Source organism: Plantactinospora sp. DSM 117369 (genome assembly GCF_053764795.1).
The window spans coordinates 3,656,706-3,771,276 of the sequence record NZ_CM132446.1; the positions used below are offsets into that span (position 1 = coordinate 3,656,706).

The window sequence follows — 114,571 nt, forward strand, 5'->3', positions numbered from 1 at the left end:
GATCTCGGCGGCGGCCGCGTGGGCCTCGTCGGGCGTACTGGCGACGCGGTTGCGGCTGACCGGTACGCCGTGCTTGGCGAAGAGTTCCTGTGCCTGGTGCTCCAACAGGTCCACCGGGCCTCCCTTCTTCTCGACCTTCGGTGGGTTGCCTCCGCCCGATGCGTGGGCCGTTCCCGGACGGGCGGGCGGAGAGACAGGGGAGTGGCGATCGGACCGGACGTGGAGATCGGACCGGCGATGGGGTGCTGGGCAGCGGAACCGGGCTCTGGCCCGGGTCGACGAGCGGGGACCGTACCGCCTGGCCTCGCTGGCTTCGGCGGAAAACGTCCCGCTACCCCCTAGACACTCCGCTGTTACATGCGCCACGATATTGCCTACCCCATACGGTATGCAATCCCGAGGTGGGGGCGGACCGGGCAACCGGTCCACGGCAACCGCGAACGGCAGGGCAACCGAGGTTCAGCTCCACGGCAGGCAGTGCACGGCGGGGCGCGCACAGGAGGTTGGCATGGGTAAGGCACTGGAGGGCGTACGGGTCCTCGACATGACGCACGTACAGTCCGGCCCCTCGTCCACGCAGATCCTGGCGTGGCTGGGCGCGGACGTGATCAAGTTGGAGGCACCGGGCCAGGGTGACATCACCCGGACCCAGCTACGCGACATCCCGGACGTGGACAGCCTCTACTTCACCATGCTGAACGGCAACAAGCGCAGCATCACCCTGAACATGAAGCACGAGCAGGGCAAGGAGGTCTTCACCCGGCTGGTGTCCGGAGTGGACATCCTGGTGGAGAACTTCGGCCCCGGCGTGGTGGAGCGGTTCGGCTTCCCCTGGGAGCGGCTACAGGAGATCAACCCTGGCCTGGTCTACGCCTCGATCAAGGGCTTCGGGCCGGGCCGCTACGCCAACTTCAAGGCGTACGAGGTGATCGCCCAGGCGATGGGCGGGGCGATGAGCACCACCGGATTCGAGGACGGGCCGCCGACCGCCACCGGAGCGCAGATCGGCGACTCCGGCACCGGCATCCACCTGGTCGCCGGCATCCTCGCCGCGCTCTACCAGCGCACCCGCACCGGGCGGGGCCAGCGGGTGCAGGTCGCCATGCAGGACGCGGTGCTCAACCTCTGCCGGGTCAAGCTGCGCGACCAGCAGCGGCTCGCGCACGGCCCACTGGGGGAGTACCCGAACGAGACCTTCGGCGACGAGGTGCCGCGCTCCGGCAACGCCTCCGGCGGCGGACAGCCCGGCTGGGCGGTGCGGTGTGCGCCCGGTGGGCCCAACGACTACATCTACGTGATCATCCAGCCGGTGGGCTGGAAGCCGATCTGCGAGCTGATCGGCAAGCCCGAACTGGCCGACGACCCCGCCTGGAGCACGCCGCAGGTGCGCCTCAACAAACTCGACAAGGCGTTCGCGCTGATCGAGGAGTGGACCGAGCGGCACACCAAGCAGGAGGTTATGGAGAAGCTCAACGCGTACAACATCCCGTGCGGGCCGATCATGTCGACCAGGGAGCTGATCGAGGACGAGACCCTCGCCGAACTCGGCTCGGTGGTCGAGGTCGCGCACCCCGCCCGGGGGGCGTACAAGACCGTCGGCAACCCGATCAAGCTCTCCGACTCGCACGTCGAGGTGGAGCGCTCGCCGCTGCTCGGTGAGCACACCCTCCAGGTACTCGGCGAGCTGGGCTACACCGAGGAGCAGGTCGGCGAGCTGCGTGCCGCCGGCGCCGTCTGAGCGGCCGGGCGCCGCGCCGGCGGCGTCCGGCACCGCACCGCCACCACCGGTCCCGTCCGACCAGAACCCGCACGTTCCCCGGCCGCCGGCCCCGCCGGCACCGGCGTTCCTGAAGGAGACGACGTAATGCCATCCAACGACAGCAGCTACGACCGCGAGGCAGTGCGGCGGGTGCTGGACCAGGCCGCTGCGGAGGGCCGGAGTTCGCTGACCGCTCCGGAGGGGCGGTTGGTGGTCGAGGCGTACGGGATCGCCACCCCGGGTGAGGGTCTGGCCGGCAGCGCCGACGAGGCGGTGGCGCTGGCCGAGCGGATCGGCCTGCCGGTGGTACTCAAGATCGTCTCGCCGGACATCCTGCACAAGACCGAGGCCGGCGGCGTGCTGGTCGGGCTGCGCACCGCCGAGGAGGTGGCCGCTGGATACGACACGATCCTCGGCAACGCGCGGGCGTACAAGGCGGATGCCAAGATCGTCGGGGTGCAGGTGCAGCAGCAGCTCGACTCCGGCCACGAGGTCATCGTCGGTACGGTCACCGACCCGACCTTCGGCAAGGTGGTGGCGTTCGGGCTCGGCGGCGTACTGGTCGAGGTGCTCAAGGACGTCCAGTTCCGGCTCGCCCCGACCGACACCGCGACCGCGCTGTCGATGATCGACGGGATCGCCGCGGCCGAGATCCTGCGCGGCGTACGCGGTGCCGAGCCGGCCAACCGGGAGGTGCTGGCCGACCTGATCGTCCGGCTGTCGAACCTGGTCACCGACTTCCCGGAGCTGGCCGAGGTGGACCTCAACCCGGTGCTGGCCACCGCCGCCGGCGCGATCGCGGTGGACGTGCGGATCCTGGTCGACCCGGCCGCCGCGACCCAGCCGGAGCGATTCACCGACGAGGAGATCCTGGCCAGCATGAACCGGATCATGCGGCCGGCCTCGGTCGCGGTGATCGGCGCCTCCGCCGAGGCCGGCAAGATCGGCAACTCGGTGATGAAGAACCTGGTCAACGGCGGCTACCAGGGCGAGATCTACCCGATCAACCCGAAGGCCAGCGAGATCCTGGACCGCAAGGCGTTCAAGAGCATCTCCGACGTGCCCGGTCCGGTCGACGTGGCGGTCTTCGCCATCCCGGCCAAGTTCGTGCCGCAGGCGCTGGCCGAGGTCGGTGCCAAGGGGGTGGCCGGGGCGATCCTGATCCCGTCCGGCTTCGGTGAGACCGGCAACCACGAGTTGCAGGCCGAGGTGGTCAAGGTGGCCCGCGAATACGGGGTCCGCATCCTCGGGCCGAACATCTACGGCTACTACTACACCCCGGAGAACCTCTCGGCGACGTTCTGCACCCCGTACGACGTCAAGGGCGGGGTGGCGCTCTCCTCGCAGAGCGGCGGCATCGGGATGGCGATCCTCGGCTTCAGCCGGGCTGCCCGGATGGGCGTCTCCGCGATCGTCGGGGTGGGCAACAAGGCCGACATCGACGAGGACGACCTGCTGACGTTCTTCGAGAGTGACCCGAACACCCAGCTCATCGCCATGCACCTGGAGGACCTCAAGGACGGCCGCTCGTTCGCCGACACCGCCCGCCGGGTCTCCAAGACCAAGCCGGTGGTGGTGCTCAAGGCGGGCCGCACCGACCAGGGCGCCAAGGCGGCCAGCTCGCACACCGGGGCGTTGGCCGGCAACGACAAGGTCTACGACGACATCCTGCGCTCCAACGGCGTGATCCGGGCCCCCGGCCTCAACGACCTGCTGGAGTACGCCCGCGGCATCCCGCTGCTGCCCACCCCGCAGGGCGAGAACGTCGTCATCATCACCGGCGCCGGCGGCTCCGGGGTACTGCTCTCGGACGCCTGCGTGGACAACAAGCTCACCCTGATGGAGATCCCGCCGGACCTGGACGAGGCGTTCCGCGCGTTCATCCCGCCGTTCGGCGCGGCCGGCAACCCGGTGGACATCACCGGCGGCGAGCCGCCGTCCACCTACCGCAACACCATCGCGCTCGGCCTGTCCGACCCCCGCATCCACTCGCTGATCCTCGGCTACTGGCACACCATCGTCACCCCGCCGATGGTCTTCGCCGAGCTGGTCGTCGACGTGGTCGAGGAGTTCCGGGCCAAGGGCATCCACAAGCCGGTGGTCGCCTCACTCGCCGGGGACGTCGAGGTCGAGGAGGCCAGCGAGCACCTGTACCGGCACGGGATCGTCGCCTATCCGTACACCACGGAGAAGCCGGTCGCGGTGCTCGGCGCCAAGTACCGGTGGGCACGTTCCGCCGGTCTGCTGGGCGGCTGACCGGACGGCCGCTGAGCAATGCACGACAGTTCCACCCGACCAGGCAGTTGGAGGGGCCACTAAGCGACACGGCGACCCGCTCCGCGGCCAAGGGTCAACGGACACCAGCGTCGGAACCGGCCCGTCCTCCGGCTCCGTACGACGTCACAGTCCCCAGGAGGTCCAGCGTGGACGCTTCGAACAGCCCTTACCCAACTCAGCCGACGAGCACCACCCCGGCGGCCGGCACCGCCGCGTTGCCCGAGCAGCGCGGCGGTACCCCGCCGGCCCCGCCCACCGAGCAACGCGTGTGGCGGGCCGGACGGCTCGAACCGATGCCGATCCGGGAACTGCCCAAGGCTCCGCCCTCGATCCACCTGCTCGGCCCGACCGTGTTCCTCGTCGCTCTCGGCGTGGGCATGGGCGAGTCGTACATGTGGCCCCGGCTGGTCCTGATCTTCGGACCGGAGATCCGGTGGCTCTTCCTGATCGGTGTCACGCTCCAGGCGTTCGTGATGCTGGAGATGGCCCGGTACGCGATGGCGACCGGGGAGAGCATCTTCTTCGGGGCCGCCCGGGTCTTCAAACCACTGATGTGGTTCTTCTTCAGCGTGGCGATCCTGGTCTACATCTGGCCCGGACACCTCTCCACCGGCGCCGCCGCCTTCGAGGAGGTGACCGGGATACCCTGGACGGTCAGCGCCTGTGTCGGGCTGATCCTGGTCGGGGTGGTGTTCAGCCTGGCCAAGGTGATCTACCCGCTGCTGGAGAGCCTGCTCGGCATCCTGATCGGCGTACTGGTGGTCGGCACCTCGGTGGTCGCCTCGATCGTCGGGCAGTGGAGCGACGTCACCTCGACCCTCGCCGGGATGTTCCACTTCGGCTACCTGCCCAGCGAGGCGATGTCGGCGGCCTGGTTCCCGGTGATCGTCGGTGCGATCGCCTTCGCCGGCCCGTCCGGGATGCAGCAGATGTGGTACACGCTGCACCTGCGGGACTCCGGTGCCGGCATGGGCGCGCACATCCCGAAGATCCGTGGCCTGCGGCATGCGGGTGAGCAGGAGGAGATGCCGTCCCGCGGCTTCATGTTCGACACCGACAGCCCGGAGGAGATGAAGAAGTGGAAGGGCTGGCGGCGCTGGGTCACCTTCGACGCCCTGCTGCTCTTCTGGGGCGTCACGATGCTGGTCACCATCTCGTTCACGGTGCTGGCCCAGACCGCCGTCCGGGAGAACCCGGGCGTCGGGGACGTGATCCGCGACGGTGAGCGGGAGGCGGCGCTGACCGCGATGGCCGACGCGTTCGCCTCGGCCGGCGCGCCGGTGCTGCACGGGGTCTTCCTCGGCTTCATCGCGCTGATCGGTCTCAACGCCACGCTCGGCCTCTTCGACTCGTTCTCCCGGGGCCAGGCGGACATGACCTACCACTTCGTACCCGGAGCCAAGCGGTTCAGCATGTCGAAGCTGTACGCCGGGTTCCTCTGGGGTGTCATCGCCTTCGGCATCCTGATCCTGAACTTCGGTCCGGCGGACGGCCCCGGCGCGATCCTCGACGTACTGGCCTTCCTCTCCACCTTCGCGATGGGCGCATACTGCGTCGTGCTGCTGCTGGTCAACAACCGGATGCTTCCCAAGCCGATCCGGCCGGGCATCGTGCAGAACGCGGTGATCGGGTTCGGCGCGGTGTTCTACCTCGGCATGTTGATCTACAGCCTGGTCCGGTTCGGCGTGGTCATCGACTGAGGTGACGGGAGGAGTTGTCATGATCAAGCGGAGTGAGGGAACGCCGTGACCGGCCATAAAGTACGCCACCTCGGTGAGCTCGCCCTGCCGGGAGCCGGCATCGGGGCGACCGCCGGGGTGGCGGCCGTCGGGCTCGCCCTGCTCGCCGGCCAACCGTTCGACTGGGCCCTGGCCCACGGCGTGGGGCTCGGTCTGCCGCTGGTACTGCTCGGCGGCGGCTTCAGCCTGCTGCTGGGCGCCGGCGTCGCCTCGCCGGGCGTCTTCGCCCCGGCGGCGCTCTACTGGTTCATCGGGTTCCCGGTCGCCCGGGTCGCCCACGAGATGCTGGTCGGCCTGATGGTCGTCGGCCGGCCGGCGCTGCCGCCCGACCTGCTCGGCTTCCTCGCCTACCAGGCGATCGTCAGTCTCGGCTTCGCGATCGGGTTCAGTTGGCTGCACGAGCGGATCGCGCCGGGCTGGCTGCGCCGGGTCCGGCACCGCAACCCGGCGGCCGACCGGCTGTACGCCTTCTACCTCCAGCACGCCGAGGCGCAGTGGAAGGCCCGGGAGAGTCGTAGGCGGGCCCGGGCCGCCGGCCGGGGTACCGGCCGACCGACCCTGTTCCGAGCAAAGGGAGAGCTTTAACGCTTCCCCACGGTTGGAAGCCGGGGGATTTCTGGCTCGGACCGCACGAGAGCACCGCCAAGGAAGGAGGTGATCGCATGTCTTACGTCGTCGGCGCCAGCACGGTCGCGTTCTGCCGTGGCGAGGATCGTCCTCGCGGCGTTCCGGTCGCGGCAGGCGGTGTATCCGCAGTCGTGGCACCGGAAGACTCTGATATCCAGCCCGAGGCGGTGCTTGGCGTCGTGGGTGTTCTGCCGGGCCGCCTTCTTCGCCAGCTTCGCCGCCTGGCGTTTGGCGCGCAGGTAGCCGTTCGACGGCGGGGCACCCCTGGGGCGCCGACGGCGGGCCATTCGGCGGTGGAGTTTGGCGAGTTCGGCGGCGCAGCGTTTGCGGTGGCCGTGGTGTGGCAGGTCGTAGGCGGGGTCGGTGGTCGTCGCGGTCGTCGTGACACCCCAGTCGACACCGATCGCCCCCTCGACGCCAGGCGCGGGTGTGATCCCGCGGCGGACGACGAAGGAGGCGTACCAGTGCCCAAGCGGGTCCTGGTAGATCCGGACGCTGGTCGGATCGGACGGCAGCTCCCGGGACCAGACCACCGGAATGGTGACGCCGCCGGGCAGCCGCAGCCGACGGTCACGGATCGAGAACCCACGCACCGTGTATTCGAGGCTGGGCCGGGAGTCCTTACGCCCCTTCGGTCTCGGCCGGCCGCGTCCCTTCACGCTGAAGGAGTGCTGAAGGGCCAGGGCGTAGGTACGCAGCGTCTGCTGCTCGGCGACCTGGGAACCGTCGCGCAGCCACGACGAGCGGGCCCGTGTCTCGGTCAGCAGCTTCGACAGCTTGCAGAAGGTTGGCCTATGGCCGGTCCGCTGTTGGTGGACGGCCTCGTTCCACAGCCAGCGACACCGCCCCCACTCGGCCAACAGCGCGGCCCGCGCGGTCGCGCCGGGACGCAACCGGTAGGTGTACCGCACCGTTTCGTCCACACCCAGCAGCATCCCAGCCGCATCCGACAACTTGCCCACAGAGGAGCCGACGCCATGCGGATAATCAACAACACACCCGACCGCCCATTCTTCCCCGTGGCCGAAGCCAGGGGATTCTCGGGCGGCTCGTGATGAACCTGCCGGTCTGGGTATGGGCCGTGACGATCGTCGGCTTCCTGGCGATGATCGCCTTCGACTTCTACCTGGTCGCTCGCAATCCGCGCGAGCCGGCCTTCCGGGAGTGCGTGGCCTGGGTGAGCTTCTACGTACTGGCCGCGGTCGCCTTCGGGTTCGTCGTGATGGCCACGGCCGGGGTCAGCTACGGCGGCCAGTTCTTCGCCGGCTGGCTCACCGAGTACTCGCTCAGCGTCGACAACCTGTTCGTCTTCATCATCATCATGAGCCGGTTCGCGGTGCCGGTCCGCTACCGGCAGAAGGTACTGCTGATCGGCATCGTGCTGGCGCTGCTGATGCGGGGCGTCTTCATCGCGGCGGGCGCCCAGGCGGTCGCCCGGTTCGACTGGCTCTTCTACCTGTTCGGCGCGTTCCTGATCTACACCGCGATCAAGTTGGTCGGTCCGCAGCAGGAGGACGAGTTCTCCGAGAACTTCGCCCTCCGTACCGCGAAGCGGATCCTGCCGACCACGGAGTCGTACCGGGGCGCGTCGGTGTTCGTCCGGGTGGACGGCCGGACGTTGGTGACCCCGATGTTGATCGTCATGATCGCCATCGGCACCACCGACCTGCTGTTCGCGCTCGACTCGATCCCGGCGATCTTCGGACTGACGCAGGAGCCGTACCTGGTCTTCACCGCGAACACGTTCGCGCTGATGGGCCTGCGGCAGCTCTACTTCCTGCTCGGCGGCCTGCTCGACCGGCTGGTGTACCTCAGCAAGGGCCTGGCGTTCATCCTGGCCTTCATCGGCGTCAAGCTCGTGCTGGAGGCGGCGCACCACGACGGGGTCTCCTGGGCGCCGTCGGTGCCGATCGCCGTCTCGCTCGGGGTCATCATCGGTACGCTGCTGGTCACCACCGTGGCGAGCCTGGCGAAGTCCCGGCGGGACGAGGCGCAACGGCCGTCCGCCGCCACGGAGGGGGCGGGGGCCGAGGCCCCCGGTGCCCACGACACCGTGACGGCGGACCGGGATGCGGTCTGACCGGTCGTCAGACCTTGATCAGGTCTTCGTCCGCGGCGGAGCCACGGAGGAAGCGCTCGATCTCCTCGTCGCTCGGCCGGGCGGCCCGACGCTGGTTCTCCAGCGCGGCCGCCAGGCCGAGCCCGAGGGAGCGACCGTCAGCCGGGAACCCGGTCGGCAGGGCCAGCCGGTCGGAGAGTCGGGTCAGGGAACGTGAGAACGTTCGCCAGGTGGTCATGACAACATCACTCCTGCTTGTCGGTCTTCCCGGGAAACGACGCTTCCCGGGACCGTGCGCACCGGACCGGACGGCTTGAGACCGTCCGGGACGGTGGTCCGGCAGGACACCCGGGTGTGCCTGGTGGGGCCGGGCACACCCCGGGTCGCCGGATCTTCCGCCGTCACGCCTCGTCGCGTGGCGGCCGGATCTATGTCTGTCGCCGGGATCGATGACCGGCGGGGGTCTCCCGCGGCGGCCGTGCGGGGCCGCGGCCTCGCGGCCCGGACCATGGTGTAACGGTACGCCGGCTCCTGTGTGGACCTACCCGGTGCCGCGTCACCAGAAACCCTCGCGCTCGTCCTGTCCGGCGACAGGTCCTTGTTCGACGGTCCCAGGATACCGCCTTCGGTATACAAAAAACCGGCCTAGTGACCAAAGCCACCGCGTCGCCGACCGGCCCGCGACCACCAGTTCGGTGCCGGTACGGGCCAGGCTGCCCGGAAAACGTCCCTGCTACCCCTAGACACCTCGCTGTTACATGGTCCACGATTATTGCCTACCCCATACGGTATGCACTTCTAGGGACAGCGAGGGGGAGGACGTCGCTTCCCGTGCGCGCTTGCGCGCAGTGCCCGTCGTCGCCGTCGCCGGTCACGTCAACCTCGACGATCGATAGCAAAACTACATATTGTACGCAGAAGTCGCACGACGATGATGGAGGACTCTGATCATGACCATCGCTTCCCTCCGGGAGTCAGACGCTGGCGACCTCGTAGGTGCGCAGAAACTCACCGACGGGATCCATCTGGTCGTCGATGCGCTCAAGCTGAACGAGGTCGACGCCATCTACGGCGTCGTCGGCATCCCGATTACCGACCTGGCCCGCCTGGCGCAGGCGTCCGGCATCCGCTTCATCGGCTTCCGGCACGAGAGCGCCGCCGGGCACGCGGCGGCGGCGGCCGGGTTCCTGACGAAGAAGCCGGGAATCTGCCTCACGGTCTCCGCTCCGGGATTCCTCAACGGGCTGGTAGCCCTGGCCAACGCCACCGTGAACTGCTTCCCGATGGTGCAGATCTCCGGGTCCAGCGAGCGGCACCTCGTCGATCTGCAGCGGGGCGACTACGAGGAGATGGACCAGTTGGCGGCGGCTCGACAGTTTGCCAAAGCGGCATACCGCGTACACCGGGCGGAAGATATCGGCCGCGGCGTGGCCCGCGCGATCCGCACTGCCGTGTCCGGACGGCCGGGAGGGGTCTACCTCGACATCCCGGCTGCGGTCCTCGGCGAGGTCATCGACGCGGATCTGGGCGCGGCGTCACTGTGGCGGGTCGTCGACCCGGCACCGCGTCAGGTACCCGAACCCGCGGCCCTGGACCGCGCGATCGAACTGCTCGCCAGCGCCCAGCGGCCGCTCGTCGTGCTCGGCAAGGGCGCCGCGTACGCGCAGGCGGACGATCAGATCCGACAGTTCGTCGAGCTCACCGGTGTGCCCTACCTGCCCATGTCGATGGCGAAGGGCCTGCTGCCCGACGACCACCCGCAGTCGGTGGCCAGCACCCGGTCACTGGCCCTGCGCCGGGCCGACGTCGTGATGCTCGTCGGTGCGCGCCTGAACTGGCTGCTCGGACACGGCGACGCACCGCAGTGGAACTCCGACGCAAAGTTCATCCAGGTGGACATCGCCAGCACCGAGTTGGACAGCAACCAACCCATCGCGGCGCCGCTCGTCGGTGACGTCGGCTCGGTGATGCAGGCCCTGATCGACCGGACCACACCCGGCCAGATCGCGGTCCCGACCCAGTGGCGGGACGAGCTCTCGGCCCGCTCCGCGGAGAACGTCGGCAAGATGGCCAAGCGCCTCAAGGCCGCCGAAACCGCACACCCGATGAAGTTCCTGGGCGCGTTGCAGGCCATCCGCGACGTCCTGCGGGAAAACCCGCAGACCTATGTCGTCAACGAGGGCGCGAACGCGCTGGACCTGGCGCGCAACACGATCGGTATGCGGGTGCCGCGACACCGCTTGGACAGCGGCACCTGGGGCGTGATGGGCATCGGCATGGGGTACGCGATCGCCGCAGCGGTCGAGAGCGGAGACCCGGTCGTCGCCATCGAGGGCGACAGTGCGTTCGGGTTCAGCGGCATGGAGCTGGAGACGATCTGCCGCTACGGTCTGCCCGTCGTCACGGTCGTGCTGAACAACAGCGGCGTCTACCGCGGTGACGATGCGTCACCGTCCGGGGACCCGGCACCGACCGCCCTCAGGGCCCGGCACGATCTCATGATCGCCGCATTCGGGGGCAAGGGCTATCGGGCGACGACGCCGGGGGAGGTCACCGCCGCGCTGCGCGAGGCCCTGGCACAACGCCAGCCGGCGCTCATCGACTGCGTCATCGACCCCACCGACGGAACCGAGAGCGGCAACATCGCCCACCTCAACCCCAAGGGCATCACCGTGCAGCGGTGAGGACGACCGGCTTCCCCCGGATCCCAAGGCGCGCAGCGATGGCGGCACCGCGCGGTACCGCCCGGGTCGGCGAGGAGGGCGTCGAACATCCCGCTCGGATGCCTCGGCCGGCCCACGCATCCTGAGCAACACCAGCCGCCGCTTTCGACAAACCCGCGGTGCGGGTGGGCGGCCCGTCGATGCGCGACCGCGTGCTCGCCGTGGTACGCGACACGTCCCCCGCATCGTGCTCGGGCCGCCCGGCGGATCCGCCCGGAGTGCCGACTGCCCGTGCGGATCCGCCGGGCGGCTGACGGGTCGCCGCCGCCGGACTCGGCCTGATCGATCCGGATAGCGCAGACCAATGACGGAGTGCCCGGCGCAGCGTTGGTTAGAGAACGGAGGCTTGGATCTCTATGTACACAGTTACCGACCCAGCGACAGGTGAACTGGTCGAGGAGATCGAGAACGCGACCGACGGAGAGGTCCGTGCGGCGATCGATCGCGTCCACCGCGGGTACGTGTCGTGGCGGCGTCGGCCGGTCGCCGAGCGGGCCGAGATCGTGTCACGCGCGGCGGACCTGTTCGCCGAGCGCGCCGACGAGCTGGCGGCGACGATGACGTTGGAGATGGGCAAGCGGATCAACGAGGGCCGCGGTGAGGTCGGCGTTGTCGTCGACATCTTCAGGTACTACGCGGACAACGGTCCGTCGTTGCTGGCCGACGAGCCGCTGGAGATCAGGGGCGGAAAGGCCGTCATCACCAAGAACCCTATTGGGCCGCTGCTCGGCATCATGCCGTGGAACTTCCCCTGCTACCAGATCGCCAGGTTCGCGGCGCCGAACCTGGTCCTCGGCAACACGATCCTGCTGAAGCATGCCTCGATCTGCCCCCGGTCGGCAGCCGCGATCGAGCGGATCCTGCACGACGCCGGGGTGCCTGACGACGTGTATGTGAACATCTTCGCGTCCAGCGCGCAGATTCCCCAGATGCTCGCGGACCCCCGCATCCAGGGAGTTTCCCTGACCGGCAGCGAGCGGGCGGGCATCTCGGTCGCCGCCGAGGCCGGGAAGAATCTGAAGAGGGTCGTCCTGGAACTGGGCGGTTCCGATCCGCTGATCCTGCTGGACACCGACGACATGGACAAGACGGTGAAGGCCACCGCGACTGCCCGGATGCGCAACTGCGGCCAGTCGTGCAACTCGCCGAAGCGGATGATCGTGCTCGCCGACATCTACGAGGAGTTCGTCGACCGCCTGACCAAGCACGTGGCCGAGACTTTCGTGCCAGGCGACCCCGGCGATCCCGCGACGAAGTTGCCGCCGCTGGCGTCGGTCGCGGCGGCCGACGAGGTGGCCGGTCAGATCGAGAAGGCGGTCCGGCAGGGCGCGACGCTACGCACCGGTGGACGTCGTATCGACCGGCCCGGCGCCTATCTCGAGGCCACCGTGCTCACGGACGTGACCCCCGAGATGGACGCCTACTACGAGGAGATCTTCGGCCCTGTCGTGCTGGTCTTTCGCGCGGAGACCGAGGAGGAAGCGGTCGCGATCGCGAACGACTCGCCGTTCGGGCTCGGCGCCAGCGTATGGGGCACGGATCCCCACCGGTTGCGCCGGGTTGCCGGGCAGATCGAGTCCGGCATGGTGTATCTGAACAGCGCTGGTGGGTCGCAGGCCGACCTGCCGTTCGGCGGGATCAAGCGCTCCGGGATGGGCAGGGAACTCGGCCCGGCCGGCATCGAGGAGTTCATGAACAAGAAATCCATCCGCCTGTGAGGGGATGTCGATCGAGCTTGGACACCCGCGGGGGCCGTATTCGAGGGGGACTTTCCCTCGTGGTGCGCCCCGGGGTGCAACCCTCTCCGACCCGGATCCGTGGATAGGACCCCATGGCGTGGCGTAGTACTCCAGCCGTATCTGCTGGATTCGGCGTCTCGCCACAGACGGGATAAGATGCCCGACCTCCGACAACAGACAGCGGACACTCGGTGCGCCCCCCATGCCCCACCCACCACGGCATCCACGCCCATCGACTACACCGAGCCCTCGCTTCTCCTGGTTCACGATTCCCTCTCATGCTTCCGGAAGGTGAACCAGAGACCCAGGTGAAGGACGATTCCCAGGCCCCCTCCAATCAGGGCGAGCGCAGCCAGCGGGCCGACCCACGTGGTTTCGACATATGCCGTGTCACCGACCACGCGTGCGCGGACGGTGCTGCCCTCATGGTTAACCACTCCCAGGCCGGTGACCTCCCCGGAACGCTGTCGACCATCAACTGCCCAGGAGCCGGTGCAGACCAGGTCGGAGTTTCCAGGAGCCGCGCCGTCGACGAGGCGGCACTCCTCCACCTTCGCTGTCGTCGGGATACCCGACGACTGGGCTCGCGCGTAAGGAATCGTGAATATCAGCCCCAGAACCAGCGATCCGCCCCAGACGCAGGTATAGGTGATCGCCTTGGTCCGCGCACGGGAGAAGGTCATGATCGCAGACCTTACCGCCCAAGGCGTAGCCGAGACCCTGATCGCGCAGCCACCCGTTCCGGGGCCCATCCCCCCGGCCAGGCAGCTCCCAGAGGCCGTACTGGGTCGGCTGAGCGGCACCGCCAAGGCCCAGCCGCAGCGCCACCGTACCGCAGCCGCGGTGCGCCGGTCGGAAGCGGTGCGCGCCCGTACCCGTGGAAACGCCGCACGTCCCGCCCTGCTTGACGGGACATGCGGCGCGGATGTGCGCGGGGGAGCGGGTCAGCCCAGGGCTTCCCGCTCGGCGGCCTCCTTGCGGCGCTGGTGGTAGCTCTCCCGGGTCCGCTCGGTGTGCCGGCGCATCAGCTCACCGGCCCGCCGGCCGTTGCGGCTGGCGATCACCTCGATCAGCTCCGCGTGCTCGTCCCACGCCTCCCGACCCCGGGACCGGGCGATCGGGGCGTAATACCACCGCACCCGCCGGTCGACCATCGCGATCAGCTCGGCGAGGACCTTGTTGCCGGACATCTCGACGACGTACGCGTGCAGGGCCGCGTTCGCGTCGACCAGTTCCACCTGGTCGTCGTCGCGCAGCGCCTTCTCGCCGGCGTTCTGCAGCTCGCGCAGCCGTTCCACCTGCTCCGGGGTGGCCTGCCGGGCGGCCAGCCGGGCCGACTCGGACTCCAGCAGGGTACGGGTGGCGAGGAGTTGGTCCGCCTCCTCCTCGGTCGGCACGTGCACGAACGCGCCGAGTGCCGGGCGCAGATCGACCCAGCCCTCGCTCTGCAACCGTTGCAGCGCCTCCCGTACCGGCTGCCGGCTGACGCCGAGCTGGGCCGCGAGCTCGTTCTCGACCAGATGCTCGCCGGGACGCAGCTCGCGGTTGATGATCATCTCGGCGATGACGTCGTAGACCGCCTGGCGTAGCGGCGCGGGCCGCTCCAGGGGCTGTCGTGCGGCCCGTGGCTCGCGGCGGGCCGCGGTGAGTCGTCGTCGACCACCATTGGCGCCGGCAGGCGAGGCCGAGCCTCCCCATTCGGTCATGGACTACCTCCGGCTGCGAAAGAAACCGATCGGGCGTTCCGTTGTTGGCTATAGCATACAGTCGTCTAGATGCAATCGTCGGTCGCCGTGCCGGTGACCGGAAAAGCATCGATCGGCGCGTGTGTGGCGCCGATCGCGGTCGTGTCGGCGGGGTGGGCGATCGGGCTGCCCACCCCGCCGCTGTTCCGGTGCACCGAACCCGTTGTCAACCTCTCCACGCGGTTCGCCGTGGCCGCAGGTGGAAGCCGGGGCGCAGGCGCCGCGCGTACAGGTGGAAAGAGTTCTCCTTTCGCACTGTCCGTCGCGACCCACCTGGGGCCGGTTCAGCCCGAGACCGGGTCCCGGTACTCGATCTCCGGTACCGGCTCGAATTCGTTGACCTGCGCGATGGAGAGCCCGTGCGCGGTGTTCGCCTCCCGTTCGATCATCACCTCGACCAGGACCGGACGGCTGGTCCGCCGGGCCTCCTTGCTGGCCCAGGCGAGCGCGTCGGCGATCTCGTCGGGGCGCAGCACCCGGCGGCCGGCGCAGCCGTACGCCTCCATCACCTTCACATTGTCGGTGCCGTACTCGTCGTAGTGGATGTCCACCTCGTAGTTCATCTCGTAGCCGATCTCCGCCTGCCGGATCAGCCCGAGATACTCGTTGTTCAACATGATCAGTACGAACGGGATGTTGTACTGCGCGGCGACCGCGAGTTCCTCGACCAGGAACTGGAACGAGTAGTCGCCGACCACCCCGACCACCTCGGCGTCGGGTTTAGCGGATTTCACCCCGATCGCCGCCGGGATTTCCCAACCCAGCGGACCGGCCTGACCGCAGACCTGGTAGTGCCGGGGCTTGAAGACCTTCTGGAACTGTCCGGACCAGATCTGGTAGAGCCCGATCGCGGTGACGAAGTAGGTGTCCGGGCCGAAGAACTCGTTGATCTCCTTGAAGACCCGGGGCGCCTTCACCGGTACGGCGTCGAAGTCGTCCCGGCGGCGCAGCGTCTCGCGCAGCTTGCGGACCAGCGAGACCCATTCGCCGCGGTCCCGGTGCACGCCCCGGCGCCGTACGGCGTCGAGCAGCGCGGCGAGGAACGCCCCGGTGTCCGAGACGATCCCGAGGTCGGGGCCGAACACCTTGCCGAGCTGGGTCGGCTCGATGTCGACGTGGATGAACTTCCGGTCGCCCCGGTAGGTCTCCAGGTCGCCGGTGTGCCGGTCGCCGAACCGGGCGCCGAGCGCGAGCACCAGGTCGGACTCCAGGAAGGACGCGTTGCCGAAACGCTGGGTTGTCTGGATGCCGGTCATCCCGGCGAAGAGGTCGTGGTCCTCCGGGATGGCGCCCTTGCCCATCAGGGTGACCTGGACCGGGATGTTCAGCGCCTCGGCGACCTCGCGGAGCAGGTCGGTGGCCTCGCCGATGATCACCCCGCCGCCGGCCAGGATCAGCGGCCGCTCGGCGGCGAGCAGCATGTCCAGAGCCCGCTCGACCCGGGGCAGGTGCGGCTCGACCCGGGGTACCGGCAGCGGGGCGTCGATCGAGGCGTCCCACTCGATCTCCTGCCGCTGCACGTCGATCGGCAGGTCGATCAGGACCGGCCCGGGCCGCCCGGAGCGGGCGATCCGGAACGCCTCCCGGAAGATCCAGGGCGCCTGGGCGGCCTCCTTGACCTGCACCGCCCACTTCGTCACCGGCTTGGCGATCTCGACGATGTCGACCGCCTGGAACGCCTCCTGGTGCAGTTTGGCGGTCGGCGCCTGGCCGGTGATGCAGACCATCGGGATGGAGTCCGCCTGCGCGGTGTAGAGGCCGGTGATCATGTTGGTACCGGCCGGGCCGGAGGTGCCGATCGCGACGCCGACCCGGCCGTTGGTCCGGGCCCAGCCGTCGGCCATGTGGGTGGCACCCTCCTCGTGCCGGACGATCAGGTGCCGGATGTCGCTGCGCCGCAGCGCCGCGTAGAGCGGCAGGATCGCGGCGCCGGGGCAGCCGAACGCGATGTCCACGCCCTCCGAGGCGAGCACCGAGACGACCGCCTCCATGCAGGGAATCTTGGCCATGGGTTCAGACCTCCGGGTAGTGGGCGTGGGTCGGGAAGTTGCCGTACCGGCGTTCGCCGGGCGGGCCCTCGGTCACCGCGTGCACCAGCAGCGCGCCGCCGACGAAGTCGCCCCGCCAGGAGGCGCCTCGGCCGCCGAAGACCTCCTGCCGGTCGCCCCGGGACCGGGGCCGGTTGATGCCGACCTTGAAGGCCCGCAACTCGCCGCCGAGCCGCTGCGCGGTCGCCTCGTCGTCGCAGGCCAACGAGGCGACCAGCGCGCCGTTGCTGGCGTTCATCCCGGCCAGCAGCTCGGCCTCGGTGTCGACCAGCACGATGGTGTCGACCGGTCCGAACGGCTCGGCGTGGAACAGCGGGGAGGAGGGCGGCGGGGCCAGGATCGCCACCGGTGCCAGGTACGCCGACCGGTCCTGGTCGGGCAGGAACCGTCCGTCGTCGAGCGAGCCGCGGTAGAGCGGTACGCCGCCCTTGGCGATCGCCGCGTCGATCGCGTCGGTCAGCTCCTTGGCCTTGGTGTCCTTGATCAGCGGACCGAAGTCGAGGTCGGGAAAGCCGTCCTGTCCCGGCTCGACGGCGAGCGGATGCCCGAACCGGACGTCCCGGACCGCCGGCAGGTACGCGGCCAGGAACTGGTCGAACAGCGACCGCTGTACGACGTACCGGGGGTAGGCGGTGCAGCGCTGCTTGGCGTACTCGAAGGACTTGCGGACGTTGGCCGCGAGGGTGTCCCAGTCGCTGAACTCCCAGACGCCCCAGCAGTTCAGCCCCTCCTGCTCCAGCACGTGCCGCTTGCTGGAGTTGAGCAGGCCGGCGGCGACCTGGCTGCCGGCGGAGCGGCCGCCGACGAAGAAGACGCAGGCGATCTCGGGGGAGTCCACCAGCACCGGGGAGAGTTCGGCACCGCCGCCGCTGACCAGGGTGATCGGCAGGTCGTGCCGGGCGGCGAGGGCGACGGCCAGGGTCAGGCAGCTCACCCCGCCGTCGGTCGGCGCCTTGGCCAGCACCGCGTTGCCGGCGAGCACCTGCACCAGCACCGAGTGCATGATGACGCTCATCGGGTAGTTCCAGCTTGAGATGTTGCTGATCGGGCCGGGCAGCGGGGAGCGGCCGGCGAGCATGGAGTCGATCTCCTCGACGTACCAGCGGACGCCCTCGATGCAGCGGTCGACGTCGGTGGTGGCCAACCGCCACGGCTTGCCGATCTCCCATACCAGCAGCAGCGCCAGTAGGTCGCGGTGTGCCGCGAGGGCGTCGAGTGTCGCGGTGACCCGGGCCTTGCGCTCGGCCAGCGGCACGGTCGACCAGCTCCGGTGGGTGTCGGCGGCGGCCCGGACCGCCTCGGTGGCGGTGGCCGCGGTCAGCCGGGGCGGGCCGGCGATCGAGCTGCCGTCGACCGGCGAGGTGGCCGGGACGGGGTCGCCGTCCGGGCGCCACCGGCCGCCCCAGTAGTTGCGGACGCGGTCCTCGGCGAAGGCCTCCGGCGCGGTCTCACGGCAGCGGGCGAAGACCTCACCCCAGTCGGTACCTGGCTTGCGGATCAGGGTCACGGGAGCCTCCAGGGCGTCGGGTGTCCTGTTGATTGGCGAGATCGCCGGCCGGGACGGGGGTCGATAGGTCCGGTGCGTCCCGTCGATGGCTGACCGGCACCGGATCCCGGTGCCCGGAAGGACCAGCTAGGAAGTCTGCATACAGTATTCTGTCGGCAGACCGAGTGCAATACCTGCGCCGACGCCTCGCCGGTACGCCGGTGGTGGTGGCGACCGGTCAGGCCGCGGTCATGCTGGGGGTGGGCGCCGGCCGGGCCATGGTCTTGGCCAGCAGTTCGGTCGCGGCGTAGATGGTGCGCAGCGTGGGTGCCGGCGCACCGGTGATGTCGGCGATCTCCACGACGGCGGCGACGACGGCGTCGAGCTCCATCTCCTTGCCCGCCTCAAGATCCTGCAACATCGAGGTCTTGTGGTGGCCGACCCGCCGGGCCCCCTCGACCCGCTTGCTGATCGAGATCTCCGGCGTGCTGCCGACCCGGCTGGCGATGTCGAGCGTCTCCGCCATCATCTGCTCGACCACCCGGCGGGTGCCCGGGCTCTCGCAGATCTCCGCCATGGTGGCCCTGGTGAGGGCGCTGATCGGGTTCAGCGACACGTTACCCATCAACTTGATCCAGATGTCGTCCCGCAGCCGTGGCTCGACCGGACACTTCAGTCCGCCGGCCACCATCGCGTCGCTGAACCGCTGGCAGCGCTGCGAGATAGTGCCGTCCGGCTCCCCGATGGAGAACCGGGTCCCCTCCAGGTGCCGGATCACCCCGGGTGACTCGATCACCGTGGCCGGGTAGACCACGCAGCCGATCGCCCGCTCCGGGGCCATCACCGCCGAGGTCGCCCCGCCCGGGTCGACCGCCTCGATCCGCTGGCCCTCGTACGGCCCCGGGAGCTTGTGGAAATACCACCACGGGATGCCGTTCTGCCCGGCGATGAGGGCGGTCTCCGGGCCGAGCAGCGGTTCGAGCAGTGGCCCCGCCGAGGCGTAGGAATGCGCCTTGAGGCCGAGGAACACGTAGTCCACCGGCCCGACCTCCCGGGGGTCGTCGGTGGCGTGCGGGTGCGCGGCGAAGTCGCCCCGGGGACTGAGTACCCGCACTCCGTGTGCCCGCAGCGCGGCCAGGTGTGCGCCGCGGGCGATCAACTGGACATCCACCCCGGCCCGGCACAGGGACGCACCGACGTACGCGCCGATGGCGCCGGCTCCGAGCACTGCAACTCGCACGGGCTGCTCCCTTCTCGTACGACGTCCGCGCGGCGCCGAGGCGACGCAGCAGCGGCGTGCCTTCCCGTATGCGTTATGCTGACTACAGTATGCAATTTCACATGAGGCTGACAAGCCTCGACTGTTCCCGGAGTCGGTTCGATGCACCCTTACCGACGGGGCTACCAGCGGATACGGATCTTCAGCACGACCGGTAGCCGGGGTTCCGGGCATGCGGAACGAAGGCGACGGCCAGCGGTGTGACGGTCGCCGCCGCAGCGATGGGGGACTGCCACACCGGCACCGGTGCCGCCGCCCGGATGAGCCCCCCGATCGGAAGCCGGTGCCGCTCGCGGCTCCTCGGTGTCAGGTCGCCGTGGTCCGGGGGATCACCGGAGCGTCGTTGACGTCCGGGCCGAAGAACTTGAACACCACGAGGTCCTGCTCGCCGGTGTTCTGCACCGGATGCGGCGCGGTCGCCACGTCGTGCGAGACGAGCAGTTCGTCGCGGTCGGCGTCGCCGCCTCGTACGTCGTGGCCGCAGTACCGTCCGGTGCCGGACCAGACGAGGATCGAGTACACCCCGCGCTCCGTGCAGTGGTGGGTCCGGCCGGGCGGCACCACGAGCTTCTTTCCGCTGAACTTCGGCGTGTTGTAGAAGATCCACCACTCCCGGCCGCCGTCCGTCGCACCGTCCGGGTCGACCGGGCGCGGCGGCAGGTGGTTGTTCTCGTAGAAGTACGGATCACCGTTGAGCTCCCACTCCACGAACCCGAGCGGGAACCGCTCGCCGTGCGCCTGCCGGTCCTCTGGCCGGACGTCCTTGAAGAGCAGCTCCTTGGAGATGATCCGGCCGGCGTTGAGCGCCTGGAACATGGCGAAGACGTCGGAGTCCTCCTGAAGCTCCACGGTCAGCGCGGTGCCGGGTGCGTGCAGCACGCCGGACGGCACGCCGAATCCGTCGTCGGGGACCTGGAGGTCGGCCCGGGCGTGCCGGAGGATCAGGTCGCTGTCCCAGTCGACCAGGTACGGCAGCAGCACCTCGTACGCCCGTTCCCGGACGATCCACGGATGCACCCCGAAGAACGTCTCCGGGTGCGGGCCGGGCTCCACCCCGGCGGGGAAGTAGTAGGCCTCGTCCTTCGACCGCCGCCCGACCAGCTCGGCGAAGCGCTGCGGCGGATGGATGTGGTACGGGATCCGCGCGCCGTAGTCGAGCAGCTTGGCGAGCCGGCCGAGCCCCTGCGGGTGGCTCGCCGCGTACGCCGCGCCCATGATGGCGGCCGGGTCGGCGCGTACCGCGTCGCGCAGCGTCAGCCGGGCCCGCCCGTCCCGGTCGACGACGTGGCCGAGCCCCTCGTCGGGCGGGCCGATCCGGTTGTCGGCCCGGGTGGTCGAGCCGAGCCAGCGCTCGCAGACGAAGCCCCGGTCACCGAGGTCGTAGGCGTCCTCGGCCAGGCCGAGCCGGCGGCCGGGCGGCACCAGGTCACGGGCGACGAAGGCGGGTGCGAGCCGGAGCACCCCGCCGCCGTCGTTCAGGAGTTCCTCGACCAGCGCCCGGGCCGCGCCGGTCGGGCGGTTGTCGTTTTCGGTCATCCCTTTAGTCCGCTCATCGATATGCCCTGGATGAACCGGCGTTGGAACACCAGGAAGGTGACGATCATGGGAAGGGTGGCGACGACCGAGCCGGCCATCAGCAGGTTCCAGGATGTCCGATTCTTCACCACGAACAGGGCCAAACCCAGCGGAGCGGTGTACTTGTCCGAGCTGGAGATGACGATCAGGGGCCAGAGGAAGTCCTCCCAGGCATAGGTGAAGGTAAAGATCGCTGTGGCGGCGAGGGCGGGACCGCAGAGCGGCAGCACCACCCGCCAGAAGACCCGGAACTCGCCGGCACCGTCGATCCGGGCCGCGTCCAGCAACTCGTCGGGGATGGCGAGCATGTACTGGCGGAGCAGGAAGATGCCGAACGCGCTGACCGCGCCGGGCAGGATCAGCCCCCAGTACGAGTCGAGCCAGCCGTGCCCGCCCGCGCCGAGCGCGTCGTTGCCGCCGAAGAACGGCACGTGCTTGAGCACCAGGTAGTTCGGGATCAGGGTCACCTGTGGCGGCACCATCATGGTGGCCAGGAAGAGCAGGAAAATCGCGTCCCGGCCGGGAAACTTCCGCTTCGCGAAGGTGTACGCGGCCAGCGAGTTGAAGAACAGTTGCAGCAGCGTCACCGAGGTGGCGACGAAGGCGCTGTTCAGGAACCAGCGCCAGGCGCCCTCGCTGCCCTGGGCCAGCTCGCCGGCCTTGCCGATCCCGAAGAAGCCCCGGTAGCCGTCGAGGGTCGGATCCTTCGGGATCCACTGCGGTGGCCAGGAGAAGATGTCGCCGACGTGCTGGAACGAGGCGCTGACCAGCCAGGCGAACGGCGCGACGAAGAGGATCGCGCCGGGCACCAGGATGAGATAGCAGACGGCCAGCCAGAGCCGGCGCCCCAGCACCGGCCGGCGGGCCGGTCCGGAGGTGCGGGTCGGTGCTACCGGGGGGTCCGGCACGGTGGCGGTCACGGCGGCTCCTTGGTTCGGGTCGCTCACAGGTCCGCCTTCCGGTACAGCCGGAGCTGGATCGCCGTGAAGACCAGCAGGAGTACGAACAGCCCGTACGCGAGCGTGCTGGCGTACCCCATCTCATAGAACTTGAAGGCGGCCTCGTAGATGTAATAGACCATCGTGGTGGTCCGGTTGACCGGGCCGCCGCCGGTCATGATGTAGATCTGGGTGAACACCTGGAACGAGCCGATGATCCCCATCACCATCAGGAAGAGGGTCGAGGGGGCCAGCATCGGCAGCGTCACGTAGCGGAACCGGGCCCACGGGCCGGCGCCGTCGATCCGGGCCGACTCGTAGAGCTGGGTCGGGATGGCCTGCAACGCCGCCAGGTAGACCACCATCGAGAAGCCGACGCTGGCCCAGACGCTCATCAGCACCACGGCCGGCATCGCCAGGTCCTTGTCCGACAGCCAGACCAGCGGCTCGCTGATCAGGTGGGTCTTCAGCAGGTAGAAGTTGATCGGGCCGAAGTCACCGTTGTAGAGCCACTTCCAGACGATGGCCGCCACCACGAACGGGGTGATGTTGGGCAGGAAGTAGAGGGTACGCAGCAGGCCGCGACCCCGGATCGGCTGGTTGAGCAGCAGGGCGACGCCCAGCCCGACGGCCATGCCGAGTGGCACCGAGGCACCGGTGAAGTAGGCGGTGTTGATGATCGACCGGCGGAAGTCCTCGTCCTGCACCATGTCGCGGTAGTTCTGTAGCCCGACGAAGGGCTTCTCCGGCTCCAGGATGTTCCACTCCCGGAACGTCAGGTAGAACGCGAAGCCGAGCGCGAAGACGGTGAAGACCGAGAAGAGGATCAGTCCGGGGGCCAGGAAGGCGTACGCCGACCGCTCCCGCCAGGCCCGCCGGAGCTTGCCGCGTACGCTCATCGGATGATCTTTTCGGCCTCCGCCGCGGCCGCGTCCAGTGCCTGGGCGGCCGTCTGCTCGCCGTAGATCGCCTTGGCGAGCTGCTCGTTGAGGGCTTCCTCGATCTTCGGCCAGTCGGGGTTGGCGAACACGTTGCTGACCCCGCACTTCATGGCGGCGGCGAAGCCCTCCAGCACCGGCTTGGTCTTCACCAGGTCGGGGGAGTCCAGCAGGCTGGTGATCGGCGGGAGGGTGGTGCCGTCCTCGGACTTGTAGGTCCACTGGGCGACGTTCTCCGGCTTGGAGAGGAATTCGATGAACTTCCAGGCGGCGTCGGTCTGCTCGCTCTGGCTGAAGATGACCAGCGCGTCACCGGCGATCGTGGTGCCGCAGCCGGCCGAGCCCTGCGGCAGCGGCGCCGTGGCCCACTTGCCGTCGATCGCCGGGAACTCGTCGGCGAGGGTGCCGGCGAACCACGAGCCCGCGACGTACATCCCGACCTGGCCGTTGGCGAACGCCTGGCGGCCGTCGTACGAGTTGGAGTTGAGGTAGTCCTTGGGCGCGTACTTCGCCAGGTTGACGTAGTACTCGGCGGCCCGCTTGCCCTCGGCCTTGTTGAACAGCACCTCCTTGCCGTCGTCGGAGAGCAGCTTGCCGCCGTTCTGCCACAGCCAGGGGTACCAGTAGTACGCCGCCTCCGGGGAGCTGGCGAACATCGCGTGGCCGTAGGTCCGCTTCGCCGGGTCGGTGAGCGCCTTCGCCGCCGCCTCGTACTGCTCCCAGGTGGTGGGCGGGCCGGTCAGGTTGGCGGCGGCGAACAGGTCGGTCCGGTAGAAGAGCGCGGTCGACTCGCCGTCGAAGGGCAGCCCGTACATGCTGCCCTCGTAGGTCGTGAAGGTCTTGAACGCCGGCACGTAGGCGTCGGCCTTCACGATCTCGCTGCGGCGCAGGTAGTTGTCGAGGTTGACCAGGGCCTTGCGCGAGGCGAAGTTGGCCGTGGTGCTGGCGTCGATGAAGGCCACGTCCGGCGGGTTGCCCCCGGCGACCTGCGCGGTCAGCTTCTCGTTCGCCTCCTCGGCGGGTACGTTCTGTAGTTCGATCTTGATGTTGGGATGCTCGGTCTGGAACTGCTGGACCAGTTTCTTCATCTCCGGCTGCTCGCCGACCCAGGAGGCGAACGAGATGGTGACCGGCGCGGTCGGCTCGGGGACGGGTCCCTCACCGGCACCGTGCTCGGTGGAGGACGAGCCGCCGGTGGAACAGCCGACCAGGGCCGAGGCGGCGGTGGTGGCCGCCGCGACCACCGCGAGGAATCTGCGGGGCGAGCGATGCTTCATCGGATCAGCTCCCTATGTCGTTGCCGCCAATGTCGTGGGGTCACGGCTGTACCTAGGTGCAAAACGTTTGGCATGCTGCGGCTAGGGTCATCCGCCCGGCCGGCGATGTCAAGAGATCTTGGGTAACAAACGCAACAGCCTGGTAATCAGCGGTTCACCTGGCCGCGGTCAGCCCGGCCCGGACGCCGCCGGCTCCTCAGGGGACGGATCCGGGGTACGACCGGCGGACGGCGCCGCGCCGAACCGCCGCCGGTACGCGCGCCCGAAGTGCGAGGGGCTGTTGAAGCCCGCCGCGTGGCAGATCTCGGTCACCCCGAGGCTCGTCGAGGCGAGCAGCGACCGGGCGAAGCGCAGCCGCCGGGCCTGGAGATAGCTCTGGAACGACGTGCCGACCACCTGGCCGAACCGCTCGCTGAAGTAGTTCGGCGACAGGTGCACGTACGCCGCCACCTCGGCCAGGGTCAGCGGCTCGCGAAACCGCCGCTCGATGTACTGCACCGCCCGCCGGATGTCGCCGCCGGCCGGATCCGCGCCGCCGCGTGGCCCGGCCGGCGCCTCCGTCCCCGCCGGGACCGGGTCCGCGCAGCGCCGGGCGAGTTCGATCAGGATGCAGCCGAGCACGGCATCGGCCAGCGCCGCCGCGCCGGGGCGCCGGCCGGACGACTCCCGCCAGAGCCGGTCGAAGTCGGGGCCGAAGGACGGGTCGTCGGTGAGCCAGGGCGAGCCGGCGACGCCGGGCGGGGCCGGCACGGCACGATCCAGCCACCGCTCCGCGACATCCGGCTCGACGACGACGTTGTAGCAGGTCAGCGGCGTCTCCGAGGTGACGTGTAGCTCGTGGAAGTCGGTCGGGGTGAGCAGGAAGACGCCGCCCGGCCGGAGTGGCCGGGGCAGCCCGTTGACAACGTGCCGGGCGGTGCCGTCCAGGACGTAGCCGAGCTCGTAGTAGTCGTGCCAGTGCGCCGGTACGTCCCGCAACTCGGGGCGCATCACCCGCACCCCGGAACCGCCCGCCACCAGCCCGTCGGCGACCAGCCCGTCGATCATGTACCGGTCGAGGAGTCGGGTCATCGGGTTCCTCCGTCCGGCCGCGCAGGAAAACGTTTTGCTACCGTACGGACCGACACCGCAGCGGTCAACGACGCGAGAGGGCGAGGTCGATGTCCGAGACACGCCCGCCGGCACCCGGGCCCGACGAGACCCGGGTGACCCTGGTGCAGGTGGCGAAGCTGGCCGGGGTGAGCCCGACCACCGTCTCCCACGTGCTCTCCGGAAAGCGCTGGGTCGCCGAGGCCACCCAGGAGACCGTCCGCGCGGTCATCCGGCAGCTCGGCTACCGCCCCAACAACGTGGCGCGCAGCCTGCGTACCCGGCGGTCCCGGATGGTCGCGGTGGTCGTACCGGACATCACCAACCCGTTCTACGCGGTGCTCACCCGGGGGCTCGCCGACGCGGTCGACGGGGCCGGCTACGGCAGCTACGTCTGCAACACCGACGGCGTACCGGAACGGGAGGACGCCTTCCTGGCCGACGTGCTCGACCGGGGGGTGGACGGGGTGGTGATGGCGGCCGGCGACGTCACCGCCGAGCTGCGGACCGGTCCGGCCGGCCTCGGCATCCCCGCCGTCTGCGTCGGCGGCGCCCTCGACGACGACCCGCACGTCGACCTGGTCACCCCGGACGACGGGGTCGGTTCGCACGCCGCCGTCAGCCACCTGATCCGGCGGGGCGCCCGCCGGATCGGCATGATCGAGGGGCCGGAGGCGACCGGCTCGGCGCGCGACGAGGGATACCGGCGGGCCCTGCGCGAGCACGGGCTCGCGGTCGAGCCGGAGCTGATGGTGCGGGGCGACTGGACCCGGCCGGGTGGCCGGGCCGCGATGCACCGGCTGCTGGCGCTGCCGCCCGAGCGCCGTCCGGACGCGGTGTTCTGCGCCAACGACCTGACCGCGATCGGCGCCATCGATGCCGCACACGAGCGGGACCTGGCGGTGCCGGACGACGTCGCCGTCGTCGGGTTCGACGACGTGGACGCGGCCACCATCGTCAACCCGCCGCTCACCACCGTGCGCAACCCGGCGTACCAGACCGGGCAGAGCGCCGGGGAACTGCTGCTCAGCCGGATGACCGGCGAGTACACCGGGGAGGGCCGCACCATCGTGCTGCCCTGCCCGCTGGTGGTCCGGCGCTCCGCCTGACGGTCAGTCGAAGGTCACCGTCGCCTTCGCGAAGCCCGGCGGCTTGTCCCGGGCGGCCCGGAAGGCGGCGTCCACCTCCGCCAGCGGAAACCGGTGCGTGACCAGGGTGCGCAGCGACACTGCCCCGGAGACCAGCAGCCGCATGCCGACGGTCATGCCGCGCATGATGGTGCCGACGTCCCGGTAGTGCGCGTTGACGATGCCGAAGGCCATCCAGTTCCAGTGCGCCAGGTTGATCTGGCGCGGCCGGCCCTGGTGGAAGCCGACCAGCACGATCCGGCCGCTCATCCGGGTCACCTCGCCGACCGCGTCCAGCGCCGCCTGCCCGCCGGTGCACTCGAACGTCAGGTCGGCGCCCCGCCCGCCGGTCAGTTCGCCGACCACCTCGGCCAGGGACTCGTGCCGGACGTCCACCACCCGGGTCGCGCCGAGCGCCCGGGCCCGGTCCAGCGCGTCCGGCCGGGTGTCGGCCACCACGAGCTGCCGGACCCCGCGCAGCCGGACCAGCGCCTGCACCAGGTTGCCCATGAAGCCGGCACCGATCAGCACGACGTCGTCGCCGAGCCGCACGTCGGCCTCCTCCACCGCGTTGACCGCGCAGGCCAGCGGCTCGGCCAGCACCTCGTCGAGCGGTACGTCGCCGGCCGGTCGGCAGTGCGCGGCCTTGGCGGCCACGTACTCGGCGAAGCCGTGCGAGGTGACCCAGACCCCGACCGGGTCACCGACGGCGAACGAGTCGACCTCGGCGCCGACCGCGGCGACGGTGCCGCTCACCTCGTGGCCGAGGTGCCGGGGGTACTCGACCGGCGGGTCGCCGCCCCAGGCGGCGAGTTCCGACGCGCAGACCCCGCTGGCCGCGACCCGCACCAGCACCTCGTCCGGGCCGATCTCCGGCGGCGGCACCTCGGCGATCTCGAACCGCTCCGGACCGGTCAGCACCGCTATCCGCATCCCCGCACCCCTCTCCTCAACCTGCTGCCCGGCCGGCCGTGAAGACCACGACGGCGTACGGGCCGAGCGCGTCGAGCCGCACCGCATGGAAGCCGCCGCCGTCGACCCGTACGTCCAGCGCGGTGACCGTGCCGTCGCAGCCGTACGCGGTGGCCGCCGGCAGCCGTTCCGGCAGCCGTACCCGCAGGTCGAGGTCGATGACCGGGCGTACCCGGTCGTCGTCGGCCCGGTAGTCGTAGTTCACCAGGTGCACGGCGGCCGACCCGTCCGCCAGCCCGGCGATGTTCGCCGCGACCGTGGCCGTGCCGCCGGGCGCGCGAAGTTCGACCTGCCGGCCGTGCGGCAGCAGCGTCGCCAGGTCCGCCGGCCCGGACCCGGTCAGCCCCGGGTGGCCGAGCAGCGCCGACCGGTCGGCGTCGCCGAGGTTCTCGCCGAGCCCGCCGATCCGGACCAGCCGGCCGCCGCCGTCCAGATAGCCGCGCAGCGCCGCCACCTGGGCCGGGGTCAGGTGGGTGCAGGCCGGTAGCAGCACCGTGGGGTAGCGCCGCAGGTCGTCGGCGGTGATCCGGTCCGGCGCCGTGCGGTCGTCGGGGAAGAGCAGCACGTCGAAGGGTACGGCGGCGCCGGCCAGCGCCGAGGTCACCTCCCGGTACGGCACCCGTACGCTCTCGTCCCGGGCGTTGCGCAGGTTGTCGCCGATGTCCGCCCGGGCGACCAGGTCCCGGTTGCTCTCCACGCTGTAGACCACCGCCACCTCGTTGCGGCTGCGCCGGGCGAAGAGCCGCTCGTGGTCGGCGAGGAACCCCTGGATCTCGGCCGCCACCTCGTGCGGGGCGTAGAAGGAGTCCTCGATGGTGGCACCCAGCCAGGAGCCGTACGGTACCGCCATGTTCACCCCGAACGCCGCCGCCTCGTAGCAGGACAGCCGCAGCAGGTCGTGCCCCCGGCCGTTCTTGAGCAGCTCGACCAGCTCGGGCACCACCCCGCCGTACGGGTTCTCCACCACGATGACGTCCTTGTCCCCGGCGAAGCCGGCGACGTAGCGGTACCACTCCGGCTGCCGGTGGGTGGTGTTGCGCATCTCGGTGACGATCACGTCGACGTCGTCGGCGAGTCCGAGGTACTGCGGGTCCATGTTGAAGAAGTTGCCGGAGACCAGCACCTCCCGCCCCTTGCCCGCCGCGTACTGCCGGGCGTGCGCGGCCAGTTCGGCGAAGTGCCGGCGGATCGCGTCGCACTGGTACCGGTAGTACGCCCCGAACAGCGGTGTCGCGTCGTGCCGGTCGGTGAAGTCGTAGCCGCGCTCCAGCAGCCAGTCGCCGTAGTGGAAGGTCGCCAGGTCGACCCCGTCGAGCAGCGGGTCGCGTTCCTCCGGCGGCAGCCCGGAGAGGTACGCCCGGAAGCCCTTCATGCAGTCCTTGCAGAAGCAGCCGCCGTACTGGAGCGAGCCGAGCGGCAGCTCCGTCTCGTCGAGCTGTACGCCGTCCACGCCCGCGTCGATCTGGATCCGGATGACCGCCTTGAGGTACTCCCGCCAGACCGGGTTGTTCCGGTCCATGTAGAAGCACTGGTGCTCGCGGTCCGGGCACTCGACCCAGCGGGCGTGCAGGGCGGTCTGCCGGATGTCCCGGGCGCAGCACTCCTCGATCAGGTCGGTGACCGGCTCGCCGTCGCTGTTGACCAGGCCGCCCGGGAAGTAGTGCTCGACCGGCTTCCAGAGCAACGGGTAGCGGTTCTGGCCGAACTCCCGCAGCCCGAGCCAGTCCCGGTGCCCGACCCCGCGCAGCTCGTTGAGGGCGAGGACCTCGTCCTCCTCGGCGGAGAGTTCGACCGGGAACTCCCAGCCCTGCGCCTCGAAGACGATCCCGAAGACCTTGATGCCCCGGGCCTGGGCGGCGGCGATGAACTCGCTGTCGTTGACGAAGCCGTAGAACCGGGCCCGGGCGTCGACCGGGCCGAACGCCTCCTGTTCCAGGTAGGGCAGCGAGATCGAGCCGCCGCCGAGGGAGGCCCAGACCAGGGTGGTGGCCCGGTAGTCGACCAGGTCGTCGATCATGCGGAGCCGCCGGGGCGGCAGGCTCGGGTGGTAGCAGTGCTGTCGGGGGAACCAGGCGTCGAAGTACACGCCACGTTGCATGCCTCGGGCTCCTTGCGCGGTGGGGGCGGTGGGGTGGGTGGATGGATACGGTCGGCGGGTCAGGCGACGAGCAGCGGGCCGAGGGTGCGTTCGGCGATCACCAGGCCCTGCCGGACCCGCTCCGGCGAGCCGGACCAGACCGGGTCCTCGTGCTCCACCGAGACGAAGCCTGGGTATCCACCCTCGTAGAGGACGTCGACCAGCCGGCGCCAGTCCACCTCGCCGAGGCCGGGGACCCGGTAGCGCCACCAGCCGCTGGTCCACGGCGACGGTTTCCCGACGAGCTGGCCGAAGACCCCGAACCGGTTCCGGGCGGCGGCGTCGACCTGCACGTCCTTCGCCTGTACGTGCCGGACCAGGTCGAGGTGCCCGGTCAGCGCCGCGACCGGGTCGATGCCCAGCCAGACCAGGTGGGACGGGTCGAAGTTGAGGAAGAGGCCGAGCCCGCCCAGCCAGTCCCACAGCTCCGGCGAGTACGCCAGGTTCGCCGGGTAGCCGTCCGGGTGCCAGCCCTCCATCGGGCAGTTCTCCACGACCAGCCGTACGCCCCGGTCCGCCGCGTACGCCACCAGGGGCGGCAGGATCTCCTCGCCGAGCCGCAGGTTCTCGGTCACCGTGCGGGTGACGTCCCGGCCGACGAAGGTGCCGACGTGCTCGCAGCCGAGCAGCGCGGCGGCGTCCACGCAGCGGCGCAGGTGCCGGTGGATCCGGTCCCGGGTGACCGGGTCGCCGTGCAGGTTGTTCTCGTAGTAGGCCACCGCCGAGACGCTGAGCCCGTGCCCGGCCAGCAGGGCGCGGACCCGCTCCGCCTCGGCGGCGTCGAAGCGGTCGACGTCGAGGTGGCTCGCCTGCCACGGCCGGTCGGGCTCCCGGGGCCAGGCGGCCACCTCCAGCCCCTGGTAGCCGTGCCCGGCCGCCCACCCGGCGATCGCGTCGAGCGGTTCGCCGGGCAGGCAGGCGGTGAGCAGCCCGAGCTTCACCGCGGGTCCGGCTGGTAGCTGTTGCCGGCGCTGTCCCGGCCCCGGGCCAGCCAGATCTGCCAGCCCTCGTTCTCCGGCACCGGCAGCACCTTCACCGAGGCCGGGAAGTATCGCATGGTGTAGCCGGTCCGGCGGACGTCGCTGGTGTTCGGCCGGGCGCCGTGGATGATCCGGCCGTCGTGCAGCGAGCACTGCCCGCGCTCCAGCTCGAAGTAGACCGCCCGGCTCTCGTCCACCCCGGGGATCTCGGCGTGGAAGGTCTGCACCGTCTTGTCGGTCGGCACGTACTCGGAGAAGCCGCCACCGTCGTGACTGCCCGGGATGACCCGCATGCAGCCGTTCTCCCGGTTGCTCGGGCCGAGCGCGAGCCAGACGGTGACGATCCGGTCGTACTCGCTGAGCCGGCCGTTCCAGTAGGCGCTGTCCTCGTGCCAGGGCGTGGCCCGGCCGACCAGCGGGTCCTTGGAGATGAAGTGGCTGGTCCAGAGCGCGATGTCCGGCCCGACCAGCGGCTCGACCAGGTCGAGCACCTCGTCGGCGAGCAGGAAGTCCAGCAGTCGGGGGTCGCGGAAGTGTGGGGTGTCCAGCTCGTCGGAGAGCTTGTCGCCCTTGTCGGCGAGGTGCTCGGTGAAGATCCGTTCCAGCGCGTCCAGCTTCTCGGCGGAGAAGAGCTGGTCGCGGTTGAGGTAGTAGCCGTTCGTCCGGTAGAAGTCGACGTCCTGCGGGGTCAGCACCGCACACCTCCTGATAGCCGTGGCCGCCGCCGGCGGTGGCGAGCGGTCCGGGGCCGCCGCCGTCGACGGTGATCTCGTCGGATCCGACGCTAGGCGAGCCGCCGGCGCCGGCGCGGCGACTATCCCCGGCGGGACTCGACCTATCTTCGGCTTCGCTTACGTCCGGGTACCGGGCTGGGTCGCCATCACCCGGATCAGCTCGGCGAACAGCTCCAGATCCTCGACGAAGTCCTCCGGTCCGGTCTTCGGGTCACCGCCCTTGGTGACGACCTCGTGGAAGTACTCCAGCTCGTGCGTGTAGGGGTCCTTCAGGTGCGGGCGCGACACCGACCGGTGCAGTCCGTCGCCCCGGGTCTCCTCCAGCACCAGGGTGGTGGGGAAATGCCGCACGTACGGGGTGTCGTACTGCACCCGCATACAGGCGTGCTCGCCGTACACCTCGATGTGCGCGTCGAACCGGAGCTGCTCGTCGACGCCGGTCTCGTAGGTGACCAGGAAGTCGTCGTACTCCAGCAGCGCGGCCAGGAACCGGCCGTCCCGCCACTGCCGGGCGGCGGCCACCCCGCGCGGCCGGCCGAGAAGTTCCCGCATCGCCGACAGGTCGTGGCTGCCCAGCCCGCAGAGCAGCCGGTATGCCCCGGCGAGCACGTCGGGCACCTCGCCCAGCGCGTCCGCGACCAGGGCCCGCCCCCTGGCCCAGCGCGCCTCGACGGCCGACCGGGGCACGTCGGTGGGCCGGTCCACCAGCACCGTCTGGTCGATGATCAGTTGGTTGCGCCCGATGATGTCGTGCACCCGGGCGTAGTTGATCGGGCCCAGCTCGCCGATCCGGCGGGTCGCCTCGACGAACGCGGGGGCGAACCGCCGCATGTAGCCCACCATCACCGTGGCGCCGGACCGGTCCCGGGCCGCGATGATCTGTTCGGCCTCGCGCGGGCTGAGGCACATCGGCTTCTCCACCAGCACGTGCACGCCCCGGTCGAGCGCCGCGACCACCGCCTCGGCGTGGTACTCGTCGCTGTTGAGCACGAGTACGCAGTCCAGCTCGTTGCGGTCGAGCATCTCGGTGACGTCGGCGTGCCGGTGCGGTACGCCGTATCCACCGCCGACCCGGTCGAGCAGGCCGGGGGAGATGTCGCAGACGGCGGTGACGTCGTAGAGCTCGGGGAGCGAGCGCAGGACCGGGAGGTGGACGACCTGGGCCACCTCGCCCAGCCCGATCACCCCCAGGGAAAGCCGACTCACGCGGGACCCCTTCCGTCATGCAAAACGTTTGGCTACGGGTCGCGGGCAGCGTAACCGGTCCGAATCGAGCCGGGCAACAGCTCCGGGGCCGGTCTCTTGCCGCCGGTGCGGGCCGGTCGTAGGCTCCCTGCCACACGGCGAACAAATCGTTTTGCGACTCCCGTAGCACCGTCCCTGCGAGGAGGCAATCCCCATGAACGACACGCGCCTGTCCCGGCGATCCCTGATCCTCGGTGCGGCCGGAGCCGCCGGCCTGGCCAGTGGTGCCCTCGGGGTGGCCGGCCCGGCCACCGCCGGCCACAACCGCGCAGCCCGCCCGCCACTGTGGAAGCTCGCCAAGCCGAACGGCCTCGCCTTCGGCACCTCGCTGGCGACCTGGCACATGCCCGATACCGACTATCTGGACCTGGTCGGCCGGGAGGCGACCCTGCTCTTCACCGAGGACGACCTGCTCTGGTACCGGCTCAAGCCCACCCCGACCGCCGAACTCGACTTCAGCTACGCCGACCAGATCATCGGGTACGCCGAGAGCCAGCGGATGCGGGTCTTCGGCGCACACCTGGTCTGGGACGAGGGTTTCGGCGAGGGATGGACCTCCGACGACCTGTGGGGCATGGCCGAGCAGCAGGCCCGCGAACTGCTCCTCGGCACCGCCGAGGCGGTGGTCCGGCGCTACCGTGGCCGGGTCGACGCCTGGAGCGTGGCCAACGAGGTGACCAGCCCGGAGGGGCAGCGCGGATTCCGCACCGACGTGCCGTGGTGGGAGACGATCGGGCCGTCGTACGTCGCCGAGGCGTTCCAGGTGGCGCACGACGCCGACCCGTCGGCGGTACTGGTGCTCAACGAGTTCGGCTTCGAGACCGTCAACGAGTACGGCGACGAGCCCGGTCCCCGGCGCCGGGCCACGCTCCAGGTCATCGACAGGCTGCTCGCCGACGGCGTGCCGGTGCACGCGCTCGGGGTGCAGGCGCACCTGCTCGCCGACCGGTTCGCCGACCGGTTCGCGGCCAACGCCTACCTGAACTGGTTCTCCGAGGTCGCCGACCGGGGGCTGGAGATCCTGATCACCGAACTGGACGTACTCGACGACGGCCTGCCCGCCGACGTCGCCGTCCGGGACGCGGCCGTCGCCGACGTCTACCGGCGCTACCTCGACGCGGCACTCTCGCACCAGGCGGTGAAGGCGGTGATGGCGTTCGGGCTCACCGACCGGTACACCTGGCTGGAGGAGGACTATCCGCGCGAGGACGGCGCGCCGCGCCGGCCGCTCGCCTACGACGACGAACTCGCGGCCAAGCCGGCGTACCGGGCCATCGCCGACAAGCTGGCAGCCGCGCCCCGCCGCCAACCACTGTGGACGGTACCGGCGTGACCGTCGACCGCCGCGCCCTGGTCGTCCGCGGCGGCTGGGCGGGGCACCGACCGGTCGAGGCCACCGACCGGTTCGTGCCGTTCCTGCGCGAGCAGGGCTTCGCCGTCGAGTGCAGCGACGACCTGGACGTCTACGCCGACACCGAACGGATGCGGCGGGTGGACCTCGTCGTGCGGTGCTGGACCATGGGCACCGCCACCGAGGAGCAGACCGCCGGGCTGGTCGCCGCCGTCGAAGCCGGCACCGGGTTCGCCGGCTGGCACGGCGGGATCGTCGACTCGTTCCGCTCCTCGACCCGCTATCTCCAGAACTCAACCGGCGGCGTCGACGACCTCGAAGTAGTGGTCGAGGACCGCCTGCGGGCGTACGTCGACGGCGACCTCGTGCGGGCCGGGCCCGGCAGCCCCGCCGTCCGTGCCGCGGAAGGTGGTGATCCCGGCCGCCGGGCCGCCGTCGCGGGCGACGGTCACCTGACCCGGTGCGAAGGTGCACAGCGATGGTGCGAAGAGCGTGGCTGCGGCCAGTGGGTCGTGGAAGGTGACCTCCGGCCGCTCCGCGAACCAGGACGCGGCCATGTCGGCCACCGGCCGCAGCAGGGGGTTGGCGCAGCGCTCCAGGAACGCCCCGGCGTCCATCCGTACCCGGGTGGTGACGTCGAGGCCGACCGAGCGGTGCACCGCCACCGGCGTGGCGTAGACCCGGGCGGCGGCGTACGGGTCGCAGTGGATGTTCCACTCCGGGCCGGGTACGGAGGTGAAGGCGCCGCCCATCAGCACCAGCGAGCGCAGCAGCGCGGGGACCTGCGGATCGACCGCGAAGAGCAGGGCCACGTTCGTCAGCGGGCCGATCGCCAGCAGGGTCACCTCACCCGGATGGGCGCGGATCGTCTGCCGGAGGAACTCCACCGCCGCTCCGGTCGGAAACGAGGTCTCGTGCTCCCACCGGGCCAGCGCGGCGGCCTGCGGCGGCGGGCCCTGCACCGGCGGGCTGGCCAGCGGCTCGGCCGCTCCGGGGAGGATCGGCACGGTGCGCCCGGCCACCCGGCACAGCACGCTGGCCAGCGCCGCCCGGGACTCCGGCTCGGCGCTGACCGTGGTGATGCCGAGCAGGTCGCAGCGCGGCTGCGCCAGCAGGTACGCGAGGCAGACGGCATCGTCGATGTCGTTGCCGATGTCGGTGTCCAGCAGGACGAGGCTTCGTTCGGCCATGATCCATTATCCATCCCGTCGGGCCGTTACCGCAGGGTCGAGCCGGTGACGGCTGGGTTGCCCGGCCGGGGCAGCGCCCGGACCGGCGTGGTCGGGGCGGGCGGCGTGGCGGTGGGGTGACCGGGTGGCCGGAGCCGTCGGTGGCGGGGTCGCCGCACCGGTGCCGGCGGCTGCCGGAGCCATCGCGGGGCGGCCGGCGGCGCGGCGCCCGGGCGCTCAGGGGATCCGGGCGACGGCGCCGTACATGCAGATGTCGACCGGCTCGGGTGGGGCGCTGCCGGGTTCCGGTCGCCAGTTCCCGATCGGCACGACCCCCGGGTCGACCAGGTCGAGCCCGCTGAAGAAGCGGGTGAACTCGTCCCGGCTACGCGGCCGGCTCAGACCGCCGGTGGCCGCGTTCGCCTCCTCCAGTTTGGCGACGGTCTCCGCCGGCAGCCCGTCGTAGGTGCCGTGCGACATCACCAGGTAACTGCCGGAGGGCAGCGCGGCGACGAGCCGGGCGACCACGCCGTACGGGTCCTCGAAGTCGCGGACGAAGTGCAGGATCGCGACCAGCGTCAAACCGACCGGCTGGCGCAGGTCGAGGGCGGCGTGCAGTTCCGGGGCGTCCAGGATCGACTCCGGCTCCCGCAGGTCCCGCTCGATGTAGGCGCTGCGGCCCTCCGGCGAGGAGGTCAGCAGGGCGCGGGCGTGCGACATCACCAGCGGGTCGTTGTCCACGTAGACGACCCGGGACTCGGGTGCGATCCGCTGGGCGACCTCGTGGGTGTTGTCGGCGGTCGGCAGCCCGGTGCCGATGTCGAGGAACTGCCGGATGCCGACCTCGCCGGCCAGGAACCCGACCGTGCGTCGCAGGAACCTGCGGTTCTCCTGCGCGGCCCGCTTGACCGTCGGGAAGACGGCGGCGACCTGGTCGCCGGAGATCCGGTCGGCGGCGAAGTTGTCCTTGCCGCCCAGCCAGTAGTTGTACCGGCGGGCGGGGTGCGCCACGTTGGTGTCCACCTTTGCGGCCGGACTGGTGTCGCTCACGGTACCTCCGAGGAGTCGGTTCACCGGTCGGGTCGGTTCGAGTGGCCGAGGCGGCCGACCCGGGGCCGGACGTGGTGCCGGGGTACGGCACCGCACCGATTATGAGCCACGGCGCCTGTTCCGTCGATCTTGTCCCCCGTTGGTGTCCCCGGACGACCGGCTGCGGTTCAGGAGCCGACGGGTGCGGAGACCGGCGCCGCCCAACCGTCCGGTACGGGCAGCCCGGCCGCGCGGCGGGCCAGGATGGCGGCGCCGACCTGGGCGGCCTGGACACCGAAGGCGGACGGCACCACCTCGGGCGCGGTCCGCCAGGCCAACGCCGCGCGCAGCGCCTCGCGTACCGGGTCGAAGAGTTGGGCACCGGCCTCGGCCAGACCACCGCCGAGCACGATCCGGGCCGGGTCCAGGGTCAGGGTCAGGGTGGCCAGCGCGATGCCCAGCGCGTGGGTCGCGGTGTCCCACACCGAGCCGGCCAGCGGATCGGTCGTGGCGGCCGCGGCGATGGCCCGGCTGTCCAGCCCCGGGGTGCCGCCGAGCTGGGCGTAGCGCCGGGCCAGGCCGCCGGCCGAGGCGTACACCTCCAGGCAGCCGCGCTGGCCACAGGGGCACGGCTCCCCGCCGGGGTGCACCGGCATGTGCCCGACCTCCCCGGCCGACCAGGCAGTGCCGGGTACCGGCTCGCCGTGCAGCACCACCGTGGCGGCGATGCCGGTGCCGAGCGGCAGCAGCACGAAGTTGGCCAACCCCCGGCCGGCCCCGGCCACCGCCTCGGCGACGCCGGCCGCCCGGGCGTCGTGCCCGATCGCCACCGGCAGCCCCAGGTCGTCGTGCACGAGCGCGCGCAGCGGTACGTCGCGGAACCGGATGTTCGAGGCGTACCGCACCAGGCCGGCGGCCTCGTCGACGATGCCCGGGGTGACCACTCCGATCCCGGCCGGTGTGGCGCCGCCGGCGAGGGCCGCGTCGCGCAACCGCCGGCAGAGGTCCCGGAGCGCGCCGACCGGGTCGCCGTCGGCCCGGGACGGCACCACGACCGAGTGCCGCAGCTGGCCGTCGGAGTCGAAGACGCCGCCCTTCATGGTCGTCCCGCCGACGTCGACCGCGAGGACGCAGCGACCGGCGGACGGGTCCCCGGGAGGCGAGGCGTCGGACCGGGCGCTGACGACTGGCGGAATCACCGGGTCGCCACTGTGAGGTCCGCGGCGAAGTCGCGGTCCAGCGGAAACACCGGCCGGAGCAGGCGCTGGTACGGCAGCCGCTCGATGTCCTGGTCGACCCCGCCCGGGGTCAGCGCCAGCAGCCAGTCGCCGGCCGCCTCGAAGAGTTCGGGTTCGAGGTAGCCGATCTTCACCACCACCAGGTCGACGTCGTCCACCGTCACGCCCAACCGGGCGTACGAGGCCAGTTGGCGGTACTGCATCCGCCGCGAGGTGACGAAGACGCTGAGGCCACCCACCCGTACGCTGACGCACCGCCCGCCGTCCGGGTCCTCGGCGACCGCCTCCAGTACGCCGTCGAGGCGTACCGGACCGGGGTCGCGGGTGTCGATCCGGCCGCCGACCGGGACGCTGACCGGGGTGCCGAGCGGCTGGTCGGCGATCTGGGCCACGGCGTCCGGGTCGACCAGCGAGGCGTACACCGCGCGGACCGCGCCGTCCCGGATCTGCGGGCGGGCCAGCATCCGGGCCAGCGCGTAGGTGACGTCGTCGGCGCCGCCGGCCCCCGGGTTGTCGCCGGAGTCGCTGACGAAGAAGGGGCGCCGGGTCGGGTCCCCGATCGCGACCAGTGCCGTGTCGAGGCACTCGTCCAGGCTGCCGGTCGGTGCGACGAAGGCGAACTCGTCGCGGGCCGCCCAGAAGTGCTCGCCGAGTTCCCGGGCCGCCCGGCTCGTCGCCTCGGCGTCGGTGCCGGTGACCACCACCGCGCCCCGGCACCGGGGCTGGTCGGCCCAGGCGAACCCGATCCAGATCGCGGCGTCGACGATCCCGTCCCGGGCCTCGATCTCGGGGATCCGGGCGTAGAGCCCGCGGGCCGGCTCGACCCGGGTACTGGTCATCTCGCCGGGGAGCAGGATCGGCACGTGCACCAGGGCCTTGTGCGGGCGCTGCCCCCGGCGCAGCGCCTCGACCAGGTTGCGGGCCGCCCGCTCGCGGGTTTCCCAGACGTCGACGTGCGGCGCGGTGCGGTAGCAGGTGAGCAGGTCGCAGCCGGTGAAGAGCACCGGCGAGACGTTGCCGTGCAGATCCATCGCGGCCGAGACGTACGGCTGCGGCCCGATCACCGACCGGATGGCGGTGACCAGGTCGCCTTCGGCGTCGGTCCGGCCGACCACGCTCATCGCGCCGTGGATGTCCAGCAGTACCCCGTCGACCGGGCCGAGCCGGGTGAGCCCGTCGACGATCTCGGCGGCCCAGGCGTCGTAGCTGGCCGCGTCGACCGCACCGCCGGGCAGCGCCCGGGCGTGCACCAGCGGCAGCCACTCGACGTCGGCGGCCCACGGCCGGGCCGGGGAGAGCCAGGCGTAGCGGGCCAGCAGCGCGTCGCCCCGAGTGACCTCGAAGTCGTCGGCAGTGCTCAGGTGCGGCGAGAAGGTGCTGGACTCGATGTGGATGCCGCCGATGGCGATCCGCAGGGGACGGTGCACGGGTGGAGCTCCTCAGGCGGGTCGGGCGTCGGCCACGGCGCGGACCAGATGCCCGAGGCCGACCAGGCCGGCATCCGGGCCGGCGACGCTGGCCTCGATGGACAGGGACTGGGTCATCGACGGCAGGCACCGCTCGTAGAGCATCCCCCGGGCCGCCGCGACGTAGACGTCCAGACTGGACAGGGCTCCGCCGATGACCACGGCGTCGGGGTTGAGGAAGTTGACCAGGCCGGAGAGGGCCACCCCGAGCAGCCCGCCGGCCCGCCGGACCAGCGTCACCGCGGCCGGTTCGGCGTTGACGACCGCGGCGATGACGTCCCGGGTGGTGGTGATCGGCTGGCCCTGCTCGGCGAGTTGGGCGGCGAGGGCGGCACCGCTGGCGACGGTCTCCAGACAGCCTCGGCTGCCGCAGGAGCACTGCCGCTCGCCGCTGTCGGCCACCCGTACGTGGGTGACGTCGCCGCTGAGTCCACGGCCGCCCCGGTAGATCTGGCCGCCGCTGACCAGGCAGCCGCCGATGCCGGTACCCGCTTTCACGTAGACCATGTCGCCGGTGTCCCGGCCCCGGGTGACGTACTCGCCGATCGCCGCCGCCTTGGCGTCGTTGTCGACCACCACCGGCACGTCGAACCGCGCCCCGAGTTCGGCCTGGGCGTCGACGCCGCTCCAGCCCGGCATCCGGGCGGGCCCGACCAGCCGGCCCCGGGGGAACTCGACCGGGCCGGGCATGGCGGCCCCGATCCCGAGCAGGGCCTGTCCGGGGGCGGTCGCGGCGCGGATCCGGGTGAAGGCGTCCCCGACCACCTCGAAGACCTCGCCGGGGCCGGCGGCGATGTCGATGCCGATCTCCTCGGCCGCGAGTAGCCGGCCGTCCGGGGTGCAGAGGCCGACCCGGGCGTGCCGGGCGCCGAGCTCGGCGACGGCGAGGACCCCCTCGGGCCCTCGCAGCCGCAGGATCCGGGGCCGTCGCCCGCCGGTGGAGCGGCCGACGCCCTCCTCCAGGATGGCGCCCTCGTCGAGCAGCCGGCGCACCACCCCGGTGACGGTCGAGGGCGCCACCCGGAGCGCCTCGACGAGGTCGGCCCGGGAGGTGGCCTCGCCGCTGGCCAGCAGGCTGAGCGTCTGGTCGCGCAGGGTGGCGGAGATCGACGGGTCCGACATACCTCTCCTTCTTCCAGCCGGATCGTCCGGGTTCCCTTGCGGCTACCGGAGGTAGGGGACGGGGGATCACCGCGAAGGGTAGCGGACGGGCTTCGGCGGCTTTGATCCTAGCCTGACAGAAGTCCTCGAAGAAAGTAGGTTAATTTCGTTGACGAGAAACTTAATCGCCTATACATTCTCCGCATTGATCGCTCGGGAAGCACCGGCTGGACGCGACGCCCCTCGCGCCCGGCGACGCGGGGCACGCGCACATCGATCGAGGAGACTCATGAGGAGCAGATTCCACCGGGGCGCACTCCGCGGCACCGTGGCCGTGGCCAGTGCGCTCGCCCTCGGGTTGGGCCTCGCCGCCTGTAGCGGCGACAGCAGTTCGTCGGGGAAGGGCGGAAGTCAGGGCAAGGACACCGCCACCGTCGCGTTCCGGACCCCGAACTGGATCCTGCCCATCTCGGCCCCCGGCTTCACCCAGGGCGAGAACGCCATCTTCGGCAACGCCCAGTACCGCCCGCTCTACCAGTACAAGCTTGACGGCACGGCGAAGTACAACATCGACACCGAGCGGTCGCTGGCCAACCCGCCGGAGGTGAGCGACGGCGGCAAGACCCTGACGATCACGCTGAAGGACAACACCTGGTCCGACGGGAAGCCGATCACCACCCGGGACATCGACTTCTGGTGGAACGTCGTCACGGCGAACAAGGACAAGTGGGCGTCGTACCGCAAGGGCGGCTTCCCGGACAACATCGCCGCCTGGACGATCAAGGACGAGAAGACCTTCTCGGTCACCACCACCCAGGTCTACAACACCGCCTGGTTCGTCGGGAACCAGCTCAACCGGATCACCCCGATGCCGCAGCACGTCTGGGACAAGGATTCCGCCACCGCGAGCGTGAGCGACCTGGACAAGACCCCGGCAGGGGCGAAGAAGGTCTTCGACTTCCTGATGGCGGCGTCGAAGGACCCCAAGACGTACGCGAGCAACGACCTCTGGAAGGTCAACAGCGGCCCGTGGAAGCTGGAGAAGTACGTCCCGAACGGCGAGGTCGTGCTCGCCGCGCAGCCGAGCTACTCCGGTACCGACAAGCCGAAGCTGTCGAAGATCGTGCTGCGGCCGTTCACCAGCGACGACGCCGAGTTCAACGTGCTCCGGGCCGGTGAGATCGACTACGGATACGTGCCGGCGGCCAACCTGTCCCAGAAGTCGTACCTGGAGTCCAAGGACTACACGATCGCACCCTGGTACGGCTGGTCCATCACCTACCTCCAGCTCAACTTCAACAACCCGAAGACGGGCGTGCTGTTCAAGCAGGACTACCTGCGCCAGGCGATGCAGATGCTGATCGACCAGCCGACCATCAACAAGGTCATCTGGTCCGGCATGGCCGAGCCCACCTGCGGTCCGGTACCGCCCAAGCCGGGCACCGCCGGCTCCGCCGAGAACGGCTGCGTCTACTCCTTCGACCCGAACAAAGCGAAGGAACTACTGGAGACCCACGGTTGGAAGGTGACGCCGGACGGGCAGACCACCTGCCAGAGCGCGGGCGCCGGGGCGAACCAGTGCGGCGCGGGCATCGCCGCCGGCACCCCGCTGGCCTTCACCGTCACCAGCCAGAGCGGGTTCGCCGCCACCACCAAGATGTTCGCCGAAATCAAGTCGCAGATGGCCAAGCTCGGCATCGAGCTGACCATCAAGGAGGTGCCGGACTCGGTCGCGGTCACCCCGGCCTGCAAGCCGACCGAGGCGACCTGCTCGTGGGACATGTCCTTCTTCGGCTCCCAGGGCAGCTGGTACTACCCGGCCTTCGCCAGCGGCGAGCGGCTCTTCGCCACCGATGCGCCGGTCAACCTGGGCAGCTACAGCAACACCCAGGCCGACCAGCTCATCGAGGCCACCCAGTTCTCCGGCGACGACACCGCACTGAAGGCGTACAACGAGTTCCTGGCCAAGGACCTGCCGGTGCTCTGGATGCCGAACCCGGTGTTCCAGATCTCGGCGTACAAGTCCGGGTTGCAGGGCGTCGAACCGCAGGACCCGATGAACAACATGTACTTCCAGGACTGGTCCTGGAAGTAGTCGGCAGAAACTGACCGTCCCGGCTCCGGCGGCGCCCTCGCGAGCGCCGCCGGAGCCCCCGATCGGGGAGGATCCGCCCGTGGTCCGGTACCTCGTCACGCGCCTGGGCCAGGCTCTCATCGTCGTCGTACTCGTCACTGTGATCGCGTTCGTTCTGCTGCACCTGCTCCCCGGCGGCGCCGCCCGGGCGACGCTGGGCAAGGAGGCGACGCTGGAGCAGTTGGCGGCCTTCAACCACGAGATGGGCTACGACCGGCCCTGGATCCAGCAGTACGGCATGTACGTACAGCGCCTGCTGCACGGCGATCTCGGCTACTCGTTCCAGCTCAACCAGTCGGTCACCGAGGCGGTCAGCCAGCGGCTGCCCAAGACCATGGTGCTGTCGCTGCTCTCCACCCTGCTGGCGATCGTGCTGGCCATCCCGCTCGGGGTGATCCAGGCGGTACGCCGCAACCGCTGGCCGGACTACACCATCACCTCGCTGTCGCTGCTGGCGTACGCCACCCCGATCTTCTTCATGGGGCTGATGCTGATCATCGGATTCTCGCAGCTCTGGCCGATCCTGCCGCCGGAGGCGCCGCAGGGCTTCACCGTCGGCGAGGTGCTGGCCGACCCGGCCGGGCTGGTACTGCCCACCGTCACCCTGGCGATCGTCACCATCGCGGTCTACTCGCGCTACGTCCGCTCCTCGATGGTCGACAACCTCAACGAGAACTACGTCCGGACGGCCCGCAGCAAGGGTCTCTCCGAGCGGCGGGTGGTGCTGCGGCACACCCTGCGCAACGGACTCTTCCCGGTCATCACCCTGCTCGGCATGTACCTGCCGGCGCTGTTCAGCGGGGCCCTGGTGGTGGAGTCGCTGTTCAACTTCCCCGGCATGGGGCACCTGTTCTGGCAGGCGGCGCTCAAGCGTGACTTCCCGATCCTGCTCGGGGTCACCCTGATCATCTCGGTGGCGACGGTGCTCGGCGCGCTGATCGCCGACCTGCTCTACGCCGCGGTGGACCCGCGGGTACGACTCCGGGGGAGCACCTCGTGACCACCCTGACCGAGCTGTCCGCCACCGGCCCGGTACGCGCACCGCAACCGGCCGCCCCCGACGACGCCCCGGTACGCGGCCTGTGGCGGCAGGGAGTCGCGGTCTTCTGCGAGAACCGGCTCGCCCTGGTCGGCCTCGGCCTGTTCGTGCTGCTCGCCGGGGTCTGCTTCCTCGGGCCGTTCTTCTACCACACCGACCAGGTGCACACCGACCTCACGCAGGTGCACCTGGCGCCCGGCGCCGGGCACCCGCTCGGCACCGACGGGGTCGGCTACGACCAGCTCGGCCGGTTGATGCTCGGCGGCCAGACCTCGATCGTGGTCGGGCTGGCGGCGGGGATCCTCGCCACCTTCCTCGGCACGGTCTGGGGCGCGGTCGCCGGTTTCGCCGGCGGCTGGGTGGACGCCGCGATGATGCGGGTGGTCGACGCGATGATGTCGATCCCGTCGCTCTTCCTCTTCATGCTGCTGGCCGCGATCGTCACGCCGAGCGTGCCGATGCTGATCCTCATCATCGGCGCCTTCGCCTGGCTCGGCCCGGCCCGGCTGGTCCGGGGCGAGGCGCTGAGCCTGCGCTCCCGGGAGTACGTCCAGGCGATGCGGGCGATGGGCGGCACCGGCGGCCGTGCGGTACGCCGGCACATCGTGCCGAACGCCATCGGCACGGTGATCGTGAACGCGACCTTCCAGGTTGCCGACGCGATCCTCTACGTCGCCTACCTGTCCTTCCTCGGCCTCGGTGTCCCGCCGCCGGCCGCGAACTGGGGCGGGATGCTCTCCGACGGGCTCGCGGACACCTACAGCGGCCACTGGTGGCTGCTGTATCCGCCCGGAATCGCCATCATCCTCATCGTGCTCGCCTTCAACTTCATGGGCGACGGGCTGAGGGACGCCTTCGAGGTCCGCCTCCGGCGCCGGTAGGGGGAGTAGGGGAAATGAGCGCACCGATCAACTCGACCGCCGGGACCGGGCAGGTGTCCGGCCGGTCCGGATCGCTGCTGGAACTGCGGCACCTGCGTACCGACATCGCGCTGCGACGCGGCACGGTGCACGCCCTGGACGACGTCAGCCTGGAGGTCCGGCCGGGGGAGACCCTCGGCATCGTGGGCGAGTCGGGCAGCGGCAAGACGATGACCGCGCTGTCGGTGATGGGCCTGCTGCCGTCGGGTGGCGAGGTGGTCGGCGGAGAGATCCTCTTCGAGGGCCGCGACCTGCGGTCGCTGCCACCGGAGGAGGTACGCCGGATCCGTGGCGTCCGGATGGGCATGGTCTTCCAGGACCCGTTGACCTCGCTGAACCCGACGATGCGGATCGGCACCCAGGTCGCCGAACCGCTGCGGGTGCACCAGGGGGTCGGCAAGGCGCAGGCCCGGGAGCAGGCGATCGACATCCTCCGCCGGGTCGGGATGCCCCGCCCGGACAAGGTGGTCGACAACTATCCGCACGAACTCTCCGGCGGGATGCGGCAGCGGGTCGCCATCGCGATGGCGCTGGTCTGCTCGCCCCGGCTGCTGATCGCGGACGAGCCGACGACCGCGCTCGACGTGACCACCCAGCGGCAGATCCTCGAACTCATCGACGACCTGCGGGAAGAGTTCGGGATGGCGGTCGTGCTGGTCACCCACGACCTGGGCGTGATCGCCGGCCGGGCCGACCGGGTCGCGGTGATGTACGCCGGCCGGGTGGTCGAGACCGCCAGCACCGGCGAACTGTTCCGGTCGCCCCGGCACCGCTACACCGAGGCGCTGATGGAGGCGCTGCCGGAGTCGGCGACCCGGGAGCCGGACGCCCGGCTTTACAGCATCCCCGGGCTGCCGCCGGACCTGTCCCGGCCGCTGACCGGCTGCCGGTTCGCGCCCCGCTGCCGGTACGCGACCGACGACTGCCGGAGCAGCGAGGTCGCCCTGACCGCCGGGCCGCACCAGTACGCCTGCCTGCACCCGGTGACCGTGTCGTCAGCCCCGGCGCCCGGGGCGCCCGCTGCCACCACCGCCGGGACGCCGACCGCCGTCAGCCCCGCGACGCCGCCGAACGCCGGCCCTGGCGAGGCGGGTACGTCGGCCGTGGCGGCCGAGCCCCGGACGGGTGCACCGGCACCGGCGCCGCGTCCGGCCGGGCCGGCCGGGACAACGGAGTCCCGGTCGGCAGCACCGGCACCGATCCTGTCGATCCGCGAGCTGGTCAAGGACTACCCGGCGAACGGTGGCGGGCTGTTCCGCCGCGCCGCCGGGCGGGTGAGCGCGGTCGCCGGGGTGTCACTGGACGTCCAGCCGGGCGAGACGTTCGGGCTGGTCGGCGAGTCCGGGTGCGGCAAGTCGACCGTGGGCCGCCTGGTGGTCGGGCTGGAGCGGCCGACCGCCGGGCAGGTCGTGCTGGACGGTACCGACATCGCGAGCCTGGACCGGCGGGAACGCCGCCGGATGCACCGGCAGGTCCAGTTGATGTTCCAGGACAGCTACGCGGCGATGAACCCGCGGATGCGGGTCGACGCCATCCTCGCCGAGCCGTTGGAGATCCAGCAGGTGGGCGACGGGGCGGCCCGGCGGGCCCGGATCGCCACCCTGCTCGACCAGGTGGGGCTCTCCCGACGGGTGCTGGAACGCTATCCGCACGAGTTCTCCGGTGGCCAGTTGCAGCGGATCGGGCTGGCCCGGTCGCTGGCCCTGCAACCCCGGCTGATCGTCGGGGACGAGCCGGTCAGCGCGCTGGACGTGTCGATCCAGGCGCAGGTGCTCAACCTGATGCGGGACCTGCAACGCGAACTCGGCCTGGCGTACGTCTTCATCAGCCACGACCTCTCCGTCGTCGACTACATGTCGGACCGGATCGGGGTGATGTACCTGGGCAAGCTGGTCGAGGTCGGTCCGGCGCACAGCGTGGTCCGGTCCGCCCGGCACCCGTACACCCAGGCGCTGATCGACGCGGTCCCGTCCGCCAGCCCCGATGCCGCCGCGGACCGGGGGAGCATGAGGATCCAGGGTGAGCTGCCGAGCGCGGTCAACCCGCCCACCGGATGCCGGTTCCGCACCCGCTGCCCGATCGCGGCCGAGATCTGCCGGACGGAACCGCCGTTGACCGGCGGCGTTCACCAGGTGGCGTGCCACTTCCCGCTGCGCCCGGAGTCGAGCGCGGCGACCGCCGGGGCGGGCGCGGCCGGATAGCGAGCCACCCCGAGCTGGTCGGCGTGGCCGGGTCGGCGGTGCCCGGACTCCGACCCGGACCCGGTCACCCGTGGCCGGGTCGGGGCGGCCGGACCGCCCGGCGGTCGGTCAGGCGGTCGGGAAGCCGTACCGGGCGGCGTGCTCGGGGTCGGCGGGGTCGATCTGCCGGATCCCCTCGTCGGCGAGTCGCTTGTTGACCTCGTCGAGGTGGTCCCGCACCAACCGCGCCTCCTCCTCGGTGACCCGGCCCCGGTGCGGCTTGCCGGCGTGCTCCAGGGTGGCGTAGTCGACCCGTTCCCGGCTCGCCTTGGCCGGGCGTACCCGTTCGGCGGTCCGCAGCAGTTGGGCCATTGGCACGTCGGTGGCGAGCGCGTCGAACTCGCTGGCGGTGAGCACGACCCGGCGGGGAGCGTCACCCGGCTGACCGTCGTGGATCTCCACCACCGCGACGTCGAGCGCCGCGTCGTCGATGCTCTCGACCTCGGTCGGCTCGGCTTCCAACTGCACCGGCCCGGCGACCAGGTCGGGGTGGTCCAGCACCACGATCCGGACCACCTCGTCGGCGGACTGGACCACCTTGCCACTCAAGTCGGAGACGTGAACCGTCCGCTTACCCATGCCTGCGATATCTCCTGTCCGGGCGGGGCCGCCTGACGCCAGCTCCTCGGCGGGCGACGGCCAGCAACAGAAATTACCCGACAGGTGTGCGAACCGCCCGGTGGGGGCCAGGGTGTGTCCCGGTACCTACATCTCCTGACCGTCCCGCTTCATCCCCTCCCGTCGCAACCGGCACCACCACCGCCCGCGCTGCCTGCCAAGGGCCGGTGCGGGCGGGCGGTCCGTCGTCGCCCGCGCCCGGCCTCGCGGGAATATCCGTACTCCGTACGGTGTACAATGTAAGGAGTTAGTTCGACTGCCCGGGAGCCGCTCGTGAAAATCACCTCCTCCGCCGTCTCGCTGAACGTGGCGGACGTCGCCGCCTCCAGCAGTTTCCTCGTCACGCACTTCGGGTTCCGCGAGGCGATGGCCGCCGACGGCTTCGCGTCGCTGACCAGGGACGACGCCGGGATGAACGTCATCTTCCTGCGCCAGGGCCTGCCGTCGCTGCCGGCCGACCAGCGCGACGACCACGCGCGTGGCCTGATCCTGGCCTTCGTCGTCGACGACCTGGAGGGCGAACTCGCCCGCCTCCAGGCCGAGGGTGTGACCATCACCATGCCGCTCACCGTCGAGGAGTGGGGCGAGCGGGCCTTCCAGGTGCGCGACCCCAACGGCGTCATCGTCCAGTTGGTCGACTGGAACGGACCCAGCCAGTAGACCCGAGCCGCCCGGCCGTGGCCCGCCGACAGGTGCCGGCGGGCCACCGCGTCCTCGGCGGCTCGCCCGTCGGATCGACGGTCAGCTTCCGGTTCCGCCTCGGCTGCGGCCGGCGGGGACGAGACGCGAGCTGTACAGGCCGGCACTGGTGACGCCGTAGAACGGAGGCAGGATGATGAAGATCACTAGCCCGGCCAGCGGTGTGACCAGAACACCGAGGAGACCGCCCACGGCGTACAGCAGCACCCCGATCAGCGCCCGAAGTCGTTCGCTGGGGAAGAACCGCTCGTCGACCCCGTCGACCAGTAGGTCCCGGTGCCTGGCCAGGTAGTGGAAGAACGCCAGCCAGCTCGCGCAGAGCAGCGCGCCGACCAGCGCGTAGAGGGCGGTGGCGACGCGCTGGTCGGCGACGTCGTGTTCCTGTAGCGCCCGGGAGAGCACGGCGGTCGGAAACGGCAGCAGTGCGGTGCTGAACAGGACGAGCAGGTTCATCCAGTGCAGTCCCCGGTCAGCCTGCCGGATCCGGCTGAACGTGGCCTTGTGGTTCAACCAGACGACGGCGATGTACAGGTACGACGCCACGTACGCCGCATAGCTGGGCCACTGGTCCAGCAGCCCGGACAGCAGTTGGCCCGGCTCGACCTCCGGCACCCGCAGATCCAGCACCAGCAGGGTGATGACGATCGCGAGGACGGCATCGCTGAAGCCCTCGGCACGGACGGTGTCCGTCCGTGCCACGATGTCGTCGGTTGGCCCACCCACGGCGATCGGCTACCCAGGAGCGGTATCGGTAATCGCCGCCGCAGCACCTCGTCCGTCCCGGCATCCCGGGCCGGCTCGGGATGAACCGGCGGAGATGGACTTCGGGTGCCCTGCCCGGCGGCCGGTCCGGGCGGGACCGGCCGCCGACCCCGAGGCGCGTCAGTTGAGACCGCGCGGGATCCGCCAGAAGGCGAATCCGGCCAACAGCGCGGCGAGCGCCAGGTACATTCCCAGCTCCAGCCACTGGAAGGTCCAGTACCGGTCGGCGGGTTGGTACGACAGGACCATGTGGAAGTTCTTCGACTCGACGCACGCCATGTGCACCTCCGGCGAGGTGTGCGGGCAGTTCTCGAACTGCTCCTGGCTCGCCGGCTTGCCGGAGGCGTCGAACAGCTGCGGGTTGCCGGTCAGCACCCAGGCGCCCGGTACGGCGTACCCCTCGGTCCGGACAGCGCCCGACGGGTTGAGGCTCAGGCCCCTGGCGCCGGCGGCGGTCCAGGCGACCGTCTCGGTGACGGCCGGTTGCAGGTGCGGGCGGACCAGGGTGGGCATCAGGATCTGCAGCAGGACGAACCCGGCGAGCAGGATGGCCATCGCGGGGAGGGTCCGGCGGATCAGCAACCCGACGGTGATCCCGGCGACGACCGCGAACGCGGCGTAGCCGAGCGGGGCGATGTTGCGGGTGGGGAAGTACAGGGGGTCGAACCGGCCCTCGAACAGCTTGTCGTACGGGCTGGCCGCCCAGGTCAGCAACAGGCTCAGCACGCCGGTGACGACCACTCCGGCCAGGGTGACGAGACCGAGTTTGACGGCCAGCCAGCGGGTGCGGGTGACGCTCTGGTTCCACACCAGCCGGTGGGTGCCGGTCTCGAACTCCCGGGCGAGCAGCGGCGCACCCCAGAATGCCCCGAGGATGCCGGGGATCAGCACGACCAGAAAGCCGGTCAGCAGCAGGGGCGTGAAGTAGGCGTTCTCGAAGAGGTCCTTGGCCGTCTCGGCGTTGCACCCGGCGCAGTCGACGTTCGCCTCGTAGGCGTTGCGGATGCGCAACCCGAGCACGACCAGGTAGGTCGCGAGCGCGGCCAGTACCGCGACAGCGACCACAGCCTGGCCGCGGAACTGACGCCAGGTCAGCCAGATCATCGGGAGACCTCCAGGGGCTGCACGGTGTTGGGGGTGCCGGCGGGTTCGGTGGCCCGGCCCAGGTAGGCGAGGACCATCTCCTCCAGGTCGAGGTGCTCCGCGGCGGGCAGGCGGTCGGGCAGTGTACCGGTGGCGTCGCGGACGATCAGCGTGGTCTGCCGGGCGGTGTGGGTCGCCTGGACGACCTCGACCCCCGGGGGTGGCGGATCGAGGTCGCCGCGCGCCGCGACCAGCCGGTAGTGGGTGGCGAGCAACTCCTCCACGTCGCCGACGAGCTGGACCCGGGAGGCAGCCAGCACGACCAGGTGGTCGCAGACCCGTTCCAGGTCACCGAGCAGGTGTGAGGAGAGCAGGACGCTGACCTCCAGTTCGGCGACGAACTCCATCAGGCTCTGCAGGAACGCCCGCCGGGCGAGCGGGTCGAGGGCGGCCACCGGCTCGTCGAAGATCATCAATTGCGGCCGTTTGGCGGCGGCGAGCGTCAGGGCGAGTTGGGCGCGCTGGCCGCCGGAGAGCCGCCCGGCCTTCTGCGTCGGGTCGAGGCCGACCTGGCTGACCCGCTGCTGTGCCAGCCGGTCGTCCCAGCCCGGGTTCAGCCGGGCGCCCAGCCGCAGGTGGTCACCGACGGTCAGGCCCGGGTAGACGGGGGTGTCCTGGGCGACGAAACCGACCTTGGCCAGTTGCGCCGCGTTCGCGGCGGGCCGGGAGCCGAGCACCTGGATGGTGCCGGCCGTCGGCGCGATCATGCCCGAGGCGAGGTTGAGCAGTGTGGACTTGCCGGCGCCGTTGGGGCCGACCAGGCCGACCACCCGCCCGGCGGGGATGCTCAGGGTCACGTCCGTGAGTGCCTGGCGCCGGCCGTAGCGCTTGCCGAGTGCGTCGGTCCGCAGGACCGGGGTCATGGGGTCACCTCTGTTGCCTTCCGGAATGTGGTCATGAAGAGGGCTTCGATGCTGTCCGCGTCCAGGCCCGCGCGCTGCGCCCTGGACAGCCACGCGACCAGCTCCGCGCGGAGCGATTCGTGCGCGGCGAGGGAGTCGTCGGTCAGCGTCCGGGTCACGAACGTCCCCACCCCCGGGCGGGGTGAGACCAGACCCTGGTGCTCCAGCTCCCGGTAGGCCTTCAGGACCGTGTTCGGGTTGATCGCCAACCGCGCCACGACCTCCTTGACCGTCGGGAGCTGGTCACCGGCGGAGAGCAGGCCGAGCCGCAGCGCCTGCTGGACCTGCTGGACCAGCTGGAGATACGGAGCGAGGCCCGAGCGGGTGTCCAGGTGGAAGTCGATCACTGCTACCTCTATTTATCTAGTCTCCTAGCACTATAGAGGTACAGCACTGACGGTTGTCAAGGACGGTCGACCGGGTCGGCGCGGCGCCGGGCCGGTGGTCGGGCGTACGTCCGGAAACCGCCGTTGGTCCGATAGGCACATCAACCGACGCTGATCTAAGTTCTACGGCAGTTGGCCGCCGCACCCGGATCGTCCTGCGCGCGGCGGCGGTGGACGGACGGCGGGGGGCGCTCGTGCGGATTCAGCTGCTCGGTCCGGTGCGGGCCTGGCGCGACGGCGAACCGCTCGACCTGGGGCCCGCCGCCCGCCGGGTGGTGCTGGGCCTGCTGGCGCTGGCCGGCGGCAAGCCGCTGCTGCGCGGCGAACTCATGAGCGGGCTCTGGTACGACCGGGAGCCGCCGACCAGCGCAGCGAACGTCATCCAGACCCACGTCAAGCACCTGCGCCGGCTGCTGGAGCCGGAGCGGCGCCCCCGGGACCAGGGCACCGTGTTGCGGCTGGTCGGCGACGGCTACGCGCTGCACCTGCCCGACGCCGGGCTGGACGTCGGGCGGTTCCGGCATCGGATCGACGCGGCCGCGACCGCGCAGCGGCGCGGGCAGCTCGACGCGGCGGCGGAACTGCTCGGCGAGGCACTGGCGCTGTGGCACGGTCCACCGCTGGCCGACATCCCCACCCTGGCGAGCCACCCGAAGGTGGTCGCGCTCGCCGGCGAGCGGCAGGCGGCACTCGGCCGGTACGGCGAGGTGATGATCGCCGCCGGTCGGGCCGCCGAGGGGTTGCCGATCCTGGCGGAGGCGGCGGTGGCCGCGCCGCTGGACGAGGCGGCGCACGCCCGGCTGATCCGGGCGTACCACGCGGCCGGGCGGCGGGGGCAGGCGTTCGCCGTGTACCACGAGGTGCGCCGGCGGCTCGCCGACGACCTCGGCGTGGCCCCCGGGCCGGCGCTGGCGGCCGCACACACCGCGTTGCTGCACGACGAGGAGCCGACCGCCCGCCCGACCGGACCGGAGACCGTGACCGTCGGGGCGGCCCGGGGCGCGCCCAAGCCGGCGCAGCTTCCGGCGGACCTGGCGGAGTTCACCGGCCGGACGGCCGAGCTGTCCCGGCTCGACGGGCTGCTGGACCGGGCGACCCGGCCGCCCGGACCGGCGGCGACCGTGATCGCCGTGGTCTCCGGCACGGCCGGCGTCGGCAAGACCAGCCTGGCGGTGCACTGGGCGCACCAGGTGGCGCACCGGTTTCCCGACGGCCAGCTCTACGTCAACCTGCGCGGCTTCGACCCGGCCGGCCCGGCGGTGGACCCGGCCGAGGCGGTAAGGCAGTTCCTCGACGCGCTCGGAGTGCCCGCCGAGCGGATCCCGACCGACCTCGACGCGCAGGCCGCGCTCTACCGAAGCCAGATGTTCCACCGGCGGATGCTGGTACTGCTGGACAATGCCCGGGACGCCGCCCAGCTTCGCCCGCTGCTGCCCGGCGGCCCCGGCTGCCTGGTCGTGATCACCAGCCGGACCCGGCTGGCGGACCTGGTGGCGATCGAGGGTGCCGGGCCGGTGCCGGTGGACCCGCTGCCGGCCCGGGAGGCCCGGGAACTGCTGCTGCGGCGGATCGGCGGGCACCGGGCCGGCGACGAGCCGCAGGCGGTGGCCGACATCCTGGCCCGGTGTGCCGGGCTGCCGCTGGCGCTGGCGATCGTGGCCGCCCGGCTCGCCACCAGCCGGGACCTCTCCCTGACCGACCTGGCCGGCCAGCTACGCCGGGGCGCCGACCGGCTCGATGCGTTGAGCACCGGCGACCCGACCACCGACCTGCGGGCGGTCTTCTCCTGGTCGTACCGGTCGCTCAGTCCCGCCGCGGCGCGACTGTTCCGGCTGCTCGGGCTGCATCCCGGGCCGGACCTCTCGGCCGCCGCCGCGGCCAGTCTCGCCGGCCGGCCGCCGGCCGAGACCCGGGAGACGCTGGCCGAGCTGACCCGCGCGAACCTGGTCGGGCAGCGGTCGGCCGGCCGGTACGCCCCGCACGACCTGCTGCGGGCGTACGCGGCAGAAGTTGCCGAGCGGTTCGACTCGGAGCGGCGGCGGTGGGCCGCCGTCGACCGGCTGCTCGACCACTACGTGTACAGCGCGGACGCCGCCGACGGGCTGCTGCGGACCGAGCCGAGCCCTCTTCCGCTCGGCCGGTCGCGCCCCGGAGTCACCCCGGAGCGTCCCGCCGACCACCAGCGGGCGCTGGACTGGTTCGCCGCCGAACGCGTCGTGCTGCTGGCCCTCCTCGAACACGCCGCCAGCACCGGACGCGACATGCAGACGTGGCAGCTCGGCTGGGCGCTGGGCACCTACCTGGACCGAAGCAGCCACTGGTACGACCTGGTCGGTACCCAGCGCGCCGCGGTGGCCGCCGCCCGCCGGCTGGCCGAACCGGCAGCCCAGGCGGTCGCGCACCGGTTCCTCGCCCGCGCCTACACCCGGCTGGCCCGTCTCGACGACGCGGACGCCCAGCTCCGCAACGCCCTGGAGCTGTACGGCCGCTCCGGTGACCGGGTAGGGCAGGGCCACACGCACCTGAACCTGTCGCTGATGTGGGAGCGGCGGGGCCAGCTCCCCGAGGCGCTCGACCACGCCCGGCGGGCGCTCGGGCTGTTCCAGGCCGCCGGTAACCGGCACGGGGAGGCGCGGGCGCGCAACGCGGTCGGCTGGTACCACACCCTGCTGGAGGACCACGTCTCGGCGCTGGCCTACTGCGAGCAGGCCCTCGTCCAGCTCCAGGAACTCGACGACCGCAACGGCCAGGCCAACACCTGGGAGAGTCTGGGGCGGGCGCACCACCATCTCGGCCACCGGTCGCGGTCGCTGCGCTGCTACGACCACGCGCTGCGGCTCTACCGGGCGCTCGGCGACCGCCACCTGGAGGGCATCACGCTGTCGCACGTCGGCGACACCCATCACGCCTTCGGAGACCTGCGCGCCGCCGGGGACGTCTGGCGGGAGGCGTTGGAGGTGCTTGGCGAGGTCGACCACGTCGAGGCGGGGAAGGTGCGTACCAAGCTCGCCGCGCTCGACCACCCGGGCCAGGTGGTCGGGACCGGGGTCGGCGCCGACGGCTCCGCGTCCCGCCGGTGGTGAGGGAGGGTCGGGTCAGAAGCTGGCCGGCAGCCCGAACGCCGCGAACAGGTGCGCGTCGAACGTGGTGATCTCGGCGATGAGCTGGTCCGGCACCCGCAGCACGAGAGGCCGGAGGGCCGGGCCGACAATCGACCGACCCGGCCCTCCGGCCGGTCCCGCTACTCCTCCGGTCAGCGCGGCGCCGGCAGCGTCGTCGTCCATAGTGCACGGCCGTCCTGGTCCCGCAGGTGTACGGTCAGCGCCCCGGTCGGGCCGTCGATCGCCGCCTCGCCGAAGTGCTGGAATCCCTCGGCCGGTGAGGTGTTCGCCCGGGGCGGGGCGTGCACGAAGACCGCCCGGGGCCCGAACGTGCCGTCCAGGGTGTTCGGCCCGAACGCGCCGCGGACCCGGCGGGCCCCGCGCAGGTCGGGACGGCGGCCGACCTCAAGGTGCAGCCGTCCGGCCCGGTCCGCCCGGGTCCACACCACGGCGGAGTGCGCGGTCGCGTCGCCGCTCTGCACCCCGTGGGTCAGCACCGGGCGTCCGCCGGGCCGCCAGCCGGGCGCGCCGGACCGCGCCGCCAGGTCGGGGGCGGCGGTCGCGGCGGCGCCGCCGAGCAGCGCGCCGCTGGCGAGTCCGGCTCCGGTGGTCAGGCCGGCGCGGAGCAGGGTACGCCGATCAAGTGCGGTCATCGGTCCTCCGAATCTGGGTGGAAACTCCGATCGGACCGAGGTCTACCGACCGGATGTTGCCTGACCACCCGGCTTCGGTGACCAGCGCCTCAACCGCACGCGAACGGCTGCCCCGGCGGCCGGACCCGCACGGCGGGGGCGCGGGGGTTTCCGGTGCCGGCGGCCGGGTAGGGAACTGCGGCTCTGCCGCCCGCGCGACCAGCGCCCTCCGGCGGTGGCACAGTGCCCGGCGCACCCGTGGCGGGCAGGATCCGGGCAAGGAGGACCCGTGGCGTCGAAGGAGTACCGCAAGGACCCGGAGGCCGTTTCCCGGCTGTCCCAGCAGCAGTACCACGTCACCCAGGAGAGCGGGACGGAACCGCCGTTCCGGAACGCCTACTGGGACACCAAGGAGCCCGGCATCTACGTCGACGTCGTCTCCGGCGAGCCGCTGTTCGCCTCGATCGACAAGTACGACAGCGGTACCGGGTGGCCGAGCTTCACCGCGCCGATCGAACCGGCGAACGTGGTGGCGATCGACGACACGAGTCTCGGGATGGTCCGTACCGAGGTGCGGTCGGCGCACGGGGACAGCCACCTCGGCCACCTCTTCGACGACGGCCCACGGGAGCGGGGCGGGATGCGGTACTGCATGAACTCCGCCGCGCTGCGCTTCGTCCCGCTGGCCGACCTCGAACGCGAGGGCTACGGCGAGTACCGCCGACTCTTCGACGGCGCGGACGGAAGCTGACCTGCCGTGGTCAGCGGGTCGTCGGCTGAGCCTGTCGTCGGGAGAGGGCGAGCCTGCGTCGCGCTCGGTCGACTTCGATGACGACGACCGTGACCTCGTCGCCGACCTGGACGACATCCGACGGGGCTTCCACGGGCGTCCACGCGAGTTCCGGGATGGGAACCAGTCCCTCGATTCCGTCGGCGACCTCGACGAAGGCGCCGATCGGGACCAGCTTGGTGACCCGTCCATGCAGTTTCCGGCCCAGCACAGTGCCGTCGGCGAATATCTGGAAGGGGTCCGGTTGCGTCGCCCGCAAGGACAGTCTGGCCTCCAGATTCCATGTGTCGAACTGGAGGAACTCACCCGAGACGCGCTGTCCGACCTGCACGACTTCGGAGGCTGACCGGAAGGGCCGCCAGGACAACTCGGCGAACGAGATGAACCCGACGCCGGGGAAGACGGGGTGGTCGGGGCCGTCGTCCAGCGCCACGAACACGCCGAACCGCTCGATCGCCGCGACGGTGCCGGACAGGAGTTCGCCGCGGTGCAGTGATTCCAGGAACGACCAGAGTTCGGGGTACTCAGCCGGTCCGTCCATACTGTCCAGCCTGTCACGCCGATCCCGCGAACCTGTTCGCGGCAGCACTATCGACCTTGGCGGGACGGCCGGCGGCGGGCCCGCCAGATGGCGAATCCGCCGACCGCCACCAGGACCAGCAGCGTCACCGCCACCGCACCGACGAAGGCGCCGGTGACGTCCTGGCTCGATTCCGCTGCCCGGTCCCGATCGAATGGCCTGTTGTCGGGAGTGGCGTGGGTGCTGGGCGAGGGGGAGGGCTTCGGCTCCCGATCCGCGCTCGGATAGCGCAGCAGCACCGGGTCGGCGGCGGACTCGCCGTCCGCCTTCTCCGAGAGCGTCAGCAGTGCCGTCCCGTCCGGGGCGTACGTGACCGTCTCACCCTGTGGCTCGTCGGGCAGCGGTACGACCCGGGGCGTCCCCTCGGTGACGGCGCGGACCACGTCGCCGTCGGTGACGTCGAACTCCAGGGCGTCGGCGTAGGTGCGCAGGACCACCCGGCGGCCGTCTGGGGCGACCGCGCCGCCGGTGACGAGTTGCCGCCCGAAGATCGAGAACGGATTGCTGGTGCTGCTCCTCGGCAGGGTGAACTGGCCGGCCTTGCGCAGCGGGGTGGTCTGCCCGGCCCGTAGCGCCCGGGCCGGGGTGTAGAGACCGGGCGTACCGGAGTCCTTGGTGACGATGATCGGGGTGCCGTCGCCGGAGAGCAGCAGCGCCTCGGCGTCGTGTGCGCCGTCCGGATAGCTGACCCGATGCAGCACCGGCGACTGGGCACCCGGGGCCAGTTTCCAGAGCGCGACGGTCTCGCGTACCCGGTCGTTGTCGCCGATGTCGCCGATCCAGATGGTGCCGTCCGGGGCCCGGGCCAGGTCCTCGGTGTCCCGGGGTGGGGACGGATAGCGGACGGAGCGGGTGACCGCGCAGTCCCGGTCGAGGAAGAAAATCCGCCGCCGGTTGTCCACATCGGAGCTGTCGTTGACCACCACGTAGCCGTCCTCGGTGGCGGCCAGCCCGGAGACCTCGGGTAGCCGCTTGTCGTCGACGGTGCAGACCGGGGTGCCGGCGGCGGCGCGGATGCCGGCCGCCACCTGCCCGGGTGGTTGCCCGGCAGCGGCGGGCCGGCCGGCCGCGCCACCGACCGGAAGGACCAGCACCGCCGCCGCCACGAGGGTCACCAGGCGCCGCATCCGGCAAGTGTGGCACGGGGTTTCACGTTTCGAGCCGGGTACCCGGCGGGGTCAGCCCATCGCGGTACCGTCGCCGGTCATGTCGCCTCCTGCGGTACCGGAGCCGCCCTCTCCGGTGGTACCGGAAGCGGGTCTTCCTGCGATGCCGGACGCACCTCGCCGGTGCCGCGCAGCCCTCGCCCGCCGGCAGAGCCGGTGACTGTTGCGTCGTTCCGGGCCCCACCGGGGGCCGTGGTGATGGCGGTGCCACGGCGGGGCCGGGGGTGCGGCCCGGTCCCGGTCTCGCGGACGAAGTCGACCGCCCGGCGTACGACCTCGGGGTCGGCCAGGATGCGTCCGTGCCCGAGCCCGTCGGTGCGGTGCAGCCGGCCCGGCCAGGCGGTGGCCATGGTGGCGCCGTCGGCCGGGTACACCTCCCGGTCGCTGCGGTCCTGCACGACCAGCAGCGGCGGCAGCTCGCCGGCCCGGTCGGCTCGTGTTCCCAGGTCGTAGTCGGTGATCGGCCGGCCGACCAGCGACTCCATCGCCGCGATGAGCCGGTCACCGACCACCGGGCCGATGCCGAGGGTCCGCCGGAACGCCTGGATGTAGGGGAGGGGGTCGGCCATCGGGGCGATCATCACCAGCCGGCGCACCGGCAGCCCGTCGAGGACGGCGAGCCCGGTCGCGCTGGCGCCGAGCGAGTGGGCGATCACGGCGTGCGCCGGGCCGTGGGCCCGGACGACCGCCGTCAGCGCGTCGGCGAACTCGCTGAGCGTGGCGCGGTGCGGGCCGAGCACGCCCGGTCCGGACCGGCCGTGACTGAGCGCGTCCCAGGCGACCACCCGGTAGCCGGCCGCCACCAGCGTGGGGACGAAACCGTGCAGTTGGCTGGCGGAGCCGCCCCAGCCGTGCGCCAGGTAGACGAAGGGGCCGCTGCCCCAGGCCCGGCCGGTGACCGTACCGCCGTTGACCTCGACGGTGAACGGGGCGCCGTCGTACGGGCCGGTGAAGGTCGTGGCGCCGCCCGGCCCGGCCGGCACGGTGGGTGCGGCGGTGCGCCGGCGGGGCAGGGTGCACCAGAGTCGCAACGCGAGCCGGCCGCCGGCCGCCGGCGCCAGGTGTTCGAGGGTACGGAAGACGACTCGCAACCCGCCGGTCGTGGCGGCGCGCCGAATGGAACGAACGATCGTGCTTTTTTTGCGCCGGACGTGTGGACTGGTCATGACGGCTCCTCGGGTTGTGGTGCGCTCAGTCGGACTTCGGTCGTGCCGCGTCCAGCAGGGCCTCGAAGGCCTGCCGGGTCCAGGTCTCGGTGCGCGGATCGTTCAACAGGCGGCGCGCGTGGAAGGCGCCGAGCATGACGCTGTGCAGGTCGTGGGCGAACCGCTCGGGATCGGCGGCCTCGTCGAACTGGCCCTCGGCGATCCCGGTGCGGAAGATCTGCGCGATGACGTCGGAGAGGTCCTTGTGGTCGGCGACCAGTTGGTCCCGGACCGGGCCGGGCTGGTCGTCGAACTCGGTGGAGGCCGAGACGAAGAGGCAGGCGGCGGCGACGTTGACGCTCTCCACCCAGTTCTCGAAGAGGGCTCGCATCCGGGCCTCGCCCCGGGGGGCGCGCAGTGCCGGGCGTACCACCTCGGCGGTGAAGGCGTCCTTGGCGTAGCCGAGCACCTGGAGGTGCAGCGTCTCCTTGGAGCGGAAGTGCGCGAACAGGCCGCTCTTGGACATGTCCAGCCGGGCGGCGAGTGAGCCGATCGTGAGGCCGCCGAGACCGAGCCGGCTGGCGACCTCGGTCGCCTCCGCCAGCACCGCCTGCCGGGTGGCCGCACCCTTGCTCACCCGGCATTGATAGCACGGTCGTTCGCATCCTGCCAAGGGTGCGCGCCGGTACGGTGCACCGGCACCGCGCCGGGGAGTTCGGCGAGGAGGTCGCTGTCGTAGTGGGCGGCCACTCCGACGGTGGAGAAGTCGGAGGTCACCAACTGTCGTCGGCCTCTCCGGTCGGCCGGACCGCCGTCGTCCACCGACCTCATATATCTGAAACCCCATCGACTTAGTGGGTTGTTGTCGAGGCTCCGTCACTGCCGGCATCGCGGATGTGAACTTGCCATTTAGCTGCTGTTACGTGGGAAGATGAACGACGACAGCCGATGTGTTGTGCCCGCCGTGTGCCTCGTAGGCGGCTCCGTACCGGCTACTTCTCATAGTCTGGAACGGCGTTGACCGGGTCCGAGCGGCCCCGCAGGATGGATCACATGCAGCGGCGATACGTACTCCTCCTCATCAGCCGCCTGCACATCGATCTGGCGCGTCACGCCAGCGCAGGCTGTCCCCGCTGACCTCGACCGTCCCGGCCCTCCGCCGGCCGCGTCGGTTCGCGCTCGGCCACGCCGCGACCTTCGCCCCGCGGGGGCGGGCGCTCGCCGCCCGCTGAACCCGCCACACGTCATCCCGCCGCACACCGTCGTGCGGGCGACCTCGCCTTCCTGATCCATTCCACCGAGACCGGCGCTCCCTCCTCCGTGACGGGCCGCGCCGGCGATGGTCGCTGCCCACCTGCCGTCGAACGGCGGCAGCTTCCGGCCGGTTAGGAGAGACGTCATGACCGTCACCGATGTCACCTCGCTCGACACCCCGATCGACGCGCCGCGGTTCCGGGCGCTGCTGCGCCGGCAGGCCGCTTCGGTGACCGTGGTGACCGCTGCCGGGGAACCGCCGGTCGGCTTCACCGCGACCTCGTTCACCTCGGTCTCGCTGCACCCGCCGCTGGTCTCCTTCTGCCTGGCCCGGACGTCGTCGAGTTGGCCGACCGTGGCCCGCACCGGGCACGTCGCCGTACACCTGCTTGCGCAGGGGCAGCACGAGGTGGCCCGTACGTTCGCGACCAGCGGCATCGACCGGTTCGCCCAGCACCCCGGGTGGCGACCCGGCCCGTACGGGGTGCCACTGCTGGACGGGCCGGTGGCCTGGCTGGTGTGCCGGGTCGTCGAACGCGTCGTCGCCGGTGACCACGCGATCGTGCTGGCCGAGCCGCTCGCCGGTGAACACACCGAGGACGGCGAGGCGCCGCTGCTCTACCACATGGGTCGGTACGCCTCGCTCGCCGCCTGAACACTGAACCTTTTTCAACCTCCCCTTGCGGTCCGTCGGACCGCAGCGTCGGACGCGGTGCGTGCGCGCCGCGCGGTTCAGGTGGAAAAAGGTTCACTCCGTCACTTCCCTCCGATCCAGTCCGCCGCCCCCCGAGGGGCCCGTCGCGCAGGAGTCCGCCATGTCACCTCCGCCCCATCCCGCTTCTGCCCGCTCCGGGCCGCCGGTGCTCCGTCGGCGTACCCTCCTCGGCGCCGCCCTCGGGGTGGCAGCGGCCGGACTCGCCGGCTGTGCCGGCGACGACGCACCCACGGTCCGGCTGGCCTTCGACGCGCCACTGCCGGCCGAGGTACCAGGCGGCACGGTGCTGCGGGTCGGCGACAAGGAGATCCAGAAGGCGATCGAATTCTCCGGCGAGGCGGAGCGGTTCCGCTTCGAGGTCTCCTGGGCGAACATCAGCGGCGGTCCGGAGACCCTGGAGGCGTTCCGCGCCGGCGCGCTCGACCTCGGCTCGGTCGCCGACATCCCACCGATCCACGCCGCCTGGACCGGTCTGCCCACCCGGATCGTCGCCGCCAAATTCCGGCAGGACCCGGTCAACCACCCGATCTACCAGCTCGGCGTCGCCCCCGGTGCCGGCGTCGGCGGCCTCGCCGACCTGCGCGGCAAGCGGATCGCCTACAGCCCCGGGCAGGCGCAGGGTGCGCTGGTGCTGCGGGTGCTGCACCGGGCCGGACTGGCCAAGGACGACGTCAAGCTGGTGGAACTGGCCAGCACCGGTGACGTGTACCCGACCGCGCTGGCCAGCCGCCAGGTCGACGTGGCGCCGATCGGCGGCATCAACATCAAGCGCTACCTGGCCAAGTACGGCAGGGACGGCGGCACCACCATCTCGCACGGTCTGCGCGACGACCCCGGCCACCTCTACGCGCCCGACCGGGTCCTCCAGGATCCCGCGAAGGCGGCGGCGATCCGCGAGTACGTGCAGCGCTGGGCGCGGGCCTGGGTGTGGATCGAGCAGAACCCGGACGAGTGGATCGAGCGGTACTACGTCAAGGACCAGGGGCTGTCCCGTGCGGACGGCCGGTGGTTGGTCGACAACGCCGGAGTGCCGGACATCCCGGCCGACTGGTCCGAGGTGATCGCCCGGCACCAGCAGACCATCGACCTGCTCGCCAAGGAGACCGGCAACAAGCCGCTGGACGCGGCCGACCTCTACGACCGGCGGTACGAGCCGCTCGGCGCGGCCGCGTTCCGGGAGGGAGTGAAGTGACGACCCAGGTTGATCCGCTGACCGCCCGGCCGACCCCGGTGCCGGCTCGGGAGCCGGTGACCCCCGCCGTACGGCATCGGGGCGCCCGCCGTCGACGCCGGCTCGGCCCGGGCCGGCCGATCCCGTTCGGCGCGGCGGTCGGGCCGCTGCTGCTGCTCGCGGCCTGGACGCTCGGCTCGCTGACCGGCCTGCTCGACGAGCGGACCCTGTCGGCGCCGTGGACGGTGGTGACCACCACCGGCGACCTGATCGTCAGCGGGCGACTCCAGGAGAGCCTGCTGATCTCCACGCAGCGGGCCGGGCTCGGCCTGGCCTTCGGGGTGCTGATCGGCACCGTGCTGGCCCTGGCCGCCGGGCTGAGCCGGTGGGGCGAGGCGGTCATCGACGGGCCGGTGCAGATCAAGCGGGCGATCCCCGCGCTGGCGCTGCTGCCGCTGCTCATCCTCTGGCTCGGCATCGACGAGCGGATGAAGGTCGTCACCATCGTGCTCGGCGTCTTCGTGCCGGTCTACATCCACACCCACAACGGGCTGCGCAGCATCGATCAGCGCTACGTGGAACTGGCCGAGTCGCTGCGGCTGAGTCCCGCCCAGTTCGTCCGCCGGGTGGTGCTGCCGGGCGCGCTGCCCGGCTTCCTGCTCGGCCTGCGGTTCGCGGTGGTCTCCGCCTGGCTCGCCCTGGTGGTGGTCGAGCAGATCAACTCGACCAGCGGGATCGGCTACCTGATGGAGCTGGCCCGGCAGTACGGCCAGACCGACGTCATCATCGTCGGCCTGGTGCTCTACGGCATCCTCGGACTGCTCTCCGACGGCGCCGTCCGGCTCGTGCAGAGGAGGGCACTGTCATGGCGACGCACCCTGGCGGACTGACCGTCGACACCGCCGCCGAGGCCGGCACCGGGCCGGTGGTCCGGGTGCGGGGCCTGACCCGGCGCTTCGGCGGGCGTACCGTGCTCGACGGGCTCGACCTGGAGATCGGCGAGAACGAGTTCGTCGCTCTGCTCGGCCGCAGCGGCTCGGGCAAGAGCACCCTGCTGCGGGCGCTGGCCGGGCTCGACCCGGACGTGGCCGGGGAGGGGCTGGTCGACGTACCGGGGAACTCCTCGGTGATCTTCCAGGACGCCCGGCTGCTGCCCTGGCAGCGGGTACTGGCCAACGTCGTACTCGGGTCGACCGGTGCGGCGGCGTACCGGCGCGGCCAGGAGCGGCTCGCCGAGGTCGGGCTGGCCGGTCGGGAGCGGGCCTGGCCCCACCAGCTCTCCGGCGGCGAGCAGCAGCGGGTCGCGCTGGCCCGGGCACTGGTGGGCGAGCCGAGACTGCTGCTCGCCGACGAGCCGTTCGGCGCGCTGGACGCGCTGACCCGGATCCGGATGCACGGCCTGCTCCGCGAGCTGTGCGAGCGGCACCGGCCGGCGGTACTGCTGGTCACCCACGACGTGGACGAGGCGGTCGCGCTCGCCGACCGGGTGCTGGTGTTGGAGGAGGGCCGGATCACCGTGGACACCCCGATCGAACTGCCGGCGCCGCGCCAGCACCGGCATCCGGGCTTCCTGGAACACCGTGAGCGGCTGCTCGCCGCGCTCGGCGTCAGGCAGACCGAGGAGGCCCCACGATGAGCCGGCGACCGGGCACCCTGCACCTGAACGCGTTCCTGATGGGGGTCGGGCACCACGAGGCGGCCTGGCGGCTGCCGGAGAGTGATCCGTTCGCGCACACCGACGTCCGGCACTTCCAGGAACTGGCCCGGATCGCCGAGCGCGGCACGCTCGACTCGCTCTTCCTGGCCGACAGCCCGGTGCTCTGGAACGACGTCGGCCGCCGGCCGTCCGGGGCGCTGGAGCCGACCGTGCTGCTCACCGCGCTGGCCGGGGTGACCGAGCACATCGGACTGATCGCCACCGCGTCCACGACCTACAACGAGCCGTTCAACCTGGCCCGGCGGTTCGCCTCGGTGGACCACGTCAGCGGCGGCCGGGCCGGCTGGAACATCGTCACCACCGCCGGCGCGGACGCGGCCCGCAACTTCAACCTCGACGAACTACCCGCCCACCGCGAGCGGTACGAGCGGGCCGCCGAGTTCATCGAGGTGTCGCGCAAGCTCTGGGACAGCTGGGCCGACGACGCGGCGCTCGGCGACAAGGCGGCCGGGGTCTGGGGCGACCAGGACCGGATCTTCCCGCCCCGGCACGCCGGGCGGTTCTTCAAGGTGGCCGGGGCGCTCAACGTGCCGCGTCCGCCGCAGGGCTACCCGCTGCTGGTGCAGGCCGGGTCCTCCACCGACGGTAAGGAGCTGGCCGCCCGGTATGCGGAGGCGGTCTTCACCGCCCAGCAGACCCTGACCGAGGCCCAGGCGTTCTACACCGACCTGAAGGCCCGGACCCGGGCGCTGGGCCGGGACCCGGACGGGATCAGGATCCTGCCCGGCATCGTGCCGGTGCTCGGCGGCACCGAGGCGGAGGCGCACGCCCTCGCCGACGAGCTGGACCGGCTGATCGTCCCGGAGTACGCCAAGCGGCAGCTCGGCATCATGCTCGGCATCTCCCCGGACGACCTGCACCTGGACCGGGAGCTGCCGGCCGACCTGCCCGACGAGGAGCAGATCGAGGGGGCGAAGAGCCGGCGTACCCTGATCGTCGCGCTGGCCCGGCGGGAGCGGCTGACCGTACGCCAGCTCATCGGCCGGCTCGGCGGCGGTCGCGGGCACCGCACCTTTGCCGGTACGCCGGAGCAGGTCGCCGAGGCGATCGAGGACTGGTGGGACAACGGGGCCGCCGACGGCTTCAACGTGATGCCGCCGGTGCTCCCCTCCGGGCTGGCCGCCTTCGTCGAGGAGGTGGTGCCGATCCTGCGACGACGCGGGCTGTTCCGCACCGAGTACGCCGGTCGTACTCTGCGGGACAACTACGGCCTGCCCCGCCCGGCCAACCAGTTCCGCGCCGACGCCCTCGCGACGTCCGCCTCCTAGTACTGCAACGGCACTTATTTGGGTTGTCGTCGCCGGTAGTGGCTTTGTTGGGCTTGCCATTGTCGGCGGCGGCGTAGTCGTGACCAGGTGATGGTGTGGTCGTTGGTCGGGTAACGGGCCTGAAGCAGTTTGATGATCAGCCTGCGGGCTTCGGGAACGGTGATGGGGATGAGCTGCTCATCATTGAGCGATTTGCCCCCTTTACTTCCTCGGCGCGGATGACCGCCAGCCAGGCTAGGGCCAGCATCGACAACGTGATGTGGGCGTACCAGCCCCGCCAGGTACGCACTTGGTAGTGGTCCAGGCCCGCTTCCTGCTTGGCCTGCTTGAAACACTCCTCGACCGGCCACCGCCGACCCGCGACCCAGACCAGGGTGGCCAGACTGGTTCGCCTCGGCGCGTAGCAGATGTAGTACGCGATCTCGATCGGGTCGCTGACGCTGCGTCGGGCCAGGAGCCAGTGTCCGCGCCCTGGCGCCCACCACGGCCGGATCGGCACTCTCACCCAGTCGTAGTCCCGCGGCCCATGCGCACCATCCCCACAGGACAGACGCCGCCAAGCCTTGGTCGGCAACTGGGCGACGATGGCGTCGACCCGGCCACGGCCGATCCCACGCGCGGACACGTCGTCGTTGCAACGGGTCGCCACGACGTGGAACACGTCCCGCTCCTCCAGCCACACCCGCAGGTACTTGGCCTGCCCAAACGCCTCGTCGGCGGTGAACCAGGTAAACGGCACCTCCGCATCGATCGCCCGTTGCACCATGTCGATGGCGATACGCGGCTTGGTCCGCAACTCGACGTCGTCGGGTACCCCGGCGTCACGGCACCGGTCCCGGTCGGTGGTCCACGACTCCGGCAGGTACAGGTGCCGGTCGATCAACGCGTGTCCGGTCGGGGCGACATAGGCCAGGAACGTGCCGATCTGGCAGTTGTCCTTCTTCCCGCTCGTGCCGGTGTACTGCCGCTGCACCCCGGCCGACCGGATGCCCTTCTTGATGAACCCGGTGTCATCGGCGACCAGCACCGCCCCGGTATGCCCCAACCGGCCGACCACGTAGTCGCGGATGTCGTCACGCACACCATCGACGTCCCAGTCCGCCCGGCGCAGCAGACGCTGCATACCATCCGGGCCGGTCTCACCAGCATGCTCGGCCAACGTCCAGCCGTTCTTACGCTCCAGGCCGGCGATGAGCCCGTCAACGTACCGGCGGACCCGTTGACGCGGCTCGGACCTAGCAAAACGCCCGCCTACCTGATCCAGCAACCCATCAAGCTCGCCCTGCCACGACACGACATCAACGTACGACACACAAAATCAACGCGCGGGCAGCGGCAACGACACTACAAGTGCCGTTGCAGTACTAGGAGTGACATGGTCGACTACCGGCCCTTCGGCCGCACCGGAGTCCTGGTCAGCCCGCTGACCCTGGGCGCGATGAACTTCGGCAGCCGGGGCAACCCGGACCACGACGACAGCATCCGGATCATCCACCGCGCCCTGGCCGAGGGCATCAACGTGATCGACACCGCCGACGTCTACTCGCAGGGCGAGTCGGAGGAGATCGTCGGCAAGGCGCTCGCCGACGGCCGCCGCGACGAGGTCTTCCTGGCCACCAAGTTCCACGGCCAGATCGGCGCCAGCCCGCACCACCGGGGCAACTCCCGGCGGTGGATCGTCCGGGAGGTGGAGCAGAGCCTGCGCCGGCTGCGTACCGACTGGATAGACCTCTACCAGGTGCACCGGCCGGAGCCGGAGACCGACTTCGACGAGACCCTCGGCGCGCTCAGCGACCTCGTGCACCAGGGCAAGGTGCGTTACCTCGGCACGTCCACCTTCGAGCCGTCGGCGATCGTCGAGGGGCAGTGGATCGCGCAGCGCCGGGGACGGGAGCGGGTGGTCAGCGAGCAGCCGCCGTACTCGATCCTGGCCCGCGGGATCGAGCGTGAGGTGCTGCCGGTGGCCCAGCGGTACGGCCTGGCGGTGATCCCGTGGAGTCCGCTGGCCGGCGGCTGGCTCGCCGGCCGGTACCACCGGGGACTGACCGAGCCGATCTCGCGGCGGGCCGAGAGGTTTCCGGCCCGGTTCGACCCCCGGCTGCCGGCGAACGCGCGCAAGCTCGACGCGGTCGAGGCGCTCGGCACTCTCGCCGCCGAGGCGGGACTCTCCCTGATCCACCTCGCCATCGCCTTCGTGCTGGAGCATCCGGCGGTCAGCTCCGCGATCATCGGCCCCCGGACGCTGGAGCACCTGGAGTCGCAGCTCGGTGCCGCGAAGGTGACGCTGTCCCGGGACGTGCTCGACCGGATCGACGAGATCGTGCCGCCCGGCACCACGTTGAACCCGGCCGACGCCGGGTACCAGCCGCCCGCGCTGACCGATCCCTCGGCCCGCCGCCGGTCGGCCGGCTGATCCGCCCGTACCGACGATCCGGGCCGCCCCGGACCTCGGGGCGGATGGTCGTCACCGGCCAGCCCGGCCCGCGGGCAGACCGGGATGCCGGAAGCCGGCCCCGAGCGGCGACCGCGCATCCGGGGCCGGGGCGGCCCGGCCGGCGCGGCGTGGCCGGGGCGGCGTGGCCGGGGCGGCGTGGCCGGGTCGGCCGGCCGGGGCGTGCCAGTCCGGCACCACCGCGCCGGCCACGGTGAACGAGCTGAAGTCGGTGGTTCGCCGGAATGCGGGCAGGGTGTAGAGGTCCCGGGCGTACGCCCACAGGTGCGGGTACGCCGCCAGCCCTGGGCAGATCGTCCGGGCGGCGTTGGCGCCGACGTCGAAGCGGACCAGGGTCACCCAGAGTCGGATGTCCGCCTCGGTCAGGGTCGGGCCGATCAGGTAGCGCCGGGTCGCCAGCCGGGCGTCGAGGGCGGCGAAGGCGTCGAGCAGCGCGACCCGGGCGGCGGCACCCTCCGCACCCGGCCGGGCGGCCGCGGGCGCACCGTGGTTGACCGCCGGGCCAAGCCAGGCGTCGAGCTCCTCGATCTCGTCGCGGTGCTCCTGCGGGTACGTGTCGACGACCGGGGTGGCGTGCCGGCGGAACCGGGTGGCGAGGTCGATGCCGATCGTCCGGTAGTCGTTGCTGACCACCGCGGCGGTGGCCCGGTCCCACAGCATCGGCACCGAGACGTGACCGTCGAAGCCCTCCTCGGTCGCCTCGTACGCCTGGCGCAGCAGCGTGAAGCCGTTCACCGGGTCCGGCCCGTATTGCTCGCGGAACGCCCAGCCGCGCCCGTCCCGGGCGTTGTCCACGTAGGAGACGCTGACCACGTCGGCGAGCCCGGCGAGCGCCCGGGTGATGGTGACCCGGTGCGACCAGGGGCAGAACCAGCCGGCGTAGAGGTGGTAGCGGCCGACCCGGGGCGTGAACCCGGCCGGACTCTCCTCGGCGATGCGTCCGGTGAAGCGGTAGCGCGGGCGGGGATCGTCGGGCCGCTGGGCGATCCGGTATTCGCCGTAGGTGACGGTGTCGACCGGGCTGGCCAGCCGACTGAAGCGCGACAGTCTCGGCATCGGAGACCTCCGGAGGACGCTAGCCAGACTAATCCTATCTGTTATATAGGATGTCTGTCCACTCTCGCCGGACGGCCGAGCCGATCCGGCCCGGCGCGGCGGCATAATGCGAAGGGTGCGAGCTGACCTGGACGCGCGACGGATCCGGCCTCCGGCGGGCGTCGGGACGCCGCGCCGACCACGGCGGTTCCCAGTGCGGCGTACGGCGCCGGTAGTCGCCGCGCTGGTGGCCGGCCTGGTCGCCGCGGCCGGCAGCCCGGCAGCGGCCATCCCGTCGATCCGGTACGCGGCCGCGCGCTGCGGCCCGACCGTCACCGATCCGCTCTCCGCCGCCCCGTGGCCGCTGACCCGGCTCCGCCCCGACCTGGCCTGGCCGTTGAGCACCGGGGTGGGAGTCAGGGTCGCGGTCGTCGACTCCGGCGTCTCCGCCGACCACCCCACCCTGGCCGGCAAGGTGCTCCCCGGCCGGGACCTGCTGTCCTCATCCGACGGTGGCGACGGCCGGTGCGACGAGAACGGGCACGGCACCCTGATCGCCGGGATCATCGCCGGCCGGGAGTCGGTCAGCGCCGGCTTCCGGTTCTACGGCGTCGCGCCCGGAGCCGAGATCGTGCCGGTACGCGTGCTCCGCGACCAGCGCAGATCGGAGGAGGCGGACCTCTCCGGGCGGATCGCCGAGGCGATCCGCTGGGCGGTCGACGAGGCCGACGCCGACGTGGTCAACCTGTCGCTGACCACCCCGCCGACCCGGCAGTTGCAGTCGGCCGTCGCGCACGCCGTCGCGCGGCGGGTCGTGGTGGTCGCCGCCGCCGGCAACACCGGTGAGTCGGGTGTGGAGGCCGGGCAGCCGACCTTTCCGGCGGCCTATCCGGGGGTGATCGCGGTCGCCGGGGTCAACGCCGCCGACGCGCACGTGCAGACGTCGACCAGCGGCGACTTCGTGGACGTGGCGGCACCGGGCGAGCGGATCGCCGGGCCGGCGGCGGCCGGCGGCGGCTACCTGTTCACCGCCGAGGGGGGCACCAGCTTTGCCACCGGGTACGTCTCGGGGCTGGCCGCGCTGGTCCGGTCGTACGACCCGACGCTCTCGCCCGACCAGGTGGCCGACCGGATCACCCAGACCGCCGACCACCCCGACGGGCTGTGGAACTCCCAGGTCGGCCACGGGGTGATCAACCCGGTACGGGCGGTCGGCGCCCTCCGTCCGTCCGGCGTACCGGAACCCGGGGCCGCCGTCAGCGTGCCACCCCCGGCCGCCCGCCCGTCCCCGCTGCGCGCCGTGAGTGCCGCCTCGGGGGTGATCGCCGTGGTCGGCGTCGCCCTGGCACTACTCCTGCTCGCCTCGGTACCGGTCGTCCGGCGGGGCCGCCGGCGCGGCTGGCGTACGGCACGCAGGTGACTACCGCCCGCGCGACGACCGTCCACACCCGATCGACGGGCCGCCGGAAGATCCGACCGGCCTCCCCTGTGCACCTCCCCGAGGCACCGTCGCGGTGATAATGTCCCGGCATCGTTGACACGGAGGTTGAGGCGTGGCCAGTGGGTTCAGCCGGGTCACGGTGGTAGCTCCACGCAGTCGTGTCGATCTCGCTCTACCCGCCGACGTACCCCTGGCGGACCTGCTGCCCACGGTGCTCAGCTACGCGGGCGACGCCCTGGCCGACGATCCGGCGGCGCGCAACGGCTGGACGCTGTCCCGGATGGGCGGTGCGGCGCTGGACAGCTCGCGCAGCCCCGCCCAGCTCGAGGTACGCGACGGCGAACTGCTCTACCTGCGACCCCGGGGTGAGGAGGCGCCGCTGCCGGTCTTCGACGACGTGGTGGACGCGGTCGCCACCGCCGCCCGGGAACGCACCGGCAGGTGGAGCCCGGCCGCCACCCGGGTGCTCGGCCTCACGCTCGGGGCGGTGACCCTGCTCGGTGGCGCGGTGGCGGTGCTGCTCGCCGGCCCGCCGCAGCTGCCCGGCGGCCTGGTCGGGCTCGGCCTCGCCGCCGCACTGCTGCTCGGCGCGGTGGTGCTGGCCCGGGCCGTGGGCGACACGCGGAGCGCCGTCGTCTTCGCGCTGGTGGCGCTCTGCTACGCGGCCGTCGGCGGGCTGCTGGTGCTCGCCGGCGACCGGACCGTCGGCCAGCTCGCCCCGCCGCACGTGCTCGTCGCCGCGACGGCGGTGCTGCTGGTGGCGGCGGCCGCCGCGATCGGCGTCGGCGACGCCGGGCCGGTCTTCCTGTGCGGTGCCGCCTGCGCGGTGGCGCTGCTCGTCGCCGCCGCTGTCCGGGTGCTCTTCGGGGTGGGTACCCCGGCCGCGGCCGCGATCACCGTGACACTGGTGTTCGGCACGCTTCCGCTGCTGCCGATGCTCGCCTACCGGCTCGGTCGGCTGCCCGACCCGTCGGTGCCGACCGACCCGGAGCAGCTTCGGCAGGACACCCACGCGGTCGACGGCCTCCAGACGTTCGCCCGCTCCGACCGGGCCGACGCCTTCCTGGCCGGCATGCTCGGCGCGCTGGCCGTGATCGGTGCGGCGGCCGCCGTCGCGCTGGCCGCCGACGGGATTCCCGGGCTGGCTCTCTGCGTCGTGCTCGGGTTGACGATGATGGCCCGGGCTCGCTGGTTCCTCGGTCGGGCGCAGCGGCTGCCGCTGCTGGGCGCCGGCGCCGTGGCCCTGGCCGCCGCCGTGGTCGCCGCCTACGACGATCTCGGCCTGGCGTGGCGGCTGACGCTGCTGCTCGGGTCGCTGCTGGTGGTCGCCGCGATCAGCGTCGGCTTCGCGCTGGCCGGCGGGCGCCGGCCGAGTTCACCGGTCTGGGGGCGCACCCTGGACATCCTCGAGGTGGTCCTGATCCTCGCCATCTTCCCGCTGGCGGTCTGGGTCAGCGGCCTGCTCGGCTGGATCCGCGCCATCCGCGGCTGACCCTGCCGTCTCCATGCCGACTCGGGGAACCCCGCCACCCCGCCGCGCGCCGACGAGGATCAGCCGAAGAGTTGGTGCTCGACCCGGGTCGGGGTGAGCCAGACGTACCGGGCGGAGCCGCCGCCGAAGGCGGCGACCATCTCGTTGCCCATCGTGGTGACCGCCGACCAGACCGGCCGGGGCAGGGCGAGCGCCGAGCCGACCAGCGCCGCCTCCGGCTGCGTCAGCCGCTGCACCAGCACCACGTCGGCGCCGGCCAGCACGGGTACGCCGGCCGGGGTCAGCCGGGGCAGCACGGTCAGCTGCGTCTCCCAGGCCCGGGTCGGTGGCCGCCGTTCCGGCCCGTGCACGCCGACGTCGCGCAGCCGCAACAGGGGTCGGGTCGGGTCGGCCGGCTCGTCGCCGCCGGGATAGGCCAAGCGCCACACCCGGTCACCGGCACCCCCGGCGGCCCGATCCAGAGCGAGCCAGTGCGCCAGCGTGGCGATGGTGCCGGCCGCCGCCGGGACGACCGCGTCCACGGCGTCGACCGCGACCCGCGCGCCGTGGCCGAGACAGCGGAACACCAGTACCTGGGCGGTCCACCAGTCGCCGACGAACGCCACGGTGAGCGGTTCGGGGCGGAACAGGCGCAGCAGTACCGGCTGGTTGGCGCCGTCCCGGCCCAGCACCACCCCGATGGCGTCGACATCGAGGGTGAGCCGGCCGAGCAGGTCGCCGGCGAGCCGGCGTTCCGGCGCGGCGGTCTTCGGGTCACCGGTCGGCATCGCTCGCTCCCGTCTGCGCATCGCCGGGCCGGGCCGGTCCGCGGGTCGCGTTCACCGGGCGACCAGTCCCAGGGTGGCGCCGGTCGGCGCGGTCGCGTACACCCCGGTGGCGTGCTCGCCGTTGAGCCGGACCAGTCGCACTCCGGCACCGGCCGCGCTGGCCAGTAGTTGACGTACGCAGGCGTCGACCGCGTCCGGGGTGGTGGCGACCCGGACCAGGGTCCGCGCGGTGGCCCTGCCCCCCGGGGCGCCGGAGCCGTCCCGCCGGCCGAACACCACCGCGACGCTCACGTCGAGCGCGGACGGGACCTGCGTGAGCGCCCGGAGCGGGTCCACGGTGGGCCTCGCCGGCCAGGACCGCACCGCGAAACAGACCTGCACCCGCCACTGGCCCTGCCAGCGTGACCACCGCTCCGGCCCGGGGCCGGGCGCCGCCACCCCGTCGACACCGCACGAGTACGCCAGCGCCTGGCGCAGGCCGTCCCCGTCCAGCACGGTGTGCTCGACGTCGAGGTTGGCCAACCCGGTGCCGACCCGGGTGATCGCCGCGCTGAGCGCCCGGTGTACGCCGGCCAGCCCGCCGCCCCGGTCCGCCGCCACCGTCGCCGCGTCCCGGGCCGAGAGCCGGGCGGCGATCCAGACGTCGTGGTGCACTGGCACCGCCAGCATCCGGCACAGCTCCCGGTACGACTGGGTGGCCGCGGAGCCCGGGTCGACGGCGGCGGTCGGCAGCGACGAGTGCCGCAGCACGATCTGCACCGTGCTGGCCGGCAGTGCCGGATCGGCCGCCAGGTCGGCGAGCCAGTCCAGCCGCAGCGCCGTGCCGGAGCCGCCGGAGAGCCCGTCGGGATGCCGCACCGAGATCGCCGCGAACCAGCCCAGCGCGTCCTGTCCGACCCCGATCGTGCCGGAGCGGTCGGTGACGGTGGTCGTACTCGGACCGGGCGAGACCACCGCCAGCAACGGGTCGTACCCGCCGGAGCGGCGCAGCTCGCGCCGGCTGTCCCGATGCCGCCGGGCCAGCCGCAGCCGGGCACCGAGGACCTCGTACCACCAGCGGCCGCCCGAGCGGCCGAACGTGGCGACCAGCAGCACGCCGGCGGCGGCTCCGGCCAGCGCACCCGGCACGGGGGAGAGTGCGTAGACGGCGGCACCGGTCGCGAACAGCGCCAGCTCGACGGCGACGAGTTGCGCCGTGCCGAACCGCCCGGTGGGTCGGCCGACAGCCATCAACTCCGGCATGGCCCACACCCTACGTGCCGACTGTATGATGTCGCATCGGCCGAAGGCGGGGTGGGGATGCGCAGCCGTCGGGAACAGGTGCAGGCATACCGGTTCCTCATCCGGCGGATCGTCTCCGCACTGCTGGCCGGCGAGCCCGAGACCAACGAACTGCCGATGCGGAGGTTCGCCCTCGCGATGCTCGGCGGCCTGCTGGCCGCGGTGCTGCTCCTCGCGGGGTTCGGCGTCTACGGGCTGCTGCGGCCGGGCGGGCGCCAGCCGGTGGAGAACGCGATCATCGTGGAGCGGGACACCGGTGCGAAGTTCATCTACACGCAGGGCCGGCTGCACCCGGTACTCAACTGGACGTCGGCGCTGCTCATCCTCGGCCAGCCGGAGCCGGTGGTGCGGACCATGTCGGAGAGTTCGCTGCGGGCCGTGCCGCGCGGACTGCCGATCGGGATCCCCGGCGCGCCCGACTCGCTGCCGTCCCGGTCGGCGCTGCTCGGCCTGCCGATCAGCGTGTGCAGCGCACCCCGCTCGCTGACCTCGGTCGCCCGGGCCACGCACCTGCTGGTCGGCTGGGCCCCGTCCGGCGGTACAGCGGTCGGCCGGCAGGGCCTGCTGGTCAGTGTGGACGGTGGCGACCGCTATCTGCTGTGGAGCGAGCACCGGCTGCGGATCCGGGGCAACGCCGTGCTCGCCGCCCTCGGCTGGGCCGGGATTCCGCCGGTCGCGGTCGGCGAGGCGTTCCTCAACTCCGTCCCACCGGGGCCGGACCTGGTGCCGCTGGCCCTGCCCGGCGCCGGCTCACCCGCCGAGCCGACGATCGCCGGCCAGCAGACCCGGATCGGGCAGTTGTTCCGGGCGGCGGGCAAGTCGTACGTGATGCTTCCCGACGGGCTCGCCCCGGTCGGCGCGGTCACCGCCCGGCTGCTTGAGGCGGCCGGGCGTGCGGTCAACGAGATCTCCGCCCAGCAGGCCGGCCGGCTGATCGTGGACAGGGTGGCCGAGCCGCCCGGGTTTCCCGACGCGGTGCCCGAGGTGCGGGGCGCGCAGACCCCCGCTCCGATGGTCTGCGCGAGCTACCGCGACGACGGCGGCGCGGCGGAGCACCCGGTCACCATCGAGACCTTCGGCGTCGTGCCGGGCGAGGTCCCGCCGATCGACGGGGCGCCGGTCGCGGCCCGGGCCGGGGCGGACGGGGTACGGCCGGCGGACCGGGTCGCGCTGCCGGGCGGGCACGCCGCCCTGGTCCGCGCCGCCAACCCGATCGGCGCGAACGCGGCCGGCAACGTCTATCTCGTCACCGATCAGGGGCTGAAGTTTCCGCTGTCCCGGCCGGAGCTGGAGAAGGCGCAGAGTTCGCTCGGCTATGCGGGCGTCCGGCCGGTGCAGGTGCCGGCGAGCATCCTGGCGCTGGTGCCGACCGGGGTGGCGCTCGATCCGGCGGCCGCGTTGCGGCTCTCGCCGCTGCCGACGGTCGCCCCGGTCGGCCCCGCCGGCTCCGGCGGCCAGGCGCGGGAGCCCACCCCCGGCCCGAGCTGACCCGTCCGGGACCAGGTCGGAGGGGCCGGCTACGCCCCTGGTCGCCGGGGTCCCGGGGTACGCCGGAGCAGCCGATCGCACTCGGCCACCTCGGGCGGGGTGAGTTCCCCGGCCGCCTGCTCGTACGCCGCGCGGGCCCGCTGCTGGGTGGCCTGGAGTACCCGGGTGACCACCTCGCCGAGCTTGACGTGGTGGTACTGCTGCAACGCCCCGCCGCGCAGCCGGACCTCGGTGATCGTGCCGGCGCCGGTCACCCGGACGCTGACCCGGCCGTCCCGGCTGTGCCCCTCGACCTGCGCGGCGGCCAGGCGGCCCAGTTCACCGTCCATGTTGTCCAGTGCGGCGAGTGCCCGCCGGGCCAGCTCCTCGTAGCCCGCCTCGTCGTGCGGGGAGTACACCAGCGGCTCGACGTCGTCCGGGTCGTCGCGTCCGGTCACCGGTCATCCCTTCCCAGTACTCCGCCGATCGGTTCCGGCCCGTCGGCGGGCTCCGTGGCACGCCAGCCGTCCGCGCCGGTACGCTCCCCGACCGCTCCCGGGACCGGCGGCACCACCTCTGCGGCGACCTCCGCGAGCGCGTCGCCGAGACGCTGCTGGGCGGCGGCGACCGAGGCCAGGACCGCCTCCTCGACCACCGACGGGTCGTGCCGGGCGATCGTCTTCGCGAACGTCACCCTGAGTACGACACCCTGGCCGTCGACCACCGAGGTGACGAGCCGGGCCGGGTCGGTGCCCTGGTAGGTGTCGGCCAGCAGCCGCTGCCAGCGCGCCTCCGTCCGGGCGATCGACGCCTCCAGCACGGCCAGGTCGGCCGGGGTGGTGGTCGGGTCGGACAACTCGTCCGTCGGCATCGGCACCTCCGCGGCATTGGGACTCGACCCGGCAGGCACTATATTTTACGAAGACCGACTCGATGTTCCTCCATGCCAGGCAGAAGCGACAAACTGGGAGGATGGCGTTGAGCATTCCGAACGGTTCCACGTCCGCTGGCGCACCGGAGTTCCAGGCGCAACTGCCGGAGATGCGGGCGGCGGCCAACCAGATCGCGAGCCTGGCCGAGGACTACCGCAATTCGTTCACGCCGATCACCGGCGCGGTCGAGGGCACGGTGGCGGGCAACGCGGGTCTGCCCAGCTTCGCCACGATGGCGCAGTTCTTCACCGTCGCCGTCTCGGCGGCGATCAAGACGGTCGCGGACGAGCTCGACACCCAGGCGGTGCAGGTCCGGCAGGCGGCGCAGCACTTCGAGGAGGTCGACCTGCAACAGCGGCAGCGCGCCGCGACGCTGCACTTCGACGACCGGATGCCGCCGGGCACGGGGGTGGCGTGATGGGCACGGTCAGCTTCATGGGCCTGAAACTGTCCGACCCGGCGGTGGTGCAGGCTCTGCTCGGCCCGGTCGTGCAGGCCTTCGTCAACAACATGACGAACACCGGCACCAACTTCGGCGCCGCCGCAACCCTGCCGAACCTGGTCGGCGCGACCGGCACCGCCCAGCAGGATCGGCGGAGCATCGCGCTGAACGCACTGCAACAGGTGACCGGCACCGTCGCGCAGGCGATGTCGACCACCAGCACCGGCAGCGCCCAGTTGCAGGCCACCAAGACCCAGCTCGACGCGATCGTCGCCAGCGCCACCGGCGGTGGCTACCAGGTGCTGCCGACCGGGCAGGTGACGCCGAGCGCCGCGCAGCGGGCGTACTGCAAGGCGACCTGGTCACACGGCGGCGCCGCCAGGTGGGCGATGTACGAGATGCGGGCGGCGCAGTACACGGCGCAGATCGCCGCCACCACCACCCAGGCGTCGACGCTGGACGCCCAGCTCACCGCGGCACTGGTGAAACTCGCCACCGACTATCTCAGCAGCCTGTTCACCAAACAGTCCGACGCGGCCACCACCTCGCTGCCCGACCTCCCGGAGGTGCCACCGCCGCCACCGCTGCCGACACCGGGCATCCCGACGCCGGTCGACGGCGCCCCGATCGGCCCGACTCCGACACCATTGCCCGTGGGCAGCGGGCCGGATCTCGGTGCCGGGCTCGACGACCTGCCGGGCGGGACCGCCCTGGCCGGCGCGGGCGGTGCCGGAGGTCCGCTCGGCGGTGCGGGCGCCCTCGGAGTCGGCGGCGCCGGGCTGGGCCTGAGCGGAGCGCCGGCCGGCAATGCCCCGGCCACCCTGCAGGGCGGCGTGGCCGGTGTCGGCATGGCCGGGATCGGCACTCCCGGCGGCGCGGGTTCGGCGGCCGGAGCCGGCCGGGCGGTGGCCGGCACGTCCATGCTGGGCGTCGGTGGCTTCGCCGGCCATGGCGGTGCGGCGGGCGACTCCGGCGAGCACGAGGCCGCGAACTGGCTGGTCGAGGAGGGCGAGGCGTGGACCTCCGGCGACGCGCCGGACGGGGTGATCGGCTGACGGTGGCCGACCGGCCGGGCCCCGACGCGGCGACGTGTCAGCGGCCGGGATCGCCGTCCACAGGGAAGTAGCCGGGAGGTGACGTGCTCCCGGCTACTTCGTCGAACAGTCGGCCGATCCCCGAGTCGGTTGCGCGGCTGGCTCTCAGCGGCCGCTCTGGCCCATCACCGCCGCCGCCCGGCGGTCGGCCTCCTTGAGGGACTCGCTCGCGTCCGCGACGACCGTACCGGCCTTCAGCACCACCTGGTGGAACTCGTTCCACAGCTGTTCCATCTGGCCCTTCCAGACCTCGAACTCGGCCCGGGCGTCGCTGTCCCACGGAATCTTCGCGATGTCGGCGACAAAGTTCTTGGTGGTGACCTCGATGTTGATGCCGTGCTTCTTGAGCTTCGCGGCCGCGGCCTCTGCCTCGCCGTGGACCATCCGGATCTGGTTGCTCATGGGTTCCTCCGCGTGGACCGGTCGGTCAGGGCTAGCGGGTGATGTTGTAGACGTTGATCGTGTTCACCGAGGAGGACATCGTCTCGTTCACGTCGGTGTAGGTCCGGTCCACGTCCTCCAGGCCGACCCGCATCTCGTCCATCTTGGCCTGCAGGCGGCGGGCTCCGTCGACCATCTCGGTGGCGACGGCGTAGAACTTGGTCGCCGCCTCACCCTCCCAGCCCCGTGACCTGAGCTGGTGCACCGCGAGTTCGATGTTCTTGATCTGGAAGTTGATGACGCCACGGGCATGATCGACGAGCTGCGCAGCGCGCTGGGCGTTACCCTCTTCGTGGGTGAATGTCTGTGCCACGCTACCCTCCGGAGACTAGGCAGAGGCGGGACGCCAGACTCATCGGCGTCTCTATCCGGCCAGGGTAGCCGATGGTCGCCTCCCACCACACCGCTCGCGCGCCGGCTGCCGGACCGGTGGCACTTCGGGCCTCCGCCCGGCCACGCCGCCCGGACCGCCCCCTGTTCACTGAACCTTTTTCAACCTCCCCTTGCGGTCCGGCGGACCGCAAGGTCGGACACGGTGCGTGAGCGCCGCGCGGTCCAGGTTGGAAAAGGTTCACTGTGGATCGAGCCACGCCGTCTGCACCAGGTTCACCCCGTCGCTGCGCCGGATCAGGGTCCCCCGCCCCGGCGGCTGCGGGCTGGGTCGGACGTGCCCGAGCACGGCGCCCTCGTCGGGGTTGCCGGACATCAGCAGCCCCGGCGTGTTCAGGTCGGTGAGCTGTTGCAGCACCGGCTCGTACAGCGCCCGCCCGACACCGCCGCACCGGCGGGCCAGGACCAGGTGCAGCCCGATGTCCCGGGCCGGCGACAGCAGATCCACCAGCCCGTCCAGCGGGTTTCCGCTGCTGGTCGCGACCATGTCGTAGTCGTCGACCAGGAGGTAGATCTCCGGCCCCTGCCACCAGGAACGGTTGCGGAGCTGATCGGTCGTCACGTCCGGGCCGGGCAACCGGGCCGTCATCGCCTGCGCGATCCCGCCGACCATCGCCGTCGCGGTCTGTGCGGACGGCGTGTAGTCGAGCAGGTGCTCGCCCTCGACCGCGCCGAGCAGGGTACGCCGGTAGTCGACGATGACCAGTTTCGCCTCGCCCGGCGGGTGTCGCGCCACGATGGTCTGGGCGATCAGCCGGAGCAGGTTCGTCTTGCCACACTGCGCGTCGCCCAGGACGATCAGGTGTGGCTCGGTGTCGAAGGCCAGGTGCACCGGGGCCAGGTAGGTCTCGTTCAGGCCGATCGGGATGCCCGGCCCCGCGACGTCGCGCAGTTGGGCCGCAGGCAGCATCCGGGGCAGCAGCCGTACCTTCGGCGCCGGCTCGTGCCGCCAGCCGGCCCGGACCCGCGCCACCAGTTCGGCGGCGCCGGTCTGCAGCTCGTCGGCGCCGGCGCGCCCGTCGATCCGGGGCACCGCGGCCAGGAACTGGAGCTTGTCGCGGGTGACACCCCGACCGGGGGTGTTCTCGGGTACGTTCGCGGCGGCCCGCCGGTCGATCTCGGAGTCGCTCGGGTCACCCAGCCGCAGTTCGAGCCGGGTGCCGAAGAGTTCCCGGACGTTGTAGCGGATCTCCGACCAGCGGGTGGCGGTGAGCACCACGTGGATGCCGAACCCGAGACAGCGGGCGGCGAGCCGGGTGATGATCTCCTCCTGCTGCTCGAACTCCTCCCGTACGGTGCCCCAGCCGTCGACGACCAGGAAGACGTCCCCGAACGGGTCGTCGGTGATCTCACCGCTGGCCCGCAGCGCCCGGTACGCGTCGATCGACTCGACGCCGAGCTCGGCGAAGCGCGCCTCCCGCTCGTCCAGCAGGACGCTCACCTCGGCCACGGTGCGGCGGATCGCCTCGTGGTTGCGGCGTACCGCCACCCCGGACAGGTGCGGCAGCCCCTCCAGGGAGCGCAGCGTGCCGCCGCCGAAGTCGAGGCAGAGGAACTGCACCTCGCGCGGGCTGTGCGTGAGCGCCAGCGCGCAGAGCATCGAGCGCAGCAGGGTGCTCTTGCCGGTCCGTGGCCCGCCGACGATCACCACGTTGCCGCCGGCTCCGGCGAGGTCCACCAGGAACGGGTCGCGGCGCTGCTCGTACGGGCGGTCCTCGATGCCGACCGGCACGACCAGCCGCCCGACGCCGGGCCAGGTGGCGGTGACCAGGCCACGGCGCTCGTCCACGACCGGTTCGCCGAGCAGCGCGTCCAGGCTCGGCGCCACGTCCAGCGGGGGCAGCCACACCTGGTGCGCCGGTGGGCCCTGGCGCAGCCGGTCCACGATCACGTCGAGCATGGTGGTCTGCCGGCCGGCGTCGGCCGGGCTCGCGGTCGGCTCGGCCGGTTCGTCGGGCACCGCCGGCAACTCGGGCGGGACGGGCACGTGTACAGTGCCGTACGGCATGATCCGGCGGCGTACCAGGGCCTGGGGCACCGGGCCGGTCGCGGTCGCCGTCCGGTACGGCCCGGAGACGTACGCGGCCCGGAAGCGCAGCATGGTCAACGTGCCGGCCTTCAGGTAGCCGTGCCCGGGCGCGTTCGGCAGCTCGTACGCGTCCGGCACGCCGAGCACCACCCGGCTCTCCATCGCCGAGAAGGTGCGCAGCCCGATCCGGTACGACAGGTGGGTGTCCAGCCCGCGCAGCCGCCCCTCCTCCAGCCGCTGGCTGGCGAGCAGCAGATGCACGCCGAGCGAGCGGCCGAGCCGGCCGATCGTGACGAAGAGGTCGATGAAGTCCGGCTTGGCCGCCAGCAGCTCGCTGAACTCGTCGCAGATGATCAGCAGGCTGGGCAGCGGGGCGAGCGGTTCGCCGGCCCGGCGCGCCTTCTCGTACTCGTACCGGGAGACGTAGTTGCCGGCGGCCCGCAGCAGCTCCTGCCGGCGGACCAGCTCGCCCGCGACGGCGTCCTCCATCCGGTCCACCATGGACAGCTCGTCGGCCAGGTTGGTGATCACCGCACTGGTGTGCGGCAGCACGTCCAGCGAGGCGAAGGTGGCGCCGCCCTTGAAGTCCACCAGGACGAGGTTGAGCTCCTCGGAGGAGTGCGTGACGGCGAGCGAGACCACGATGGTGCGCAGCAGCTCGCTCTTGCCCGAGCCGGTGGCACCGATGATCAGTCCATGCGGGCCCATGCCGTCCTGTGCGGCCTCCTTGAAGTCCAGCTCCACCACCGAGCCGTCCGCGCCGATCCCGAGCGGGATCCGCAGCCGGTCCCGGTCCGGGCGGGGCCGCCAGCTCCGCGCCGGGTCGACCGCGCCGGCGTCGCCGAAGCCGAGCAGTTCGGGCAGCTCGGTGACCCGGGCCGTCGCCTCCTCGGTCTCGACGTGCTGGGAGAGCCGGTGCGGGGCGAGCTGCCGGGCCAGCCCGGTGGCCTGCTCGACGCTGAGCCGGTCCGGTACGCCCAGTGTCATGCTCCGGTCGCCCCGGTCGGCCGAGAGCGTGTCGGGGGTGACGTCGAGGCAGAGCAGCCAGCGGCCGGCGTCCCGGGGCACCATTCCGGACAGGTCCAGCACGGTGCTGCCGAGTACGCCGGCACCGTGCAGCTGGGAGGTTGCCGGCACCTCGCCGCCGTCGAGTACGACCAGCAGGTGCGCGGCCGTGGTCAGCGGCCGGGCGTCCGGCGAGTGTCGCGGCCGGACGGTGAACTCGTCGCGGAACGCCTCCTCCAGCGCGGCCGCCGACTCGAAGACCAGCCTGGTCGCACCGGCGCCGTCGGTGACCCGGTCGTCCTGGGCGTGCGGCAGCCACTTGACCCAGTCCCAGTCCGGCCGCCGCTCCGGCGCGATCACCACCGCGATCCGGACGTCGTCCGGCGAGTGGAAGGTGGCGAGCTGGCAGAGCAGCGCCCGGGCCAGGCCGAGCACCGGATCGCGGTCGCCGCGCAGCACCAGCCGGCTGAACGAGCGGAGCTGGATCGCCAGTGGCAGGTCCGGGACGACGGACTGGGCCCGGACGAAGCGGCGCAGTGCGATCGCGGTCAGCGGTTCCAGGTCCTCGACCGGCCTGGTGTCGGGCGGCTTGATCGTCACCGACAGCTTCTGGGTCCCGGTCGCCACCCGTATCTCGGCGAAGTCGTCGTCGGTGCTGCGCCGCTCCCACATCCGCCGGGAGGCGCAGACCGACCAGAGCGCGCTCGGGGCCGGATGCCGCCACAGCAGCGCGGTCCGCTGCTGCGCGGCCGCGTTGCGCGCCTTGCGCCGGGCCTGGGTCAGGTAGCGCAGGTAGTCGCGGCGCTGCGCGTCCACCTCGGCCCGGCTGTTGCCGTGTCCGCCGCCCATCGAGGTGGCCGCCATGCCCAGCATGGAGAGTCCGAACAGGCCGCCGACGACGTAGGTGAGCACCCCGCCGCCGCGTCCGGAGTAGAGGATGGCCATCGCGGCGACCCCGGCCACCATGGGGACCAGCATCATCACCTGGAGGAGGCTGCGGGGCAGCGGCTCCGACAGCTCCGGCGGCGACTCCAGGGCGAGTTCCCCCCGGGGCAGCGGCGGTGACGGCTGGCGGGGCGGTCGGCGGAACAGGACGGTTCCGGCGACGCCCTCGCGGGCGCGCGGAAGGCGAGACTGGGCCTCGGTGACCTCCACGAACCGGGATACTATCCGTCAGAGCTGCCCGGCACCCTACGCATCGTTGGCTACACTTGCCGTCACCCCGTCTCGGCGCTTGGAAGGTTGCGATGGCCGCCGATGAGTTCGCCGTCAATCTCCTGTCGCTGCAAGACTTCCAGCGCAGCCTCCAGCCTCGTATCGAGGCGGCGTTCGCCGCGCTGACCGCGCTCACCACCGCGCCGGGTAGTGACCGGCCGGCGCTGGGCGGGTTCCACGACGCGCAGAAGACCGCCGACCGGCACCAGGACCTGCACGACGAGTACGTCGACCGGCTGCGCCGCCTGGTCACCGCGTTGACGGTGGCGCAGGCGGCCACCGCCCGGATCATCGAGAGCTACCGGACCGTCGACGAGCTCAGCGGCACGAACGCCCGACAGATCGCAGGCGCCCTCGGCGCGGTGAGTGAGGCTCTGCATGGTGGCCGACGCGATGGTTGACGAGTACCACGAGCGCTACCGGCAGCAGACCCACGAGGAGCTCTACCGGCTGCTGATGGCCGGCCTGCCGGCGCAGGTGGACAGCATCGCCGACACCTGGCACACCGTCGAGGGGACGGTCGGGTCGATCGCGACCGGGCTGCACGAGGACCTCACCCGGATGCTGCCCACCTGGACGGGGCCGGGCAGCCGGGAGTTCCAGTACCGGTTGGGCCTGATCATCAGTTTCGCCGGGAAGTTGGCCGAGGAGGCGGCGGCGATGCGCAGCGGGCTCACCGTGATGTCCGGCTCGCTCGCCGAGGCGCAGCGCCAGGCGGAGGCGGATCGGCCAGAGCTGGCCCAGGCGCGCTACGACGGGTTCGCCCCGGTGCTCGGCCACACGCTCTCCGAGGAGGAGCGCGCCAAAGCCCGGGAACGGGTCTCGGCCCAGGTGGCCCGGCTGGCCGCCGAGTACGCGGTCACCGATCACCGGAGCTGGCCGGCGACGATCCCGGTCGAACCGAGCGACCTGCCGGTGGTCGGCGGACTCGTCGGCGACCTCGACCTGCCGGCGGCGATCACGATCCCCGAACCGCCGCCGCTCGCGCCGGAGCCGCCGGCCACCACCGGGCTCGCCGGTGCCGGTGCGTTCGGTGACGCGACAGGGATGGGCGCGCTGGCCGCCGCGCCGCCGTCGGCGCCGTCCCCGGCCCAGCCGACCAGTTCGCTGAGCGGGGCCGGGCCGGCGCTGGCAGGGCTCGGCAACCACCTGATCAGTCGGGCGGCCGGTGTCGAGGGGCGTCCCGGCTCCGGCGGCGCGAGCCCGGCCGCGGCCACCAGCGCGTCGGCGGGGGCGGGAGCGGTGCCGATGATGGGTGCGGCCGGTGCCGGCGGCCTCGCCGGGCGGCCCGCCGACGGCTACCCGATCACGGATCCGCGGCTGGCCGGCGACGGCACCGCGTGGTCCGCCGACGGAACGCTGGACTGGAGCGGCGAGGCCGACGCACCGCCGTCGATCCTCGGCCAGGACGACTGAGGCGGGTGCGGCTCCACGGGCCGCCGGTTGCTCAGCTCACCGCCTTCTGCACGAGTACGCCGATCCGCGCCTCCTCGGCGGCGGTCAACCCGGTCAGCGCGAAGGCGGCCGGCCACCTGACGCCGTCGTCGAGGTTCGCCTCCTCGTGGAAGCCGAACGTCGCGTACCGCCGCCGCTCCTTCGTCACTCGGGGTGAAGCGACGGTAGCGGCGGGACCGGAGTGCTGGGCGGATTGCCCGCTTCCCGGCTCCGGCGCAGGTCGCGGCGGTGAGATCCGTCATCCCGGTTAGGTGCGGCGAATGACGGATCGTAAGGTTAGCCGAACCTAATCCGAGGAGTACGGGAAAGATCGTGACGACGGTAGCGGCCGGGGTGACCGGGCCCGGCATCCGGCCGAGCCGCCGGGGCGGCCGGCGCGTCGCGGTGACCGCGGCGGTGGCGGTACTGCTGGTGCTGACGGTGCTGGCCAGTCTCGCCCTCGGCAGCAAGCCGCTCGCGCCCACCCAGGTCTGGCACGCGCTGGTCGCGCCGGACGGTGCCGAGGCGAGCACCATCGTCCGGGAACTGCGGGTGCCGCGTACCCTGCTCGGGCTCGTTGTCGGGCCGGCGCTGGCGCTGGCCGGGGTACTGCTCCAGGCGCTGACCCGCAACCCGCTGGCCGAGCCCCGGATCCTCGGGGTCAGCGCCGGTGCCTCCCTGGGCGTGGTCCTCGCGATCGCGGTCTTCGGGATCGGCACGCTGGCCGGGTACGTCTGGTTCGGCGTCGTCGGCGCCCTCCTCGCCGGCCTGCTCGTCTTCGGCATCGCCAACCGGGCCCGCGAGGGCGCCAGCCCGGTGACCCTGGCACTGGTCGGCGTCGCCCTGGACGCGAGCCTCGGCGCGACGGTCATCGCCCTGCTCACCATCGACACCCGCACCTTCGAGGAGTACCGGTTCTGGGTGGTCGGCGGCCTGACCGGCCGGGACGCCGCGGTCGCCGCCCAGGTCGCGCCCTTCGTGCTGGCCGGCCTCCTGCTGGCCGGCTTCGCCGCCCGCGGCCTGGACGCGCTCGCCCTCGGCGACGACGTAGCGCGCGGCCTGGGCCACCGGATCGGGCTGGTCCGGCTCGCCGGGGGAGCGGGCGCGGTGCTGCTCATCGGGGCGGCGGTCGCGGCGGCCGGGCCGATCGCGTTCATCGGGCTCGCCGTGCCGCACCTGGCCCGCGCCCTGGTCGGCGCCGACCACCGCTGGACCCTCGCGGTGGCGGCGCTGCTCGGCCCGGCGCTGCTGCTCGCCGCCGACATCATCGGCCGGCTGGTGGCGCCGCCCGGCGAGGTGCCGGCCGGCATCGTCACCGCGCTGCTCGGGGCGCCGCTGCTGGTCCTGCTGATCCGTCGCGCCCGGGTGGTGACCGCGTGACCGGCCGGAGCGAGGTGATGGCGGCGGTGCCGGCGGGCCGCAGCGTGGTCCGGCTCGGCCCCACCCGGCTGGTGGTGCGGCACCGGCCGCTGCTGGTCGGCGGGGTACTGGTCGTGCTGCTCGCCGCCGCCGTGGTGCTGGCCCTGTCGCTGGGTACCCCGTACGTCGCCCCGCAGGACGTGCTCGCGTCGCTGCTCGGCGCCGGCACCCGGTACGACCTCGTCGTACTCGAACTGCGGCTGCCCCGGGTGGTGCTGGCGGTGGCGGTCGGGGCGGTCTTCGGCATCGCCGGCACCCTGATCCAGAGCGTCGCCCGCAACCCGCTGGCCAGTCCCGACGTGGTCGGCGTCAGCCAGGGGGCGGGACTCGCCGCCACGGTGGCGCTGACCAGCGGGGCGAGCGCCGTGCTGATCGCCCCGGCCGCGCTCGCCGGTGGCCTGCTCGCGGCGGTCGCGGTGCTGCTGCTCGGCCTGCGGCACGGCCTGGCCGCACAGCGGTTCGTGCTTGCCGGGGTCGCCGTCGCGGTGGCGCTGCGGGCGCTGACCGAGGTGGTAATGCTGTCGGCGGACCCGATCGACGGGATCCGGGCGCAGCTCTGGCTGGTCGGCACGCTGGCCGGCAAGGGCTGGCGGGAGACGGCGTACCTCGGGGTGACCCTGCTGGTGCTGCTGCCGGTGCTGCTCTGGGCCGGCTGGGCGCTGAACGGCAGCGCGCTGGACGACGACACCGCACGGGGGGTCGGGCTGCGTCCGGTCGCCCGCCGGGTCGGCCTGGCCACCACCGGGGTACTGGCCGCCGCGATGGTCACCGCGCAGGTCGGTGCGGTGGACTTCGTCGCCCTCGCCGCCCCGCAGATGGCCCGGCGGCTGGTCCGGGCCGAACGGCCACCGCTGTTCTGCGCCGCCCTGGTCGGGGCCCTGCTGGTGGTCCTCGCCGACCTCGCCGGCCGCCGGCTGTTCGCACCCACCCAGCTTCCGGCCGGGGTACTGACCGCCGCCCTCGGCGGGCCGTACCTGATCTATCTGCTGCTCCGCGGCCGACGGAAGGTCTCCTAGATGCTCTCCACGCGCGATCTCGCGGTCGGGTACGAGGACCGGACGGTCATCGACGGTCTCGACCTGGAACTGCCGTCCGACGCGTTCACGGTCATCGTCGGGCCGAACGCCTGCGGCAAGTCGACCCTGCTGCGGACCATGGCCCGGCTGCTCACCCCGCGCCGGGGCACCGTGCTGCTCGACGGGGAGGCGATCCGGGACCTGCCGACCCGCGCGGTCGCCCGCCGGCTGGGCGTACTGCCGCAGAGTCCGCTGGTGCCCGAGGGGGTGACCGTGGCCGACCTGGTCGGTCGGGGGCGGCAGCCGTACCAGCGGTGGTGGCGGCAGTGGTCGCCGGAGGACGAGGAGGCGGTCCGCGAGGCGATGCTGCTGGCCGACGTCGCGGCGCTGGCCGAGCGGCCCGTCGACACCCTCTCCGGTGGGCAGCGGCAGCGGGTCTGGATCGCCATGACGCTGGCCCAGGACACCGAGGCGCTGCTGCTCGACGAGCCGACCACCTTCCTCGACCTGGCCCACCAGGTGGAGGTGCTCGACCTGCTGCACCGGCTGCGTACCGAACGCGGCCGTACCGTCGTCGCCGTCCTGCACGACCTCAACCAGGCCGCCCGGTACGCCGACCACCTGATCGCTATGCGGGACGGCGCGGTGGTCGCGGCCGGACCGCCCCGACAGATTCTCACCGCGGACCTGGTCCGCGACGTGTTCGGGCTCGATTGCGTCGTCGTGCCCTGCCCGGTGACCGGGGCGCCACTGGTCGTCCCGGCCCTCGGCACGCTGTCCCTGCAGAAAGGTTCCTCATGCGCCGCACAGTCATGACCCTGCTCGCCGTCGCCGCCCTCGGCACCGGCCTGGCCGGCTGCACCAGCAGTGATCCGGTGGTCGGGGAGGAGGCCGGGGGAGGCACCCGGACCATCACCCACGCGATGGGCAGCACCGAGGTGCCGGCGCAGCCGAAGCGGGTGGTCGTACTCGACTCCGACAAGATCGACACCGCCCTCTCGCTCGGTGTGGTGCCGATCGGCGCCGCGCAGGCCGGCGAGGTGGCCGGCTGGCCGTCGTACTTCGGCGCGGAGAAGGTCGCCGGGATCAAGCAGGTCGGCCTGCTCACCGAGCCGGACCTGGAGGCGATCACCGCGTTGCAGCCGGACCTGATCCTGGGCAGCAAGTTCCGCCAGGAGAAGTTCTACGACGAGCTGTCCGCCATCGCCCCGACCGTCTTCACCGAGCGGGTCGGCATCACCTGGAAGGAGAACTTCCTCCTCGACGGGCAGGCGCTCGGCAAGGAGCAGGAGGCCAAGGACCTGCTGGCCGCGTACGAGAAGCGGGCCAAGGACCTTGGCGTCAAACTCGGCGACGCCGCCGCCCGGAAGATCTCGATCGTCCGCTTCCGGCCCACCGAGATCCGGGTGTACGGTCCGGAGTCCTTCTCCGGCCTGGTGCTCGGCGACGTCGGACTGGGCCGGCCGGAGCGCCAACTGCTGGCGAACAAGGAGGACAAGCGGTTCGACAAGGTGAGCCCGGAGCGGATCTCCGAGGTCGACGGTGACATCATCTTCGTCACCGCGTTCGGCGAGAAGGCCGCCGCCGAGCAGGCCAGGGTGACCGGCGGCAGCCTCTGGAAGAACCTCACCGCGGTCAAGGCCGGCAAGGCGTACGTGGTCGCCGACGAGACCTGGATGACCGGGATCGGTGTCACCGCGGCCGGCAAGATCCTCGACGACCTGGAGAAGTACGTGCCGGCCGCCTGATCCGTCCGGCCCGACCGGCAGCGGCTCCGCTGCCCAGGCGCGCTCGCGATCGGCGGGTCGCCTGGGCAGCCCGCTGTCCGGGGGCTCGGCGGGTTCAGCAGTTGCGGAGCGGCAGGTTGCTGAGCATGTCGTTGCGGACCCAGCCGAGCTTGCCGGTGGTGTGGTCGAAGATGTGCGACCAGCCGGCCTTCTGGCAGTCCAGCCGCACCAGGTGGTTGGGGTAGCCGAGCCCGACCGAGGTGCAGTCGGTACTGGGGCCGGTGCGGATGTTGACCCCGGAGGCGGCGAAGAGATAGCCGGTGCCGCCGTCCCGGATGCTCCAACCGTTGTCGGGGCAGGTCGCGGCGGGGGTCGCCAGCGCGGGCGTACCCGGGACGACGGCCGCGACCAGCGACGCGGCGCCGAGGGCGAGTGCGGCGACGGTGGACTCGATGCGCATGCGGTTTCCTCTCGTCGACGATCCGTGCCGGAGCGGCTGCCACACACCGAACCACTCCGCTGCTTCAGCACGGCTTCATCCGAACCACGGCGGCGAACGCCGGGCGTCCCGACCCGGGTCCGGGAGGTGGACCACACCGGCGTCACCCACGCCGACCTGGTCCACGTCGCCCGGCGACAACCGGACTAGCCTGGTCACCGCACGGCTCGCAATCAGGAGGCGCGGGGGTAGATGAGCGAGGTCGATCCGCACATCCACGTCGATCGGCGGGTGGTGCAGGCGAGCGCCGGAGCCCGCGACGTGCTGGCGTCGGCGTTCGGTCTGATCACCGACGCACCCGCTGTCGTCAGCACCGGTTGCGGGCTCGAGGTGCCGTACGCGATGACCTCTCCTCGTCCGGAGAGTGTCACCTGCCTCCCCTGCCGCGAACATGCCCACCGGGAGCACCTGCGCTTCGCCGACCAGATCGAGCGGCTGGGCCGGATGGCCGGCAGCACCATCACCGGCGACCAGGCGAGCCAGGTCGCGCAGCGGCACCGGGGCCTGGCGGAGCGGTTCTCGACTGAGGCATGACGGGGGGAGCACCGATTCGTGGGGGCGCTGCGCGTGTGGCCAGCCGGCCGCCCCGGGCCGGATGATGGCTCATGGCCGTGCCCGACCCGATCCCGATCAGCCGCCGTCCCGCCGACCCGGTAACCGGCCTCGACCCGGTCTGGTACGCCGCGTACGGGTCGAATCTGGATGCCGACCGGTTCGGCTGCTATCTGGGTGGCGGCCGGCCGGTGGGCGGGCACCGAGACCATCCCGGTTGCCGGGACAGCAGCCCGCCCCGGGACGACCGTCCGGTCCTGCTCTCCGGCGGTCTCTACTTCGCGCTCGAATCACGGACCTGGTCCGGTGGGATGGCGTTCTACGACCCGGGGCTGCCCGGTGTGGTCGCGGCGCGGGCGTACCTCCTCTCCGCCGAGCAGTTCGCGGACGTCGCCGCGCAGGAGATGCACCGGTCGCCGAGCGGTCCGCTGGACCTGATCGCCGCCGCGGTCGCCGCCGGCCGGGCGAGTACCGGCCCGGGCCGGTACGAGACAGTGGTCTGCGCCGGGATCCTCGACGGGCATCCGGTGCTCACCCTCACCGCACCCTGGCGGGCCGGGGATGTGCGGCCGAACCCGCCGGCACCGGCGTACCTCGCCACCATCGCCCGTGGCCTGCGGGCCAGCCACGGCTGGACCGACGAGCAGATCGCCGCCTACCTGGCCGGCTGGACCCTGGCGGTGCGGCAGTGAACCTGGTACGACCTGGAAAGCGCGGGGAACCGTTCCCGATCGCCCGTGGCCACGACGGTCCGCAGTGGGAGGTCGAGCAGGGATCGGTGTGCACCGGGACGTCAGCCTGGGCCGGGGCCAGCGGCCACCGGCGGCCGTCGTGACCGCTGGTTGTGCCAACGTACCCGGCCTCGCCCGTGACCGGGTCGTCCGCCGCTCGCCAGCGACCGGCTCAGCCAGGGGCCGACGTAGGTTCAGCGGTGCCACCAGCTCACCCGCACCGGGACGCCGGGGGATGCGTGCACCAGGGGAGCATCGGTCTGCGCCGGCAGTCCGGCTCCGGTGAGCAGGTTCTGGTCCAGCCGCCGCAGCTCGGCCCGGTGCAGCGGCCACGGCGGATGTTCGACCTCGGCGGTGACGAGTCGGCCGGCGACGACCGTGAACAACCGGTAGCGGGCGGTCAGGAACTGGGCCACCTCGTCGTCGGGACGGTCCAGCGGCGGGCCCAGCCGGACCTCCGCGTCGGCGCGCAGTCCGGCCGGGCCTGGCCAGCGGCGCCGGCACCGGTAGCTGACGAGGGCGTCGTCGACCTGTACCCGCATGTCGGACCAGTAGTAGGGCAGCGCGTAACCGGCCCTGGCGGCCAGCACGGCCGGCAGCCTTGCGGCGTCGAGCGAGAAGAACCAGATTCCCTCGCGTCCGCGCCGGTCCCGGACGTAGGTGCGGACGTTGGTCTCGGGGAACTCGGAGAGCCAGGGCACCGCCGGTACTCCGGGCGCCCGGACACCCTGCATGAGGAACGGGGTCAGTCCGACCCACGCCGCCCCGTCCCGGGTCTGCACGCTGATCCCGGCCGGAAGTTTCGGCTGGATGACCTCCGGGGAGTACCGCCAGTGGATGAAGGTGATCCAGTTCCACCGGTGGTACATCACCGGCCGGGACACCCGGGGCGGCGGTGGGATCGTCATCGTCGGCTCCCTCCGCCTCCGGCACCCGCATGCCCGGCGGGAACGGTCGTTCGCCGACCTCACCGCCGGCCTCGACGCGGGGGCGACCTCCGTGAACGTAGCCCTGTCCCTTCCCCGCCCCGTCGCTCCGAAACCTCTGGTTCGGCGTCGGAGTGAAGCCTCGCCGGTTGCGGCCGGAAAGCGCCCGGAAGGTCCGTCCAGGTGGGTTCCGCCGCTCCCGCTCACCGAGGGCGTGCGCGGCTACCAGAGGTTCGAGAAGAAGCAGGACGGCTGCCTCCGATCCGTGTTGCACCCGGCCTGACCGACCCACCCGCTCACCGACGGTCATGCCGGTTCGGCGGCGCGCGGGCCGGCGGTGGCCGGCGGGGCCGGAGAGTGGCCCCGCCGGCCCCGGCGCCGGTACCAGGCGGCGAAATCGGTGGTAGGACCTCGCTGATCGACGGCCCCAGACGGGCGGGCTGGCCGTCCGCCGGTGGCGGCGACGTACCGCCGGTCAGCGCCCGCGCTCCGTCCGGCCGGAGCGCCGGGTGCACCGGGACAGGCGGACCGCCGGACGGGTGCCGGGGCAGACTGGTCGGTGGTGACCGGTGGGCCGGGAGGAGTTTCGGCATGTGGAACAACGAGGCGGAACTCGACGCGGCGCAGCGCCGGGTGGACGCCTGGCAGGCCGCCTTCGCCGACCGTGCGGAGCGGGTCGCCGCGCTGTCCCGCCGGCTGGCCGGGATGCGGGTGACGACGCGTGCCGCCGACGGACTGGTGGAGGTGACGCTGGACACCTCCGGGATGCTCATCGACCTCTGGTTGGACGAGCGGACCCGGCAGCAGCCGGCCGCCCAGGTAGCCGTGGAGATCCTGGCCACCGTCCGGACGGCCCGGACGGAACTGCTGCACCGGATGACCGAGGCGGCGGTGGAGTCGCTGGGCGCCGACGACCCGGCCGGTCAGGCGCTGGTCGACTCGTACGCCAGCCGGCTGGCGGCGCCGGAGACCGAAGCGACCGGCCGGGCGGCGGCGCCGGAGACCGAAGCGTCCGGCCGGGCGGCGGGCTCGGCCGACGCCGCCGGGTGATGGCGTCGGGGTGCGATCTGCCAGGGCGGCGATCGGCGGTGACCGGCCCGCGCCACCAGCGCCGGGTCAGGGAGCCAGGGCCGGCCGGGCCCGGGCCGCCGCGACCAGGATGGCCCGGCGTTGGTCGGCGGTGTGCCGGCCGGCCGCCAGCCATTCGTCCGAGACGTCCCGGACGGTACGGAGGAAGTCGCCGTGCCGGGGGAACGGTGCCGACGCCCAGACCCGGTCGAGGAAGGTCTCGCCGTCGGCGTCGCGCAGCGCGTCGTTGGGTACGCCGGTCCGGACCGACCCGAACACCACCTCCGGCTCGACCCGCCGGACGTACGGGTGGTAGGCGTTGAACTCCCCGGGCACCGGGTCGGAGATGTAGTACGGGGCCAGCAGGTAGCCGTGGGTGGTGAAGTGCATCGGCGTCCCGGTGGGCTGGATGGCCCTGCCGAGGTCGCCGTCCAGCTTGACGGCGGGGAAGAAGGTGAACTCGCGGTAGCTGGGGGTGGCGTCCCGGACGACCATCAGGGTCGGGCCGTACATGATCGACTGCACCGACCTGTCGTCGAGAGCCTTCTCCACCCGGAAGCGCAGCGGCATCGAGATGTCGATCCGGTCACCCTCCCGCCACCGCCGGTCCAGGATCAGGTAGCTGCCGGGCGCTGCCTTGACCCGCTGCCGGACCCCGTTGACCCGTACCGTGTAGTCGGGGCCGGCCCAGGACGGCACCCGCAGCTTGACCCGCAGCCGGCCGTGTCCACGATCGAACCGGAGCGTGCTGGCGCCCTCGGCCGGATAGGCCGTCTCCTGGCTGATCACGAAGCCCCGCTCCGGCCAGGTCAGCACCGAGGCGATGAAGAGGTTGACGTAGAGGGTCGAGTCGTCGGCCGAACGGAAGTAGATCGACTCCTGGTATTTGGTGTGGCTCTCCAGGCCGGTGCCGTTGCAGCAACTCCCGTTGCCGCCGTACCGGCTGTATTCCACGACGTTGCCGATCCGGCGAGATCGGCCGGGCCACATGTTCTGGTGGTACGTCACCTCGGTGCTGGTGACGCTGTCCACGTCCCGCCGGGAGCTGAGGATCTGGTTGTGCAGCGCCTTCTCGTAGTAGTCCAGGTACGCCGGGTCGGGGTCGTGGAAGAAGAGGTTGCGGGTCAGCCGGAGCATGTTGTACGCGCAGCAGGTCTCGGCGTGCCGGGGGTCGTTGGCGGAGCTGAACCCGGAGGTGATGATGCCGCGGGCCCGGAAGTGCTCACTCTGCCCGGCGCCGCCGTTGCTGAAGATGCGGTGCGGCACCACCATCGCCCAGAAGTTCCGGGCCGCCCGGTGGTAGTCCCGCTCGCCGGTCCGTTCGAAGATCCGCAGATAGCCGATGTTCGGCGCCATGTACTGGTTGGCGTGCCGGCCGCTGAGTTCGTCCCGTTCGGCCAGTGACGCGGCGAAGAGGGTACTGAAGGTGAATGCCTTCGCCGTGTCGAGGTACCGCCTGCGCCGGTCGCGGTCAGGGGCGAGGGCGGAGAGTTCGGCCATCACCTCGTTCATCGAGCCGGTCTCACCGGCACTGTAGATGTCCCACATCCGGTCCAGGTCGGCCCGGCTGAGCCGGCTGAGCCGGCTGAGCGCCCAGTCGCCCATCCGGAAGACGATCTCCAGCGCCTCCTCGTTGCCGGCCAGGTGGTACGCGTTGAGCAGGCCGCGCATGATCTTGTGACAGGTGTACCAGACCGCCCAGACGGCGTTCGGCCCGCTGTTCGGCTGGAAGGTCGGCGGTTCGAGGCGGCTGAACTGGCCCTCCGGAAACGCGGCCAGGAAACCGGGGTGGGCGGTGCCGACGATGGTGGCGGCGTGCCCGTTGCCGGAGTGGTCGACCGCGGTCTCGCCGTCCTCCTCGAACCGGTACCAGGCCAGTGGGGTGGGCACGGCCGAGGTGGCCGGCGACCCGTCCGGGGCGGCGAGCGCGCGGACCTCCTCGGCGCTCAGCGCCCGGTCGTAGATCTGTAGGTCGTCCACAGTGGCGCCCAGCAGCGGGTCGTTGTTGGCGGGGGAGCGGCCGATCCAGTTGGCTGTGGTCCGGCCGAGACTGGCCGGGCCGAGCGTCACGGTGCCGGCCCCGGCCTCGATGCCGTCGAGGTAGATCCGGGCGGTGGCATCGCCGGTGGAGAGGGTGACCGCCAGGTGCGTCCACTCGCCGACCGGGACGGGCACCCCGGCGTCGACCCGCTGCTCACCGCCGCTGCCGCCGGTCGTGATCGCGAACCTCGGACCGGCGCCGGCCGCGATCCGGGCGGTCAGCGACAGGTAGGACTGCCCTCCGGAGCCGAAACTGAAGATCCGGGCGCCGGTCTGGGCGCTCGCCAGGTTCACCCAGGTAGCGACCGTGAGGTCCGTGACGCCGTCGAGGATGCCGGCCGGCATCAGCACGTACTGGTTGGGGTGCGGGTCGCCGAGCCGGACGGCCCGCCCGGACCGGCCGGTGACCCGGCCGGGGTTGCGCCGGTCCAGTTCGCGCTGGCACGTGCCCAGCTCGGTCACCAGGTAGTCGAGCTTCTGCCGGAAGATCTCCTCGCCGGTGTCGGCGTAGCACTGCGCCAGCATCGTCAGGTAGTGCCCGGTGAAGTGGCCCCGGAGCAGGTGGTTCGGGGTGTCCCAGCCGCCGGGCCAGGTGCCGGGGGCGGGCAGCCCGGCGTTGGCCCGGAACAGGTGGAGCATCCGGTCGGGGCCGTCCAGGACACCGCCGGTGCCCGGGTAGTTCCGCGCGTAGTTGAGCATCCGGTCCCGCTTCTGCTGGAAGATCCCGTCGCGCAGTGCCACCTGGTTGAGCGCGAACGGCTTGACCAGCCAGTTGTCCGCGACCCAGCCGGGCCGGGGGACCGGGCCGGGGCGGCCGGTACCGCCGCCGGCCGGCGACGCCGCCGCGGCCCCGGCCGGGACGACCGCCGTAGCGGCGGGTGCGGTGGCCGCCAGCGCGCCGAGGCGCAGGGCGTCCCGTCGGGAGAGGTGGTTGCTCACGGTGGCCTCCTCTGTGCTGCCGATCGTCACGGTCGCGCCCGGGGCGGGTGGTCGGGCACTTCTAATCCCTTGCGGACGGTGGGGCCGGGCGGACTCCGCCGCGATCCGACCGATCGGGTACGCCTGGTCAGGGGACGGGCGCCGCCGTGCGTCGAGCGGCGGCGCGTCGGATCGAGCTGCCGTAGCGGAACGCCGGAAGATCCGGCGATGCCGAGCATGTTAGCGCTCACAGACCGCGTCGGGTCAAGAGCCGGAAGCGGGACGGGGGTTCAGTTCGCCGGTCGGTAGTGGCCGGTGAGCCGGCCGAGTTTCAAGGCCAGGTGCAGGCAGAGCCGTTCGTTGCCGTCCTTCAGGTCGGTCTCGGCGAGCTGCTCCACCCGGTGCAGCCGGTAGTAGAGCGTGGTCCGGTGCAGCCGTAGCTGCTCGGCCGTGGCGTGCGCGTTCCCGGCCAGGTCGAGGTACGCCTCCAGCGTCTCCAGCAGCACCTGGTGGGAGTCGTCGCGCAGCAGCCGTTCCAGCCCCGGGTGCACGCCCGCGACGTCGAGGTGCTGGCCGTTCATCCGGGACAGCATCCGGTAGATGCCCAGGTTCGACCAGGCGATGATCGGGCCGAGCGCGGAGAGCTGCCCGCCCACCCGGGCCGACTGGAGCGCCTCGTCGTAGGCGTGCACCACGTCCGTGAGCCGGGGGCGGGGCTCGCCGATCCCGACCACCACCCGGGCCACCGTGGGGAGGCTCCGGGTCGCCTTGTGCAGCGCCTCGCTCAGGTGCTTGGCGGTCGCCTCGGCGGTCGGCCGGCCGGCGCCCTGACCGCCACAGATCAGCAGTACGCCCTGGTCGTGCCGGATCAGGTGCAGTGCCTCGCGTACCCCGACCCAGCGGCGGGTCGCCACCAGCACCTGTTCCAGGGCGATCCGGGCCACCTCGTCGAGTACCTGCCCCCGGGCCGGTACGAGCTGCGCCACCACCGCGTTGGCCGGCCCGTCGGCGGCGACCACACCCTCGGCGAGCAGCGAACGGACCGCCTCGGTGCGGATCTCCGGACTGTCCACCAGCAGCGCCCGGGCCGCCTCCGCCTCCCGCTGCGAGGCCAGCTCGCCGAGCAGGTTCTCCCGGTAGAGCGCGAGGGAGAGGTCGGACATCGCCCGGGTCACGGTCTCGATGTCGGCATCGGTCATGCCGCCGTCGGCGTCGATGAACCAGACGAAGCCGAGCAGCAGGTCGTGGTGGGTGATCGGCACGCATAGTCGGGGCAGCAGGTCCAGCTCCGGGCAGGCCGGGGTGCGGACCGGGGTACGGGCCTTCATGATGCCGACGTCGTGGAACCAGGAGATGACCTCGGGCGTGGTGTGCCGGCGCAGGATGGAGGTCCGGCGTACGTCGTCCATCAGTCCGGTGTGCTCGCTGTAGACGACCACCCGCTGCCGGCGGTCCTCGATCAGCGCCGGCCGGCCCACCCGGGCCGCCACCGCGTCGACGATGCGTTGCAGCTCCGTGTGCATGCCTTCGCTGATCCTCCTCGTGGCCGGCGGGCGGCCCGCCCCGCCGGTGCACCGACGTGGACCGCCGGTCCTTACCCTCCGACGGCACCGGCCCGGTACGCAAGTGCTTCGGGGCGTACGGCACAAGTCCCGACAGAAGTCCTGATCCGCCCAGCGGGCTTCCTGCATCTGTCCGAAGACCCGGAAACGTCGATGTCCTTACCGTGCTTGCGACATCCGGGCTTGCGACATCCCGGTACCGTCGCGCGACATCCCACGCCCCGACCCGACCGACCACCAGCCGGAGCACCGAGCCGAGTACCCCGACCCGAAGGAGATGCGTTGCGCCGCGCTACCCGCACAGACCAACTCCGCAGGGCGTTCACCGCGGTCGTCGCGGTCGTCGCCGCGACCGCCCTGCTGCCCGGACCCGGGATCGGACCGGCCCAGGCCGGGCCGGGCACCAGAGCCGCGCCACTGGATCCGGTCGACCCGCAGACCTGGCAGGACCAGGAGACGATGACCTGGGACGACTACCGGCCGGTGCCCGGCGCCAACTGGGCCGATCCGAGCCGGCAGCCGAGCCAGCGCAAGCTCCGGATCGCCCTGGTCGCCGCCGACTATCCCGACCAGTCGTTTGTGATCACCCAGAACCGGGGGTCGGACCCGTTCCGCAACCCGCAGGTCGCCCCGGTCGCCCGGGCCGACGTGGCCCGGTTCTACGCCGACTTCTGGGGCACCCCGAGCACGCTCAACCACGGCCACACGGTGCACGAGTACTGGATGGAGCAGACCAACGGGCGGATCGGGGTGGAGTTCACCCCGTTCGGCCCCTACCGGCTGCCCCGCAAGCAGTTCGAGTACGGGCTCAACGACATCGGGCAGAACGGTGCCGGCTGCCCGGCCGGGTCCACCTGCAACGGCAACCTGGACGCGGACGTGGACGCGCTCTGGCGGGCCGCCGAGGGCGCCGACGTGCGCGACCGGTTCGACCTGGTGCTGCGGGTCTACGCCGGCTACGACGAGACGTCGGTCTGGCAGGAGTTCGGCGAGATGATGTTCCAGACCAGGGAGGACGTGCCGGACGCCTGGGGCCCGCCGGACCCGAACCTGCCGAACTGGGTACGGTCCCGCTACGTCGACTGGACCTCCTGGAAGGCCGGCTCCCAGCTCTGGGGCTCGTCCAGCATGCGGCAGGGCGAGAGCTCCGGCACCATCACGCACGAGATCGTGCACACCTTCGGGATCGCCGACAACAACAACAATCCGTACGTGTCGCCGTACCGGCGGGTCGGGTCGGGGACCTGGGACGTGATGGACCGCGGCTCGTTCAACGGGCCCGGCGGCCCGCACAACCGATGGGTGGTGCCGGCGGCCCAGGGCGCGGCGATGCCGGCCGGGCAGACGCTGCGGAGCAAGCTCAAGCTCGGGCACATCGACGAGGCGCAGGTGCTGCGGCTCTCCCGGGAGGCGCTGCGCACCACCGGCGTCGCGGTGGTCACCGTGAAGGCGCGCACGGCGGTGCCGGCGGCCCGGGACATCCAGGGCGTCCGGATCGGGATGGACCGGGACCTGACCCCGGCCTGTGACATCAACGCCGACCCGCTCTGCCCGGGCAGCCCGGTCTACAACTGGTACAGCCTGGAGACGGTGCAGCGGATCGGGGCGGACTCGTTCACCCCGGACAACGGGGTACTGCTGGCCAAGAACAAGGACGCCGAGACGAACACCTGCGGCTACACCTGCTTCACCTGGGTGGTCGACGCCAACCCGCAGGACATCGACATGGTCGACTACTACAAGCCGGACGGCACCCCGGTGAAGCGGACGGTCGCCGACTACCGGCAGCTCAACGACGCGCTCTTCCACGCCGGCACCCGCTCCGGCAGCGAGTACGAGTACGTCGACACCGCCAACCGGCTGCACTTCTACGTCCTCGACCGGTCGGTCGGTGCGGACGGGGTGCTGTCGTACACCCTGGGGGTCCGGCACCTGGACGGGGCCGGCAACTCGGTGCGCGGTGTCGGGGTCGCCTCCGCGGGCAGCCCCACCGGCAGCCCGACCGGAGGCGGCGCGACCTGCACCTTCGCCGTCACCAACACCGGCCGGTACGTCGCCGGCGGGCAGGCGCACCCGGAGGACGCCTCGGCGTACCTGCGCGCCGACGTCTACCGGCTCTCCGCCACGGTCAACGGGGCGGGTTGGACGGTCACCCTGCCCAACGCCTTGACCACGGCCGGGTTCGGCCGGACCGTGAACGTCAAGGCGGTGGCCACCGCGGCCGCCGGCGCGACCCAGGTCGGCCGGGTCACCCTGACCGCCCGCTCGGAGAGCGATCCGAGCCGGACGGCGACGGCCACCTGCCGGGTGAACCGGTAGCGGAACGGACCGCTGGACCGCCTCCCGCGCCCCGACCGGTGCGCGGAGGCGGTCCGGCCGGCTACGGAGGGAAGGGCATGGCGGGCAGCTTCGACGTGGTGGTGGTCGGCGCCGGTATCGTCGGCGCGGCCTGCGCGTACGCCTGTGCCCGGCGGGGGCTGACGGTCGCCGTACTGGAGCGGGCCGGCCTGGTCGCCGGGGCCACCGGTTCGGGCGAGGGCAACCTGCTGGTCTCGGACAAGCTGCCCGGCCCCGAGCTGGAGTTGGCGCTGTTCAGCAACGGTCTCTGGCGGCGCTGGGCGGCCGAACTCGGCGACCGGTACGGCGACATCGAGCTGGAGGCCAAGGGCGGCCTGGTGGTCACCGGGGTCGGCCCGGGGGCCGACGGCGCGGCCGGGCTGGCCGGGCTGCGGGAGACGGCCCGGGCGCAGGCGGCGGCGGGCGTGCTGGTCGAGTTGCTGGATCCGGCCGGGGTGCGCGAGCGCGAGCCGGCGATCACCCCGGAACTGGCCGGTGGCCTGTGCTACCCGCAGGACATGCAGGTCATGCCGGCGAAGGCCGCCGCCGCGCTGCTGGCCGCCGCCCGGGACCACGGCGCCGAGGTACGGCTGCGTGCCGAGGTCACCGAGATGCTCCGGGACGCCGCCGGTCGGGTGGTCGGGGTGCGGACCGGCACCGGTCCGGTGGCCGCCGGACACGTGGTGAACGCGGCCGGGGCCTGGGCCGGCCGGCTCGCCGGGCTGGCCGGCGCGGACGCCCCGGTCACGCCGCGCCGGGGCTTCATCCTGGTCACCGAGCCGGTCCCGCCGCTGGTGCGGCACAAGGTCTACTCGGCCGACTACCTGGCGAACGTGGCCAGCGGCGACGCCGGGTTGCAGACCTCGACGGTCGTCGAGGGCACCCCGGCCGGCACCATCCTGATCGGCGCCAGCCGGGAACTGGTCGGCTTCGACCGCCGCTACAACGCCGAGGCGGTCCGCCGGCTGGCACAGGGCGCCGTACGGCTGTTCCCGCCGCTGGCGGCGGTCCGGGCGATGCGGGTCTACCACGGTTTCCGGCCGTTCTCCCCGGACCACCTGCCGGTGATCGGCGCCGACCCGCGCATCCCCGGCCTGGTGCACGCGCACGGGCACGAGGGTGCCGGCATCGGGCTGGCGCCGGCCACCGCGCACCTGGTCGCCCAGGTGGTGACCGGTGAGCGGCCCGACCTGGCGCTGGACCCGTTCGACCCGGCCCGGTTCTCGTCCGAAGTGGAGACCGCAGGTGCGACCACCTGAGCCGGTTGACGGCCGAGCCGGCGTACCGGCCGGGTTCACCATCGTCGTCGACGGCGAACCCGTACCGGTGCGCGCCGGCCAGACGCTGGCGGCGGCGCTGCTGGCCGCCGGCCGCCGGACGACCCGGCGGACCCGGTTCGCCGGCCGGCCGCGCGGCGTCTTCTGCGGCATCGGGATCTGCTTCGACTGCCTGGTCGTCTGCAACGGCGAGCCGGGTGTGCGGGCCTGCCTGCGCCCGGCCGCGCCCGGCGACGTCGTGGGGACCGGTGGCGGGCCCGGCCCGGAGCCGGGGGACGTGCTCGGGCCCGGCGCCGGGGAGGGCGCCCGATGAGCGGCGGCGGAAGCGGTCGGCTGGCCGTGGTCGGCGCCGGGCCGGCCGGACTCGCCGCCGCGCTCGCGGCGGCGGACGCCGGTGCCGAGGTCACCGTGCTCGACCTGGGCCAGCGGCCCGGTGGGCAGTACCTGCGCCAACCCACCGTGGCCGGCGTCCGGCCGGCGCCGCACCCCGCCCGCTTCGCCGACCTGCTGCGGCAGGCGGGTACCCATCCGCGGATCACCGTCCACTCCGGACAGCAGGTCTGGTCGGCCGAACCCGCCGACGGTGCCGCCGGTGGGGCGACGCTGCGGCTGTCCGGCCCGGCCGGTCCGACCACGCTGACGGCCCCCGTCGTGCTGCTGGCCCCCGGCGGGTACGACCGGGTGGTGCCGTTCCCCGGCTGGGACCTGCCCGGCGTGGTGACCGCCGGGGCGGCACAAGCGCTCGCCAAGGGGCAGGGCGTGCTGGTGGGCCGGCGGGTGCTGGTCGCCGGTACCGGCCCGTTCCTGCTCGTCGCCGCCACCGGGCTGGCCTCGGCCGGTGCCGAGGTCGCCGGGGTGGTCGAGGCGGCGCCGCTGCGCCGCTGGTGCCGGCACCCGCTGGCGGTCGCCGGGGCACCGGGCAAGCTCGCCGAGGCGGCCCGGCACTTCACCGCGCTGCGCCGGCACCGGATACCGCTCTGGCGCGGCCAGGCGGTGACCGAGGTGGTCGAGGACGGCGCCGGGCTGCGCGCCACCGTGCGGCGGGTGGACGGCGGCTGGCGGCCCGGCGAGGTGACCCGGAGCGTGCCGGTCGACGCGGTCTGCGTCGGATACGGCTTCACGCCGTCGGTCGACCTCGCCGTCGCGCTCGGCTGCGCCACCCGGACCGACCCGGCCGACGGCAGCCTGGTGGTCACCGTGGACGAGTGGGGCCGCAGCAGCGTACCGGGGGTGCTGGTGGCCGGCGAGGCGACCGGGGTCGGGGGTGCGGACCTGGCCGTCGCGGAGGGCCGGCTGGCCGGGCTCGCCGCCGCACACCGGCTGGGCCTGCTCGACGACGCCGGGCTGGCCCGGACTACCGCGCCGGTCGTACGCCGCACCGCCCGGCAGCGCCGCTTCGCCGCCGCCATGCACCGGGTGCACCGGGTGCCGGACGGCTGGACGGACTGGCTGCGCGACGAGACCGTGGTCTGCCGGTGCGAGGAGGTCACCGCCGGGCGGCTCCGCGCCGACGTGGCCAGGTACGGCCTCGACGACATCCGTGCGCTGAAACTCGTCACCCGGGTCGGGATGGGGCTGTGTCAGGGTCGGGTGTGCGGCCGGGCCGCCGCCTGCCTGCTCGCCGCCGCCTCCGGCCGGGAACAGCCGCTGGAAGACTTCGCCAAGCGTCAGATCGTCATGCCGGTACCGCTGGGTGCCGTTGCCGAGGAAGGACCAGTTCAGTGAACCCTTTCCAACCTGAACCGCGCGGCGCAAGCGCCCCGACTTCCACCCGCGGCCACGACGGACCGCAAGGGGAGGTTGAGAAGGGTTCAGTGACAGCTCGCGAACCCTGGCAGGGTGTTGTCGTCGCCATCCCCACGCCGTTTCGGGACGACCTCTCCGTCGACGTCGACCGGCTCCAGGAGCATGTCCGGTGGCTGGCCGACGAGGGCTGCCACGGCGTGACCCCGTGCGGTTCGCTGGGGGAGTACCAGAACCTCTCCGACGCCGAACGGGCCGACGTGGTACGGGCGACCGTCGAAGCGGCCCCGGACGGGTTCTCGGTGGTCCCCGGCGTCGGCGGGTACGGCAGCCGGCAGTCCCGGCACTGGGCCGAGCAGGCACAGGCGGCCGGCGCGCACGCCGTACTGGCGCTGCCGCCGAACACCTACGCGGCCCGGGACGTCGACGTGCTCGCGCACTACCGGGAGGTGGCCGCGGTCGGGCTGCCGGTGGTGGCGTACAACAACCCGTTCGACACCAAGGTGGACCTCACCCCGGAACTCCTGGCGGCGGTCGCCGAGACCGACGGGGTGGTGGCGGTGAAGGAGTTCAGCGGGGACGTACGCCGGCTGCACCGCATCCGCGACCTCGCCCCGCACCTCGACGTGCTGGCCGGTGCCGACGACGTACTGCTGGAGCTGGTGGTCTGCGGGGCCACCGGCTGGATCGCCGGCTTCCCGAACGCGCTGCCCCGGCTCTCCGTACGCCTCTACGAGCTGTGCCGGGCCGGCGACCTGGCGGCGGCACTGCCGCTCTACACCGAGCTGCACCCGATCTTCGGCTGGGACTCCAAGCCGGAGTTCGTCCAGGCCATCAAGCTCGGCATGGAGCTTGCCGGCCGGTACGGCGGCCCGTGCCGGCCGCCCCGGGGCGCTCTCGCGGAGCCGGCCCGGATCCAGGTGACCAAGGACATGGAGCGGGCGTTGAAGGCCGACGCCGATGCGTAGCCGGTTGGTGCTTTCCGCCGTCGACTCGCACACCGAGGGGATGCCGACCCGGGTGATCACCGGTGGCGTCGGGGTGCTGCCCGGCGACACCATGCTGGAGCGCAAGCGGCTCTTCGAGCGGGACCGGGACGGGCTGCGCCGGCTGCTGATGTTCGAGCCGCGCGGCCACTCGGCGATGTCCGGGGCGATCCTCCAGCCGCCGACCCGACCGGACGCCGACGTCGGGGTGCTGTTCATCGAGGTCTCCGGCTGCCTGCCGATGTGCGGGCACGGCACCATCGGGGTGGCCACGGTGCTGGTCGAGACCGGGATGGTGCCGGTGGTCGAGCCGGTCACCACCATCCGGCTGGACACCCCGGCCGGGCTGGTCAGCGTGGACGTCGCGGTCCGGGACGGCCGGGCGACCGGGGTGACGCTGCGCAACGTGCCGTCGTTCCTGCTCGCCGCCGACCGCAAGGTGGAGGTGGGTGGGGAGATCGGCACCATCCGCTACGACATGGCGTTCGGCGGCAACTTCTACGCCATTGTGGACGCGGCGGACCTGGGCCTGCCGGTCGAGCCGGCGGCGGTGCCGGAGCTGATCCGGCGCGGGCTGCGCGTGATGGACGCGATCAACGAGCAGGCGCCGCCCCGGCACCCGACGATCCCGGCGATCGACGACTGCCGGCACGTCCAGGTGGTGCAGGACGGCACCGACGGCGCGGACGCCCGCAACGCGGTGGTGATCCACCCCGGCTGGGTGGACCGGTCGCCGTGCGGCACCGGCACGTCGGCCCGGATGGCCCAGCGGCACGCCCGGGGCCTGCTCGACCTGGATACGCCGTTCGTCAACGAGTCGGTGATCGGGACCCGGTTCACCGGCCGGCTGGTCGGGACCACCATGGTCGGCGAGCTGCCGGCGGTGGTGCCGACGGTGACCGGCCGGGCCTGGATCACCGGGACCGCGCAGTACCTGCTCGACCCCGAGGATCCGTTCCCCGAGGGCTTCCGGATCTGACTGCCCGGGCCGGACCGTCCGATCCGGGCGGTCGATGGCTCGTCCGGTTCGGCCGGGCCGGTCCGGGCGGCTTCGGCAGGTGTCGGAACCGGTCGGGGCACCCGGCGACATCTGTAGGGTGACGCCGCGGGTCGGGCCGCATAGATTCGCGTCGGCGTGATCATGATGACGGGCCGGAGGTGTCGGGACGGGGCCGCCGACTGGCCGGACGACCATGGAGCGTCCCGCACGCCGCAGTGGAGCGCCGCCGGCGCCCCGAGGGAGAACGAGAGGTGACTGGATGCACCTACTGTCCAGCAGAGGCATGGCGTGGCGGTCCGCGCTGGCCGCGACGCTCGCGGCGGCACTCGTCGTCGGCGTCGCCACGACGCCGGCCTCCGGCGCTCCGGGCAACCCGGCCGGCGGCACCGGCCCGTTCGACGTACTCGACCCGCAGGCCTGGGAGAACCCGGACGGGATGACCTGGGACGACTACGTCACGCCGCCGAACACCAACTGGGCCGACCCGACGGTGGCCGGCTCGGTCCGCAACTTCAAGATCGCTCTGGTCACCCTCGACTACCCGGACCAGCCGTTCGTGGTCACCCAGCGGGCCCGGTCGACGGTCTTCGGCAACCCCCAGTCGACGGCGGCGAACATCCCGCGCGACCAGGTGGCGGCCTTCTACACCGATTTCCTCAACAAGCCCAACGAGCTGAACAAGGGCCACACCCTGCACGAGTACTGGATGCAGGACTCGGGCGGCCGGTACGGGGTGGACCTGACCGGCTTCGGCCCGTACGAGCTGCCGGCGAAGTCCTACCAGTACGGCATCGACAACGGGACGATGAACCCGGGCGCCTGCCCGAGCGGCGAGCAGTGTGCCAAGAACATCCGGACCGACGGGCTGGGCGCCTGGCGGGCGGCGGTCGGTGACGAGGTGGCCGACTCGTTCGAGCTGGTCTTCATCCTCTCCGCCGGCCAGGACGAGTCGTCCACCTGGCAGGAGTTCGGCCAGATGATGTTCCAGACCAAGGAGGACGTGCCGGACGCCTGGGGCCCGCCGGACGCCAACCTGCCGAACTACGCGCGTACCCGGTACGTCGAGTGGACCTCCTGGAAGGCGGCGTCGACCATCTGGCCCAACGCCGGTGGCGGCTCCTCCACCCAGGCCGAGAGCTCCGGCATGGGCGTGTACGCGCACGAGCTGAGCCACCTGCTCAGCATCGGCGACAACTACAACAACCCGTACGGCACGCCGTTGCGGCGGGCGTACACCGGCATCTGGAGCATGATGTCGCGCGGTTCGTTCAACGGGCCCGGCGGTCCGCACACCCGGTGGCAGATCCCACCGGTCAACGGCGGCTCGATGGGTTCGCTGCACACCGTCCGGGACAAGATAAAGATCGGTCTGCTCGGTGAGGAACACCTGCTGCGGCTGAGCCGGGAGGCGCTGGCCACCTCCGGCATGGTGGTGGCGACGGTGACCGCCCGGGCGGTGGACGCCGGTCCGAAGGGGCTCACCGGGATCAACATCGCGATGAACCGGGACCGGTCGCCGGACTGCGACCCCAACACGGATCCGCTCTGCGACGACGGCAACTTCAACAACTACACCGTCGAGGTCGTGGACCGGATGGGTGCGGACTCGTTCACCCCGGACAGCGGCGTGCTGCTGTCCAAGACGAAGAACGCCGACAACGCCCCCTTCGTCTGGGTGATCGACGCCAACCCGCAGGACATCGACATGATCGACTTCTACCGGCCGGACGGTACCCCGCAGAAGATCACCATGGGGGACTACCGGCAGCTCTCCGACGCGCTGTTCCACGCCGGCACCCGGTCGGGCAGCGAGTACGAGTACGTGGACGAGGCCAACCGGCTGCACTTCTACGTACTCGACCTGAAGCGCGACGCCGACGGCGTGCTGTCGTACACGGTAGCGGTGCGCTCGCTCGACGGCGCCGGACCGAGCAGTCACGGCGTGGCCCTGTCAGGCGGCGAGGTGACCACCGCGACCCGGCCGACCAACCGGGGCGTGACCTGCTCGTTCACCCTGACCAACACCGGCGCGTACGCGGCCGGCGGCCAGGCGCACCCGGAGAACGCGACGGCCTACCTCACGTCGGACGTCTACCGGCTCTCCGCCTCGGTAGGCGGCAAGGGCTGGCGGGTGGAGTTGCCGAACGCACTGGCCACCGCCGGGTTCGGCAAGTCCAGTACGGTCCGGGTCTCGGTCGGGGCGACCCCGTCGGCCACCCAGACCGGCGTCGTCAGGCTCACCGCCACCTCGGAGAGTGACCCGACGAAGACCATGACCAAGCAGTGCCGCGTCCAGAAGTCCTGACCCGCCCGGCGGGACGCCCGGGGGGTGGCGCGCACGGCGCCGCCTCCCGGGCACCTCGCTCCGACCACCCCGGAGGGAAGATGCGGCGGGTCCGCTACCGCCACCTGCTGGCGGCACTGCCGCTGCTGCTGCTCGCCCCGCTGGCCGGCTGCGGCGCCGACGAGGAGCCGCGCGCCGCGATGACCGTCCGGGTACTGGTCCGGGACATCAACCTCCGGCCGGAGGGCGTCGAGTGCGCCGGTACCGGGCCGTACACCCACTTCCACAACCGGGCGGCGTACCGGGTGGTGGACGGCGACGGCGAGACGCTGGCCGAGGGCGAACTGCCGCCCGGCAAGTCGGTCCGGACCTTCGCCGAGGATCTCGAAGTGGCGCGCATCCCGACGTTCTGCGAGTTCGCCGTCCCGGTCTCGGTAGCCGACCGGGACGCGTACCGGCTGGTCGTGGACGACCGCCGGCCGATCGAGCTGACCAGGGACGACAGCGAGGGGCCCGCGCTGGTCGCGGTGGTGCCGTCGTGACCGGGCCGGTCCTGCCCACCCTGCCGGGGCACGGACGGACGCGGTGGTTCGGTGCGATGCGCCGGCCCCGCCTCGCCGCCCTGCTCGGGATCGCCGCGACGGTCGCGGTGCTCGCGGCCGGCTGCACCGGAGACGGCGGCGCGGACCCCGAACCGGCCCCGCCGGTGGCCGGCGGCGCCGCCGCACTGCCCGGCCCGGTGCCGGGTGACCTGGCGCTGCGATCGGCGCCGACCGACCTGCCGGCCGCACCGAAGGTCACCGGTACGCTGACCGACGGCAGCCCGCTGGCGGTGCCGGACCTGTGGGCCGACCGTCCGGTGGTGCTGACCTTCTTCAGCTCCTGGTGCAACACCTGTGCGTCTCGGCAGGACGCCCTCAGCGAGCTGGCCCGTGCCCACCGTGACAGGGTGGTCTTCGTCGGGGTGGCCGGCGCGGACGAGCCGGACGCCCTACAGGAATACCTGCGCCGGCACCGGGTGGAATATCCGGTACTGGTGGACGGAGACCAGCGCATCGGTCGGGCGTACGCGGTCCGGGAACCACCGGCGGTGGTCGTCGTCGCCAAGGGCGGCACGCTGCTGCGCGGCTGGCCCGGCGGAGTGGACGCGCCCACCCTGGACAGTATGTTGCGGAAACTGGTATTCGCCCCGTGAACCCGACTGGACCGACGGAGACTGGCATGGACCTGGACCAGCCGATGAACCCCTACACCGGCGCACCGACCGGTCATCCGGTGCCACACACCGGTACCGACGGACTGGACGCGGTCTGCCGGCTGGCGGCCGCCGCCGCCCCGGCGTACGCGGCACTGCCGCTGACCACCCGCGCGGACCTGCTCCGCCGGATCGGTGCCGCGCTGGAGGGGGGCCGGGACGAGATCGTCGCGCTCGGCGACGCCGAGACCGGCCTCGGTACGGCCCGGCTGCACACCGAGCTGACCCGGACCCGGGTGCAGTTGGAGATGTTCGCCGACGCCGTGGCAGAAGGGTCGTTTCTGGAGGCGGTGATCGACCTGCCCGACCCCGACGCGCTGCCGGCGCCCCGACCGGACCTGCGCCGGATGCTGCTCCCGGTCGGTCCGGTCGCGGTCTACGCGGCGTCGAACTTCCCGCTCGCCTTCTCGGTGCCCGGCGGCGACACGGCCAGCGCGCTGGCCGCCGGCTGCCCGGTGGTGGTGAAGGCGCATCCCGGTCACCCCGGACTTTCCGACCTGTGCGGCGCGCTGGTCGCCAACGCGCTCGCCGAGGGCGGCGCCCCGGTCGGCACGTTCGCCGTGGTTCGGGGCATGGAGGCCGGCCGGGCCCTGATCACCCATCCGGCGATCACGGCCGGCGCCTTCACCGGCTCCGCCACCGGTGGGCGGGCGCTCGCCGACCTCGCCGCCGGCCGACCCGACCCGATCCCGTTCTATGGCGAACTCGGCTCGCTGAACCCGACCGTGGTCACCCCGGCGGCGCTGGCCGCCCGGGGCAACGCCATCGCCGAGGCGTTCGTCGGCTCGGTCACCCTCGGCGCGGGCCAGTTCTGCACCAAGCCCGGCCTGCTCTTCCTGCCCGCCGGGCACGGGCTGGACGGGGTACTCGGCAAGGCGGTCGGCGCGGCCTCGTTCGGACCGCTGCTGGGCGCCCGGATCCGCGACGCGTACCAGGAGGGGGCCGCCGCCCTGGCCGCGGTGCCCGGGGTACGCACGGTGGTCGCGCCCGCCCCGGTCGACCAGCCGGGCTACCGGGCCGGTGCGCAACTGCTGGCGGTCTCGGCCGGTGACCTCGTCCGGCACGCCGACCGGCTGCTGGAGGAGTGCTTCGGCCCGGCCGCCCTGCTGGTCGAGTACGCCGACGAGACGGAACTGCTGGCGGCGCTGGCCGTGGTCCCCGGCGCGTTGACCGCCACCGTGCACGGCGAGGGGGCCGGTGACCCGGTGGCGGCCCGGGTGGTCGACCTGGCCGCCCGGCGGGCCGGCCGGGTGATCTGGAACGGCTGGCCGACCGGGGTGGCGGTGACCTGGGCGATGCAGCACGGCGGACCGTGGCCGGCGACCACCGGCTCGCTGCACACCTCGGTCGGGGTCACCGCGCTGCGCCGCTTCCTGCGCCCCGTCGCCTACCAGGGCATGCCCGACGAGTTGCTGCCGGCGGCGTTGCGCGCGGCCAACCCGCTGGGCATTCCGCGCCGGGTCAACGGGAAACTCCTGACCTGACCTGCCCGGCCGGTCGCGCCGGGGAGCGTCTCGATGTCCGGGTGGCTCATCGACGTCACCGTCAGGGATCGACGGCGGGCTGTCGGGTCACCCGGACTCGGCAGCCCGCCGCTCGGCCGTCCGCCGTCAGCCGACGGGGGAGGCCGAGACCACCATCGACGGCGGGACGGCCTGAAGGGCGGCCCGGAGGTTCGGCAGCGGCCCGATCCGCTGGCCGATGTCGCCGCCCTGCGGGGTGCCGGTGCTCTTCAACAGGTTGCTCACCGCAGTGGCGGTCATCACCGGTCGACCGGTCGCCTTGAGGTAGGACTGGATCGCGACCACCGCGCCGGTGACGATCGGGCCGGCGCCGGAGGTGCCGCCGAACGACCGGGTGTAGCGGATGTTGCGGTTGGCCGGGGTCGTGCCGCCCTGGAGGTTGCCGTTGCTGCCGGTGGTGGTGATGTTCTGCCCCCAGCCCTGTAGGTCGAGGCGGGAGCCGTAGACCGAGAAGTTCAGCCGGGACCGGTTCGTACTGGAGCCGGCGCCGACCATGATCGCGCCGGAGTCCCGGACCGACCGGTCGAACCGTCCCCGGAACTCGGGAGCGTCGAGGTTCTCGCCCCCGTTGCCGCCGGTGGCCACCACGACCGCCCCGAGCCCGGTGAGCAGGACCGTCGCGTCGAACACCGACTGCACCCACTCGGCCGGGACGTACCGGGTACCGCCGTTCGGGCCGACCGTCTGCTGCTCGATCAGCACCGCGTCGCCGGGCCGGAGGAACTGGGCGAGGTGCGACAGCGCGGCCGCCGGGCGGTAGCTGGCCTGGCCGCTGCTGAGCCGCTGCATCGGCGAAATTCCGAACATGTCGGCGTCCGGCACGCCGCCGGTCACCCCGTAGCCGTTCGGCTGGGCCACCAGTTCGCCGAAGACCGCCGTACCGTGCTCGTCGGCGAAGCTGGTGTTGCGGGGGAACTGGGTGCCGCCGAGGTCGCTGGACCAGTCGAGCTGGAGGTCCTCGTGGAACGGGTTCCAGTCGTACTCCAGATCGACGATCCGGATCCCCGCTCCCCGGGCGCGTGGGTCCTGGTGCGCGTAGTCGGCGTCGACCCCCTGCGGCGCCGGCCGCTGGTAGCCCTGCATCGAGGTGAAGTCGGGGGTGGCGGGCGGCGGTGCCGCTTCGGGCGCCGGATAGGCGTACGCCACGTCGGGCAGGGCCCGCAGGTCGCGCAGCGCCGCCGACACGTCCGCCCGGGCGGGCAGGGTCAGGTGATACCACGAGGCCATGTCGGGGATGGCCCGGCCGGACCGGGCCTGCGCCGTCGCGGCCAGCCCGGCGAGTCCGGCCAGCGTCGGCTCCGGCAGCAGCGGGCTGAGTTCCACGGCGCGGTGCCGGTCCAGTACGGTCCGGACCGGGCCGAGGTCCCGGCCACGCTCGCTGCGCAGGGCGCGGTCCGTGCCGCGTACCGCCGACGCCTCCGCGAACTTGACCTCGAGTACCACGCCGGGCGACACGGCGTCCGAGCCGCGTACCAGCCGGCCGTCGGGCAGTTGGCCGGAGACGGTCAGCGTGGTGGTGGCGGCGCTGAGCTGCCCGGTGGCGCGCAGCGCCTCCTTGTCGAAGTAGAGCCGCAGGTCGGACCGACCGTCGGAGTTCACGTCGGTGACGGTGCTGAGGAACCCGCCGCCGACCCACCGGGCGACCGCGGCGCCGCTGCGGGCGTCGACCGGGGCGTCCGGGCCGAGCCGGACGGTGCCGGGGTCGATCCGGCTGACGTCCACTGCGGCGGTGCCGAACAGGGTCACCGCCAGTTGCCCCTGGCCGGCGAGATTGGGGGCCTCGGGCGCGTCCAACGGGATGTCGACGGTGCCGACCAGGGGATCGTCGGCACGTGCGGCGCCGGTGCCGGCCACCTGACCTGCCACGACGAGGGCGCCCAGTGCGAGTAGGGCGGTCAACCGCCTGGACATGCCGAACCTCCAAGGTAGACCGATAGTGGGCAGCAGGTGAAAAGCTACTGATCACAGTGAAGTCGGTCTATCTACAGGTGTCGTGACATCGACGATCCGGGGTCGGACTCCTGTTGCACGCGGGACATCCCGGTCAGGGGTGGCGCAGACGGCCGACCGTCGGGCCGGCTACCGCCACAGTGCGGCGCGGGTCCCGACAGATGCCCCAGGCCCGCCCGAGGCCGTCAGTAACCGGTCGTGACCCCGATGCGTTGAGTGGGGTAGAGACTGCGGCCAGCGGCAGTGAGGTCTGTGGCGTGACCGATTTCCCCTTCATTCGGTCCGCAAATGCCGGGCATGGAGGGTGGCGCTATGGCCGAGATCAGGGTTGTGGCTGTAATTGACTTCGGCACCCATGGCTGCGGCTTTGCCTGGACATTCCTGAGCCCCTTGCACGACGATCCCTGCCAGCGGCAGATTTTCACCTGCGACGAGTGGCCGGGGCAGCCATCACCGTACCCGAAGACTCTCACGGCACTGATCATCGATCGTCATGGCGACGTCTTGTCCTGGGGGTGGGAGGCGCATCGGATGTGGCGCACCCATGGTCTCGAGCTGTACCACGCGGGTCACCGGTACAAGAAGCATTTCAAATTGTCCCTGGCGCGTTTCGGAGACGAGCGGCCGCCGTTTCGGGGAGTCTCCCTCAATGATTGCGAGGACAGCCCGGAGCGGCTCGTCGTGGCATTCCTGAAGAGGATCTACCAGCGGGCGTTGACCGAGATCTCCGGGAGTGGTTACCGCGCGGACGAGATCCGCTGGTGTCTGACGGTCCCGGCGATCTGGGACGACTACCAGAAGCAGCTCATGCGTGAGGCGGCCTACGAGGCGGGAATGCCGACCGAGGACGGACGACTCATCCTCGCCCTTGAGCCCGAGGCCGCCGCCTATCACGCGCGAGTATCGGGAGTCAGCGTCAACGGTGCCGAGGACGGTAGGGACCTCAACCAGCCCGGTACCAGATTCATGGTGGTCGACTGTGGAGGCGGGACGATCGACATCACCGCGTACCGCAACGACGAGAACGGGCTGATGGTCGAGATCGGTCGCGCCTACGGGGACAAGAGCGGGTCGGCGTACCTGAACAAGGTGTTCGAGGAGACGGTACTCACCAAGCGCCTGGGTGGTGTGGAGGAGATGCAGCGACTCGCCAATCAGTGTCCCGCGGCGCTGGAGGACCTGCTCGACGCCTGGGAACGGGTCAAGGTGCACGCGACGGTCGATCTCGCGCAATCGCTGTACCTGCCGATCGGAAAGGCACTCGACCGCTGCCTGAGTGAGTCGGCGAGGTACGCGCTACCAGATCTGCAGGGCGGAGAAGACGAGTACATCGTCGTCTCCCCGGACGAGGTTCGCGACGTCTTCGAGGAGGTCGTTCCTCGTATTCTGGACATGATCGACCGACAACTCGACGAAATGCGTTCGGCCGCCGGCCCGGCACAGTCGCCGGAGGTGGTCCTGCTCGTCGGAGGGTTCGCCGCGTCGCCCTACCTTCAGCAGCGCGTACGAGGCCACCTCCGCGGGCGGGCCGAGGTCCGTGTCGTACCCAGATCGGCCATGGCGGTACTGGCGGGAGCGGTTCACTTCGCCTACGACCCGCAGACCCGTGCGCGCCGATCCAAGTACACCTACGGCATCGATGTGGTCACGTCGTTTGAGGAAGGCGTCGATCTGCCGGCCAAGCGGCGTGTCAACTCGCGGGGAGAGGTCACCTGCGTCGATAGGTTTGCCGTGTTCGTCCGTGCCGGTGAGACTGTCCGGAGCGGACACGAGGCCGTCCAGGGATGCATCCCGGTCGAAGGCGACCAGACGGAGGTCGACGTCGACTTCTATGCGACCCGGGATCCCGAACCGCGGTACGTCGATGAGGTGGGCTGCTACCGCGTTGGCCGACTGACAGTGGACCTGGCCAAGGTGATGCACCTGGACCTGACGCAACGAAGCATCCGTGTCGCCATGCAGTTCGGCGAGACCGAGGTCAAGGCGCGCGTCACCCTCGGCGGCAGCGATCTCCAACTGAACGCGGTGCTCGATTTCGTCGCTCGCTAGTTGGACGGCGAGGACCGCTAAGCCAATCGCGGTCACGGCTTGGGTGTGCCGGTGGGCATTGCGGCGAGCGGGAAGCGACGGTCGAGCGCCGGCAGTATCGATCGGAGTGCGGCCACGGTTGCCCGCCGGTCTCCGCCGGCGTCGTGCAGCAGGACGATGGCGCCCGGGTATACATCGGACGTGACGGTGCGGATGATGTTTCTGGCGCCGGGACGGGCCCAGTCACGGGGATCGACCGCCCAGTGCAATGAGGTCATGTTCAGTTGTTGGGCCGCCCTGACGACGGATCGTGTCCAGGCTCCGCCCGGTTGCCGGAAGTAGGGGATCGGCACTCCCGCTACCGCTGACCGGATCGCCTGGTTGGTCCGGGTCAGGTCGGCCAGAATGGCGGATCGGGAGCGGCTTCCCAGTCTCATGTCGTGTGCCCAGGAGTGGTTACACAGAGTGTGTCCGTCGGCGGCGATGGCCCGTACCAGGTCGGGATGGGCTCGGACGTTGACACCCACCAGACAGAAGGTGGCTTTGACGCCTGATCGGCGTAGCAGAGCCAGGATCGGAGGGGTGTAGCGGGGGTCCGGGCCGTCGTCGAAGGTGAGCGCCACCTGCGAGGAGCCGGTGGTCACCCGGGCTCCGTAGGGCCCGTCATGCTCTGGACCGAGCGGCCAGGCCGGAACTCGTGCTGACGGGACGCTCGGGCTGGCGGCGACGTCCGGTGAGGCCGAAGCGGGTGAGGTGGGCACGCCGGACCCGGTGGCCGAGGCGGGGCCGCGCACCGCGGAGCGCCGGCCGCCTTCCAAGTCGGTGATCACGCGCACCAGGACGTACGAGCCGGCGAGGACCACGGTGGCGACAAAGGCTGCCGTCCCCAGTTTCAGGAGTCTCGACATGCCGGCAATATTATATAGATTGTGTAACTAACATCCCTTATGCCGTTTTTATACTTGACCAGTGCCCGGGCCGATCACTCCGGGCACTCTCGCGGCGACGCGCGCGCCACGGCGGCCAGTCGAGGAACGGAGCGCCGATGACGGGCCGCCCGTGCGGCGGCCGCTTGAGGTGACGCCGCGGCGTGAAGCTGGCCCACACTCTCCTCCCCGTCCACATCTGACTGTCGCCGGGTGCGGCGGTGGAACTGTGCGGCGCGTGCCGGTGGTGCCGTCGCCGATCTGGTCGAAGGTGTTGTCTCCCCGCGCGTAGCGCTGCCCCGTCGAGGTCAACGCCACGTTGCACAGGTTGTCGCGGCGATCGCGGTGAGCGGGGCACCGGGCCCGCTGCGCCGGATCGCCGCCACCCGCGCCGATCCGATCGGGGTGGGTGGCCGGAGCGGTCCCGGGCTACCGACGACGGGGGCGGACCAGGCGGATCAGTACTCCTGATTTGGACATACGACCCAATAACAGCACTTATAGTGCGATACGCTGAGCGATGAGAGATTCGCTGTCAACTACGTGTGGAACCCGCATGGGCGGGACTGGAGGAGTCGTGCCGTATTCGCGTTCGTCCCTCATTCCCGCTCGTCGGTCGGTCCGCCTTGTCGACCACCCGCTCCCCGACCGGGACGGCGAAGGTGGTCGTGCCGGCCAGGCACGGACGGGTCAGTCGGTCCGGCCTCCGTTCCCGCCGCCTTGCCGCATGCGGACACGCCGCATCGGAGGCCACATTGCCGGGTCGATCGAACTAACGGCAGAGGCGGCACGTCGCCGCCTGATCGAAGGGAGCGTCGTGCGGTGGTTCACGACCGTATGAGGGTACTGATGACATGCAGGGTCTTCGAACCCGGCTTTCGTGGTGGCGGTATAGTGCGGGCGATCGTCCAGACCGTCGACACGGTTTCTGATGATGTCGATCTGACGGTTGTCACACGGGACTGCGACGTCGGTTCCACGGAGGTCTATCGAGACCTGTCCGGAAGATGGTGGGGCCGGCGACGCTCCCGCATCTTCTATCTGGACGTCCGTCGTCCTCTGCAGTGGCTCGGGTTGTGGCGCGAGCTACGGAAGACCAGATTCGACCTACTGCACGTCAACAGTCTGTGGGAACCACTCTTCACCGTGCTACCGATCGTCGCCGTACGGCTCCGGCTCGTCAACGCCCGCCGGGTCCTTCTCTCTCCGCACGGGGAGTTGTCGCCGGGAGCGTTGATGCTCAAGGGCAGGAAGAAGCGTCTGTTCCTGACCGTGTGGGCGCCTCTGCTGCGGCATGCCGACGTGACGTGGCATGCGGTGACGAACCGGGAGGCAGCGGAGATCAGGGCGGTGTTCCCGTGGGCCAAGATCCTGGTCAACCACTACCAGGTGCCGCTGCCCGACGAGCCTCTGCCGCCGCAGGCCCCGAGCGACGGGCCGGTGCGACTGGTCTTCCTCGGGCGGATCTCGCCGAAGAAGAACCTGGACATGGTGCTCGACGCTTTGAGTCGGGTGTCGTCGCCGGTCGAGCTCGACATTTACGGCCCGCTGGAGGATGTCGCGTACTGGTCACGCTGCGAGCAACTCATCTCCCGGCTTCCCCGGAATGTGATGGCGCGCTACCAGGGCGAGGTCGCGCCTTCGGCGGTCCGGCAAAT

99 protein-coding genes and 1 pseudogene (2 of these 100 only partly in view) are annotated in these 114,571 nt (G+C 71.9%); 49 read left to right on the top strand and 51 right to left on the bottom strand.

Features of this window, described 5'->3' with window-relative positions; genetic code table 11:
• Window positions 1-114, bottom strand: the 5' end (the start) of a protein-coding gene (sucC, locus tag ACSMXO_RS15945) for an ADP-forming succinate--CoA ligase subunit beta (RefSeq protein WP_346256613.1). 1,065 nt of this gene lie to the left of the window's left edge; only the first 114 of its 1,179 coding nucleotides appear in the window; its start codon is at window positions 112-114; its stop codon lies beyond the left edge, outside the window.
• Window positions 115-508: 394 nt separating this feature from the next.
• Between sucC and frc the strand changes: the two genes are divergently transcribed.
• The 4 genes from frc (at window position 509) to ACSMXO_RS15965 (ending at window position 6,360) form a co-directional block, all read left to right on the top strand.
• Window positions 509-1,738, top strand: a complete 1,230-nt coding sequence (gene frc, locus ACSMXO_RS15950; RefSeq protein WP_346256614.1) for a formyl-CoA transferase — start codon at window positions 509-511, stop codon at window positions 1,736-1,738.
• 126 nt (window positions 1,739-1,864) lie between these two features.
• Complete coding sequence (locus tag ACSMXO_RS15955) at window positions 1,865-4,015, top strand: acetate--CoA ligase family protein (protein WP_455418327.1); 2,151 nt, start codon at window positions 1,865-1,867, stop codon at window positions 4,013-4,015.
• A gap of 167 nt (window positions 4,016-4,182) precedes the next feature.
• Complete coding sequence (locus ACSMXO_RS15960; protein WP_455418328.1) at window positions 4,183-5,736, top strand: Nramp family divalent metal transporter; 1,554 nt, start codon at window positions 4,183-4,185, stop codon at window positions 5,734-5,736.
• A 45-nt stretch (window positions 5,737-5,781) separates the two neighbouring features.
• Window positions 5,782-6,360 (top strand): hypothetical protein, encoded by a 579-nt coding sequence (locus ACSMXO_RS15965; RefSeq protein ID WP_455418329.1) that lies wholly within the window; start codon window positions 5,782-5,784, stop codon window positions 6,358-6,360.
• Here ACSMXO_RS15965 and ACSMXO_RS15970 read toward each other — a convergent pair.
• Window positions 6,357-7,325, bottom strand: a complete 969-nt coding sequence (locus ACSMXO_RS15970) for an RNA-guided endonuclease TnpB family protein (protein ID WP_455418330.1) — start codon at window positions 7,323-7,325, stop codon at window positions 6,357-6,359. The two genes, ACSMXO_RS15965 and ACSMXO_RS15970, sit on opposite strands and share 4 nt — an antisense overlap.
• 131 nt (window positions 7,326-7,456) lie before the next feature.
• Between ACSMXO_RS15970 and ACSMXO_RS15975 the strand changes: the two genes are divergently transcribed.
• A complete protein-coding gene (locus tag ACSMXO_RS15975; protein ID WP_455418331.1) occupies window positions 7,457-8,482 on the top strand; it encodes a TerC family protein in 1,026 nt (341 codons plus the stop codon).
• Window positions 8,483-8,489: 7 nt separating this feature from the next.
• Here the strand turns inward: ACSMXO_RS15975 and ACSMXO_RS15980 are convergent, their stop codons facing one another.
• Window positions 8,490-8,699, bottom strand: coding sequence for a hypothetical protein (locus tag ACSMXO_RS15980; RefSeq protein ID WP_455418332.1), 210 nt, complete (start codon window positions 8,697-8,699; stop codon window positions 8,490-8,492).
• A 712-nt stretch (window positions 8,700-9,411) separates the two neighbouring features.
• Here ACSMXO_RS15980 and oxc point away from each other — a divergent pair.
• The gene (gene oxc, locus ACSMXO_RS15985) at window positions 9,412-11,145 is read left to right on the top strand and encodes an oxalyl-CoA decarboxylase (RefSeq protein ID WP_455418333.1); all 1,734 of its coding nucleotides are present in this window, start codon (window positions 9,412-9,414) and stop codon (window positions 11,143-11,145) included.
• Between the two features lie 395 nt (window positions 11,146-11,540).
• Complete coding sequence (locus ACSMXO_RS15990) at window positions 11,541-12,902, top strand: NAD-dependent succinate-semialdehyde dehydrogenase (RefSeq protein WP_455418334.1); 1,362 nt, start codon at window positions 11,541-11,543, stop codon at window positions 12,900-12,902.
• A gap of 284 nt (window positions 12,903-13,186) precedes the next feature.
• Here the strand turns inward: ACSMXO_RS15990 and ACSMXO_RS15995 are convergent, their stop codons facing one another.
• The 10 genes from ACSMXO_RS15995 to ACSMXO_RS16040 all read right to left on the bottom strand — a co-directional run bounded on the left by ACSMXO_RS15995 (window position 13,187) and on the right by ACSMXO_RS16040 (window position 25,280).
• Window positions 13,187-13,606, bottom strand: coding sequence for a hypothetical protein (locus ACSMXO_RS15995; protein ID WP_455418335.1), 420 nt, complete (start codon window positions 13,604-13,606; stop codon window positions 13,187-13,189).
• Window positions 13,607-13,867: 261 nt separating this feature from the next.
• Window positions 13,868-14,629 carry a GntR family transcriptional regulator gene (locus tag ACSMXO_RS16000; protein ID WP_346256623.1) on the bottom strand — a complete coding sequence of 254 codons (762 nt, stop codon included), beginning with the start codon at window positions 14,627-14,629 and terminating at the stop codon, window positions 13,868-13,870.
• Window positions 14,630-14,952: 323 nt separating this feature from the next.
• Entirely contained in the window at window positions 14,953-16,677 is a 1,725-nt protein-coding gene (gene gcl, locus ACSMXO_RS16005) for a glyoxylate carboligase (RefSeq protein WP_455418336.1), read from the bottom strand.
• 4 nt (window positions 16,678-16,681) lie between these two features.
• Entirely contained in the window at window positions 16,682-18,223 is a 1,542-nt protein-coding gene (locus ACSMXO_RS16010; protein WP_455418337.1) for an aldehyde dehydrogenase family protein, read from the bottom strand.
• A gap of 217 nt (window positions 18,224-18,440) precedes the next feature.
• A complete protein-coding gene (locus tag ACSMXO_RS16015) occupies window positions 18,441-19,442 on the bottom strand; it encodes a 2-dehydropantoate 2-reductase (RefSeq protein ID WP_346256626.1) in 1,002 nt (333 codons plus the stop codon).
• 345 nt (window positions 19,443-19,787) lie between these two features.
• Window positions 19,788-21,017, bottom strand: a complete 1,230-nt coding sequence (locus ACSMXO_RS16020) for a hypothetical protein (RefSeq protein ID WP_455418338.1) — start codon at window positions 21,015-21,017, stop codon at window positions 19,788-19,790.
• On the bottom strand, window positions 21,014-21,976 hold the full coding sequence (locus ACSMXO_RS16025) for a carbohydrate ABC transporter permease (protein WP_346256628.1): 963 nt from the start codon (window positions 21,974-21,976) through the stop codon (window positions 21,014-21,016). Before ACSMXO_RS16025 ends, ACSMXO_RS16020 begins: the two co-directional genes overlap by 4 nt.
• Window positions 21,977-21,999: 23 nt before the next feature.
• Complete coding sequence (locus tag ACSMXO_RS16030; protein ID WP_455418339.1) at window positions 22,000-22,893, bottom strand: carbohydrate ABC transporter permease; 894 nt, start codon at window positions 22,891-22,893, stop codon at window positions 22,000-22,002.
• On the bottom strand, window positions 22,890-24,209 hold the full coding sequence (locus tag ACSMXO_RS16035) for an ABC transporter substrate-binding protein (RefSeq protein ID WP_455418340.1): 1,320 nt from the start codon (window positions 24,207-24,209) through the stop codon (window positions 22,890-22,892). Before ACSMXO_RS16035 ends, ACSMXO_RS16030 begins: the two co-directional genes overlap by 4 nt.
• Window positions 24,210-24,377: 168 nt before the next feature.
• Window positions 24,378-25,280, bottom strand: coding sequence for an AraC family transcriptional regulator (locus ACSMXO_RS16040; protein ID WP_455418341.1), 903 nt, complete (start codon window positions 25,278-25,280; stop codon window positions 24,378-24,380).
• An 89-nt stretch (window positions 25,281-25,369) separates the two neighbouring features.
• Here ACSMXO_RS16040 and ACSMXO_RS16045 point away from each other — a divergent pair, with 89 nt between their 5' ends.
• A complete protein-coding gene (locus ACSMXO_RS16045; protein ID WP_346256632.1) occupies window positions 25,370-26,407 on the top strand; it encodes a LacI family DNA-binding transcriptional regulator in 1,038 nt (345 codons plus the stop codon).
• A 3-nt stretch (window positions 26,408-26,410) separates the two neighbouring features.
• On the opposite strand, the gene ACSMXO_RS16050 is transcribed toward ACSMXO_RS16045, so the two are convergent.
• The 5 genes from ACSMXO_RS16050 to ACSMXO_RS16070 form a co-directional block, all read right to left on the bottom strand.
• Window positions 26,411-27,358 (bottom strand): zinc-binding dehydrogenase, encoded by a 948-nt coding sequence (locus tag ACSMXO_RS16050; protein ID WP_455418342.1) that lies wholly within the window; start codon window positions 27,356-27,358, stop codon window positions 26,411-26,413.
• Between the two features lie 16 nt (window positions 27,359-27,374).
• A complete protein-coding gene (locus ACSMXO_RS16055; RefSeq protein WP_455418343.1) occupies window positions 27,375-29,495 on the bottom strand; it encodes a hypothetical protein in 2,121 nt (706 codons plus the stop codon).
• Window positions 29,496-29,554: 59 nt separating this feature from the next.
• Window positions 29,555-30,475: a sugar phosphate isomerase/epimerase family protein gene (locus ACSMXO_RS16060; protein ID WP_455418344.1), complete on the bottom strand. Its 921-nt coding sequence runs from the start codon at window positions 30,473-30,475 to the stop codon at window positions 29,555-29,557.
• On the bottom strand, window positions 30,472-31,209 hold the full coding sequence (locus ACSMXO_RS16065) for a phytanoyl-CoA dioxygenase family protein (RefSeq protein ID WP_455418345.1): 738 nt from the start codon (window positions 31,207-31,209) through the stop codon (window positions 30,472-30,474). Before ACSMXO_RS16065 ends, ACSMXO_RS16060 begins: the two co-directional genes overlap by 4 nt.
• Before the next feature lie 156 nt (window positions 31,210-31,365).
• Window positions 31,366-32,454, bottom strand: a complete 1,089-nt coding sequence (locus tag ACSMXO_RS16070) for a Gfo/Idh/MocA family protein (RefSeq protein WP_455418346.1) — start codon at window positions 32,452-32,454, stop codon at window positions 31,366-31,368.
• Window positions 32,455-32,647: 193 nt separating this feature from the next.
• On the opposite strand from ACSMXO_RS16070, the gene ACSMXO_RS16075 reads away from it, so the two are divergent.
• Window positions 32,648-33,826, top strand: coding sequence for an endo-1,4-beta-xylanase (locus ACSMXO_RS16075; protein WP_455418347.1), 1,179 nt, complete (start codon window positions 32,648-32,650; stop codon window positions 33,824-33,826).
• A pseudogene (locus ACSMXO_RS16080) lies at window positions 33,823-34,098 on the top strand (ThuA domain-containing protein); the annotation flags it as partial. The gene ACSMXO_RS16075 and the pseudogene ACSMXO_RS16080, both read left to right, overlap by 4 nt.
• Window positions 34,099-34,137: 39 nt before the next feature.
• Here ACSMXO_RS16080 and ACSMXO_RS16085 read toward each other — a convergent pair.
• The 5 genes from ACSMXO_RS16085 to ACSMXO_RS16105 all read right to left on the bottom strand — a co-directional run bounded on the left by ACSMXO_RS16085 (window position 34,138) and on the right by ACSMXO_RS16105 (window position 39,868).
• The gene (locus ACSMXO_RS16085) at window positions 34,138-35,034 is read right to left on the bottom strand and encodes a nucleoside hydrolase (protein ID WP_455418348.1); all 897 of its coding nucleotides are present in this window, start codon (window positions 35,032-35,034) and stop codon (window positions 34,138-34,140) included.
• A gap of 216 nt (window positions 35,035-35,250) precedes the next feature.
• Window positions 35,251-36,063, bottom strand: a complete 813-nt coding sequence (locus ACSMXO_RS16090; protein WP_346256640.1) for an SAM-dependent methyltransferase — start codon at window positions 36,061-36,063, stop codon at window positions 35,251-35,253.
• A gap of 167 nt (window positions 36,064-36,230) precedes the next feature.
• Entirely contained in the window at window positions 36,231-37,238 is a 1,008-nt protein-coding gene (locus ACSMXO_RS16095; RefSeq protein ID WP_455419250.1) for an ROK family protein, read from the bottom strand.
• Window positions 37,238-38,707: a M81 family metallopeptidase gene (locus ACSMXO_RS16100; protein ID WP_455418349.1), complete on the bottom strand. Its 1,470-nt coding sequence runs from the start codon at window positions 38,705-38,707 to the stop codon at window positions 37,238-37,240. Before ACSMXO_RS16100 ends, ACSMXO_RS16095 begins: the two co-directional genes overlap by 1 nt.
• Window positions 38,708-38,719: 12 nt before the next feature.
• Window positions 38,720-39,868 (bottom strand): ROK family transcriptional regulator, encoded by a 1,149-nt coding sequence (locus ACSMXO_RS16105; RefSeq protein ID WP_455418350.1) that lies wholly within the window; start codon window positions 39,866-39,868, stop codon window positions 38,720-38,722.
• Between the two features lie 268 nt (window positions 39,869-40,136).
• Between ACSMXO_RS16105 and ACSMXO_RS16110 the strand changes: the two genes are divergently transcribed.
• The 4 genes from ACSMXO_RS16110 to ACSMXO_RS16125 all read left to right on the top strand — a co-directional run bounded on the left by ACSMXO_RS16110 (window position 40,137) and on the right by ACSMXO_RS16125 (window position 46,141).
• Entirely contained in the window at window positions 40,137-41,942 is a 1,806-nt protein-coding gene (locus ACSMXO_RS16110) for a peptide ABC transporter substrate-binding protein (RefSeq protein ID WP_455418351.1), read from the top strand.
• A 79-nt stretch (window positions 41,943-42,021) separates the two neighbouring features.
• On the top strand, window positions 42,022-42,981 hold the full coding sequence (locus ACSMXO_RS16115) for an ABC transporter permease (protein WP_346256644.1): 960 nt from the start codon (window positions 42,022-42,024) through the stop codon (window positions 42,979-42,981).
• A 5-nt stretch (window positions 42,982-42,986) separates the two neighbouring features.
• On the top strand, window positions 42,987-43,901 hold the full coding sequence (locus ACSMXO_RS16120) for an ABC transporter permease (protein ID WP_455419251.1): 915 nt from the start codon (window positions 42,987-42,989) through the stop codon (window positions 43,899-43,901).
• Window positions 43,902-43,915: 14 nt separating this feature from the next.
• Complete coding sequence (locus tag ACSMXO_RS16125) at window positions 43,916-46,141, top strand: dipeptide ABC transporter ATP-binding protein (RefSeq protein ID WP_455418352.1); 2,226 nt, start codon at window positions 43,916-43,918, stop codon at window positions 46,139-46,141.
• A gap of 108 nt (window positions 46,142-46,249) precedes the next feature.
• Here the strand turns inward: ACSMXO_RS16125 and ACSMXO_RS16130 are convergent, their stop codons facing one another.
• On the bottom strand, window positions 46,250-46,759 hold the full coding sequence (locus ACSMXO_RS16130; protein ID WP_455418353.1) for a hypothetical protein: 510 nt from the start codon (window positions 46,757-46,759) through the stop codon (window positions 46,250-46,252).
• A 312-nt stretch (window positions 46,760-47,071) separates the two neighbouring features.
• Here ACSMXO_RS16130 and ACSMXO_RS16135 point away from each other — a divergent pair, with 312 nt between their 5' ends.
• Window positions 47,072-47,458 (top strand): VOC family protein, encoded by a 387-nt coding sequence (locus ACSMXO_RS16135; RefSeq protein ID WP_346256647.1) that lies wholly within the window; start codon window positions 47,072-47,074, stop codon window positions 47,456-47,458.
• Window positions 47,459-47,539: 81 nt separating this feature from the next.
• Here ACSMXO_RS16135 and ACSMXO_RS16140 read toward each other — a convergent pair whose 3' ends face one another.
• The 4 genes from ACSMXO_RS16140 to ACSMXO_RS16155 all read right to left on the bottom strand — a co-directional run bounded on the left by ACSMXO_RS16140 (window position 47,540) and on the right by ACSMXO_RS16155 (window position 50,651).
• A complete protein-coding gene (locus ACSMXO_RS16140) occupies window positions 47,540-48,196 on the bottom strand; it encodes a TMEM175 family protein (protein ID WP_455418354.1) in 657 nt (218 codons plus the stop codon).
• Between the two features lie 183 nt (window positions 48,197-48,379).
• Window positions 48,380-49,363 carry a hypothetical protein gene (locus ACSMXO_RS16145; RefSeq protein WP_346256649.1) on the bottom strand — a complete coding sequence of 328 codons (984 nt, stop codon included), beginning with the start codon at window positions 49,361-49,363 and terminating at the stop codon, window positions 48,380-48,382.
• On the bottom strand, window positions 49,360-50,265 hold the full coding sequence (locus ACSMXO_RS16150) for an ABC transporter ATP-binding protein (protein ID WP_346256650.1): 906 nt from the start codon (window positions 50,263-50,265) through the stop codon (window positions 49,360-49,362). The genes ACSMXO_RS16145 and ACSMXO_RS16150 overlap by 4 nt, the downstream gene beginning before the upstream one ends.
• Window positions 50,262-50,651, bottom strand: coding sequence for a GntR family transcriptional regulator (locus ACSMXO_RS16155; protein WP_346256651.1), 390 nt, complete (start codon window positions 50,649-50,651; stop codon window positions 50,262-50,264). Before ACSMXO_RS16155 ends, ACSMXO_RS16150 begins: the two co-directional genes overlap by 4 nt.
• Before the next feature lie 233 nt (window positions 50,652-50,884).
• On the opposite strand from ACSMXO_RS16155, the gene ACSMXO_RS16160 reads away from it, so the two are divergent.
• On the top strand, window positions 50,885-53,773 hold the full coding sequence (locus tag ACSMXO_RS16160; RefSeq protein WP_455418355.1) for an AfsR/SARP family transcriptional regulator: 2,889 nt from the start codon (window positions 50,885-50,887) through the stop codon (window positions 53,771-53,773).
• A gap of 12 nt (window positions 53,774-53,785) precedes the next feature.
• Here the strand turns inward: ACSMXO_RS16160 and ACSMXO_RS16165 are convergent, their stop codons facing one another.
• Window positions 53,786-53,974: a hypothetical protein gene (locus tag ACSMXO_RS16165; RefSeq protein WP_455418356.1), complete on the bottom strand. Its 189-nt coding sequence runs from the start codon at window positions 53,972-53,974 to the stop codon at window positions 53,786-53,788.
• Complete coding sequence (locus ACSMXO_RS16170) at window positions 53,944-54,444, bottom strand: PhoD-like phosphatase N-terminal domain-containing protein (RefSeq protein ID WP_455418357.1); 501 nt, start codon at window positions 54,442-54,444, stop codon at window positions 53,944-53,946. Before ACSMXO_RS16170 ends, ACSMXO_RS16165 begins: the two co-directional genes overlap by 31 nt.
• A 268-nt stretch (window positions 54,445-54,712) precedes the next feature.
• Between ACSMXO_RS16170 and msrB the strand changes: the two genes are divergently transcribed.
• A complete protein-coding gene (gene msrB / locus ACSMXO_RS16175) occupies window positions 54,713-55,174 on the top strand; it encodes a peptide-methionine (R)-S-oxide reductase MsrB (RefSeq protein WP_455418358.1) in 462 nt (153 codons plus the stop codon).
• Window positions 55,175-55,184: 10 nt separating this feature from the next.
• Here msrB and ACSMXO_RS16180 read toward each other — a convergent pair whose 3' ends face one another.
• The 5 genes from ACSMXO_RS16180 to ACSMXO_RS16200 all read right to left on the bottom strand — a co-directional run bounded on the left by ACSMXO_RS16180 (window position 55,185) and on the right by ACSMXO_RS16200 (window position 58,881).
• Window positions 55,185-55,754: a S1 RNA-binding domain-containing protein gene (locus tag ACSMXO_RS16180; RefSeq protein ID WP_455418359.1), complete on the bottom strand. Its 570-nt coding sequence runs from the start codon at window positions 55,752-55,754 to the stop codon at window positions 55,185-55,187.
• A 47-nt stretch (window positions 55,755-55,801) separates the two neighbouring features.
• Window positions 55,802-56,920, bottom strand: a complete 1,119-nt coding sequence (locus ACSMXO_RS16185) for a hypothetical protein (protein ID WP_455418360.1) — start codon at window positions 56,918-56,920, stop codon at window positions 55,802-55,804.
• 77 nt (window positions 56,921-56,997) lie between these two features.
• Complete coding sequence (locus tag ACSMXO_RS16190) at window positions 56,998-58,125, bottom strand: alpha/beta fold hydrolase (RefSeq protein WP_455418361.1); 1,128 nt, start codon at window positions 58,123-58,125, stop codon at window positions 56,998-57,000.
• 25 nt (window positions 58,126-58,150) lie between these two features.
• Window positions 58,151-58,741 (bottom strand): TetR/AcrR family transcriptional regulator, encoded by a 591-nt coding sequence (locus tag ACSMXO_RS16195; RefSeq protein ID WP_455418362.1) that lies wholly within the window; start codon window positions 58,739-58,741, stop codon window positions 58,151-58,153.
• A complete protein-coding gene (locus ACSMXO_RS16200) occupies window positions 58,738-58,881 on the bottom strand; it encodes a hypothetical protein (protein ID WP_455418363.1) in 144 nt (47 codons plus the stop codon). The genes ACSMXO_RS16195 and ACSMXO_RS16200 overlap by 4 nt, the downstream gene beginning before the upstream one ends.
• Before the next feature lie 622 nt (window positions 58,882-59,503).
• Here ACSMXO_RS16200 and ACSMXO_RS16205 point away from each other — a divergent pair.
• From ACSMXO_RS16205 to ACSMXO_RS16225, 5 genes are all read left to right on the top strand, one after another.
• Window positions 59,504-60,013 (top strand): flavin reductase family protein, encoded by a 510-nt coding sequence (locus ACSMXO_RS16205; RefSeq protein WP_346256660.1) that lies wholly within the window; start codon window positions 59,504-59,506, stop codon window positions 60,011-60,013.
• 160 nt (window positions 60,014-60,173) lie between these two features.
• A complete protein-coding gene (locus ACSMXO_RS16210) occupies window positions 60,174-61,265 on the top strand; it encodes an ABC transporter substrate-binding protein (protein WP_455418364.1) in 1,092 nt (363 codons plus the stop codon).
• Window positions 61,262-62,134, top strand: a complete 873-nt coding sequence (locus ACSMXO_RS16215) for an ABC transporter permease (protein ID WP_455418365.1) — start codon at window positions 61,262-61,264, stop codon at window positions 62,132-62,134. Before ACSMXO_RS16210 ends, ACSMXO_RS16215 begins: the two co-directional genes overlap by 4 nt.
• The gene (locus ACSMXO_RS16220) at window positions 62,110-62,880 is read left to right on the top strand and encodes an ABC transporter ATP-binding protein (protein ID WP_455418366.1); all 771 of its coding nucleotides are present in this window, start codon (window positions 62,110-62,112) and stop codon (window positions 62,878-62,880) included. The genes ACSMXO_RS16215 and ACSMXO_RS16220 overlap by 25 nt, the downstream gene beginning before the upstream one ends.
• On the top strand, window positions 62,877-64,229 hold the full coding sequence (locus ACSMXO_RS16225) for an LLM class flavin-dependent oxidoreductase (protein WP_455418367.1): 1,353 nt from the start codon (window positions 62,877-62,879) through the stop codon (window positions 64,227-64,229). Before ACSMXO_RS16220 ends, ACSMXO_RS16225 begins: the two co-directional genes overlap by 4 nt.
• A 136-nt stretch (window positions 64,230-64,365) precedes the next feature.
• Here the strand turns inward: ACSMXO_RS16225 and ACSMXO_RS16230 are convergent, their stop codons facing one another.
• Entirely contained in the window at window positions 64,366-65,541 is a 1,176-nt protein-coding gene (locus ACSMXO_RS16230; RefSeq protein ID WP_455413976.1) for an IS701 family transposase, read from the bottom strand.
• 63 nt (window positions 65,542-65,604) lie between these two features.
• Here ACSMXO_RS16230 and ACSMXO_RS16235 point away from each other — a divergent pair, with 63 nt between their 5' ends.
• A complete protein-coding gene (locus ACSMXO_RS16235) occupies window positions 65,605-66,642 on the top strand; it encodes an aldo/keto reductase (RefSeq protein WP_346256665.1) in 1,038 nt (345 codons plus the stop codon).
• A gap of 51 nt (window positions 66,643-66,693) precedes the next feature.
• On the opposite strand, the gene ACSMXO_RS16240 is transcribed toward ACSMXO_RS16235, so the two are convergent.
• Window positions 66,694-67,737, bottom strand: a complete 1,044-nt coding sequence (locus ACSMXO_RS16240) for a glutathione S-transferase C-terminal domain-containing protein (RefSeq protein ID WP_455418368.1) — start codon at window positions 67,735-67,737, stop codon at window positions 66,694-66,696.
• A 115-nt stretch (window positions 67,738-67,852) separates the two neighbouring features.
• On the opposite strand from ACSMXO_RS16240, the gene mycP reads away from it, so the two are divergent.
• Both mycP and eccD read left to right on the top strand, forming a co-directional pair.
• Window positions 67,853-69,136, top strand: coding sequence for a type VII secretion-associated serine protease mycosin (gene mycP, locus ACSMXO_RS16245; protein ID WP_455418369.1), 1,284 nt, complete (start codon window positions 67,853-67,855; stop codon window positions 69,134-69,136).
• 133 nt (window positions 69,137-69,269) lie between these two features.
• Window positions 69,270-70,649, top strand: coding sequence for a type VII secretion integral membrane protein EccD (gene eccD / locus ACSMXO_RS16250; RefSeq protein WP_455418370.1), 1,380 nt, complete (start codon window positions 69,270-69,272; stop codon window positions 70,647-70,649).
• A 59-nt stretch (window positions 70,650-70,708) separates the two neighbouring features.
• Here eccD and ACSMXO_RS16255 read toward each other — a convergent pair whose 3' ends face one another.
• Together ACSMXO_RS16255 and ACSMXO_RS16260 are read right to left on the bottom strand one after the other, a co-directional pair.
• Window positions 70,709-71,416: a hypothetical protein gene (locus tag ACSMXO_RS16255; protein WP_455418371.1), complete on the bottom strand. Its 708-nt coding sequence runs from the start codon at window positions 71,414-71,416 to the stop codon at window positions 70,709-70,711.
• A 51-nt stretch (window positions 71,417-71,467) separates the two neighbouring features.
• A complete protein-coding gene (locus tag ACSMXO_RS16260; RefSeq protein ID WP_455418372.1) occupies window positions 71,468-72,658 on the bottom strand; it encodes a type VII secretion protein EccE in 1,191 nt (396 codons plus the stop codon).
• A gap of 57 nt (window positions 72,659-72,715) precedes the next feature.
• On the opposite strand from ACSMXO_RS16260, the gene eccB reads away from it, so the two are divergent.
• A complete protein-coding gene (eccB, locus tag ACSMXO_RS16265) occupies window positions 72,716-74,185 on the top strand; it encodes a type VII secretion protein EccB (protein ID WP_455418373.1) in 1,470 nt (489 codons plus the stop codon).
• Between the two features lie 29 nt (window positions 74,186-74,214).
• Here eccB and ACSMXO_RS16270 read toward each other — a convergent pair whose 3' ends face one another.
• Together ACSMXO_RS16270 and ACSMXO_RS16275 are read right to left on the bottom strand one after the other, a co-directional pair.
• Window positions 74,215-74,622, bottom strand: a complete 408-nt coding sequence (locus ACSMXO_RS16270; RefSeq protein ID WP_455418374.1) for a YbaB/EbfC family nucleoid-associated protein — start codon at window positions 74,620-74,622, stop codon at window positions 74,215-74,217.
• Window positions 74,619-75,035, bottom strand: a complete 417-nt coding sequence (locus ACSMXO_RS16275) for a YbaB/EbfC family nucleoid-associated protein (protein ID WP_455418375.1) — start codon at window positions 75,033-75,035, stop codon at window positions 74,619-74,621. Before ACSMXO_RS16275 ends, ACSMXO_RS16270 begins: the two co-directional genes overlap by 4 nt.
• A 101-nt stretch (window positions 75,036-75,136) precedes the next feature.
• Here ACSMXO_RS16275 and ACSMXO_RS16280 point away from each other — a divergent pair, with 101 nt between their 5' ends.
• Together ACSMXO_RS16280 and ACSMXO_RS16285 are read left to right on the top strand one after the other, a co-directional pair.
• Entirely contained in the window at window positions 75,137-75,514 is a 378-nt protein-coding gene (locus tag ACSMXO_RS16280) for a hypothetical protein (protein WP_346256674.1), read from the top strand.
• A gap of 17 nt (window positions 75,515-75,531) precedes the next feature.
• Complete coding sequence (locus ACSMXO_RS16285) at window positions 75,532-76,593, top strand: hypothetical protein (RefSeq protein WP_455418376.1); 1,062 nt, start codon at window positions 75,532-75,534, stop codon at window positions 76,591-76,593.
• Between the two features lie 144 nt (window positions 76,594-76,737).
• Here the strand turns inward: ACSMXO_RS16285 and ACSMXO_RS16290 are convergent, their stop codons facing one another.
• The 3 genes from ACSMXO_RS16290 to eccCa all read right to left on the bottom strand — a co-directional run bounded on the left by ACSMXO_RS16290 (window position 76,738) and on the right by eccCa (window position 81,652).
• Window positions 76,738-77,034, bottom strand: coding sequence for a hypothetical protein (locus ACSMXO_RS16290; protein WP_346256676.1), 297 nt, complete (start codon window positions 77,032-77,034; stop codon window positions 76,738-76,740).
• 31 nt (window positions 77,035-77,065) lie between these two features.
• The gene (locus tag ACSMXO_RS16295) at window positions 77,066-77,386 is read right to left on the bottom strand and encodes a WXG100 family type VII secretion target (protein WP_346256677.1); all 321 of its coding nucleotides are present in this window, start codon (window positions 77,384-77,386) and stop codon (window positions 77,066-77,068) included.
• A 258-nt stretch (window positions 77,387-77,644) separates the two neighbouring features.
• Complete coding sequence (eccCa, locus tag ACSMXO_RS16300; RefSeq protein WP_455418377.1) at window positions 77,645-81,652, bottom strand: type VII secretion protein EccCa; 4,008 nt, start codon at window positions 81,650-81,652, stop codon at window positions 77,645-77,647.
• A 92-nt stretch (window positions 81,653-81,744) separates the two neighbouring features.
• On the opposite strand from eccCa, the gene ACSMXO_RS16305 reads away from it, so the two are divergent.
• Entirely contained in the window at window positions 81,745-82,113 is a 369-nt protein-coding gene (locus ACSMXO_RS16305; RefSeq protein ID WP_346256679.1) for a hypothetical protein, read from the top strand.
• Window positions 82,106-83,128 carry a hypothetical protein gene (locus ACSMXO_RS16310; RefSeq protein WP_455418378.1) on the top strand — a complete coding sequence of 341 codons (1,023 nt, stop codon included), beginning with the start codon at window positions 82,106-82,108 and terminating at the stop codon, window positions 83,126-83,128. The genes ACSMXO_RS16305 and ACSMXO_RS16310 overlap by 8 nt, the downstream gene beginning before the upstream one ends.
• A 31-nt stretch (window positions 83,129-83,159) precedes the next feature.
• Here the strand turns inward: ACSMXO_RS16310 and ACSMXO_RS16315 are convergent, their stop codons facing one another.
• The gene (locus tag ACSMXO_RS16315) at window positions 83,160-83,315 is read right to left on the bottom strand and encodes a hypothetical protein (protein WP_346256681.1); all 156 of its coding nucleotides are present in this window, start codon (window positions 83,313-83,315) and stop codon (window positions 83,160-83,162) included.
• Window positions 83,316-83,479: 164 nt separating this feature from the next.
• Between ACSMXO_RS16315 and ACSMXO_RS16320 the strand changes: the two genes are divergently transcribed.
• Genes ACSMXO_RS16320 through ACSMXO_RS16335 form a run of 4 tightly spaced genes read left to right on the top strand, consistent with a single transcriptional unit; the run spans window position 83,480 to window position 87,329 of the window.
• Window positions 83,480-84,526: a FecCD family ABC transporter permease gene (locus ACSMXO_RS16320; RefSeq protein WP_455418379.1), complete on the top strand. Its 1,047-nt coding sequence runs from the start codon at window positions 83,480-83,482 to the stop codon at window positions 84,524-84,526.
• Window positions 84,523-85,581: a FecCD family ABC transporter permease gene (locus ACSMXO_RS16325; RefSeq protein WP_346256683.1), complete on the top strand. Its 1,059-nt coding sequence runs from the start codon at window positions 84,523-84,525 to the stop codon at window positions 85,579-85,581. The genes ACSMXO_RS16320 and ACSMXO_RS16325 overlap by 4 nt, the downstream gene beginning before the upstream one ends.
• Window positions 85,582-86,397: an ABC transporter ATP-binding protein gene (locus tag ACSMXO_RS16330; RefSeq protein ID WP_346256684.1), complete on the top strand. Its 816-nt coding sequence runs from the start codon at window positions 85,582-85,584 to the stop codon at window positions 86,395-86,397. It abuts the gene before it with no gap.
• Window positions 86,379-87,329 (top strand): ABC transporter substrate-binding protein, encoded by a 951-nt coding sequence (locus tag ACSMXO_RS16335; RefSeq protein WP_455418380.1) that lies wholly within the window; start codon window positions 86,379-86,381, stop codon window positions 87,327-87,329. Before ACSMXO_RS16330 ends, ACSMXO_RS16335 begins: the two co-directional genes overlap by 19 nt.
• A 94-nt stretch (window positions 87,330-87,423) precedes the next feature.
• On the opposite strand, the gene ACSMXO_RS16340 is transcribed toward ACSMXO_RS16335, so the two are convergent.
• Entirely contained in the window at window positions 87,424-87,768 is a 345-nt protein-coding gene (locus ACSMXO_RS16340; RefSeq protein ID WP_455418381.1) for an SH3 domain-containing protein, read from the bottom strand.
• Window positions 87,769-87,999: 231 nt separating this feature from the next.
• On the opposite strand from ACSMXO_RS16340, the gene ACSMXO_RS16345 reads away from it, so the two are divergent.
• On the top strand, window positions 88,000-88,341 hold the full coding sequence (locus tag ACSMXO_RS16345) for a hypothetical protein (protein WP_346256687.1): 342 nt from the start codon (window positions 88,000-88,002) through the stop codon (window positions 88,339-88,341).
• A gap of 71 nt (window positions 88,342-88,412) precedes the next feature.
• Window positions 88,413-89,051 carry a histone deacetylase gene (locus ACSMXO_RS16350; RefSeq protein ID WP_455418382.1) on the top strand — a complete coding sequence of 213 codons (639 nt, stop codon included), beginning with the start codon at window positions 88,413-88,415 and terminating at the stop codon, window positions 89,049-89,051.
• 233 nt (window positions 89,052-89,284) lie between these two features.
• Here the strand turns inward: ACSMXO_RS16350 and ACSMXO_RS16355 are convergent, their stop codons facing one another.
• A complete protein-coding gene (locus tag ACSMXO_RS16355) occupies window positions 89,285-89,998 on the bottom strand; it encodes a YqjF family protein (RefSeq protein ID WP_455418383.1) in 714 nt (237 codons plus the stop codon).
• 609 nt (window positions 89,999-90,607) lie between these two features.
• Between ACSMXO_RS16355 and ACSMXO_RS16360 the strand changes: the two genes are divergently transcribed.
• Window positions 90,608-91,066 carry a YbaB/EbfC family nucleoid-associated protein gene (locus ACSMXO_RS16360; protein WP_455418384.1) on the top strand — a complete coding sequence of 153 codons (459 nt, stop codon included), beginning with the start codon at window positions 90,608-90,610 and terminating at the stop codon, window positions 91,064-91,066.
• A 66-nt stretch (window positions 91,067-91,132) separates the two neighbouring features.
• Here the strand turns inward: ACSMXO_RS16360 and ACSMXO_RS16365 are convergent, their stop codons facing one another.
• Both ACSMXO_RS16365 and ACSMXO_RS16370 read right to left on the bottom strand, forming a co-directional pair.
• Window positions 91,133-94,063: a beta-L-arabinofuranosidase domain-containing protein gene (locus tag ACSMXO_RS16365; protein ID WP_455418385.1), complete on the bottom strand. Its 2,931-nt coding sequence runs from the start codon at window positions 94,061-94,063 to the stop codon at window positions 91,133-91,135.
• Between the two features lie 269 nt (window positions 94,064-94,332).
• Window positions 94,333-95,565 (bottom strand): PucR family transcriptional regulator, encoded by a 1,233-nt coding sequence (locus ACSMXO_RS16370; RefSeq protein ID WP_346256692.1) that lies wholly within the window; start codon window positions 95,563-95,565, stop codon window positions 94,333-94,335.
• A 321-nt stretch (window positions 95,566-95,886) separates the two neighbouring features.
• On the opposite strand from ACSMXO_RS16370, the gene ACSMXO_RS16375 reads away from it, so the two are divergent.
• From ACSMXO_RS16375 to ACSMXO_RS16420, 10 genes are all read left to right on the top strand, one after another.
• The gene (locus ACSMXO_RS16375; protein WP_455418386.1) at window positions 95,887-97,923 is read left to right on the top strand and encodes a M6 family metalloprotease domain-containing protein; all 2,037 of its coding nucleotides are present in this window, start codon (window positions 95,887-95,889) and stop codon (window positions 97,921-97,923) included.
• Between the two features lie 77 nt (window positions 97,924-98,000).
• On the top strand, window positions 98,001-99,200 hold the full coding sequence (locus tag ACSMXO_RS16380) for an NAD(P)/FAD-dependent oxidoreductase (RefSeq protein WP_455418387.1): 1,200 nt from the start codon (window positions 98,001-98,003) through the stop codon (window positions 99,198-99,200).
• Window positions 99,187-99,531, top strand: a complete 345-nt coding sequence (locus ACSMXO_RS16385; protein ID WP_455418388.1) for a 2Fe-2S iron-sulfur cluster-binding protein — start codon at window positions 99,187-99,189, stop codon at window positions 99,529-99,531. The genes ACSMXO_RS16380 and ACSMXO_RS16385 overlap by 14 nt, the downstream gene beginning before the upstream one ends.
• The gene (locus ACSMXO_RS16390; RefSeq protein WP_455418389.1) at window positions 99,528-100,943 is read left to right on the top strand and encodes an FAD/NAD(P)-dependent oxidoreductase; all 1,416 of its coding nucleotides are present in this window, start codon (window positions 99,528-99,530) and stop codon (window positions 100,941-100,943) included. The genes ACSMXO_RS16385 and ACSMXO_RS16390 overlap by 4 nt, the downstream gene beginning before the upstream one ends.
• An 89-nt stretch (window positions 100,944-101,032) precedes the next feature.
• The gene (locus ACSMXO_RS16395; protein WP_346256697.1) at window positions 101,033-101,929 is read left to right on the top strand and encodes a dihydrodipicolinate synthase family protein; all 897 of its coding nucleotides are present in this window, start codon (window positions 101,033-101,035) and stop codon (window positions 101,927-101,929) included.
• Window positions 101,922-102,926, top strand: coding sequence for a proline racemase family protein (locus tag ACSMXO_RS16400; RefSeq protein ID WP_455418390.1), 1,005 nt, complete (start codon window positions 101,922-101,924; stop codon window positions 102,924-102,926). Before ACSMXO_RS16395 ends, ACSMXO_RS16400 begins: the two co-directional genes overlap by 8 nt.
• Before the next feature lie 280 nt (window positions 102,927-103,206).
• Window positions 103,207-105,252, top strand: a complete 2,046-nt coding sequence (locus ACSMXO_RS16405; RefSeq protein WP_455418391.1) for a M6 family metalloprotease domain-containing protein — start codon at window positions 103,207-103,209, stop codon at window positions 105,250-105,252.
• Window positions 105,253-105,332: 80 nt separating this feature from the next.
• Complete coding sequence (locus tag ACSMXO_RS16410) at window positions 105,333-105,773, top strand: hypothetical protein (RefSeq protein ID WP_455418392.1); 441 nt, start codon at window positions 105,333-105,335, stop codon at window positions 105,771-105,773.
• Window positions 105,770-106,426, top strand: a complete 657-nt coding sequence (locus ACSMXO_RS16415; protein WP_455418393.1) for a TlpA family protein disulfide reductase — start codon at window positions 105,770-105,772, stop codon at window positions 106,424-106,426. The genes ACSMXO_RS16410 and ACSMXO_RS16415 overlap by 4 nt, the downstream gene beginning before the upstream one ends.
• A 26-nt stretch (window positions 106,427-106,452) precedes the next feature.
• Window positions 106,453-107,970 (top strand): aldehyde dehydrogenase (NADP(+)), encoded by a 1,518-nt coding sequence (locus tag ACSMXO_RS16420; RefSeq protein ID WP_455418394.1) that lies wholly within the window; start codon window positions 106,453-106,455, stop codon window positions 107,968-107,970.
• A gap of 126 nt (window positions 107,971-108,096) precedes the next feature.
• Here the strand turns inward: ACSMXO_RS16420 and ACSMXO_RS16425 are convergent, their stop codons facing one another.
• The gene (locus tag ACSMXO_RS16425) at window positions 108,097-109,920 is read right to left on the bottom strand and encodes a S8 family serine peptidase (RefSeq protein WP_455418395.1); all 1,824 of its coding nucleotides are present in this window, start codon (window positions 109,918-109,920) and stop codon (window positions 108,097-108,099) included.
• Window positions 109,921-110,271: 351 nt separating this feature from the next.
• On the opposite strand from ACSMXO_RS16425, the gene ACSMXO_RS16430 reads away from it, so the two are divergent.
• A complete protein-coding gene (locus ACSMXO_RS16430) occupies window positions 110,272-112,008 on the top strand; it encodes an Hsp70 family protein (RefSeq protein ID WP_455418396.1) in 1,737 nt (578 codons plus the stop codon).
• A 32-nt stretch (window positions 112,009-112,040) separates the two neighbouring features.
• On the opposite strand, the gene ACSMXO_RS16435 is transcribed toward ACSMXO_RS16430, so the two are convergent.
• Window positions 112,041-112,895: a polysaccharide deacetylase family protein gene (locus tag ACSMXO_RS16435; protein ID WP_455418397.1), complete on the bottom strand. Its 855-nt coding sequence runs from the start codon at window positions 112,893-112,895 to the stop codon at window positions 112,041-112,043.
• A 912-nt stretch (window positions 112,896-113,807) separates the two neighbouring features.
• On the opposite strand from ACSMXO_RS16435, the gene ACSMXO_RS16440 reads away from it, so the two are divergent.
• Window positions 113,808-114,571, top strand: the 5' portion of a protein-coding gene (locus ACSMXO_RS16440) for a glycosyltransferase family 4 protein (protein WP_455418398.1). It continues 340 nt past the right edge of the window; 764 of the gene's 1,104 nt are visible here — the first part of the coding sequence; it begins with the start codon at window positions 113,808-113,810; its stop codon lies off the right edge, out of view.

Excerpts from the sequence above, each read along its gene's own strand:
- ACSMXO_RS16235 (WP_346256665.1), top strand. The coding sequence starts at position 65,605 with ATGGTCGACTACCGGCCCTTCGGCCGCACCGGAGTCCTGGTCAGCCCG.
- ACSMXO_RS16330 (WP_346256684.1), top strand. The coding sequence starts at position 85,582 with ATGCTCTCCACGCGCGATCTCGCGGTCGGGTACGAGGACCGGACGGTC.
- ACSMXO_RS16170 (WP_455418357.1), bottom strand. The coding sequence starts at position 54,444 with ATGACCGCACTTGATCGGCGTACCCTGCTCCGCGCCGGCCTGACCACC.
- ACSMXO_RS16260 (WP_455418372.1), bottom strand. The coding sequence starts at position 72,658 with ATGCCGGAGTTGATGGCTGTCGGCCGACCCACCGGGCGGTTCGGCACG.
- ACSMXO_RS16340 (WP_455418381.1), bottom strand. The coding sequence starts at position 87,768 with ATGCGCATCGAGTCCACCGTCGCCGCACTCGCCCTCGGCGCCGCGTCG.
- ACSMXO_RS16165 (WP_455418356.1), bottom strand. The coding sequence starts at position 53,974 with ATGGACGACGACGCTGCCGGCGCCGCGCTGACCGGAGGAGTAGCGGGA.
- ACSMXO_RS15995 (WP_455418335.1), bottom strand. The coding sequence starts at position 13,606 with ATGACCTTCTCCCGTGCGCGGACCAAGGCGATCACCTATACCTGCGTC.
- ACSMXO_RS16190 (WP_455418361.1), bottom strand. The coding sequence starts at position 58,125 with ATGACCAGTCCACACGTCCGGCGCAAAAAAAGCACGATCGTTCGTTCC.
- ACSMXO_RS16110 (WP_455418351.1), top strand. The coding sequence starts at position 40,137 with ATGAGGAGCAGATTCCACCGGGGCGCACTCCGCGGCACCGTGGCCGTG.
- ACSMXO_RS16435 (WP_455418397.1), bottom strand. The coding sequence starts at position 112,895 with ATGTCGAGACTCCTGAAACTGGGGACGGCAGCCTTTGTCGCCACCGTG.
- ACSMXO_RS16150 (WP_346256650.1), bottom strand. The coding sequence starts at position 50,265 with ATGACCCCGGTCCTGCGGACCGACGCACTCGGCAAGCGCTACGGCCGG.
- ACSMXO_RS16030 (WP_455418339.1), bottom strand. The coding sequence starts at position 22,893 with ATGAGCGTACGCGGCAAGCTCCGGCGGGCCTGGCGGGAGCGGTCGGCG.
- ACSMXO_RS16255 (WP_455418371.1), bottom strand. The coding sequence starts at position 71,416 with ATGCCGACCGGTGACCCGAAGACCGCCGCGCCGGAACGCCGGCTCGCC.
- ACSMXO_RS16410 (WP_455418392.1), top strand. The coding sequence starts at position 105,333 with ATGCGGCGGGTCCGCTACCGCCACCTGCTGGCGGCACTGCCGCTGCTG.
- ACSMXO_RS16240 (WP_455418368.1), bottom strand. The coding sequence starts at position 67,737 with ATGCCGAGACTGTCGCGCTTCAGTCGGCTGGCCAGCCCGGTCGACACC.
- ACSMXO_RS15990 (WP_455418334.1), top strand. The coding sequence starts at position 11,541 with ATGTACACAGTTACCGACCCAGCGACAGGTGAACTGGTCGAGGAGATC.
- ACSMXO_RS16380 (WP_455418387.1), top strand. The coding sequence starts at position 98,001 with ATGGCGGGCAGCTTCGACGTGGTGGTGGTCGGCGCCGGTATCGTCGGC.
- ACSMXO_RS16125 (WP_455418352.1), top strand. The coding sequence starts at position 43,916 with ATGAGCGCACCGATCAACTCGACCGCCGGGACCGGGCAGGTGTCCGGC.
- ACSMXO_RS16430 (WP_455418396.1), top strand. The coding sequence starts at position 110,272 with ATGGCCGAGATCAGGGTTGTGGCTGTAATTGACTTCGGCACCCATGGC.
- ACSMXO_RS16345 (WP_346256687.1), top strand. The coding sequence starts at position 88,000 with ATGAGCGAGGTCGATCCGCACATCCACGTCGATCGGCGGGTGGTGCAG.
- ACSMXO_RS16420 (WP_455418394.1), top strand. The coding sequence starts at position 106,453 with ATGGACCTGGACCAGCCGATGAACCCCTACACCGGCGCACCGACCGGT.
- ACSMXO_RS16180 (WP_455418359.1), bottom strand. The coding sequence starts at position 55,754 with ATGGACGGACCGGCTGAGTACCCCGAACTCTGGTCGTTCCTGGAATCA.
- eccB (WP_455418373.1), top strand. The coding sequence starts at position 72,716 with ATGCGCAGCCGTCGGGAACAGGTGCAGGCATACCGGTTCCTCATCCGG.
- ACSMXO_RS16390 (WP_455418389.1), top strand. The coding sequence starts at position 99,528 with ATGAGCGGCGGCGGAAGCGGTCGGCTGGCCGTGGTCGGCGCCGGGCCG.
- ACSMXO_RS15980 (WP_455418332.1), bottom strand. The coding sequence starts at position 8,699 with ATGACCACCTGGCGAACGTTCTCACGTTCCCTGACCCGACTCTCCGAC.
- ACSMXO_RS16360 (WP_455418384.1), top strand. The coding sequence starts at position 90,608 with ATGTGGAACAACGAGGCGGAACTCGACGCGGCGCAGCGCCGGGTGGAC.
- ACSMXO_RS16220 (WP_455418366.1), top strand. The coding sequence starts at position 62,110 with ATGGCGACGCACCCTGGCGGACTGACCGTCGACACCGCCGCCGAGGCC.
- ACSMXO_RS16145 (WP_346256649.1), bottom strand. The coding sequence starts at position 49,363 with ATGATCTGGCTGACCTGGCGTCAGTTCCGCGGCCAGGCTGTGGTCGCT.
- ACSMXO_RS15955 (WP_455418327.1), top strand. The coding sequence starts at position 1,865 with ATGCCATCCAACGACAGCAGCTACGACCGCGAGGCAGTGCGGCGGGTG.
- ACSMXO_RS16355 (WP_455418383.1), bottom strand. The coding sequence starts at position 89,998 with ATGACGATCCCACCGCCGCCCCGGGTGTCCCGGCCGGTGATGTACCAC.
- frc (WP_346256614.1), top strand. The coding sequence starts at position 509 with ATGGGTAAGGCACTGGAGGGCGTACGGGTCCTCGACATGACGCACGTA.
- ACSMXO_RS16000 (WP_346256623.1), bottom strand. The coding sequence starts at position 14,629 with ATGACCGAATGGGGAGGCTCGGCCTCGCCTGCCGGCGCCAATGGTGGT.
- ACSMXO_RS16335 (WP_455418380.1), top strand. The coding sequence starts at position 86,379 with ATGCGCCGCACAGTCATGACCCTGCTCGCCGTCGCCGCCCTCGGCACC.
- ACSMXO_RS16425 (WP_455418395.1), bottom strand. The coding sequence starts at position 109,920 with ATGTCCAGGCGGTTGACCGCCCTACTCGCACTGGGCGCCCTCGTCGTG.
- ACSMXO_RS16305 (WP_346256679.1), top strand. The coding sequence starts at position 81,745 with ATGGCCGCCGATGAGTTCGCCGTCAATCTCCTGTCGCTGCAAGACTTC.
- ACSMXO_RS16055 (WP_455418343.1), bottom strand. The coding sequence starts at position 29,495 with ATGCAACGTGGCGTGTACTTCGACGCCTGGTTCCCCCGACAGCACTGC.
- ACSMXO_RS16370 (WP_346256692.1), bottom strand. The coding sequence starts at position 95,565 with ATGCACACGGAGCTGCAACGCATCGTCGACGCGGTGGCGGCCCGGGTG.
- ACSMXO_RS16075 (WP_455418347.1), top strand. The coding sequence starts at position 32,648 with ATGAACGACACGCGCCTGTCCCGGCGATCCCTGATCCTCGGTGCGGCC.
- ACSMXO_RS16225 (WP_455418367.1), top strand. The coding sequence starts at position 62,877 with ATGAGCCGGCGACCGGGCACCCTGCACCTGAACGCGTTCCTGATGGGG.
- ACSMXO_RS16050 (WP_455418342.1), bottom strand. The coding sequence starts at position 27,358 with ATGCGGATAGCGGTGCTGACCGGTCCGGAGCGGTTCGAGATCGCCGAG.
- ACSMXO_RS16290 (WP_346256676.1), bottom strand. The coding sequence starts at position 77,034 with ATGAGCAACCAGATCCGGATGGTCCACGGCGAGGCAGAGGCCGCGGCC.
- ACSMXO_RS16205 (WP_346256660.1), top strand. The coding sequence starts at position 59,504 with ATGACCGTCACCGATGTCACCTCGCTCGACACCCCGATCGACGCGCCG.
- ACSMXO_RS16185 (WP_455418360.1), bottom strand. The coding sequence starts at position 56,920 with ATGCGGCGCCTGGTGACCCTCGTGGCGGCGGCGGTGCTGGTCCTTCCG.
- ACSMXO_RS16130 (WP_455418353.1), bottom strand. The coding sequence starts at position 46,759 with ATGGGTAAGCGGACGGTTCACGTCTCCGACTTGAGTGGCAAGGTGGTC.
- ACSMXO_RS16105 (WP_455418350.1), bottom strand. The coding sequence starts at position 39,868 with ATGTCGGACCCGTCGATCTCCGCCACCCTGCGCGACCAGACGCTCAGC.
- oxc (WP_455418333.1), top strand. The coding sequence starts at position 9,412 with ATGACCATCGCTTCCCTCCGGGAGTCAGACGCTGGCGACCTCGTAGGT.
- ACSMXO_RS16310 (WP_455418378.1), top strand. The coding sequence starts at position 82,106 with ATGGTTGACGAGTACCACGAGCGCTACCGGCAGCAGACCCACGAGGAG.
- ACSMXO_RS16040 (WP_455418341.1), bottom strand. The coding sequence starts at position 25,280 with ATGACCCGACTCCTCGACCGGTACATGATCGACGGGCTGGTCGCCGAC.
- ACSMXO_RS16085 (WP_455418348.1), bottom strand. The coding sequence starts at position 35,034 with ATGGCCGAACGAAGCCTCGTCCTGCTGGACACCGACATCGGCAACGAC.
- ACSMXO_RS15975 (WP_455418331.1), top strand. The coding sequence starts at position 7,457 with ATGAACCTGCCGGTCTGGGTATGGGCCGTGACGATCGTCGGCTTCCTG.
- ACSMXO_RS16350 (WP_455418382.1), top strand. The coding sequence starts at position 88,413 with ATGGCCGTGCCCGACCCGATCCCGATCAGCCGCCGTCCCGCCGACCCG.
- ACSMXO_RS16285 (WP_455418376.1), top strand. The coding sequence starts at position 75,532 with ATGGGCCTGAAACTGTCCGACCCGGCGGTGGTGCAGGCTCTGCTCGGC.
- ACSMXO_RS16020 (WP_455418338.1), bottom strand. The coding sequence starts at position 21,017 with ATGACCGAAAACGACAACCGCCCGACCGGCGCGGCCCGGGCGCTGGTC.
- gcl (WP_455418336.1), bottom strand. The coding sequence starts at position 16,677 with ATGGCCAAGATTCCCTGCATGGAGGCGGTCGTCTCGGTGCTCGCCTCG.
- ACSMXO_RS16045 (WP_346256632.1), top strand. The coding sequence starts at position 25,370 with ATGTCCGAGACACGCCCGCCGGCACCCGGGCCCGACGAGACCCGGGTG.
- ACSMXO_RS16210 (WP_455418364.1), top strand. The coding sequence starts at position 60,174 with ATGTCACCTCCGCCCCATCCCGCTTCTGCCCGCTCCGGGCCGCCGGTG.
- ACSMXO_RS16280 (WP_346256674.1), top strand. The coding sequence starts at position 75,137 with ATGGCGTTGAGCATTCCGAACGGTTCCACGTCCGCTGGCGCACCGGAG.
- ACSMXO_RS16275 (WP_455418375.1), bottom strand. The coding sequence starts at position 75,035 with ATGCCGACGGACGAGTTGTCCGACCCGACCACCACCCCGGCCGACCTG.
- ACSMXO_RS16405 (WP_455418391.1), top strand. The coding sequence starts at position 103,207 with ATGCACCTACTGTCCAGCAGAGGCATGGCGTGGCGGTCCGCGCTGGCC.
- ACSMXO_RS16035 (WP_455418340.1), bottom strand. The coding sequence starts at position 24,209 with ATGAAGCATCGCTCGCCCCGCAGATTCCTCGCGGTGGTCGCGGCGGCC.
- ACSMXO_RS16400 (WP_455418390.1), top strand. The coding sequence starts at position 101,922 with ATGCGTAGCCGGTTGGTGCTTTCCGCCGTCGACTCGCACACCGAGGGG.